The sequence below is a fragment of the Rhizobium terrae genome (assembly GCF_003425685.1).
Lineage (GTDB): Bacteria > Pseudomonadota > Alphaproteobacteria > Rhizobiales > Rhizobiaceae > Neorhizobium > Neorhizobium terrae.
In genome coordinates this window covers 1-113,456 of sequence record NZ_QJKM01000011.1, presented here as the reverse complement: position 1 = coordinate 113,456, position 113,456 = coordinate 1, and the positions used below count along the sequence as shown (strand labels likewise).

105 protein-coding genes, 1 tRNA gene and 5 pseudogenes are annotated in these 113,456 nt (G+C 59.8%); 69 read left to right on the top strand and 42 right to left on the bottom strand.

Translation table 11 applies throughout. The features are described 5' to 3' along the window. Positions 1-184: 184 nt before the first annotated feature. From DMO26_RS20990 to DMO26_RS20960, 7 genes are all read left to right on the top strand, one after another. Positions 185-727: a ubiquinol-cytochrome C chaperone family protein gene (locus DMO26_RS20990; protein WP_117194110.1), complete on the top strand. Its 543-nt coding sequence runs from the start codon at positions 185-187 to the stop codon at positions 725-727. Positions 728-743: 16 nt separating this feature from the next. Then, complete coding sequence (locus tag DMO26_RS20985) at positions 744-1,310, top strand: YceD family protein (RefSeq protein ID WP_117194109.1); 567 nt, start codon at positions 744-746, stop codon at positions 1,308-1,310. Positions 1,311-1,454: 144 nt separating this feature from the next. Then, the gene (plsX, locus tag DMO26_RS20980; protein WP_117194257.1) at positions 1,455-2,501 is read left to right on the top strand and encodes a phosphate acyltransferase PlsX; all 1,047 of its coding nucleotides are present in this window, start codon (positions 1,455-1,457) and stop codon (positions 2,499-2,501) included. A gap of 19 nt (positions 2,502-2,520) precedes the next feature. Further along, the gene (locus DMO26_RS20975; protein WP_117194108.1) at positions 2,521-3,492 is read left to right on the top strand and encodes a beta-ketoacyl-ACP synthase III; all 972 of its coding nucleotides are present in this window, start codon (positions 2,521-2,523) and stop codon (positions 3,490-3,492) included. 120 nt (positions 3,493-3,612) lie between these two features. After that, complete coding sequence (locus DMO26_RS20970; RefSeq protein WP_117194107.1) at positions 3,613-3,951, top strand: integration host factor subunit alpha; 339 nt, start codon at positions 3,613-3,615, stop codon at positions 3,949-3,951. Positions 3,952-4,100: 149 nt separating this feature from the next. After that, complete coding sequence (locus tag DMO26_RS20965; protein ID WP_117194106.1) at positions 4,101-4,637, top strand: MerR family transcriptional regulator; 537 nt, start codon at positions 4,101-4,103, stop codon at positions 4,635-4,637. A gap of 100 nt (positions 4,638-4,737) precedes the next feature. Then, positions 4,738-5,223, top strand: coding sequence for a BA14K family protein (locus DMO26_RS20960; RefSeq protein WP_117194105.1), 486 nt, complete (start codon positions 4,738-4,740; stop codon positions 5,221-5,223). Between the two features lie 121 nt (positions 5,224-5,344). Here the strand turns inward: DMO26_RS20960 and DMO26_RS20955 are convergent. The 8 genes from DMO26_RS20955 to DMO26_RS20920 form a co-directional block, all read right to left on the bottom strand. Continuing rightward, positions 5,345-5,421: transfer RNA gene (locus DMO26_RS20955), tRNA-Pro, on the bottom strand. Between the two features lie 242 nt (positions 5,422-5,663). Next, a complete protein-coding gene (locus tag DMO26_RS20950) occupies positions 5,664-5,987 on the bottom strand; it encodes a hypothetical protein (protein WP_117194104.1) in 324 nt (107 codons plus the stop codon). Between the two features lie 181 nt (positions 5,988-6,168). After that, on the bottom strand, positions 6,169-6,357 hold the full coding sequence (locus DMO26_RS20945; RefSeq protein WP_117194103.1) for a hypothetical protein: 189 nt from the start codon (positions 6,355-6,357) through the stop codon (positions 6,169-6,171). Positions 6,358-6,675: 318 nt separating this feature from the next. Continuing rightward, the gene (locus tag DMO26_RS20940) at positions 6,676-6,969 is read right to left on the bottom strand and encodes a helix-turn-helix domain-containing protein (RefSeq protein ID WP_117194102.1); all 294 of its coding nucleotides are present in this window, start codon (positions 6,967-6,969) and stop codon (positions 6,676-6,678) included. Positions 6,970-7,000: 31 nt separating this feature from the next. Next, on the bottom strand, positions 7,001-8,251 hold the full coding sequence (locus tag DMO26_RS20935) for an O-antigen ligase family protein (protein WP_117194101.1): 1,251 nt from the start codon (positions 8,249-8,251) through the stop codon (positions 7,001-7,003). Then, positions 8,248-9,801 (bottom strand): undecaprenyl-phosphate glucose phosphotransferase, encoded by a 1,554-nt coding sequence (locus DMO26_RS20930; RefSeq protein ID WP_117194100.1) that lies wholly within the window; start codon positions 9,799-9,801, stop codon positions 8,248-8,250. Before DMO26_RS20930 ends, DMO26_RS20935 begins: the two co-directional genes overlap by 4 nt. Before the next feature lie 82 nt (positions 9,802-9,883). After that, positions 9,884-11,044, bottom strand: a complete 1,161-nt coding sequence (locus tag DMO26_RS20925) for a glycosyltransferase family 4 protein (protein ID WP_117194099.1) — start codon at positions 11,042-11,044, stop codon at positions 9,884-9,886. Between the two features lie 7 nt (positions 11,045-11,051). Further along, positions 11,052-11,636: a polysaccharide biosynthesis/export family protein gene (locus DMO26_RS20920; RefSeq protein ID WP_162895005.1), complete on the bottom strand. Its 585-nt coding sequence runs from the start codon at positions 11,634-11,636 to the stop codon at positions 11,052-11,054. 176 nt (positions 11,637-11,812) lie between these two features. On the opposite strand from DMO26_RS20920, the gene DMO26_RS20915 reads away from it, so the two are divergent. Beyond that, positions 11,813-14,038 (top strand): GumC family protein, encoded by a 2,226-nt coding sequence (locus tag DMO26_RS20915; protein WP_117194097.1) that lies wholly within the window; start codon positions 11,813-11,815, stop codon positions 14,036-14,038. Positions 14,039-14,041: 3 nt separating this feature from the next. Here the strand turns inward: DMO26_RS20915 and DMO26_RS20910 are convergent, their stop codons facing one another. Beyond that, the gene (locus DMO26_RS20910) at positions 14,042-15,343 is read right to left on the bottom strand and encodes a GNAT family N-acetyltransferase (RefSeq protein WP_226951374.1); all 1,302 of its coding nucleotides are present in this window, start codon (positions 15,341-15,343) and stop codon (positions 14,042-14,044) included. A 65-nt stretch (positions 15,344-15,408) separates the two neighbouring features. After that, positions 15,409-15,621, bottom strand: a complete 213-nt coding sequence (locus DMO26_RS20905; protein WP_117194256.1) for a DUF2842 domain-containing protein — start codon at positions 15,619-15,621, stop codon at positions 15,409-15,411. A gap of 163 nt (positions 15,622-15,784) precedes the next feature. On the opposite strand from DMO26_RS20905, the gene DMO26_RS20900 reads away from it, so the two are divergent. Next, on the top strand, positions 15,785-16,885 hold the full coding sequence (locus tag DMO26_RS20900) for a COX15/CtaA family protein (RefSeq protein WP_117194095.1): 1,101 nt from the start codon (positions 15,785-15,787) through the stop codon (positions 16,883-16,885). A 143-nt stretch (positions 16,886-17,028) separates the two neighbouring features. After that, the gene (locus DMO26_RS20895; RefSeq protein ID WP_117194094.1) at positions 17,029-17,451 is read left to right on the top strand and encodes a DoxX family protein; all 423 of its coding nucleotides are present in this window, start codon (positions 17,029-17,031) and stop codon (positions 17,449-17,451) included. Here the strand turns inward: DMO26_RS20895 and DMO26_RS20890 are convergent. From DMO26_RS20890 to DMO26_RS20875, 4 genes are all read right to left on the bottom strand, one after another. Further along, entirely contained in the window at positions 17,448-18,290 is an 843-nt protein-coding gene (locus DMO26_RS20890) for an aminoglycoside phosphotransferase family protein (RefSeq protein WP_117194093.1), read from the bottom strand. The two genes, DMO26_RS20895 and DMO26_RS20890, sit on opposite strands and share 4 nt — an antisense overlap. After that, positions 18,290-19,225 carry an N-acetyl-gamma-glutamyl-phosphate reductase gene (argC, locus tag DMO26_RS20885; RefSeq protein WP_117194092.1) on the bottom strand — a complete coding sequence of 312 codons (936 nt, stop codon included), beginning with the start codon at positions 19,223-19,225 and terminating at the stop codon, positions 18,290-18,292. Before argC ends, DMO26_RS20890 begins: the two co-directional genes overlap by 1 nt. Before the next feature lie 73 nt (positions 19,226-19,298). Then, positions 19,299-20,261, bottom strand: a complete 963-nt coding sequence (gene speB / locus DMO26_RS20880; protein ID WP_117194091.1) for an agmatinase — start codon at positions 20,259-20,261, stop codon at positions 19,299-19,301. Between the two features lie 83 nt (positions 20,262-20,344). Then, positions 20,345-21,136: a phenylalanine 4-monooxygenase gene (locus DMO26_RS20875; protein ID WP_117194090.1), complete on the bottom strand. Its 792-nt coding sequence runs from the start codon at positions 21,134-21,136 to the stop codon at positions 20,345-20,347. A 166-nt stretch (positions 21,137-21,302) separates the two neighbouring features. Here DMO26_RS20875 and DMO26_RS20870 point away from each other — a divergent pair, with 166 nt between their 5' ends. Beyond that, entirely contained in the window at positions 21,303-21,764 is a 462-nt protein-coding gene (locus DMO26_RS20870) for an Lrp/AsnC family transcriptional regulator (protein WP_117194089.1), read from the top strand. A gap of 67 nt (positions 21,765-21,831) precedes the next feature. Here DMO26_RS20870 and rpsI read toward each other — a convergent pair whose 3' ends face one another. Continuing rightward, positions 21,832-22,299 (bottom strand): 30S ribosomal protein S9, encoded by a 468-nt coding sequence (gene rpsI / locus DMO26_RS20865; protein WP_117194088.1) that lies wholly within the window; start codon positions 22,297-22,299, stop codon positions 21,832-21,834. A gap of 2 nt (positions 22,300-22,301) precedes the next feature. Beyond that, positions 22,302-22,766, bottom strand: a complete 465-nt coding sequence (gene rplM / locus DMO26_RS20860) for a 50S ribosomal protein L13 (protein WP_117194087.1) — start codon at positions 22,764-22,766, stop codon at positions 22,302-22,304. A gap of 42 nt (positions 22,767-22,808) precedes the next feature. Between rplM and DMO26_RS33795 the strand changes: the two genes are divergently transcribed. Continuing rightward, entirely contained in the window at positions 22,809-23,021 is a 213-nt protein-coding gene (locus DMO26_RS33795; protein ID WP_162895004.1) for a hypothetical protein, read from the top strand. Here the strand turns inward: DMO26_RS33795 and DMO26_RS20855 are convergent. Then, positions 23,000-23,425 (bottom strand): PaaI family thioesterase, encoded by a 426-nt coding sequence (locus DMO26_RS20855; RefSeq protein WP_117194086.1) that lies wholly within the window; start codon positions 23,423-23,425, stop codon positions 23,000-23,002. The two genes, DMO26_RS33795 and DMO26_RS20855, sit on opposite strands and share 22 nt — an antisense overlap. Before the next feature lie 607 nt (positions 23,426-24,032). Here DMO26_RS20855 and DMO26_RS20850 point away from each other — a divergent pair. After that, the gene (locus tag DMO26_RS20850) at positions 24,033-24,461 is read left to right on the top strand and encodes a CoA-binding protein (protein ID WP_117194085.1); all 429 of its coding nucleotides are present in this window, start codon (positions 24,033-24,035) and stop codon (positions 24,459-24,461) included. A 3-nt stretch (positions 24,462-24,464) separates the two neighbouring features. Here DMO26_RS20850 and DMO26_RS20845 read toward each other — a convergent pair whose 3' ends face one another. Beyond that, entirely contained in the window at positions 24,465-24,890 is a 426-nt protein-coding gene (locus DMO26_RS20845) for a DUF6455 family protein (RefSeq protein ID WP_117194084.1), read from the bottom strand. 121 nt (positions 24,891-25,011) lie between these two features. Here DMO26_RS20845 and DMO26_RS20840 point away from each other — a divergent pair, with 121 nt between their 5' ends. The 3 genes from DMO26_RS20840 to DMO26_RS20830 all read left to right on the top strand — a co-directional run bounded on the left by DMO26_RS20840 (position 25,012) and on the right by DMO26_RS20830 (position 27,834). Continuing rightward, positions 25,012-26,295 carry an O-acetylhomoserine aminocarboxypropyltransferase gene (locus DMO26_RS20840; protein ID WP_117194083.1) on the top strand — a complete coding sequence of 428 codons (1,284 nt, stop codon included), beginning with the start codon at positions 25,012-25,014 and terminating at the stop codon, positions 26,293-26,295. Positions 26,296-26,539: 244 nt separating this feature from the next. Further along, positions 26,540-26,839 carry a M20/M25/M40 family metallo-hydrolase gene (locus DMO26_RS33790; protein WP_162895003.1) on the top strand — a complete coding sequence of 100 codons (300 nt, stop codon included), beginning with the start codon at positions 26,540-26,542 and terminating at the stop codon, positions 26,837-26,839. A gap of 80 nt (positions 26,840-26,919) precedes the next feature. After that, the gene (locus DMO26_RS20830; RefSeq protein ID WP_117194081.1) at positions 26,920-27,834 is read left to right on the top strand and encodes a hypothetical protein; all 915 of its coding nucleotides are present in this window, start codon (positions 26,920-26,922) and stop codon (positions 27,832-27,834) included. A 120-nt stretch (positions 27,835-27,954) separates the two neighbouring features. Here the strand turns inward: DMO26_RS20830 and DMO26_RS20825 are convergent, their stop codons facing one another. Beyond that, complete coding sequence (locus DMO26_RS20825) at positions 27,955-28,470, bottom strand: hypothetical protein (protein WP_117194080.1); 516 nt, start codon at positions 28,468-28,470, stop codon at positions 27,955-27,957. Positions 28,471-28,680: 210 nt separating this feature from the next. Here DMO26_RS20825 and DMO26_RS20820 point away from each other — a divergent pair, with 210 nt between their 5' ends. Both DMO26_RS20820 and DMO26_RS20815 read left to right on the top strand, forming a co-directional pair. Next, positions 28,681-29,361, top strand: a complete 681-nt coding sequence (locus DMO26_RS20820) for an HAD family hydrolase (protein WP_117194079.1) — start codon at positions 28,681-28,683, stop codon at positions 29,359-29,361. Between the two features lie 104 nt (positions 29,362-29,465). Further along, positions 29,466-30,449 carry a phosphotransferase enzyme family protein gene (locus DMO26_RS20815; protein WP_117194078.1) on the top strand — a complete coding sequence of 328 codons (984 nt, stop codon included), beginning with the start codon at positions 29,466-29,468 and terminating at the stop codon, positions 30,447-30,449. A gap of 28 nt (positions 30,450-30,477) precedes the next feature. Here the strand turns inward: DMO26_RS20815 and DMO26_RS20810 are convergent, their stop codons facing one another. Next, positions 30,478-31,563, bottom strand: a complete 1,086-nt coding sequence (locus tag DMO26_RS20810; protein WP_117194077.1) for a DUF7256 domain-containing protein — start codon at positions 31,561-31,563, stop codon at positions 30,478-30,480. Between the two features lie 155 nt (positions 31,564-31,718). After that, positions 31,719-31,898, bottom strand: a pseudogene (locus tag DMO26_RS20805) (flagellin); the annotation flags it as partial. Positions 31,899-32,055: 157 nt separating this feature from the next. On the opposite strand from DMO26_RS20805, the gene DMO26_RS20800 reads away from it, so the two are divergent. Further along, positions 32,056-32,403 carry a cupin domain-containing protein gene (locus DMO26_RS20800; protein ID WP_117194075.1) on the top strand — a complete coding sequence of 116 codons (348 nt, stop codon included), beginning with the start codon at positions 32,056-32,058 and terminating at the stop codon, positions 32,401-32,403. Positions 32,404-32,503: 100 nt separating this feature from the next. Here the strand turns inward: DMO26_RS20800 and DMO26_RS20795 are convergent, their stop codons facing one another. After that, complete coding sequence (locus DMO26_RS20795) at positions 32,504-32,974, bottom strand: MarR family winged helix-turn-helix transcriptional regulator (RefSeq protein ID WP_117194255.1); 471 nt, start codon at positions 32,972-32,974, stop codon at positions 32,504-32,506. 152 nt (positions 32,975-33,126) lie between these two features. Between DMO26_RS20795 and DMO26_RS20790 the strand changes: the two genes are divergently transcribed. Next, positions 33,127-33,936 (top strand): SDR family NAD(P)-dependent oxidoreductase, encoded by an 810-nt coding sequence (locus DMO26_RS20790; RefSeq protein ID WP_117194074.1) that lies wholly within the window; start codon positions 33,127-33,129, stop codon positions 33,934-33,936. A gap of 200 nt (positions 33,937-34,136) precedes the next feature. Here DMO26_RS20790 and DMO26_RS20785 read toward each other — a convergent pair whose 3' ends face one another. Then, a complete protein-coding gene (locus tag DMO26_RS20785) occupies positions 34,137-35,381 on the bottom strand; it encodes a cytochrome P450 (protein ID WP_117194073.1) in 1,245 nt (414 codons plus the stop codon). Between the two features lie 118 nt (positions 35,382-35,499). Between DMO26_RS20785 and DMO26_RS20780 the strand changes: the two genes are divergently transcribed. After that, positions 35,500-36,330 (top strand): hypothetical protein, encoded by an 831-nt coding sequence (locus DMO26_RS20780; RefSeq protein WP_117194072.1) that lies wholly within the window; start codon positions 35,500-35,502, stop codon positions 36,328-36,330. Here DMO26_RS20780 and ggt read toward each other — a convergent pair whose 3' ends face one another. Further along, positions 36,331-38,106: a gamma-glutamyltransferase gene (ggt, locus tag DMO26_RS20775; RefSeq protein ID WP_117194071.1), complete on the bottom strand. Its 1,776-nt coding sequence runs from the start codon at positions 38,104-38,106 to the stop codon at positions 36,331-36,333. It abuts the gene before it with no gap. Between the two features lie 66 nt (positions 38,107-38,172). Continuing rightward, entirely contained in the window at positions 38,173-39,423 is a 1,251-nt protein-coding gene (locus tag DMO26_RS20770) for a GGDEF domain-containing protein (protein ID WP_117194070.1), read from the bottom strand. A 376-nt stretch (positions 39,424-39,799) separates the two neighbouring features. On the opposite strand from DMO26_RS20770, the gene clpP reads away from it, so the two are divergent. From clpP to DMO26_RS20740, 6 genes are all read left to right on the top strand, one after another. After that, complete coding sequence (gene clpP / locus DMO26_RS20765) at positions 39,800-40,432, top strand: ATP-dependent Clp endopeptidase proteolytic subunit ClpP (RefSeq protein ID WP_117194069.1); 633 nt, start codon at positions 39,800-39,802, stop codon at positions 40,430-40,432. Positions 40,433-40,736: 304 nt separating this feature from the next. Then, the gene (gene clpX, locus DMO26_RS20760; protein ID WP_117194068.1) at positions 40,737-42,014 is read left to right on the top strand and encodes an ATP-dependent Clp protease ATP-binding subunit ClpX; all 1,278 of its coding nucleotides are present in this window, start codon (positions 40,737-40,739) and stop codon (positions 42,012-42,014) included. 415 nt (positions 42,015-42,429) lie between these two features. Continuing rightward, positions 42,430-44,850, top strand: coding sequence for an endopeptidase La (lon, locus tag DMO26_RS20755; protein ID WP_117194067.1), 2,421 nt, complete (start codon positions 42,430-42,432; stop codon positions 44,848-44,850). Between the two features lie 199 nt (positions 44,851-45,049). Beyond that, positions 45,050-45,325, top strand: coding sequence for a DNA-binding protein HupB (hupB, locus tag DMO26_RS20750; protein WP_007753405.1), 276 nt, complete (start codon positions 45,050-45,052; stop codon positions 45,323-45,325). 205 nt (positions 45,326-45,530) lie between these two features. Next, positions 45,531-47,723, top strand: coding sequence for an esterase-like activity of phytase family protein (locus DMO26_RS20745; RefSeq protein WP_117194066.1), 2,193 nt, complete (start codon positions 45,531-45,533; stop codon positions 47,721-47,723). Positions 47,724-47,787: 64 nt separating this feature from the next. Beyond that, complete coding sequence (locus tag DMO26_RS20740) at positions 47,788-48,252, top strand: GNAT family N-acetyltransferase (protein ID WP_162895002.1); 465 nt, start codon at positions 47,788-47,790, stop codon at positions 48,250-48,252. A gap of 87 nt (positions 48,253-48,339) precedes the next feature. Here DMO26_RS20740 and DMO26_RS20735 read toward each other — a convergent pair whose 3' ends face one another. Continuing rightward, on the bottom strand, positions 48,340-49,326 hold the full coding sequence (locus DMO26_RS20735) for an aldo/keto reductase (RefSeq protein ID WP_117194064.1): 987 nt from the start codon (positions 49,324-49,326) through the stop codon (positions 48,340-48,342). Positions 49,327-49,448: 122 nt separating this feature from the next. Between DMO26_RS20735 and DMO26_RS20730 the strand changes: the two genes are divergently transcribed. Together DMO26_RS20730 and DMO26_RS20725 are read left to right on the top strand one after the other, a co-directional pair. Continuing rightward, positions 49,449-50,681, top strand: coding sequence for a metallophosphoesterase family protein (locus DMO26_RS20730; protein WP_117194063.1), 1,233 nt, complete (start codon positions 49,449-49,451; stop codon positions 50,679-50,681). Next, complete coding sequence (locus tag DMO26_RS20725) at positions 50,681-54,133, top strand: ATP-binding protein (protein ID WP_117194062.1); 3,453 nt, start codon at positions 50,681-50,683, stop codon at positions 54,131-54,133. Before DMO26_RS20730 ends, DMO26_RS20725 begins: the two co-directional genes overlap by 1 nt. Here DMO26_RS20725 and DMO26_RS20720 read toward each other — a convergent pair. Further along, positions 54,130-54,972 (bottom strand): DUF6030 family protein, encoded by an 843-nt coding sequence (locus DMO26_RS20720; protein WP_117194061.1) that lies wholly within the window; start codon positions 54,970-54,972, stop codon positions 54,130-54,132. The genes DMO26_RS20725 and DMO26_RS20720 overlap by 4 nt on opposite strands. Positions 54,973-55,424: 452 nt before the next feature. On the opposite strand from DMO26_RS20720, the gene DMO26_RS20715 reads away from it, so the two are divergent. The 4 genes from DMO26_RS20715 to DMO26_RS20700 all read left to right on the top strand — a co-directional run bounded on the left by DMO26_RS20715 (position 55,425) and on the right by DMO26_RS20700 (position 66,472). Next, complete coding sequence (locus tag DMO26_RS20715) at positions 55,425-56,603, top strand: polysaccharide biosynthesis/export family protein (RefSeq protein WP_162895001.1); 1,179 nt, start codon at positions 55,425-55,427, stop codon at positions 56,601-56,603. Positions 56,604-56,762: 159 nt separating this feature from the next. Further along, positions 56,763-64,217, top strand: coding sequence for a type I polyketide synthase (locus DMO26_RS20710; RefSeq protein WP_117194059.1), 7,455 nt, complete (start codon positions 56,763-56,765; stop codon positions 64,215-64,217). Next, positions 64,217-65,647, top strand: a complete 1,431-nt coding sequence (locus DMO26_RS20705; RefSeq protein WP_117194058.1) for an aminotransferase class I/II-fold pyridoxal phosphate-dependent enzyme — start codon at positions 64,217-64,219, stop codon at positions 65,645-65,647. Before DMO26_RS20710 ends, DMO26_RS20705 begins: the two co-directional genes overlap by 1 nt. A gap of 30 nt (positions 65,648-65,677) precedes the next feature. Next, entirely contained in the window at positions 65,678-66,472 is a 795-nt protein-coding gene (locus DMO26_RS20700; RefSeq protein ID WP_162895014.1) for an SDR family oxidoreductase, read from the top strand. Here the strand turns inward: DMO26_RS20700 and DMO26_RS20695 are convergent. Then, on the bottom strand, positions 66,467-67,252 hold the full coding sequence (locus DMO26_RS20695) for a metallophosphoesterase family protein (protein WP_117194056.1): 786 nt from the start codon (positions 67,250-67,252) through the stop codon (positions 66,467-66,469). The genes DMO26_RS20700 and DMO26_RS20695 overlap by 6 nt on opposite strands. Positions 67,253-67,824: 572 nt before the next feature. Between DMO26_RS20695 and DMO26_RS20690 the strand changes: the two genes are divergently transcribed. The 3 genes from DMO26_RS20690 to DMO26_RS20680 all read left to right on the top strand — a co-directional run bounded on the left by DMO26_RS20690 (position 67,825) and on the right by DMO26_RS20680 (position 71,249). After that, entirely contained in the window at positions 67,825-68,271 is a 447-nt protein-coding gene (locus DMO26_RS20690; RefSeq protein WP_117194055.1) for a plasmid mobilization protein, read from the top strand. Further along, positions 68,240-70,354: a hypothetical protein gene (locus DMO26_RS20685; protein WP_117194054.1), complete on the top strand. Its 2,115-nt coding sequence runs from the start codon at positions 68,240-68,242 to the stop codon at positions 70,352-70,354. Before DMO26_RS20690 ends, DMO26_RS20685 begins: the two co-directional genes overlap by 32 nt. A gap of 193 nt (positions 70,355-70,547) precedes the next feature. Further along, positions 70,548-71,249, top strand: a complete 702-nt coding sequence (locus tag DMO26_RS20680) for a GntR family transcriptional regulator (protein ID WP_117194053.1) — start codon at positions 70,548-70,550, stop codon at positions 71,247-71,249. Positions 71,250-71,693: 444 nt separating this feature from the next. On the opposite strand, the gene DMO26_RS20675 is transcribed toward DMO26_RS20680, so the two are convergent. The 4 genes from DMO26_RS20675 to DMO26_RS20660 all read right to left on the bottom strand — a co-directional run bounded on the left by DMO26_RS20675 (position 71,694) and on the right by DMO26_RS20660 (position 76,293). Then, positions 71,694-72,470: an SDR family NAD(P)-dependent oxidoreductase gene (locus DMO26_RS20675; protein WP_117194052.1), complete on the bottom strand. Its 777-nt coding sequence runs from the start codon at positions 72,468-72,470 to the stop codon at positions 71,694-71,696. After that, positions 72,467-74,176 (bottom strand): acetolactate synthase catalytic subunit, encoded by a 1,710-nt coding sequence (locus tag DMO26_RS20670; protein WP_117194051.1) that lies wholly within the window; start codon positions 74,174-74,176, stop codon positions 72,467-72,469. The genes DMO26_RS20675 and DMO26_RS20670 overlap by 4 nt, the downstream gene beginning before the upstream one ends. After that, positions 74,173-75,513, bottom strand: a complete 1,341-nt coding sequence (locus DMO26_RS20665) for an aspartate aminotransferase family protein (protein WP_117194050.1) — start codon at positions 75,511-75,513, stop codon at positions 74,173-74,175. The genes DMO26_RS20670 and DMO26_RS20665 overlap by 4 nt, the downstream gene beginning before the upstream one ends. Before the next feature lie 87 nt (positions 75,514-75,600). After that, on the bottom strand, positions 75,601-76,293 hold the full coding sequence (locus DMO26_RS20660; protein ID WP_117194254.1) for a GntR family transcriptional regulator: 693 nt from the start codon (positions 76,291-76,293) through the stop codon (positions 75,601-75,603). Between the two features lie 258 nt (positions 76,294-76,551). Between DMO26_RS20660 and DMO26_RS20655 the strand changes: the two genes are divergently transcribed. The 5 genes from DMO26_RS20655 to DMO26_RS20635 are packed head-to-tail and all read left to right on the top strand — an operon-like array spanning position 76,552 to position 82,170. After that, complete coding sequence (locus tag DMO26_RS20655) at positions 76,552-77,658, top strand: ABC transporter ATP-binding protein (protein ID WP_117194049.1); 1,107 nt, start codon at positions 76,552-76,554, stop codon at positions 77,656-77,658. After that, positions 77,655-78,563: an ABC transporter permease gene (locus DMO26_RS20650; protein ID WP_117194048.1), complete on the top strand. Its 909-nt coding sequence runs from the start codon at positions 77,655-77,657 to the stop codon at positions 78,561-78,563. The genes DMO26_RS20655 and DMO26_RS20650 overlap by 4 nt, the downstream gene beginning before the upstream one ends. Next, the gene (locus tag DMO26_RS20645; protein ID WP_117194047.1) at positions 78,553-79,431 is read left to right on the top strand and encodes an ABC transporter permease; all 879 of its coding nucleotides are present in this window, start codon (positions 78,553-78,555) and stop codon (positions 79,429-79,431) included. Before DMO26_RS20650 ends, DMO26_RS20645 begins: the two co-directional genes overlap by 11 nt. Positions 79,432-79,481: 50 nt before the next feature. Continuing rightward, positions 79,482-80,591, top strand: coding sequence for an ABC transporter substrate-binding protein (locus DMO26_RS20640; RefSeq protein WP_117194046.1), 1,110 nt, complete (start codon positions 79,482-79,484; stop codon positions 80,589-80,591). A 28-nt stretch (positions 80,592-80,619) separates the two neighbouring features. Beyond that, the gene (locus DMO26_RS20635) at positions 80,620-82,170 is read left to right on the top strand and encodes a M81 family metallopeptidase (protein WP_162895000.1); all 1,551 of its coding nucleotides are present in this window, start codon (positions 80,620-80,622) and stop codon (positions 82,168-82,170) included. A gap of 440 nt (positions 82,171-82,610) precedes the next feature. Here the strand turns inward: DMO26_RS20635 and DMO26_RS20630 are convergent, their stop codons facing one another. The 3 genes from DMO26_RS20630 to DMO26_RS20620 are packed head-to-tail and all read right to left on the bottom strand — an operon-like array spanning position 82,611 to position 85,708. Beyond that, complete coding sequence (locus DMO26_RS20630; protein ID WP_117194044.1) at positions 82,611-83,120, bottom strand: GNAT family N-acetyltransferase; 510 nt, start codon at positions 83,118-83,120, stop codon at positions 82,611-82,613. 25 nt (positions 83,121-83,145) lie between these two features. Beyond that, the gene (locus tag DMO26_RS20625; RefSeq protein WP_117194043.1) at positions 83,146-84,447 is read right to left on the bottom strand and encodes an aspartate aminotransferase family protein; all 1,302 of its coding nucleotides are present in this window, start codon (positions 84,445-84,447) and stop codon (positions 83,146-83,148) included. Position 84,448: 1 nt separating this feature from the next. After that, complete coding sequence (locus tag DMO26_RS20620; RefSeq protein ID WP_117194042.1) at positions 84,449-85,708, bottom strand: aminotransferase class I/II-fold pyridoxal phosphate-dependent enzyme; 1,260 nt, start codon at positions 85,706-85,708, stop codon at positions 84,449-84,451. A gap of 400 nt (positions 85,709-86,108) precedes the next feature. Here DMO26_RS20620 and DMO26_RS20615 point away from each other — a divergent pair, with 400 nt between their 5' ends. Beyond that, positions 86,109-86,591, top strand: a complete 483-nt coding sequence (locus DMO26_RS20615) for a helix-turn-helix domain-containing protein (RefSeq protein WP_117194041.1) — start codon at positions 86,109-86,111, stop codon at positions 86,589-86,591. A 450-nt stretch (positions 86,592-87,041) separates the two neighbouring features. Here DMO26_RS20615 and DMO26_RS20610 read toward each other — a convergent pair whose 3' ends face one another. Then, positions 87,042-87,398, bottom strand: coding sequence for an I78 family peptidase inhibitor (locus DMO26_RS20610; RefSeq protein WP_226951379.1), 357 nt, complete (start codon positions 87,396-87,398; stop codon positions 87,042-87,044). A 152-nt stretch (positions 87,399-87,550) separates the two neighbouring features. On the opposite strand from DMO26_RS20610, the gene DMO26_RS20605 reads away from it, so the two are divergent. The 9 genes from DMO26_RS20605 (at position 87,551) to eutC (ending at position 96,330) form a co-directional block, all read left to right on the top strand. Beyond that, positions 87,551-88,459: a LysR family transcriptional regulator gene (locus tag DMO26_RS20605; protein WP_117194039.1), complete on the top strand. Its 909-nt coding sequence runs from the start codon at positions 87,551-87,553 to the stop codon at positions 88,457-88,459. A gap of 126 nt (positions 88,460-88,585) precedes the next feature. Further along, positions 88,586-89,389, top strand: coding sequence for a carbon-nitrogen hydrolase family protein (locus DMO26_RS20600; RefSeq protein WP_205421251.1), 804 nt, complete (start codon positions 88,586-88,588; stop codon positions 89,387-89,389). A 12-nt stretch (positions 89,390-89,401) separates the two neighbouring features. Beyond that, entirely contained in the window at positions 89,402-90,067 is a 666-nt protein-coding gene (locus DMO26_RS20595) for an RraA family protein (protein WP_117194037.1), read from the top strand. A 63-nt stretch (positions 90,068-90,130) separates the two neighbouring features. Continuing rightward, entirely contained in the window at positions 90,131-91,171 is a 1,041-nt protein-coding gene (locus DMO26_RS20590; RefSeq protein ID WP_117194036.1) for an ABC transporter substrate-binding protein, read from the top strand. Between the two features lie 43 nt (positions 91,172-91,214). Continuing rightward, complete coding sequence (locus DMO26_RS20585; protein ID WP_117194035.1) at positions 91,215-92,303, top strand: ABC transporter ATP-binding protein; 1,089 nt, start codon at positions 91,215-91,217, stop codon at positions 92,301-92,303. Further along, positions 92,300-93,181 (top strand): ABC transporter permease, encoded by an 882-nt coding sequence (locus tag DMO26_RS20580; protein ID WP_117194034.1) that lies wholly within the window; start codon positions 92,300-92,302, stop codon positions 93,179-93,181. Before DMO26_RS20585 ends, DMO26_RS20580 begins: the two co-directional genes overlap by 4 nt. A 16-nt stretch (positions 93,182-93,197) precedes the next feature. Beyond that, a complete protein-coding gene (locus DMO26_RS20575; protein ID WP_117194033.1) occupies positions 93,198-93,992 on the top strand; it encodes an ABC transporter permease in 795 nt (264 codons plus the stop codon). Positions 93,993-94,130: 138 nt separating this feature from the next. Then, positions 94,131-95,522, top strand: a complete 1,392-nt coding sequence (locus DMO26_RS20570; RefSeq protein WP_117194032.1) for an ethanolamine ammonia-lyase subunit EutB — start codon at positions 94,131-94,133, stop codon at positions 95,520-95,522. A gap of 1 nt (position 95,523) precedes the next feature. Next, entirely contained in the window at positions 95,524-96,330 is an 807-nt protein-coding gene (eutC, locus tag DMO26_RS20565) for an ethanolamine ammonia-lyase subunit EutC (RefSeq protein ID WP_117194031.1), read from the top strand. A 284-nt stretch (positions 96,331-96,614) separates the two neighbouring features. Here the strand turns inward: eutC and DMO26_RS20560 are convergent, their stop codons facing one another. Together DMO26_RS20560 and dinB are read right to left on the bottom strand one after the other, a co-directional pair. Continuing rightward, positions 96,615-97,403, bottom strand: coding sequence for a DUF3800 domain-containing protein (locus DMO26_RS20560; protein ID WP_226951371.1), 789 nt, complete (start codon positions 97,401-97,403; stop codon positions 96,615-96,617). A 104-nt stretch (positions 97,404-97,507) separates the two neighbouring features. Beyond that, on the bottom strand, positions 97,508-98,602 hold the full coding sequence (dinB, locus tag DMO26_RS20555) for a DNA polymerase IV (protein ID WP_117194030.1): 1,095 nt from the start codon (positions 98,600-98,602) through the stop codon (positions 97,508-97,510). 78 nt (positions 98,603-98,680) lie between these two features. Here dinB and DMO26_RS34970 point away from each other — a divergent pair, with 78 nt between their 5' ends. From DMO26_RS34970 to DMO26_RS20525, 6 genes and pseudogenes are all read left to right on the top strand, one after another. Next, positions 98,681-98,971, top strand: a complete 291-nt coding sequence (locus DMO26_RS34970) for a hypothetical protein (protein WP_162894998.1) — start codon at positions 98,681-98,683, stop codon at positions 98,969-98,971. A 78-nt stretch (positions 98,972-99,049) separates the two neighbouring features. Then, positions 99,050-99,502 (top strand): annotated as a pseudogene (locus tag DMO26_RS20545) (ImuA family protein); the annotation flags it as partial. Then, positions 99,399-99,710: an SOS response-associated peptidase family protein gene (locus DMO26_RS20540; protein WP_117194028.1), complete on the top strand. Its 312-nt coding sequence runs from the start codon at positions 99,399-99,401 to the stop codon at positions 99,708-99,710. The pseudogene DMO26_RS20545 and the gene DMO26_RS20540, both read left to right, overlap by 104 nt. Before the next feature lie 94 nt (positions 99,711-99,804). After that, positions 99,805-99,987, top strand: a complete 183-nt coding sequence (locus DMO26_RS20535; RefSeq protein WP_117194253.1) for a hypothetical protein — start codon at positions 99,805-99,807, stop codon at positions 99,985-99,987. Next, entirely contained in the window at positions 99,984-100,547 is a 564-nt protein-coding gene (locus DMO26_RS20530) for a GXWXG domain-containing protein (protein WP_226951370.1), read from the top strand. Before DMO26_RS20535 ends, DMO26_RS20530 begins: the two co-directional genes overlap by 4 nt. A gap of 88 nt (positions 100,548-100,635) precedes the next feature. Then, entirely contained in the window at positions 100,636-100,947 is a 312-nt protein-coding gene (locus DMO26_RS20525) for a DUF982 domain-containing protein (protein WP_117194026.1), read from the top strand. A gap of 3 nt (positions 100,948-100,950) precedes the next feature. On the opposite strand, the gene DMO26_RS20520 is transcribed toward DMO26_RS20525, so the two are convergent. Further along, positions 100,951-101,247: a hypothetical protein gene (locus DMO26_RS20520; protein ID WP_117194025.1), complete on the bottom strand. Its 297-nt coding sequence runs from the start codon at positions 101,245-101,247 to the stop codon at positions 100,951-100,953. Positions 101,248-101,668: 421 nt separating this feature from the next. Between DMO26_RS20520 and DMO26_RS33780 the strand changes: the two genes are divergently transcribed. The 8 genes and pseudogenes from DMO26_RS33780 to DMO26_RS20485 all read left to right on the top strand — a co-directional run bounded on the left by DMO26_RS33780 (position 101,669) and on the right by DMO26_RS20485 (position 107,084). Continuing rightward, a complete protein-coding gene (locus DMO26_RS33780) occupies positions 101,669-101,821 on the top strand; it encodes a hypothetical protein (protein ID WP_162894997.1) in 153 nt (50 codons plus the stop codon). 26 nt (positions 101,822-101,847) lie between these two features. Next, positions 101,848-102,085: pseudogene (gene rpsU / locus DMO26_RS20515) on the top strand (30S ribosomal protein S21). 28 nt (positions 102,086-102,113) lie between these two features. Then, on the top strand, positions 102,114-102,308 hold the full coding sequence (locus DMO26_RS20510; protein ID WP_117194252.1) for a hypothetical protein: 195 nt from the start codon (positions 102,114-102,116) through the stop codon (positions 102,306-102,308). A 15-nt stretch (positions 102,309-102,323) separates the two neighbouring features. After that, positions 102,324-102,899, top strand: a complete 576-nt coding sequence (locus tag DMO26_RS20505; protein WP_117194024.1) for an alpha-ketoglutarate-dependent dioxygenase AlkB — start codon at positions 102,324-102,326, stop codon at positions 102,897-102,899. Between the two features lie 169 nt (positions 102,900-103,068). Then, on the top strand, positions 103,069-103,545 hold the full coding sequence (locus DMO26_RS20500; RefSeq protein ID WP_117194023.1) for an Hsp20 family protein: 477 nt from the start codon (positions 103,069-103,071) through the stop codon (positions 103,543-103,545). 315 nt (positions 103,546-103,860) lie between these two features. Next, positions 103,861-104,079, top strand: a complete 219-nt coding sequence (locus DMO26_RS20495; protein ID WP_117194022.1) for a hypothetical protein — start codon at positions 103,861-103,863, stop codon at positions 104,077-104,079. Positions 104,080-104,375: 296 nt separating this feature from the next. Beyond that, positions 104,376-106,172 (top strand): diguanylate cyclase, encoded by a 1,797-nt coding sequence (locus tag DMO26_RS20490; RefSeq protein ID WP_117194021.1) that lies wholly within the window; start codon positions 104,376-104,378, stop codon positions 106,170-106,172. Between the two features lie 342 nt (positions 106,173-106,514). Next, on the top strand, positions 106,515-107,084 hold the full coding sequence (locus DMO26_RS20485) for an HlyD family secretion protein (protein ID WP_117194020.1): 570 nt from the start codon (positions 106,515-106,517) through the stop codon (positions 107,082-107,084). Positions 107,085-107,186: 102 nt separating this feature from the next. On the opposite strand, the gene DMO26_RS20480 is transcribed toward DMO26_RS20485, so the two are convergent. Then, the gene (locus DMO26_RS20480) at positions 107,187-108,110 is read right to left on the bottom strand and encodes a LysR family transcriptional regulator (protein WP_117194019.1); all 924 of its coding nucleotides are present in this window, start codon (positions 108,108-108,110) and stop codon (positions 107,187-107,189) included. A gap of 137 nt (positions 108,111-108,247) precedes the next feature. Between DMO26_RS20480 and DMO26_RS20475 the strand changes: the two genes are divergently transcribed. Genes DMO26_RS20475 through DMO26_RS20460 form a run of 4 tightly spaced genes read left to right on the top strand, consistent with a single transcriptional unit; the run spans position 108,248 to position 112,722 of the window. Continuing rightward, positions 108,248-109,225 carry a Bug family tripartite tricarboxylate transporter substrate binding protein gene (locus DMO26_RS20475; protein WP_117194018.1) on the top strand — a complete coding sequence of 326 codons (978 nt, stop codon included), beginning with the start codon at positions 108,248-108,250 and terminating at the stop codon, positions 109,223-109,225. A 25-nt stretch (positions 109,226-109,250) separates the two neighbouring features. Beyond that, on the top strand, positions 109,251-110,957 hold the full coding sequence (locus DMO26_RS20470) for a CocE/NonD family hydrolase (protein ID WP_117194017.1): 1,707 nt from the start codon (positions 109,251-109,253) through the stop codon (positions 110,955-110,957). Positions 110,958-110,988: 31 nt separating this feature from the next. Further along, positions 110,989-111,930 (top strand): fumarylacetoacetate hydrolase family protein, encoded by a 942-nt coding sequence (locus DMO26_RS20465; RefSeq protein WP_117194016.1) that lies wholly within the window; start codon positions 110,989-110,991, stop codon positions 111,928-111,930. Positions 111,931-111,945: 15 nt separating this feature from the next. Beyond that, positions 111,946-112,722 (top strand): cyclase family protein, encoded by a 777-nt coding sequence (locus DMO26_RS20460; protein WP_117194015.1) that lies wholly within the window; start codon positions 111,946-111,948, stop codon positions 112,720-112,722. 139 nt (positions 112,723-112,861) lie between these two features. Here the strand turns inward: DMO26_RS20460 and DMO26_RS20455 are convergent. Both DMO26_RS20455 and DMO26_RS35185 read right to left on the bottom strand, forming a co-directional pair. Then, positions 112,862-113,290, bottom strand: a pseudogene (locus tag DMO26_RS20455) (aminotransferase class III-fold pyridoxal phosphate-dependent enzyme); the annotation flags it as partial. A gap of 93 nt (positions 113,291-113,383) precedes the next feature. Further along, positions 113,384-113,456 (bottom strand): annotated as a pseudogene (locus tag DMO26_RS35185) (ATP-binding protein); the annotation flags it as partial.

The window sequence follows — 113,456 nt, the reverse complement described above, 5'->3', positions numbered from 1 at the left end:
GCTATTCAGGGACATAGGACCAATCCGGCCGGGTATGGCGGCCGTGAGGATCTACATCCCGTGCGCTGAAGCGGCGGAACGGCATTGCAATTCGTGCCTGCTTCGGTAAACCAGCTTTCGTTTCCATGCAACATGGCGGCAGCCGGGCCGAGGACATTCGTGGAGACAAATAGCGGGAATCGAGATGATCTTCGGTCTTTTCAGGAAGAAAAACCAAAACCAGGCAATCATCAATCGGCAGTACGCGGCCTTGACGGATGCCGCGCGCATTCCTTTCTTCTACAGCGACCTCGACGTGCCCGACACGGTGATGGGCCGTTTCGAGATGCTATCGATCGTCATGATCCTGTTCTTCCGCCGCACGGCAAGATCCGGCTCCAGCGGCCAAGAACTGGCCCAGGAGATCGTCGATGCCTTTTTCCAGGACATCGATCATTCGATCCGCGAACTCGGGATCGGCGATCAGAGCGTCCCGAAGCGCATGAAGAAGCTCGCCGGCATGTTCTACGGTCGACTGGAAGCCTATGCGGCGGCCCTGGAGGCAGGCGACGGCGAAGCGCTTGCCGCGGCGCTCAAGCGCAATATTTATCCCAAGGCGGAAGATGCTCCCGCGATGCGGGGAGTGGCGGACTGGATGATCGAGGCGGAGGCGGCGCTTGCCGCTATTTCCGAAGACGAGATATCCCGCGGGCAGGCCATTCTGCCGCAGCCGGTGTCGCATCCGTAAGACAATGTGAGGTTCCATGAAACATGATCACGGTGGAGGCGAACAGCCTCCCTTTTCCTATCCCGTCAAGGTCGGCCACGTTTCCGCCAATGCGGTGACGGTTCGGCTGGAGGCGGATCCGCGCGAACGGGAAGGGCTCGCCAAGCTCTGGCGGGTCGTCTCGGTCGGTTCGTTGAAGGCCGAACTGCAGATCGCCCGCTGGAAGAAGGACGGCGTACGCCTGAAGGGCCGCGTGGAGGCCGATATCGTCCAGTCCTGCGTCGTGACACTCGAACCGGTCGAATCGAGGATCGACGAAGAGTTCGAGCAGATCTTCGTGCCGGAGGGGTCTAAACTCGCCCGGGTTATCGCCAACGATACGGCAGAAATGGTTCTTGATCCCGAGGGGCCGGATCTGCCCGAGACCTTTTCCGGGGATACGATCGATGCCGGAGCGGTCGTTGCGGAATTCGCCGCGCTCGCCATCGATCCCTATCCGCGCAAGCCGGGTGTGGAGTTCGCGGACCATCTCGAAGGCGACGCGGATGAAAAGTCGGGCCGTCCCAACCCCTTTGCCGTCCTGAAAGACTGGAAAAAGGACTGAGGCCTGTTGTAAGCGGAAACAAAAACTATATTTTGGCCACGATTTCGCCGACAGGGCAACGCAAAGAGCGGGCCATTGGAGATGCTGGAACTGGCGCATGCTCATCCGGATCATGCGTTCGGCGAAGATAAGGATCAGGGACGCGTGATCAGAATTTCTCTCGACGCCATGGGTGGTGATTTCGGTCCCGAGGTCGTCATTCCCGGCGCTGCCAAGGCACTGGAACGCCATCCCGATGCGACCTTCCTGATCTATGGCCTGGCCGCCCAGTGTGAGCCGCTGCTGGCGAAGTATCCGAGGCTGAAGGAGAAGTCGGTCTTTCACGAATGCGAACTCGCGGTCAGCATGGAGGAGAAACCAAGCCAGGCGCTGCGCCGCGGCCGCTATGTCTCGACCATGTGGCGCTCGATCGAGGCCGTGAAGCTCGGCGAGGCCGATGTCGCCGTCTCCGCCGGCAATACCGGCGCCCTGATGGCCATGGCGAAATTCTGTCTGCGGACTATGGCCAATATCGAACGTCCGGCGATCGCCGGTATCTGGCCGACCCTGAAAGGCGAAAGCATCGTTCTCGATATCGGTGCGACGATCGGCGCGGATGCCCAGCAGCTTCTCGATTTCGCCCTGATGGGCGGCGCCATGGCACGCGCGCTCTTCGAAGTCGAACGGCCGACCGTCGGTCTCTTGAACGTCGGTGTCGAGGAGGTGAAGGGCCAGGAAGAGGTCAAGGAGGCGGGCCGCCTGATCCGCGAGGCCAACCTGCCGACGATTGCCTATCACGGCTTCGTGGAAGGCGATGACATTGGCAAGGGCACGGTCGACGTGGTGGTGACCGAAGGCTTTACCGGCAATATCGCGCTAAAGGCGGCGGAAGGCACGGCCCGGCAGATTGCCACCCTTCTTCGGGAAGCGATGTCGCGGACATTCTTCGCCAAGATCGGTTACCTCCTCGCCAAGAGCGCCTTTGACCGGCTGCGGGAGAAAATGGACCCGAACAAGGTCAATGGCGGGGTCTTTCTCGGGTTGAACGGCATCGTTATCAAAAGCCACGGCGGCACCAATGCCGATGGCTTCGCGGCGGCGATCGACGTTGCTTACGACATGGCGCGCAACGATCTCAACGCCAAGATCGCGCAGGATTTGACAATTTATCATGCCAAGCGCCACCCTCCGGCTGGCCCCGAAGCGGCATGACGACAGGATGTGAGTGAGAATGATCCGTTCAGTGGTTCGCGGTTACGGGGCAGCGCTCCCCAAGCGGGTAATGACCAATCAGGAATTGGAAGGCATCGTCGAGACGACCGACGAGTGGATCGTTCAGCGCACCGGTATCCGCCAGCGCTACATAGCCGGCGAGGGCGAGACGACCGCCTCGCTCGGCGAACAGGCGGCACGCGCCGCGCTCGACAATGCCGGCTTGGCGCCCGACGACATCGACCTGGTTCTGGTCGCCACCTCGACGCCCGACAACACGTTCCCGGCAACCGCCGTCAATATCCAGAACCGGCTCGGCATGACCCATGGCTATGCCTTCGACATGCAGGCGGTCTGCTCGGGCTTTGTCTATGCCATGGCAACCGCCGACCTGTATATTCGCGGCGGCATGGCAAAACGGGTTCTCGTCATCGGCGCGGAAACCTTCTCCCGCATCCTTGACTGGAAGGACCGCACGACCTGTGTGCTGTTCGGCGACGGCGCCGGCGCTTTGGTGCTGGAAGCGACCGAAGGCGAGGGGAGCGTTGCCGATCGGGGCGTGCTGACGGCGCATCTGCGTTCCGACGGCACCCACAAGGACAAGCTCTATGTGGATGGCGGCCCATCGACGACGGGCACGGTCGGCCATCTGCGCATGGAAGGCCGCGAGGTCTTCAAGCATGCGGTCGGCATGATCACCGACGTCATCGAAGCGGCTTTCAACGCAACCGGTACCACGGCTGACGATCTGGACTGGCTGGTACCGCATCAGGCCAACCGCCGCATCATTGACGGTTCCGCAAAGAAGCTCGGCATTCCGCCGGAAAAGGTTGTCGTAACGGTCGATCTGCATGGCAATACGTCCGCGGCATCGATTCCGCTTGCACTTTCCGTAGCCGCTGCCGACGGTCGCATTAAAAAGGGCGATCTCGTCATGCTGGAAGCCATGGGTGGCGGTTTCACCTGGGGCGCGCTCCTCCTGCGCTGGTAAGTCGATACCGATCGGCGAAACGTAAATAAGCGATTGACCACAGGCGCTTGACCCTCGCGCTCAAGCAAAATACTGTCTATCGGCTTTGATAAGATCAATTTCGAAAATTGGGCGGGGATCATGGCCGGCAAGACAGTAACACGCGCGGATCTGGCGGAATCGGTATTCCGCAAGGTGGGACTTTCGCGGACGGAATCGGCCGAGCTTGTCGAGACGGTGATCGACGAGATCTGTAACGCTATCGTGCGCGGGGAGGTGGTCAAGCTGTCCTCCTTCGCGACCTTCCAGGTTCGCTCCAAGAACGAACGGATCGGCCGCAATCCGAAAACGGGCGAAGAAGTGCCGATCTCGCCGCGGCGGGTGATGACCTTCAAGGCGTCGAACGTGCTAAAGAGCCGCATCCTCAAGGCGCATGCATCCCGCAAGGCCAAGCAGAAGCCGGCCAGCCCGGTTGCCTGAACGCGGCCGGGATTTCTCCAAACCTGTGAACATACTTGAATCTCCCGGCCCAAACCGTTGAGATATGTTCGATTCGCCGCATAGTCATGAAACAGGGTTGCAGGCTGCAGCCGGCGGGATTCGGCGGCATGCTGTTGGGAGAATGACGTTTGGACAAGAGCCCGGATGCTTTTCGGACGATCAGCGAGGTCGCCGACGATCTTGACCTGCCGCAGCACGTACTGCGCTTCTGGGAAACGCGTTTTCCGCAGATCCGGCCGATGAAGCGCGGCGGGGGACGGCGTTATTACCGGCCGGAAGACGTAGACCTGCTGAAGGGCATTCGCCATCTCCTCTATGACCATGGCTATACGATCAAGGGCGTGCAGCGGCTTTTAAAGACGAATGGCAACAAGTTCGTCGCGGCGATCGCCTCCGGCGATCTCGCCACCATGGAAGCGATCATGGCGGCCAACAGCGAGAAACATGTTGAGCCGAAGGTTTCCGGGGCAGACGAGGATCAGATCGTTGGGCGCCCCAAGGTTAAGCCCAGCGGCCGATTCTTCGGCTTCGGTTCCTCGCATGACGACGATATGCCGGAGGTCTCGATCGGCAAGTCGAGCGTCGGCAAGGAGGATCGCGCCCTGTTGCAGGAGGCGCTTTTCGACCTCCTGGAATGCAAACGGCTGCTCGATCAGGTCCGTTGAAATTTTCAACTCTCAGGGAACGTTAAACGGAATTTACCATTCACCTCTGGTTCAGCCGGAAAAGCGGATTATGTCCGTACAGAGGAAACAGTGGAGGTGAATGATGAAGAAAAAACTCGCAGTCGCGGTGTTATCGCTGATCACCGCCTTCAGCGGGATCGCGCCCGCGCAGGCCTTCCCAACCGTCAGCCCGCCCAAGGTCGAAGCTTCAAGCGACATCCAGAAGGTTCAAATCAATCCCTGGGAATACAGGCGGGATGGTTATCGTGGGTGGCGCGGCGACAGAGGCTGGCGCGGCGATCGGTACTGGGGACACCGCGGTTATTACCGTGACCGCTATTACGGGCGTCGTTACTACCGTGATCGCGGCCCCAATGTCGGCGCAATCATCGGCGGTCTGGCGGCAGGCGCCATTATTGGAGGTGCCTTGGCGCAGCCTCGCTATGTCGCACCGCCGCGTCGTTATGTGGGCGGCAATGCGCATGTCAACTGGTGCTATGCCCGCTACCGCTCGTACAGGGCCTACGACAACACGTTCCAGCCGTATAACGGCCCGCGCCAGCAATGCTATTCGCCCTATCTATAAGAAGGGCGGATTGAGCGGAACATCGGCCCGTCCTGCCGCATCGGTGGGGCGGGTAAATTATTGCCTGAATGCCATCGCGCGATGGCAGGCAAAATTAACTGAGATTTCAAGGGGATTAAAATGGTCGGGGCGACTGGACTTGAACCAGCGACCCCTTGACCCCCAGTCAAGTGCGCTACCGGGCTGCGCTACGCCCCGACCAGCCCTTATGGGCACGATTTCCCTATTCTTTTCGGCTCTCCGGTGCAAGCCTAAAAATCGGGGCTTGAAAGAAAAGAGAGCCGGAGAGGAGAAGGCGGAAATTCAGGGGCTCGAAACCGTCTGAGTTTTCTCCTGTGGGGATGCATGGACCTCCATCAATGTCGGCAAAAGCTCCGCCCTTCCGGCGGAGCTTGAAAATGGGAATGTCGTCGCCGGTCGGTCGATGAGGCTGTCATCCGTCAGATGACGGGGCAGCCGGGGCGGTTGGCGAAGGTGATGCGGTCGGGGCCGTCCTCGGTCCAGCCTTGTACCGTCACGCTGCGGCTTGTCACGCGAACCACTTCCGGGCGCCGGAACCCTTCGTCGCGGGCGGCGGCGCGCGCTTCGCTTTCGCTGCAGCGGGCATAGCGGCGGTCGTTGTCACGGTCGCGGATGACCGGCCGGACGCCGTCGGGACCGACCCGCAGTTCGAGATCCTGGGCGGAGGCCGGAATGGAGAAGGCGCCGGCGGCGCCCAACGAAAGGACGCCCGAAAGCGCCGCGGTAGAAAGCAGTTTCATCATGGTTATCCTCCTTCTGCGCTGCGGACAGACCGCGCTGCGCGAATTGGTTTACGAAAGACCAACTAAAAGGAGGTGGGGAAAGTTCCTTCGAAAGAAGATCCGAAGGTAAAAGAAGGTTACAGGGAATCAGGATTTAGCACGGCCTGCAGCCGTACTTTCAGGGGAGAAACACGGTCTATGTTCAGCGGAAGCGCGGCGCGCGGCTGGCGTTCATCAGCAGTTCCTGCTGCGAGGCGAACGGGCCAAGCAGTTTCAGGAGACGGGTTTCTTCTTCCCGGTCCAGGCGGTAGCGCTTGGCGAACTCGGCCACGCTCCAGACCTTTCGAAGGCCTTTGTTCTCGATCTCGTCCATTTTCAGATGCGTCGTCATCGGTATCCCCTTTTTGATTATTTGAACGTGAATGCGCATGGTGAATTTTTGTTCCGGAAATTCTGCACTTCTATTGTTAAAAATGTATCTGCTAAGTAACCCTCAGTTTTATTGGGACTTTTATTCCATTCTGACTGATCGTCAGTGTGGCGTCTTTCGGTTTGGTTTCTTTCAAAAGTCGAGGCCGATGGCGGCCACCGGAAGCGAGCCGATGATGACGTAGAGATTGTCGATGCGTGTCGTGCAGATATCTCCGCGTTGTGGAAAAAGCAGAGAAGATTTATGCAAACTCAATAAGTTACAGGGATTGAGCGAAAGTCAGCCGTCGTTTGCCGCATTGAGGTTCTGCGGGCGGATGCCTTCGTCATGCGAGCGCTGACGCAATCTGAGCCCCGGTCCGATGCCGGGATCGCCGTCGCCGGCGGCGAGGAACACGATCCCTTTCGATTCGAAGATCGTCCTCAGCCGCTCGGTGACCGAGGGGCTGGCGAAGGCCTCGGCGGCCTCGGCTTCTTCGATGGCGGAACTGGAAAGCCCGGAAGCAGTGGCGAGTTCGTCCACCGTCATTCCTGTCATGGCGCGCGCGGCGCGCAGTTGAGAAGCCGTCAGCATAAGGTTTGATCTGGAGCGTTGTTCCCGGAAGTCAAGCCGGGACGCGCGCCTTCGATATGCCCTGTGACCGCATGAAGCGATGCTCGAGCGCGACGCAGCCCCATACGATGCCGAGCAGGAGGTAGAAATGCCGCCAGTGGTCGGTATCGATGACGTTGCCGATGATCGCATGTCCTAATATCATCACCCAGGCGATCATCAGATAGGGTTGCCAGGGACGCTCGCGCAGCATGTAACGGAAGCCGAACCAGAGCGTCGACCAGATCATGATCTGATAGGTGATCGCGCCGAGCCAGCCATAGGTCGTCAGCGTCTTCAGCCAGATATTGTGCTCGTCCTCGCCGAAGATCTTGCCGAAGGCCATGGGGCCGAGACCGAGCGGCCGTTCCATGGCCATCAGGAAACCGATCTTGTGGCGTTCGAAACGGCCAAGCCGGGCGCCGTCATATTCCTGCACCAGCTTGGCGCGGTTCATGAAGAGATCGGAAATCTGCGGAAACTGCAGTGCAATGGCAAGCGCCAGCACGAGGAAGACCGCCGCGCCGCCGGCGATCGCCAGGATCTTGAAACGGAATGCGGTCGTGCGCTCCTTCAGCAGCATCACGATGACGAGCGCGATGCCGGCAAACACCAGGAGGCCCCAGGCGGCGCGTGAGAAGGACAGGAAGATGCCGAGCGCCAGGACGAGCATGCCGAGGATCAGGAGAGGAACCTTGACCAGCGGCCCCGTGAGCATCCGGTAAAGGAGATAGAGCAGGGGGGCGACGAGATAAGGGCCGAAGACGTTCGGGTCCTGGAAGGCGCCCATGGCGCGATTGTAGCGGGTGAAGACGTGCGCGCCCGGAAACGCGTTGAAATAACCCGCGATACCGAGCAGCGACGTGATGATCGCGGCGATCACCCAGGCCTTGAAGATCAGGTTCAGCCGTCTGTGGTCGTCCTCGACGATTGCTGCGTAGAAGACCGAGCTCAAGGCCAGGAAGGTCGAGACGGCGAAATACATCGGCGCCTCGCTCATGTCCTTCATGACGAACATGGAGAACAGGCCGCTCATGTTGAAGGTGAGGAGGGCCACAAGGAGCGGTGCGACGGTGCGCGAGATTTTCAGGCCCAGCAGGAACCAGATGCCGATCTGCACCACCATGATCAGTTCATAGGGCGCCGGTTCGGAAATGACGAAGCCGGAGAGGAAGACGCCGAAGGCGATCAGACCCGAGCCGGCCAGCCTGAGCGCGGCAAGCCGGCCGTCGAAATGATCGTTGTTATGGGCGATCGCGCTCAATAGGCGTTGTCCGTGTTGAGCAGCCGGATCGGCGTCAGGAAGAGGATCTTGAGGTCGAAGAGCAGCGACCAGTTCTCGATATAATCGAGATCATAGGCGGTACGGGCACGGATCTTCTCGTCGCTGTCGAGTTCGCCACGCAGGCCGTTGATCTGTGCCCAGCCTGTGACGCCGGGCTTGACGCGGTGGCGGGCGAAATAGCTCTCGACCACATCGACATATTTGCGTTCGCCCGTTTGGGCGTGCACCGCGTGCGGACGCGGACCGACGAGCGAAAGCTGGCCGCGCAGCACGTTGAAGAGCTGCGGCAGCTCGTCGATCGACGACTTGCGCAGGAAGCGGCCGACCGGCGTGACGCGCGGATCGCCCTTGGTGACCGCTTTCACCGCGGTTGCGTCGCTCATGTTGGTGTACATGGAGCGGAACTTCAGGACCTCGATGACCTCGTTGTTGAAGCCGTGGCGTTTCTGGCGAAAGATGACCGGCCCTTGGGACGTGGTCTTCACGGCGATCGCCGCGGCAAGCATGATCGGCCAAAGCGCGGCGATGGCGCCGAGCGAGAAGACGATGTCGAAGATGCGCTTGGCGACCGAATCCCAGTCGCGGATCGGCTTGTCGAAAATGTCGAACATCGGCACCGCGCCCACATGCGAATAGGAGCGGGGACGGAAGCGCAGCCGGTTGGCATGTGCCGCAAGCCGAATGTCGACCGGCAGGACCCAGAGCTTGCGCAGGAGCTGCAGGATGCGCTGCTCGGCGCTGGCGGGAAGCGCGATGATCAGCATGTCGATGCGGGCAAGGCGGGCGAATTCCACCAGTTCCGCGAATGTCCCGAGCTTCGGATAGCCGGCGACGACCGTCGGCGAGCGATCGCTGCTGCGGTCGTCGAAGATGCCGCAGATGCGGATGTCGTTGTCCGGCTGCGCTTCGAGCTGGCGCACGAGTTGTTTTGCAGGCTCGCCGCCGCCGACGATCACCGCACGGCGCTCCATCACGCCATTGCGCGCCCAGTTGCGGATTGCAAACGCGGTGAGCTGGCGTTCGAGGAACAGGAAGCCCGCACCGGTCGCAAACCAGGCAGCAAGGCCGGCGAGAGGATAGGCCTCTGCCTCCGCGAGGTAGAGCGCGGCTGCCGTCAGCGTGAAACCGATCGTCCAACCGATAAAAACACGTTTCGCCGCGCGCCGCGCGCTCCGCAGGGAGGGGATTTGATAGGTGTCGGCGACCTGCAGCAGCAAAACCGTGAGCGCGGACCCCGATGCGACGATCGCAAGGCGCGCGAAGAAGCCGGTGACATCGGTCGGCGAGGCGAACGCGCCGATCAACAGCCCGAGTCCGAGCAGGGCTGCGAGTTCGAACAGGCGGAACTGGCCGATCAGCATCGTCGGAGACGTACTGTCGCTGCGGAACTGTTCGGCGATCTGGCGGGCGAGCGGATTGAGAACCGTGGTGCCGGACGGGTCGTGGCCCGTGTCGCTCCCACGGATTTCCGAGACCTTCTTGCGAAGGTCCTCCACATCGAACTGTTCGGACGTGTTTGGCTGGCTCATTGCCCGGTTCCCTCGGCCTGTCAGGTCTCGCCGGACCTGGAAGCAATGGAAATCCACTAGCAAAAAGAGGTGAAGGAAGCCTTTAGCCGCGACTGGAAACAGGCAGCGAGGCGAGTAGATTTTGATACAGGTCGAGCATTTCACGCGCCATGACGGATGCCGAAAACACCGCCTTGAACGCCTCCGGTTTCGGCATGACCTGCTGCTGCCAGCCGGGCGTGGTGACGGCTTCGGTCATGACCCGGGCGAGATCCTCCGCATCGCCGGGCGTCGCGAGCGCCGCGCTCGTCGCGCCCAGCACTTCCGGAATGCCGCCGACGCGCGAGGCGATCACTGGCTTGCCTGCGGCAAGCGCTTCCAGCACGATGTAGGGCATGGCTTCGGCGCGCGAGGGGACGACGACGATCTTCGCCATGCCGAAGGCTTCGCGCGCCGGCATGGCGGCGCGCATCTGGATGCGTCGGCCGAGGCCGCGCTCGGCCATCATCGCCTCGTAGCGATCACGATCCGGTCCGTCGCCGACCATCAGCGCCGAGAGCGGATGGCCGATCGCCCGTTCGGTGCGGGCGAAGGCGTCGATGAAGACATCGGGACCTTTGAGGTCGCGCAGCATGCCGATATAGAGGAAATGCGGTGCCGTCTGATCGGTCGCAATGGTCTCGAACTCTGCATCCTTGATGCCGTTGTAGATGACCTTGCTGACCTTGCGCGGCGTGCCAACCTTCGCTTCGTAGGTCCGCCGCTCGTAGTCGCAGACGAAGACCAGCGCGTCTCCCAGATGTTCCTGGACGCGTTCCAGGCGCAGCACGGCCTGGCCGGAAAGGCTCGATCGATCGAAGTGCAGGCTGCCGCCATGCGGCGAATAAAGGCGGGCTACGCGATACTTGTTGACCCGCAGGGCTGAACCGATCAGCCGGGCGATCGCGCCACCCTTGGCGCCGTGCCCGTGCAGGATATTCGGCTGCAAGCTCTTGATATGTCTATAGCTCCTGTAGATGGCGATGAGGTCGGACGGCTTGATCGAGCGGTCCATCGGAATGCGCAGGAGACCGAGTGAAAGCAGCGGCCTTATGCTGTCGAACAGCCGGTCCTCATGCGCCCCTCCGGTGGAACTGTCGCAGAGGATGCCGATTTCGTGGCCGGCTGCCCGATGCTCCTCGACGAGATCGCGCACGTGCCGGAAGATGCCGCCCACCGGCGACCGGAAGCAATGCAGTATCCGCAAGGGGCCGCTTTCGCTCATGGTGCGATCAGAAGAGCCGTTCGCGGACGTAGATCGTATCGCCCGCGAGCACTGGAGCCGAAATGCTGGTTCTGCCGGTGATGACTTGAGCGTTGATCTTGCGGGTGACGTCGACATCGCGCTGGTTGCCGCGCGACGTGAAGCCGCCGGCAATCGCGATGGCGTTCTGGGCGGTCATTCCCGGTACGTAGGAATATTGCCCGGGACGGCCGACTTCGCCCATGACGAAGACCGGCCGGTAGCGATCGACCTCGATCGTAACGTCGGGATCGCGCAGGTAGCCCTGCTTGAGGCGGGATGCGATCGACGCTTCCAGCGCCGGCAGCGTCTGGCCGCGCGCGGCCACCTGGCCGATCAGCGGGAAGGCTACGTAGCCTGCCTGATCGACGGTATAGGTATTGGTGAGGCCGGGCTGGTCGAAGACGCTCACGCGCAACCGGTCGCCGCTGTCGAGGCGGTAGGGCTGGATCGTCGCTTCCTGAAAGCTCTTCGGTGCCGGCGCATAACTCGTGCAGCCGCCGAGCACCGTCGCGGCCGCGGCGAGCGCAAGCACGGTTCTGGCCATCACACGTGTGAAAGGGGCGAAGGACATTTTCGCGTTCCGGGCTCCGGCTGTTCATACCATCTGTGCCCGTTATCGATCCGTTAGGGTTAATGCCCGGTAAAGAGGCGGGGATTTTTGTGTCCCGACCCGGTCGGGAAGGGCATTAACGCTCAAGTTACCATGATCCTTTACCATTCGCCGAAACCGATGAGTTGGAGCGTATCATGTCAGGCGTAAACGGTGGCAATCAGGACGTGGATATCGACCTCGGCCGGATCATTTCGGCGGTCTGGGAGTGCAAGGTCAGGATCATCGGCGCGACGGTGATCGCCGCTGCCGTCGCTCTCGTCGGAACGAGCCTGATGAAGCCGAGCTACAAGGGCGAGACACGGCTCCTGATCGAATCCCGCTCGCCGAACCTTTCGGGAGGGGAGGCCGCCGCGCAGGCGAACGATCCGCTTCTCGATTCGCTCAACATCACCAGTCAGGCGCAGCTTCTCCAGTCGACCGACCTCATCAAGCGGGTGGCGCGGGACCTTAATCTTGCAAAACTCAAGGAATTCGATCCGGCGGCCCAGTCGATGTTTCCCGATCCGCTGGTGTTGATCGGCCTCAAGCAGGACCCCATGAAGCTGGACCCGGAAGACCGGGTGATCCAGGAATTCCGCGACAAGCTGCAGGTTTATCCGGTGGAGAATTCGCGCGTCATCGCCATCGAATTTTCCTCGCACGATCCGAAGCTCGCAGCCGACATCCCAAACAAGATGGCCGAGGCCTATCTACGGATCCAGAGCGGCGCCAAGCTCGACACGCACTCCGAGACGGCCAAATGGCTCGAGCCCGAGATCGCCAGCCTGACGCAGAGGGTCAAGGACGCGGAAAAGAAAGTGGCGGACTACCGTTCTTCCAATGGTCTTTTCCAGACGACCGAGACCAACAGTTTTTCGACCCAGCAGTTGAACGACATCTCCACCGAGCTTGCGAGGGTCCGCGGCGAGCGGGCCAATGCCGAAGCCCGGGCGGAAAATGTCCGCAATGCGCTGAAGGCCGGCCGGGCGCCGGACTCGCTGGGCGATGTCGTCGGTTCGCAGGTGATCCAGCGGCTGAAGGAGGCGGAAGCCAATCTCCAGGCCCAGATTTCCGACCAGTCGACATCCTTGCTGGAGGGGCATCCCCGCCTCAAAGGCCTGCGTGCGCAGCTTGCCGGCATCCGCCAGCAGATCGAAAGCGAAACGAAGAAGATTCTCGGCAGCCTCGACAGCGAGGCGGAAGTGTCGCGCATCCGCGAACGTCAGCTGATGGCACAGCTGAACGGCCTGAAGGCGGATTCCGCCAAGGCCGGCGAAGAGGAGGTGGGTCTGCGCGCGCTCGAGCGCGAGGCCGCCGCCCAGCGCCAGCTTCTCGAGACCTACCTCGCCCGGTACCGCGAGGCGACCTCCCGCCTCGAGGGCAATTCGAGCCCTGCCGATGCGCGCGTCGTGTCGCGGGCCGTCGAGCCTTCCGAACCCTATTTCCCGAAGATCATCCCAATCGTCATCGTCGTCTCGCTCGTCACCTTCATCTTCGGTTGCCTGATCGTTATCATCGTCGAACTCTTCTCGGGCCGGGCGCTCCGGCCCTCCGGCGTTCGCGCAGGCGAAGATGATGCTCTCGCGGACGCAGCGCCCGCCGCTCCTCTCGCGGTCCATCAGATGCAGGCTGAAGCTCAGCGCTTCGACCGGCCGGAACAGGTCCGTGAAGGATCGAGGATCGCTGCGGCGACTTCCCAAGCGAAGGCCGAGGAGGAGTTTGCCAAAAGCGTCGCAAGCCGTGAGACGAAGGAAGAAGCCGCAGCCGGCGCTGAATCTGATGACCGGGGCTTCACCATCGATTCCGTCGCGCATTATTTGCAGCGCTACGACATCCCGGTTGCGATCGGTATTTCTCCGGGCGGTGACGAAGGCTCGACGGCAACCGTCATGCTGGCGCGCGAGATCGCCAGCCGTGGCCGCACCGTCGTCCTCGTCGACATGACGGGTTCCGCCTGCCCGACGCGGTTGATGGCGGAAAACCCGAAACTGCCGGGCATTACCGACCTCCTGTGCGGCGAGACCGCATTCGGCGACGCGATCCACCCGGACCGGCTTTCGGATGCCCATATCATCCCGCACGGCGCATCCGATCCCGCCCGCGCCATGCGTGGCGTCGATCGCCTGACGATGATCATCGATGCGCTGGCCGATGCCTACGACCTCGTGCTCATCGAATGCGGACCGGCCGAGATCGCCGGCATTTCGCGCCTGACGCGCAACGCAATGGCGGAGATCGTTCTTTCGGTCCCGGGCTTCAGCGATGAAGACGTCGCAAAGCTGGTGACGGATTTCGAAGAGGCCGGGTACAGCAATCTGCTGGTCATGGCCGAGACCGGCGACCGGCATTCGCCGAAGTCCCGCCGTCGCCGCGCGGCGTAGGCATTATTCCGCGTCGGAGGTTGTCGCTTCCGGCGCCTTGGGGCACTGGCGGGACCGCCAGCGCTGCGCCATCGCATAAAGATGCGGATTGCGTTTGATCGCCGCCTTCGCCTTCGTCACCGCGATCAGCAGCGGGACCATCAGCGATCCTTTCCAAGTGAGGGGTAGAAGGATGTCGTGTTGCACCGTTTCCTGCTTGCACCAGTTGCGCTTGTAGGGCTGGTCGCCGACGCCGAAATCGAAGATCGCCGCTCCGTCCCGGCACGACTTCTCGATCATCAGCCAGAACAGCATCTCCCCGGGGCTCGCTTCCGGGCAGATGGTTTCGTCGATCGAACTGAACTGGCAGATGACATGATCGCCCTTGCGAGACAGGCCGGCGATTGCCGCGATATGCCCCTCGTGTTCGCCGCGCAGACGAATGGCGTGAAGGGTCAGTGGCGTATCGTGGCCGCTTGCCCGGACGTCCAGCAGACGGTGGAAGAAAGCTCGGATTTCCGGGGACTGAAAGACATCCGGCAGGCCGAACATCTTGAGCCTTTCGCCCTTCTGCTGGAAGAACAGGTCGAGCAGACGGTGGGCTTCGTTTTCCTGCGTGGCTATGACATGGTCGTGGCCGCCGATCGCTTCCAGCTTGCGGCTGGAGGATCGGAATTTCTTGCGGCGGCTCTTGGCGTTGAGTTGCGCGAGCGTCGCTTCGAAATTTGAAAAGAGCGGCAGTTGGAAGGAATGGTTCTGGTTCTCGATCGACGCCAGTCCGGATAGCGGATGCCGCGTACCGCGCCAATCGAGCGGGATGTTGTCGAGCAGGATCAGGTCGGCGCGATCCTTGAGAGCCTGTTTCAGGGTATAAGCGAGGTTCTGCAGTTCCTCGGCGTCCGGCACGATGAGATCGGTATCGAAGAGGCCTGTATTGATATTATTGAACCGGTCGCCGGGGAAGCGTGCAATCCGCACACCCTGTTCCGACACGATTTCCAATGGCAGGATGAACAGCGCCCGATCGTCGGCGCGGCCTTCGACGATCGCAAGTTCCCTCGCATGCGCTTCAGCCCAGGCAAGGCACCAGTCGAACCCCTGATGCAGGGAATTTCTCGGGAGACTTTCGAGATGGCGCCATTCGGCCTCGACGGCGCGAACATCGGCCGCGACGGAGACTGTCAGTTCGAAAAACCGGATCGCCTTGTGGTGAACGTTTGCGTCGGGCGCTTCGGCGACTTCGTCTTCGTGATGGAATTTGCGCTGCTGCATGGCCTTGCCCGCTTCTGCCGTTTGCCGGGCAAGATAGGGCGGGGGTGCCAACAATCGGTTTACCGGGTGGGTGACGCGGGGTGGAACTGCGGTTGCTGGTTAACCGCCGGTAAAACGGCCTACTGCCTGGGCTTTGATCCTGCCATCCACTTGATGATCACCATGGCCGGCAGGATCCACAATAGGCCGCTGATGAGGAAATAAAGGAAATGCACCCACCAGGGCGAGGTGGCGAGAAGCAGCGTCGCGAAGGTCGTGGCGGCCAGCGCATAGACGATCACCAGAATGATGATCAGAATGGTGCCGATGAAACTTCTCAAACGCGGGACCAAAACGCTTTCTCCTTTGCACGACCGCCGGCCGGATTGCGTGGCCGCGACTGCATGCCGCAAACCGCCGGGGCTTGTTTTGCACGGGTCGATGGGGCAAAGCAACGCGAAATGCTCATAGACGCCGGCCCAGTGGCCATATGCGTCCTTTTGGCGGAGCCTGCCCATGTCCGCGACCGATGCAGTGATCATCGACGTCATCAAACACACCAAGCGCCGCGAGCGCGACCGCAGAGCGGTGCGCATCTGGCTCGGCGTTGTCGTCTTCACGCTCTTCTGTCTGGTGCTGGTCGGCGGCGCCACCCGGCTCACCGATTCAGGCCTGTCGATCACCGAATGGAAGCCGATCCACGGCGTCATTCCGCCGCTTTCGGCCGAGGAATGGCAGGAGGAATTCCAACTCTACCAACGCATCCCGCAATATCAGCAGATCAACAGGGATATGACCGTCGACGAGTTCAAGTCGATCTTTTGGTGGGAATGGGCGCACCGGTTCCTGGCGCGTTCGATCGGCGTGATCTTCGCTCTGCCGCTGATCTTCTTCTGGGCGACGGGCCGCATCGAAAAACGCCTGCGCTGGCCGCTGGTCGGCGTCCTGGCGCTCGGCGGCTTCCAGGGGTTCATCGGCTGGTGGATGGTCTCCTCCGGCCTCACCAAGCTCGTCAGCGTTTCGCAATACCGCCTTGCAACCCATCTCGTCATGGCCTGTTTGATCTTCGCGGCCTGCGTCTGGATCATGCGCGGGCTTTCGCCGCATAGCGACGACATCGCGCCGGAGGGACGGGCAAAGGCGGGCGCTGTGCTGGTCGCCCTATTGTCGCTCTTCCAGATCTATCTCGGCGCATTGGTCGCCGGCCTCGACGCCGGTTTCACCTACAACACCTGGCCGCTGATGGACGGCGCCGTGATCCCGAGCGATCTCTTCCTGCAGCAGCCATGGTGGATCAACCTCTTCGAAAACCCCAAGACCGTGCAGTTCGTGCACCGGATCGGCGCCTATGTCCTGTTCGCCGCGGCGCTCTGGCACATGGCAGTGATGCTGAAACGGGCGCCCGGCAGCACGCATGCGCGCCGCTCGGTTCTGCTCTTCTGCCTGATCCTGCTTCAGGCCGTCCTCGGTATCGCGACGCTCGTATTGCAGGTGCCGCTGCATCTGGCGCTGACCCATCAGGCCGGCGCGCTGGTCGTGCTCGGTTTTGCGATCGCCCACTGGCGCGGCTTCATCGGTGAATATGCACCGGAAACGGCGATCGTCGAACGAAGCTGAGTTTCAGGCGTCCATCTGGAAGGATTGATGTCCGCTCGCCTTTTTTGCGGGAAGAAAAATCACGCATGCTGTCGGCAAAAGCCTGCTTTGTCCGTCCTTGGGGTATCATCAAGCGGCTGCGGCCAGGAAGAGGAGACAGGACAATGGCAAGGACAATCGCAATTCTCGTCGCAAGGCTGATCTTCGGCGGCCTGTTCGTCATGGCGACGACCTTCAAGTTCATCGACATGCAGGCGACCGCGGGTTACATTGCAGGCGCCGGCTTTCCGTTCCCGCTGTTTCTGGCCTGGATGGCCGCGATCTTCGAGGTGGGGCTGGCGGCTGCCTTTCTAACCGGCGCATTCTTCTCGGAAGCGGCCCTGCTTGCCGGCGTCTATGTCGTCTTCCTGGCCTTCGCCTTCCATGGCCCCAGCCACTGGGAAGGCAACCAAGCGGAATTCGGCTTCTTCGTCGACCACTTCACCTTCCTGGCCGGCCTGCTGTTTGCCGCCGTCCACGGGCCAGGAGAAAAGCTCGTGCTCAACCTCGGCGTGAAGCAGCTTTTCGTGCCGGCGCCGATCGCTTAGACTTGGCTCAGGACGTTGTGGACTGCGGCGGCGACGGCAAGTTCGTCGTCGCGATCGCCGATATTGCCGTCTTCCTCATGCCACGAGGCGGAGAGGCAGCCATAGGCGAAGGCGTAGCGCAGGATGGTGCGGACGTCGCGGCCGAGCGTTTCGGCGAAGATCTCCGCCATCGACGCGATCCGCTCCTCGCTGCGAGTAAGGTCGAACCGGTCGAGCGGATTGGAAAACATGTTGGCGACATCGAGCGCCGCATCGCCGATCAGCCCGGCGGGATCGATGATCAGCCAGCCGCGCGGGCCGAGCATGATGTTCTCGTGATGCAGGTCGCCATGCAGCGGCCTGATATCCCGCTGGTCGGCAATCAGCGCCTGTGCCAGGTCGGCGGCTTCCGTGAAGGGGCTGGATACGCCGTACCCGCGCTCTTCTTCCGCCTTCCTGAACAGGCTGGCGAAATAGCAGGGAAGGGGCAGCAGGCTTGCCGGCGGCCGGACATCGCAAGGACGATGATATTCCTTCAGCACCTCGGCGGCGATCCGGGTCGCTTCCATATCACCATGCACGTCCATGTGGTCGCGCAGCGTCACCTTGCCGGCATGCTCCATCAGCAGCATGTTTTGCGAGCGGGCAATCAGGCGAATGCATCCGACGCCATCCCGCCACGTTATGAAATCGGCGCCGCGGAGACTGTCCCCCAGCACCTTTTCTTTCAAAACCTTGACGACATCGACTTCGCCGCCGGCACGCGTCACTTCGAAGACCGTGCCGGCGACCGTATCTGCGATCTGGCTTGCGCTCTCGATCCGCCACTCGGCGGGAAAGAACGGCGTGCTTGCGGTCATCAGGCCGAAAGCATCAGGTCCATGTTCTGGACGGCCGCACCCGAGGCGCCCTTGCCGAGATTGTCGAGCAGGGCCACCAGATTGACATGCGGAGCGCCAGGCGTGCCGAATACGAAGAGCTTCATCGTATCCTGATTGACCAGTTCCTCTGCATCGACGCGCGGCAGAGCCTTGCTTTCCTCGAGCGGCACCACGGTGACGATGTCCTGGCCGGCATAATGCTCGACGAGCACCTGGTGGATGCTGTCCATCGTCGCGCCGTCCTTGAGGTCTTCCAGGAAGAGCGGCACCTGGACGATCATCCCCTGCGCGAAGCGGCCGACCGACGGCGAGAAGATCGGCGCACGGTCAAGCTGGCCGTGGATCTTCATCTCCGGCACATGCTTGTGCTTGAGGTTCAGGCCGTAGAGGAAATTGTTGGCGCTGATCGCGTCGTCGCGGGACTGGTCTTCCATCTGGCCGATCAACTGCTTGCCGCCGCCCGTGTAACCCGAAACCGCATTGACCGAGACCGGATAGCCGTCCGGCAGGATGCCGGCGGCACGCAACGGCCGAATGAGAGCGATCGCACCGGTCGGATAGCAGCCCGGATTGGCGACATGCCGCGCGGACTTGATCTTGTCGGCCTGCGCCTTGTCCATCTCGGCAAAGCCATATGCCCAGGAAGGATCGATCCGGAAGGCTGTCGAAGTGTCGATCACCCGCACCTTGTTGTTGCCGGCGAGCATTGCCACGGCTTCCCGCGAGGCATCGTCCGGCAGGCAGAGGATGGCGATATCGGCGCTGTTCAAGAGGTCTTCCCGCATGGCGGCGTTGCGCCGTTCGGCTTCCGGGATCGACAGCAGCTCGACATCTCGGCGGCCGGCCATGCGGGTGCGGATCTGCAGTCCCGTGGTGCCGTGTTCGCCGTCGATGAAGATTTTCGGAGCTGCCATTGTCTTTGTCCTGTAAGATCAGTGCCTTGGGTTGATTGCTGGATTCAGTTTACCAGCCGATTGAATCAGAAAATTAACGCGCGGTTGACCCTTGGGCCAATCGTTCCGCATGGAGGCCGAGCATATACATTGCAACGGTCGCCCCCGCAATGGCGGTTATATCGGCATGATCGTAAGCCGGCGCAACCTCGACGACGTCGGCGCCGCGGACATCGAGGCCTCCGAGCTTGCGCAGGACCGAGAGGATCTTGGCACTCGACGGGCCGCCCGCCACCGGCGTGCCGGTGCCGGGCGCGAAAGCCGGATCGAGGCAATCGATATCGAAGGTGAGATAGGCGGGACGGCCGCCGGTGTGGTCGAGGATCAACCCGGCGATCTCGGCCGCGGTCATTTCCTCGACCTGATGGCCGTAGAGGAGGCGGAGCCCGAAGTCCTCGGGAGCGTGGGTGCGAATGCCAACCTGGATCGAGTGCGCCGGGTCGATGAGGCCGGCACGCACCGCCCGTGCCACGAAGGACCCATGGTCGATGCGGCCGTCGTCGTCCAGCCAGGTATCCTGATGGGCGTCGAACTGCACCAGCGCCATCGGCCCGTGCCTGGCGGCATGCGCCTTGAGCAGCGGCCAGGTGACGTAGTGGTCGCCGCCGAGGGTGAGCAGGAAGGCACCGCTCGCAAGGATCTTCGCAGCCTCTTCTTCGATCGTTCCCGGCGTTTTCTGGTGGTTGCCGTAGTCGAGCAGGCAGTCGCCGTAATCTATGACGGCCATCTGCGCGAAGAGATCGCGATCGAAGGGGTATTGCGGATCGTTGTCGAAAATCGCCGAGGCGCGGCGGATCGCCTGCGGCCCGAACCGCGCGCCCGGCCGGTTGGAGGTCGCGGCATCGAAGGGAATGCCCCAGACAACGGTATCGACGCCCGTCAGATCCTTTGTGAAGCGGCGGCGCATGAAGGACAGCACGCCGGCGAAGGTCGGATCTGACGCCGCCGAGGTCAGGCTCGTTGCAGTGAAGGCATGGTCGATCGACTTGTTTGCCATGGCGTCCCTCCGTCATCGGGTGGCGGGACGTTGGACAATAAGTCCCGGCAACGCAAGCCCGGACGAAGCAGATTTTCACCCGCTCAGGAAGCCTTGGCTTCGAACATCGGCGGAAAATCCCCAAGCGCCTTGGCTTGCCTGATGCGGGCGCCGATATCCTCCTCGATGATCGATTCTAGCTGCGCAAAGCTGTCGATGACGTAGTAGATCGGCTGGACGATATCGATGCGGTAGGGTGTCCTGAGCACCGTCATCAGGTCGAAGGGCCGGAATTCGCATGCCGTGCCCTCCATTGCAGCCCGTGTTTCGTTGGGGGAGGAGACGATGCCGGCACCGAAACAGCGGCGTCCCTGCGGCGTTTCGATAAGACCGAATTCGACGGTGAACCAGAAGATCCGAAACAGGTGCCAGGAATATTCTTTGCCGAGCCCAACGGCTTTTTCGCCGAAGCGGCGAACGAAATTGGCATAACTCCGGTTGGTCAGCAGCGGGCAGTGGCCGAAGACCTCGTGGAAGATATCCGGCTCCTCGATATAGTCGATATGCTCGCGGCGGCGGATGAACGTCGCCAGTGGAAACTTGCCCTGCGACAGCAGTTCGTAAAACCGCGATGGCGGAATGAGAGCGGGCACGCCCTCCACGCCGAAACCGGTCGTCTCATTGAGGCGTCGATCGACATCGCGAAGCTGAGGAACCTTGTCCGGTTTCAGCCCGAGTACGTTGACCCCGTCCAGATATTCCCGGCAGGCCTTGTCGGCCAAAAGCGTCATCTGGCGCCGGTAGAGCTCGCTCCAGATCCCGTCTTCTTCGCTCGTATAGCGATAGACGCCGTCTTCGTCCGGCAGGGCGGCCGTATAGGTACTTTGCTTGCTCATGAGCGACCTCCCGTTTGATGACTTCCGTTCCTTGATGGAATGAACCGGGGGGCTCCAGCCGCCGGCTGTCAGATCACCATCATATCTCGGAAAATGCGGGTAATCATTTCAGCTTCGCCGGATTGAGGTTAAATAATGGGAGAATATTCCGGGAGGAGGGCTCGTCATGAAAGAAAATCTGCAGGCCGCTCGTAAGCTTTTGCAACTCGTGCAGACGGGGGATGTCGCGTCCCTCGCCGAATTGGCGGAGAAGGCCGGCATGTCGCAAAGCACCGCCTGGCGCAAGATCCAGGAACTGGAGGCCGAAGGCGTCATCCGAAAACGGGTGGCGCTTCTTGATCCGGCAAAACTCGACCTCAAGCTCTGCATCGTCGCGCATGTGACGCTGGAAGATCACCACGAGGAGGCGATCGAGGCCTTTGCCACGGTCGTGCGTGACCGGCCAGAGATCATGGAATGTTACGCGCTGTCCGGAACCTTCGATTACATGCTGAAGATCAGGGCACGCGATGTCGAGGCCTATGAAGCCTTCATGACCCGCCACCTGATGCGCAATCCACATGTGCGCAACGTGGTGTCCAGCTTCGTCCTACGCGAACTGAAATCGACCACCGAACTGCCGATATGAGCAACACCGGCAAACGAAAAGGCGGAGCCGAAACCCCGCCTTCTGAAATCCGAATATCCCGAAGCGATTAACGCTTGGAGAACTGGAAGGAGCGGCGGGCCTTGGCCTTGCCATACTTCTTACGCTCGACGACGCGGCTGTCGCGGGTCAGGAAGCCACCCTTCTTGAGGACCGAGCGCAGGCCCGGCTCGAAATAGGTCAGCGCCTTGGAAAGGCCGTGGCGCACGGCGCCGGCCTGACCGGAGAGGCCACCGCCGGCGACGGTCGCGACGATGTCGAATTGGCCGGAACGGGCAGCGGCGACGATCGGCTGCTGCAGGATCATTTGCAGGACCGGGCGGGCGAAGTAGGCCGAGAAGTCACGGCCGTTGACCGTGATCTTGCCGGTGCCGGCCTTGACCCAAACGCGGGCGACGGCGTTCTTGCGCTTGCCGGTCGCGTAGGAGCGGCCGAGGGTATCGACCTTGCGGACATGAACCGGGGCAGCGGCTTCCGAAGCCGGCGCGAGGTCCTTCAGGGAGGAAAGATCGGCCATGATCAGGCGCTCCTTACGTTCTTCTTGTTCAACGAAGCCACGTCGAGAGCGACCGGCTGCTGTGCTTCATGGGGATGGTTGGAACCGGCGTAGACGCGCAGGTTCTTCATCTGGCGACGGCCGAGCGGGCCGCGGGGGATCATGCGCTCAACGGCCTTCTCGATGACGCGCTCCGGGAAGCGGCCTTCGATGATCTGGCGCGCGGTGCGCTCCTTGATGCCACCCGGATAGCCGGTGTGCCAGTAATAGACTTTGTCGGAATATTTCTTGCCGGTGAAGGCGACCTTTTCCGCGTTGATGACGATGACGTTGTCGCCATCATCGACGTGGGGGGTGTAGGTGGCCTTGTGCTTGCCGCGCAGACGGTTGGCAACGATGGTGGCGAGGCGACCGACAACGAGGCCTTCGGCATCGATGATCACCCACTTCTTCTCCACCTCGGCGGGCTTCTGAACGAAGGTTGACATGGTTCTCTTCTTTCATCTGGACCCTGGACAACCGAAGACCGGATGCAAGGGCGTTTCTTGTTGCTTGAATTGCCGGACATGACCGACAAAAGAATGCCGGCCAGGGAAAGCCCGCAATCTGCGGCGGCTTATACCGGCAGCGGTGAGACGGGTCAAGGCAACGACTTTGTCGCGCCGAAAAATAGATCAAGCAAATTCAATTGCTTAGTTATGTGGTTTTATAATACCACAATTTATCGCGGCGGAATCGAATAGGTCGCGGTCGCCTGCGCCGCCGGCCCTTCCGCATTTTCCTGCATCAGCAGGATATCGATCACCGCAAGCCGCTTACCGAGTTTTAATATCCTGCACTCGCAGGAGAGGGGTGCGAGTTTCGGCTTGCGCAGGAAGTTGATGTTGAGGCTGGTGGTTACCGCCAGTGCGACCGGGCCGACATGCGCGAGGATCACCGCATAAGCCGCGACATCCGCGAGCATCACCATCGACGGACCGGAGATCGTGTTGCCGGGTCGCAGATGCCGCTCGTTCGGCGCAAAGCGCATGGTCAGCCGGCCGGGGCCGATATCCGTGACGACCAGCATACGTCCATCGGCATGAATCTGCGGAAACTCGCGGTCGAGGAAGTCATGAATATCCCCGATCGTCATGATGGGCTGCATGGCCTGCCTTTCGAGGGCTCGCACGGTTACTCCTTGTTAGCCGATCGATGCGCCGGATTGCCACTGTTTTCATCCCGTATCCTCGTCGGGTTTCATCAAGTGAAACCTTGTATACAACCTGTGATCTCAGCGACGCTGCGGTTCTCAGGCTTGTCATAAATCGCCGAATATCATCTCCATTCCAGGAGAAAAGGCGGGTTGATCAAAAATTGCCTGCCATACTCGACTTTTATGACGTACATGCGTCTGAGGCATACCGAAAACGGACAAAACGGCCCTTCTGCAAGTTATGATGGATCACGAATAGTAGTTCGAGCTAATTCAACTATAAGATGATCCTAATATGCGCTGTACGGAAGTGGAAAATTGCGGGAACATTCGCGGAACAAGTTTCACGCGCCGATAGACCCAAACTGTAGCGGTTGTGACTTTTTCTGTTCGAGCAGGCGTCCAACCTCTGGCCGAACGGATATTTCGCAACCTGTTCGGGTCGAGAGTGAGGGCTGCCGGATTTTTTCACTGCCCGCAATGCTTTTTGCCGAATGCCAACTTACATAGGTTTGCAGGACGTGGTGCAAGCGCCGCGTCACAACGGGAGCCCGTCGTCATGAACCATGATCGCTACGACAATGCATACATCGCCGAAATTTTGACGTCAGTGAAGACCATTGCGCTTCTTGGCGCTTCGCCGAATGCCGACCGGCCGAGCAACCGCGTCATGGGCTTCCTGCTCTCCAAGGGATATCAGGTGTTTCCGGTCAATCCGGGGCAGGCGGGCAAGCAGATCCTGGGGCAGACCGTCTATGCGACCCTTGCGGATGTGCCGCAGCCGGTCGACATGGTCGATGTTTTTCGAGCGGCCGAATATCTTTCTGGCGTCGTCGAGGAGGCGATTGCGCTCGAAACGCGGCCCAAGGTGATCTGGGGGCAGCTGAGTGTCCGCGACGACGAGGCGGCCGCGAAGGCGGAAGCCGCCGGCATCAAGGTCGTCATGGACCGCTGCCCCGCGATCGAATATCCGCGGCTGGTCGCCTGACGACTATTCCGACCGCAATTCCGGCCGTGCCCGCATGTCGAGAAGCAGGTCGGCATTGCCGCAATATTCGGGAAAGTCGGTTTTGGCCATCCCATTGGCAAGCTCCCGCCGACAGCGGGATTTTTCCCGGCAATGGGCGCAGGTGACGTGCATCTCGCGAAATTCGGCCGGCTCCGCGAGCTTGGCTTCCGCCGCGTCGATGCCGAGCAGCTTCATCAGCTTGAGCATCTCGTCGGCGGCATGCGGACCTTTGCGGATGAGGTCGCGCAGTTCCTGTTCGGACAAGGCGCAATCCTGGGCGAGAAGCTTGACGGTCTCGTCGTCGAGGCTGGCCAGAAGCTTGGCTTCGCCGAGGGCTTCCCACGCCGTGGTACACCAGCGCTTCAGCCTGTCGGTGAGATTTTCAGGGGTGGCGACCATGTTGTCCATCGGAAAACTCCTCTCTATTTCAAGGAGGTTAGGCTTCGCGAAACGATATGCCTTGATCCCGATCAATCGCCGGGGTCTGTTACGGCGTCATAAGCTTTGCCATTTCAAGTGGAGGGAATATATGCCGACGATCAATCCGGGATTTTCGACGCTGGCGGTCCATGCGGGCGCGCAGCCCGATCCGACGACCGGTGCGCGGGCGACGCCGATCTACCAGACGACGTCTTTCGTCTTCAACGATGCGGATCATGCCGCAGCACTTTTCGGGCTGCAGCAGTTCGGCAACATCTATACCCGCATCATGAACCCCACCCAGGCGGTGCTGGAAGAACGGGTTGCCGCGCTCGAAGGCGGTACGGCGGCGCTCGCCGTCGCCTCCGGCCATGCGGCGCAGATGCTGACCTTTCATACGATCATGCGCCCGGGTGATAATTTCGTCGCCGCCCGCCAGCTCTACGGCGGTTCGATCAACCAGTTCGGTAATGCCTTCAAGAGCTTCGACTGGCAGGTACGCTGGGCCGATACCAGCGATCCCGTAAGCTTCGAATCTCAGATCGACGGGCGCACCCGCGCCATCTTCATCGAGAGCCTCGCCAACCCCGGCGGCACGTTCGTGGATATCGCCGCGATTGCCGAGATCGCCCAACGGCGCGGCATTCCGCTAATCGTCGACAATACGATGGCGAGCCCCTATCTCGTGCGGCCGCTGGAGCACGGTGCCGATATCGTCATTCATTCGCTGACGAAATTTTTAGGCGGCCACGGCAATTCGATGGGCGGCGTCATCGTCGACGGCGGCACGTTCGACTGGTCGAAATCCGGCAATTACCCGATGCTGTCGGAGCCGCGCCCGGAATATGCGGGCGTCGTCCTGCACCAGACCTTCGGCAATTTCGCGTTTGCGATCGCCGCACGCGTGCTGGGCTTGCGCGATCTCGGCCCTGCGATTTCGCCATTCAACGCTTTCATGATCCTGACCGGCATCGAGACGCTGCCGCTCAGGATGCAGCGCCATTGCGACAATGCGCTTGCCGCCGCGGGATGGCTGAAGAAGCATCCGAAGATCGGCTGGGTCAGTTATGCCGGTCTGGACGACGACCCGAACCACGCCCTGCAGCAGCGTTATTCTCCCAAAGGTGCCGGTGCGGTCTTCACCTTCGGCGTGAAGGGCGGTTACGAGGCCGGCAAGGCTCTCGTTGAAGGGCTGCAGCTTTTCTCGCATCTGGCCAATATCGGCGATACCCGCTCGCTGGTCATTCATCCCGCATCGACCACGCATCGGCAGTTGACCAAGGAACAGCAGATTGCCGCCGGCGCAGGTCCCGACGTCGTCCGGCTATCAATCGGCATCGAGGATCCCGCCGATATCATCGCCGACCTCGACCAGGCTCTCTCCAAGATCTGATGCTTCCTGCCGCCAACATCCTCATTGCCCTGCCAACGATCGTCGCTCGGAATGTCCATCTGTTAGAGAGCGGCGTAATCTCGTTCAGGTCGTTCCAAGGAGGACAGCCGGGAGGTATCTTCGTTCGGTCGAGCGAGACGCGCGGGCCCGCTGGTTCGCGCCCGAGGTGCGGGATACCATACCGCGGCGCATCATCGGCATAGCGGACGGAATTGCGTCATCCTACGGAGCAATCGCGACGGTCGTGTTCAGGGGTTTGTTTCCCGTAGTCGTCAACCATCCAGCCGAAACGGCGCTGGCAGTGGAAGTCGCCCGTGCCGTCATGGGGTTCAATGCCGTTGATCTCGACCATCCGCAGCTCATCGGCTCCGAGGATTTCGCGTTCATGCTGGAACAACGGCCAGGCAACATCGCGCTCCTTGGCAATGGCACCATGGCCGGTCCGCATGATCCCGCCTATGACTTCAACGATGCCGCGATACTATCCGGTGCCACATACTGGATGCGACTGGTCAAGGCAGCAATGCCCATCCCGACACATTGAATTTCTCACGCCAGGCGGGCGAGTTTGTCCAGCAGATCTTATCGTAATATGGGATGCGACGTCTTGGTGAAAGGATGAGGATGGATCATTTCGATATACTCGGTCGCAGCATCGCCGACCCTGTGGTCGTGTCGTACCTAGCCGATCACGAAAAGCTGGACTCTGTTGATTTTCATAAAAATTCGGAAATTGGATTCTTCGGCGGTTTCGACAGCGGTTTTGGTCTCACGGTCGAAAGCCTTCTCTCATACGAGACTCATTTCGAGGGGGTACGATCAAGAAACCTGCCGGACGATGAGGAAATGATTGTTACCAGGCTGTCCTTTACCGGTCCGGACGCGATCAGGTCGGTGCAACGCCCCTACCAGGCAACACTGCCATTCGGTCTGGTGTTCGGAGACAGCAGCGACGTCGTTTCAGTAAAGCTGGGGGCGGGTCCGTTTCGGGAGGGCAAGAGTAGCTCGCTGCCGGAATATTCAACAGAACGCTTCGTTCACTCACATGCTGTCGGGGATATGGTTGTTATCGCTAAATATGACGCGGATTTGCGGGTCGTGGCAGTTTACCTAATGCAGGCCGAACGGGGGCCTCTCCAGGCCAAGCGAGGAAAGCGATTCCCGCTCAAACATAAGATCGGGCCCGGTAATGGGAGCAAGGTTGAAGCATTGCGAAACCAGATTCCGACCTCTCGCTGGCGAGAAGCCATGGCCGAGGGTGACGAGCTTTTCAACGAGGCAGATATAGCCAAGGCTGAAATGGGACTGAATACCTTTGTCGATAAAGTGAAGGAGGCCACGGGAAAAGCAGACGCGCAGGCCATTCGGACGGCAGTCAGGGACGTTATTCTGTTGATCAACGAGATCAACGGCACAAGCGGGATGATCGAAACGCTGGAGCGCGACGAGCTCGGCGTCTTCATCGACACGGTGGTAAAGGCGGCGGGTTTCACCCTCCGGGATGATGAAGATATCACTGCGGAATGGCGGGAGTGGTAGGGAACTTAATTGGGCCGATGCGGACGAAGTACCTCGGCAGCTGCTCGCCACCGCCCTCCGGGAAGGACCGCTTTCGGTGGTGAACCGTAACCGTTTCTGAAGAAGGTTTAACATCGGTCCTTAAGGACAGCCAGTAGAGGCCGCACTCTGCGCCTCAAGATAGGCTTCAGCCCAGGGTTCAGAGCTCAAGTCGCAGTAATCTTCGAACTCATAGGTAACCGGGACCTGCATCGGACGAAACAACATGAAGCTTGCCCGCGCGGCGGTGGGAGTTTTTTGCCACGCCACCGACCTCAGGGCGACGCCGTCATGAAGATAAAGGTGGTAGTCTTCGGTGGTGAAGGCATGAAAATGGGAACGATCCAGGCGAAGAGTGAGCAGAGTCGGTCCTGCCCGTAGCAGATGCAATGTTTGCCCGGCGAAGACGCGATCAATAACGGCGTCTGAAAAAGCGTCCTCGTCATGCAGAACGACCGTGCCGCTCTCATCCACCACCAGCCATTGGCATCCGTTGCATATAAGCTTCGCGCGGCCGCCTATGTCTGGGATCGTCAAATGGAAGATACTGCCGTGGATATAGGTGGCGTGAGAAGCACGAGGTTTAGCGATTTGCAGCAATTCGGTCTCAAAGCGCATCTTTGAACTCGTCCACCCTTTGCCGGAGCTCAATTGGGGTTGGTGTAGCACACGCGCAGTGCAAAATCAGGGGATATCGAAGACTGGAACTGGTGAGCCATCAGTGACGCTATGTCGGGCACTTCAGGGAGATCCCGCTGTTTGGCATATATCCATAGCCGCTCCGCGGAGAAGTGGGCCTGAGGGGTCGATTGCATCGGCGAACAGATCATGGAACGACTTGTCTCAGGAGAGATATACGCGAGGGTAGCGGGATTGAGATCGGTTCTTTTTGATGTCGATGGCGTTCTTGTTCATGGCTACACGGGGCAGGTGGAGCGTCGTCGGCGCTGGGACGAACACCTGCTCGCCGACCTCGGGATCGATCCTTCGGCTTTCCGTGATCTCTTCATCAAACAGGTATTCGAGAAAGAGGTTCTTACGGGAGGAAAGGCGCTAATCTCAGCTCTTGAGGAAATCCTTCCGCAATTGGGCTTTCATGGCTCGCCCTTTATCGTAGCCAGCTACTGGCTGAACCGCGACAGTCATCTTAACCTGCAATTGCTGGATGTCGTCCGTCACCTTCGGCGAACAGGACATGCCCGTTTCTATGTTGCGACCAATCAAGAGCACATGCGCGCGTTCCACCTTTGGAATAGGCATGGCTTCGAGAATCTATTCGATGACATGCTCCATGCCGCTCGGCTTGGCGAGTTGAAACCCAGCCGGGGGTTCTTCGAGGGAGCAGCGAGGATACTCGGCCCACAAGACGAGCCGCCTCTTTTCTTCGACGACTCAGAAGCGGTTGTCGCGGCTGCCAATGAGTTCGGATGGGAGGGAGTTCTCTTCAATGATCTCGAAGACTGCACTGCTCATCCCTGGATTTCGGCAATATTGTCGCGCCGAATCTGAACGGCGACATCGCCAGGACCGCATTCATCCACGCACTGTCATTGCGGCTGTCAAAGAATAATCTATTCTGCCGCCTTCCCGAAGCCTCTGAAGAGACGCCTGCGATGCTGGACTTCGATCCGCTATATTCTACCCCGCAGACTGAAGCGATCGAACGGTTCATACAGGAACAGTATGCAATCGCAGCGCCGGTTCATTGCCGATTGCTTCATCGTGGTCTGAACGACGTCTATCTCACCACCGACAGCAACGGCGAGCGTTACGTATTCCGACTTTCCCACGTCCGAGCCCGCGGTCGAGCGGATGTCGAAACCGAGACAGCTTTCCTCGATTATCTGTCGCAGGCCAAAGTGCCTGTCGCAGCTCCCATCCCGACGCATGATGGTACGCTCTACACCAAAGGACGCGCTCCAGAAGGGGTGCGTGAAGGCGTGCTTTTCCAGGCCATCGCTGGCCGGGAGCCTAATGGGATGGATGCTGGCGATGCTCGAGCAAACGGGAAGACCTTGGCTCTGATGCACAATGCAGCCGAGACATTTCCGTCTGGTGGAGCACAATATCGACTTGACCTCGAACACTTGCTGCACCGGCCGCTCGGCCGGATACGCGATAGCGGAATTGTAGAAGACGCCAAAGTCCTAAGCGACCTTGAAGAGATCGCCTCGCGCACCGCCAACGCGATCGAAGCGTTCGGCAGCCTGACGTGGACGTTCTGTCACGGAGACTGTCATGGTTTCAATGCCAGGATCACTGACGCGGGTGACGCGGTTTTCTTCGATTTCGACGACGGCGGCCCGGGATACCTCGCGTATGACTTGGCTGTATTCCTGTGGGCGAAAGTGTCCTTCGGCCGAGCGCTGACGTCGATGTGGGACGCGTTCATCGAGGGATATCGAGCGGTGCGGCCGATTGCCGCCTACGATTTCGAGGCAGCACAGCGTTTTGTGATTGTCCGCCACTTCTGGCTGATGGGGGAGTACGCCAGCCGATCGCAAGAGTGGGGTAGCAATGCAGTCGGCTGGATCGCTCGGGAGGCGACTTTTCTCAAGACCTGGGAGACAGAGCGATTTGCCGGCCGTCTATTCTGAAGTCGATTGCACTAGGTTTCGACGAGGCTCACTCGAACGCAGGCGGGGTGGGTTCCGTGGCAGACATCCAGTGGACCCAGACGCGGACCCCGCGATCCTTCAGCGTCTCGAAGATACGTCTGGTCGGCGTGCCGGCAGTCGTGACCTCATTGTAAATCTCGTCGTTGAGGACCCTCACTTCTTTTAGGGCGGGCAAGTCGAGCAGAGCCTCGGTATGGCTCATCCCGGTGCTGAGGTTCAGGGATTCCACTTTGCGGAACGGCAGAAAGGTGCGCATGTCGACCTCTCCGATCATCGATATCGCGGAAAAGCTCCTGAGGTTCGGGCACAACTCGATCCCCGACAGGTCCTTGACGTCGAAGACGTCGTCTTCGCCATCCCAGAAATACCAAGCGTATTCGTAGACCGTCCCGCCGCCGTCGAACTCAATTTCCTCCACTGTGGCGAGAAGCTCGTCGGTCAGCGGGTATCTCTCCAGATAGTCCCGGGCCTCCGAGATGATCTCGTATCCTTCGTCCTCGAGATTGACCGCTCGACCGAGGACATACGTGGCCAGCTGTTCAGGTGAGCCGAGATCGATCTGCTTCGCATCGAGAAGCGAAGACAAGACGACGAGCTTGAGGTTGGGGTCCGCGAAAGGCGCACCAGCAATGCCCGCGGCCGCCGGGTAGGGTGGTTCCGTCGGTTCGGGATATTCGGCCTCAGGGTTGGAAAAGACGATTTCGTTGACGGTATCGAGGGTGAGGCGGACACGCAAAGTGTAGCCTTGGGGAAACCGCCGCTCGCCCATACGCACGCCTCGCATCATGGGTAGGTCGTCGCCGATATCGAGAGATGGCATGGCGGCGCGCACCTGCTCGATCTTCATTCCCATTGCGATCCCGCTGACGGGGTGCGGGAAGCGATGATTGTAGTTGAGCATGCCGATCAAGCCGTCCCGATTGATCCATACAACGACCCCATGGCTGTTTTCGAGCAGGTCGATCTTGCCGCCTTTATGTGGGGCAGGTGGCTTCCAGACTGAACCCGTTGCCGCCTCGACTGCCGCCATCGGCATGCCGGGCCTCAGGGCCGCGAGGGCCGCGACATCCACGTTGCCGTTCAACGCCGCCATAACTCGCCCTCCATGAATGCCTGCAAGCGCGACTGCGGCCACGCTCACCAGAAATTCCCGTTTCCGTATCAAAACGTCAGCCATTCCCTGTGTCGTCGCCCACGTTAAAGCCGCCATGCGACAAATATACTGGCCCAACCGACTTTCAATGATTCCTAGCGGAACAACTGCATGATGTTCTGGGCGTCCGAATTTTCTATCCGGAGCGACTGTATCGCCAGTTGTTGTTGCGTATGCAGGGCTTTTAGCCTCGTCGAGGCATCGTTCATATCCGCATCGACGAAGCGGCCTATCCCGCTATCCAGGGAGGCGCTCAGTTTCGAGACGAAATCGGAGGTCGATCCGCTTGGAGATGCTACCGAACTTCGCCGTGTCAGGACGTACGTTTATGTAGATCTTAGCTGAGACATTTGGCAAAGTCTGGTGTATTTTTCAATGAAATCAATCCTATGAATAGCCGATGTTGTTGGCGAACCGCATCTGAGGCATGAGATGGTATTCTGGCTGACATTCGATCTTTCCTCCGTGGAGCCGGAAGAGGGCACGCCGGCGCCTGACCGGCTCATCTCCGGCAATCCGAGATTCCGCACCTGGAATTTCGAAGAGGCCGGGGACGGGCTCTATGCCGGGGTCTGGGAAGCGACGCCTGGAAAGTGGCGGATCGTCTATGACGAATGGGAATACTTCCACATCCTCTCCGGCCATTCGATCGTCACGGAGGAAGGCGGCGCGGCCGTCCATCTGAAGGCGGGCGACAGCATGATCCTGAGGCCGGGTTTCAAAGGAACCTGGGAAGTGGTTGAAGCGACCCGCAAGAATTATGTGATCCGAATTCCATAGTGTCGATGTTGATGGTTGGACTGACCTGGGCGGTCGATGGCATGACGGAAAAACGGCGTCGAAGCTCGGCGACCGACATTAGCCCGCCTTTTTTCCCCGCTTACCCGGCGGTGAACCTCTCCGCAAACTCCGGCGAGGAGATGAATGCGAGCATCCGGCGCAGTTCCTCCGATTTTTCCTTGCCGAATGCCGCGTCGAACCGGCTTTGAGCAGCCTGCCAGCGCGACGTGAGCTCCCGCTGGATTGCCTCGCCGGCCTCGGTCAGGCGTACCCGTTTGACGCGCCGGTCCTTTTCGTCCGGTACCAGTTCCACAAACCCGTCGCGCAGCAGCGGCTTCAGAGTGTGGCCGAGCGCGGAAAGATCCATCACCATCGCCTCCGCGAGGTTCTTGAGCGTTGGCTCCCCTGAGCGCCAGATCTGCGAAAGAAGCGAGAACTGGGTGCCCTTGAGGCCCGTGTCGCCCATCGCGTCGTCATAAAGTCGGCCGAGTTGCCGCGCGGCGCGGCGCACCGCGCTGTTGCTGCAATAAAGCCAGATGCCGTCTTCCGGTTCCTGTGTCGCGTCTGCCATATCCGTCCCGTCCTTGCGGGGCAAGAATGCCCGGTTTTGTCGGGCTATGCCACCATTCAGAAAAATTTCCAAACCCCTCTTGCGGCTCCGATCGATCGTCTTCATTTATTTAGTTGCATATGCCAGTATTTTAAACCTAGGAGACGGACTTCATGACACGAACCTCGAAACTGGGAACCGCGCTCGTAACCGGCGCATCCTCCGGCATCGGCGCGACCTATGCGGAAAAACTCGCCGCCCGTGGCTATGACCTCATCGTTGTCGCCCGCGATGCGGATCGCCTGAAGGCGCTTGCGGAGCGGTTGACGCAGAGTCATGGCGTAAGGGCAGAGGTGCTGCGCGCCGACCTGACGCAGCGTACCGACGTGGCCGTCGTCGACCGGCGCCTGCGCCAGGACGGGTCGATCACGCTGTTCGTCAACAATGCCGGTATCGGTCCGAAAGGTCCGTTGCTGAAGACCGACACGGACTATCTTGATCAGATGGTCGATCTCAACGTCACCGCCGCCAACCGCCTTGCGGTTGCTGCCGCGCAGGCTTTCGTCGGTCGCGGGGAGGGTGGCATCATCAACACAGCCTCGGTGGTCGCACTCTGGCCCCAGGCCTTCAGCGGAACCTACAGCGCCAGCAAGGCCTTCCTGCTGACGCTGACGGAATCGCTGGCCGCCGAACTTGCCGGAACGGGCGTGCGTATTCAAGCGGTGCTGCCCGGCCTGACCCGCACGGAGATATTCGACCGCGTCGGAGGCTCTTTCGACAGCATGGACCCGAACATGGTCATGGACGCGGGTGATCTGGTGGACGCGGCCCTTTCAGGCTTCGACCAGGGCGAGTTGATCACCATCCCCTCGCTCGGCGACAGGTCGCTCTATCGCACTTTTGAAACCGCGCGCGATGACCTGCGCCCGCATCTCTCGCTCAGCAAGCCGGCGGCTCGCTACTTCAATGCCGTAAATGCATGATTGCGACATAAGGGACATAAAGGATTGTGCAACTACGATAGCGCGCCGTAGTTGCACATTACCCTTCTGTATTTTTCGATATTGGCGAGACGCTTTGATTCAATTTCACTAAGTCGCCAGATGGCGTATTTGCGCCATCTCTTCGCAAATCTTCCAGGCGCTGACGTGAAACGGACCGAAGATTATATGGCGGATCACGTTCACCAGGCCAGATCCAGCCGCTCCAATCCGTGAAAATGATAGACGTCCTTCACCACCGGCTTGTCCGCGATCCGCATCTCCGGCAGCCGCCTGAACAGGATCGGCAGCACGGTGTTGAGCTCCAGCCTCGCAAGCGGCGCGCCGATGCAGAAATGGATGCCGGCGCCGAAGGAGAGGTTCGGGGCTTCCTGACGCTCAGGCTTGAAAGTCAGCGGATCGGTGAATTTTTTCGGGTCGAGATTGGCGGCGGCAAGGATCAGGCTCACCTTGTCGCCGCGCCTGAACTGGAGCCCGTCGATCTCGACGTCCTCCAGCGCCCAGCGCTGGAAGATATGCACCGGCGCACAGATGCGCAGGGTTTCCTCGACCGTCCGTTCGGTCGCCGCCTCGTCGCGGAAAAGTTCGGTGGCCGGTAGCCCGCTCTCGAGAATCATCCGCACCGAATTGCCGATCTGATGCACGGTCGCTTCGTGGCCGGCGTTCAGCAATACGATGGTCGTTGAGACCAGCTCGTCGTCGGTGAGGTGCTGGCCCTTGTGTTCGGTATGGATCATGTGGGTCAAGAGATCCTCGCGCGGATTGCGGCGGCGTTCCGCGATCAGGCCCTTCACGTAATCGGCAAATTCCTTCGCCGCCCGATCTGCCGCGAACTCGTCCGCCTCCGTCCGCTTGAACATGTACATGCCGACATAGGCATGCGACCAGGCAAGAAGCTGCGGCCCCATCTCGTCCGGAATACCGATCATCCTTGCGATCATCGTCACGGGGATGATGTCGGCGAAGGAGGAGAGGAGTTCCGTCTGCCCGTCCTTCTCGAAACCATCGATCAGCTTCTCCGCAAGCGCCGCGATTTCGGGCCTCAGTCTTTCGATATGGCGGGAGACGAAGGCGCGGTTGACGAGGGTGCGAAGGCGGCTGTGCTCGGGCGGTTCGAGTTCCAGCAGGGAATAGCGCTCGGCGAGGTCGAAATTTTCGAGATGCGGGGCAGGATCAGGCAGGCCGAGTTCCTCGCGGCTGGCGATATGCAGGATCTGCCGGCCGAAACGCCGGTCGCGCAACAGGCCGTTCACATGGTCGTAGCCGGCGAAGAACCACTGCCGTTGCTCCTCCCAGTAAAAGATCGGACAATGCTCGTGCAGGAGTGCATAGACGCGGTTGGGGTCGCCATAGAAGGCGGGGTCGCGGCCATCCAGCGAGACATGACGGGTTTCGGGATCGATTTGGAGGAAGTCGGGCAGGATCATGCGAAGAGCCTAACGGATTTCTCGCCAGCCGGAAAGCGTCTGCGATTGACGCAATTCTGGATTGCGGTCATGCTGTCCGGCAATAAGGATCCGCAGGCAGGGCAGGGAGGGAATGTCGATGGACCTGTCGTCGCGCGAATACAAGCTCATGTTGCATGCGCGAGAGTTTGAGGGCGATGAAACCGCCTGCCGCTCCGCCGTCTCACGTTTCTGGAAAGAGGTGGGCGGAGTTCTGCAAGGCGTTGATGTCGATCCGCGCGGCAAGCTCGATGTCCTGAAAGCCGGTAAGCAACGTGATGTCTTCTTTCTGGATACCGCCGATCTCGGCCTTTACCGCGGCTCCGACCTGGTTTTCCGCATGCGCCGGCCGCTCGGCTCCCGCAAGGATTGGAAGGCGACCCTCAAGTTTCGCCATGGCGACCGCCTGCTCGCCGGTGCGCAGGACTTCGACCTGAAGAAGAAGAGCGATGAAGAGCCGAAATTCGAGGAGGATGTGAAGCTGGTGCCGCCGGCCGAGACGCCTCGGTTCTGGGCGCTCTTCAGCCGTTCGGTGGAGGCGGAATTCGATGAGCGGCGGATGCCGGCCGATGTCGGCGCCTGCCTCGCGCCCTATACGGACATCCGCCGGCCGTCGCTGCCGCCCCTCGACACGCCGGTTCGGACTGTCGCCGGCCTGAATATCGTGGAACATGTCTTCGAGGACGGTTGGATCGGGTTGTCTGAGGATGTCGAAGCGGAATGCGCCCTGATCCTCTGGTGGAGGCAAGCTGCCCTCGATGAACCGATCGCCGCCGAATTCAGCTTCCGTTTTCCGCTCGACGACGGAAAGGCGGACCTGGACGTCGTTCGCACGGCCTGGACGGTGATGACGGCGCTCGTCGCGTCGTCGTTCGCCGATCCAGCAGGACCGACCAAGACGGCTTTGGTCTACGGCGCGGCGGAAGTCTGATCATTCGCCGACGGCGATACCCTCGCGGCGCGGATCGGCGCTGCCGGCCAGGCCGTTGGCGGTGATCTCGATCGCATGCAGGCCGGAATTCATCTCGCCGGCCTTCACCTCGTAGCCGAGTGCCTTCAGCGGTTCTGCGAATTTTTCCGCCTCCGTACCGGCTTCGATCTCGTATTGGCCGAAGCGGTTGATGAAATGCGGCTGGGCGACGATCTGCTCCACCGGCATGTCCCAGTCGATATAGGCGATCAGCGCCTGAGCGACATAACCGATGATCTGGCTGCCGCCCGGCGAGCCGATGGCGAGCAGCGGCTTGCCGTCCTTCATCACGATGGTCGGCGTCATCGAGGAGCGTGGCCGTTTGCCGGGCTCGACCCGGTTGGCGACGGGCAGGCTGCCGTCATGTGTCTTGAAGGAGAAGTCGGTCAGCTCGTTGTTGAGCAGGAAACCGTTGGTCATCAGCCGCGAGCCGAAGCCGCCCTCGATCGTCGTCGTCATCGAGACGACATTACCCTGCTTGTCGACGATGACGAAATGGCTGGTGGAGGGGATCTCGATCGAAGCGTCCCGGCCGAACAGCAGGGCATGGTCCCATTCCGGCTCGCCGGCTTTCACCTGGTCGGCGGCAAGTGCCTTGTCGCCGTCCAGAAGTGCCGCGCGCTTGCTGAGATAGTCCTTCTTGAGCAGCCCCTTGATCGGCGCCGGCTGGAAATCGGTATCGGCGAGGTAGCGTTCGCGGTCGGCGAAGGCGAGCCGCTGCGCGTCGCCGATGATCCGCCAGCTCTGGATATTTTGGGGGCCGAAGCCCTTCACATCGAAATTCTCGATCAGGCCGAGCATCTGGCCGACGGCCACCGCGCCGGAGGAGGGAGGTCCCATGCCGCAGACATCGAGCGCCCGGTAGCTGAAACAGACGGGCTCCCGTTCCTTGACACGGTAGGTGGCGAGATCGGCCGTCGAAAGAACACCGGGATTGCCCGCCGCTTCCCGTACGGTCTTGACGATCGCATCGGCGATCGGACCCTTGTAGAAGGCGTCGGCGCCACCCTCGGCGATCGTCTTCAGTGTTTCGGCATAGAGCGGGTTCTTGAGGACGGCGCCCGCCTTCAGCGGCGCGCCGGCATCGTCGTAGAAATAGCCGCGCGGTCCTTGGTATTTCTTCAGCCTGTCGCCTTCGCCCGCAATCAGCGAGGCGAGGCGGGGAGAGACCTGGAAGCCGTCCGAGGCGAGTTTGACGGCCGGTTCGAAAAGGCTCGCCCAATCCGACTTTCCGTAACGCTTGTGGACGTCGAAGAGCAGCCGCACGGTTCCCGGCGTGCCGACCGACCGTCCGCCGATAACCGCGTCCATAAATTTCAGCGGCTGGCCCTGCGCGTCGAGGAAGAGTTTCGGCGTTGCCTCCATCGGGGCCGTTTCGCGGCCGTCGAACGTGGTGAGTTTCTTCGAGGTCGCGTCGTAATAAACGAGGAAGGAGCCGCCGCCGAGGCCGGAGCTCTGCGGCTCGACCAGGCCGAGGACGGTCTGCACCGCCACCATGGCGTCGACCGCATTGCCGCCCTTGGCGATCACGTCGCGGCCGGCCTCCGCCGCCAGCGGATTGGCGGCGGCGACCATGAAGTCTTTCGCCTCGACGCGCTTTGCGGCCGCAAAGCCGGTGGCCCGCTCCGGCGCGACCGTGTCGGATGCCTGCTGGGCAAACGCGGTGCCTGCCAGTGGTGGGCCGCCCGCACATAGGATCAGGGACAGAAGAATGCCCGTAAAACCTCTCGTCCGCATGGCGCACCTCCACAGTTCGTCGCTGCGATTAATGTGGGCTTCGGCAAGAGGAGGGCAAGATCGAATTCACTGCTTGCCGAGTGACGCCAGCCGCTTGAGGGCAGCCACCTGGTGATTGGCGCGGATATCGGCCGGCGCCTCCTCCTGGCCCTGCCGGTCGACGGCCGGAACGATGGAGGCTTCGCCGCCGGTATCGATCGCGGTGCGATCGCGGCCGCTCTCCTTGGCGGTGTAAAGTGCGCGGTCGGCGGCAGTCAGCAGAAGATCGAGATCGGATGCTTCGACAATCGCCAGCGCGATGCCCGCACTGACCGTCACCTTGATCCGGTGCTCGCCGGCCGTGACGGTCTGGCGCTTGAGGGTCAGGCGAATCGCTTCCGCGATGCTTGCGGCCTCCACCATGTCCGCGACGCGCAGGATCGAGGCGAACTCCTCGCCCCCCATGCGGCCGAAATGTCCCCGTCCGCGCAGCGACGTCTGGCCGATCTGCGAAAATGCGACAAGGACCGCATCTCCCGCCTGGTGGCCGCAACGGTCGTTGATCTGCTTGAAGCTGTCCAGGTCGAAGTGCAGGAGCGCGATCACCGGCTTTTCAGGGTTCTCTATGTCCCGCAGCTTGTGAAATTCGTCGATCAGGCCGCGGCGGTTGAGAACGCCCGTCAGCGGATCGGTGATGGCGAGAGCCTTGAGCTTCTGTTCCGAACGCTCCGTGAGGAGCTTGCCGCCGGACATGATGCCGGCGATGAAGCAGACGGCTGCCGGGAAGAACAGCCATCCCGAATTGGGAGAAGAGCTGAAGGATGTCGCCCCGTTGATGACGGCCGCGACCGCGACGATGCCGCTGGAGACGAGCTGGATGCCGATGAAGCTCGCGAGAACCTGCCTTGTTCGCCGGGAGGCGCCGCAGTCCTGGAGAAGCAGCCCGATCATGATGGCATAACCGACGGCGCCGGCGCCGTTGGCAAGCACGACCCGAAACGCAAAGTTCTCACGGATCGGCGTCAGGAACATGCCGGCGACCCAGATCAGCGCCGGAATTGCGACATAGGCGTCGACCGGCTTGTGGTCGAACTGCAGCAGTCCGGCGATCCACAGGCCGACACCGGCAAGGATCATCGTATTGGCGATCTCGATCGAGATGAAATCGGGGATATCGCCGCGCAGGGCGACGAGGGCGACCCCGATGCCGTGCATCGCAAAGCCGCTGCCCCAGGTCAGATAGAAATTGTCCCGTTCGTAAAACCACCGCGACCAGAGCAGCACGGCAAGCGTCAGCGCCTCCGCCGCCCAGATCATCAGGCCCGTCAAGATATCCACTCGAAACTCCAGCACTTAATGTCGAGCCGGAGCCAATATGGCACGCAGTCTTTAAGACGAGGTTGCCGGAATATCGAGAAACCTGCGGGTTTACGCAGCGGAAGCAGGGCGATGCACGCCCCTGTTCACGACCGCTTTACCCTGATCGGCCAAAAACCTGTGCCCCGTCGCAAAACGATCCGCAGCAGGCTGCCATCCCGGCAGAAATCGTATTAGCGGTCAGCCTCGCGCATTCCCCGGCGATTAAGGATATCGGATGCTCCGTCTTGAAGTGCCGGGCGTTGACACTCTATGTAGGGGATGACCCATTCTATTTGATTCCGGAGCGGTTCTCTGCCTTCGCCCGGGATCAAGAATCGCTTGACAAAGGACGGACATGAGAAATCCAGTTGATACCGCAATGGCCTTGGTGCCGATGGTCGTCGAACAGACCAATCGCGGTGAGCGCTCCTACGACATCTATTCGCGGCTTCTCAAGGAGCGGATCATCTTCCTGACCGGTCCGGTGGAGGACCACATGGCGTCGCTTGTCTGCGCCCAGCTTCTCTTCCTGGAGGCCGAGAATCCGAAGAAGGAAATCGCCCTCTACATTAATTCGCCCGGCGGCGTCGTGACCGCCGGCATGGCGATCTACGACACGATGCAGTTTATCAGGCCCGCAGTTTCGACGCTGTGCATCGGCCAGGCTGCGTCCATGGGCTCGCTTCTGCTTTGCGCCGGCGAAAAGGGTATGCGTTTCGCCACCCCGAATTCGCGCATCATGGTGCATCAGCCCTCGGGCGGCTTCCAGGGGCAGGCTTCCGACATCGAGCGCCATGCTCGTGACATATTGAAGATGAAAAGGCGTTTGAACGAGGTCTACGTGAAGCATACCGGCCGCACGTACGAGGAAGTTGAAAAGACCCTTGATCGTGACCACTTCATGACGGCCGACGAGGCCCAGGATTGGGGCGTCATCGACAAGATCCTGACCTCGCGTCAGGAACTCGAAGGCGGCACCGGAGATTGAGTTTGATGGCGAAGACCTGTGCGTCTCACCCCGATTTGACCACAAAGGGGTTTCAAGTCGCACGGAAAGCGCTATTAGTACTTATTAATGCTGTGTTGAAGTTTTGTGACATGGCATTCGTTATTAAGGGTTTCGTTGCCGCCGATTCGCATAATGTGGTTGGGAATCGGTAGAGTACCTTTAGGGCAAGGCAGGCGCGCAAGGCTCCCCCATCCTTTTTGTCGGAGGGGCGCGCGTGTCGGCAGGCGGTGAAGCGGACCGTGTCCGTTTTGATGAGCGCGCGGAGTGCTGGAAGGAAAGTGATATGAGCAAAGTCAGCGGCAGCAACGGCGGCGACTCCAAGAATACCCTGTATTGCTCTTTCTGCGGAAAGAGCCAGCACGAAGTCCGGAAGCTGATCGCCGGACCGACCGTATTCATCTGCGATGAATGTGTCGAACTGTGCATGGACATCATCCGCGAAGAGAACAAGACGTCGATGGTCAAGTCCCGCGATGGCGTTCCGACGCCTCAGGACATCATCAAGGTTCTTGACGAATACGTCATCGGTCAGAAACAGGCCAAGCGCATTCTGTCGGTCGCGGTGCATAACCACTACAAGCGCCTGGCGCACGCCTCCAAGGGCGGCGACGTCGAGCTTGCGAAGTCGAACATCATGCTGGTCGGCCCGACCGGCTGCGGCAAGACCTATCTCGCCCAGACGCTCGCCCGCATCATCGACGTTCCGTTCACCATGGCCGATGCGACGACGCTCACCGAAGCCGGTTATGTCGGCGAGGACGTCGAAAACATCATCTTGAAGCTCCTGCAGGCTGCGGACTACAACGTCGAGCGTGCCCAGCGCGGCATCGTCTATATCGACGAAGTGGACAAGATCTCCCGCAAGTCCGACAATCCCTCGATAACCCGCGACGTATCGGGTGAGGGCGTGCAGCAGGCGCTTTTGAAGATCATGGAAGGCACGGTTGCCTCGGTTCCGCCGCAGGGCGGGCGCAAGCATCCGCAGCAGGAATTCCTGCAGGTCGACACGACGAACATCCTGTTCATCTGCGGCGGCGCCTTTGCCGGCCTCGACAAGATCATCTCCGCTCGCGGCGAAAAGACCTCGATCGGCTTTGCCGCTGCGGTCAAATCGCCGGATGATCGCCGCGTCGGCGAAGTTCTGCGCGAACTGGAGCCGGAAGACCTGGTCAAGTTCGGCCTCATCCCGGAATTCATCGGCCGTCTGCCGGTCTTGGCGACGCTGGAAGACCTCGACGAGGATGCGTTGATCCAGATCCTGTCCGAACCGAAGAACGCACTGATCAAGCAGTATCAGCGCCTCTTCGAGATGGAGGACGTCGATCTGACCTTCCACGAGGACGCGTTGCGCGAAATCGCCAAGCGGGCGATCATCCGCAAGACCGGCGCCCGTGGCCTGCGCTCGATCATGGAAAAGATCCTGCTCGACACCATGTTCGAGCTGCCGACGCTGGAAGGCGTCAGGGAAGTGGTCATTTCGGACGATGTCGTGCGCGGAAATGCCCGGCCGCTCTACATCTATGCCGATCGGCAGGACGAAAAGGCCAACGTTTCGGCCTGATCCGACAATCCTGAACGCCAGCGTGAAGAGGCCCCGTTCGGGCCTCTTTTTCGTTCGGCGATAGGGTCTTGCTTTTTTGACTATTCCACCATTTTTGCATCGTGAAGAATTGCAACTTATTCAGCTTGCATTAGAAACTGTGCGGGATGATGATCGTTATTCCAGCTGCTTCGCCAGCTTGGTTGCAGGCCATGAATGCCGGTGATCGCGTTCCGTGTCCTTGGCGTTCCGTGTAATCGTAAGGCGTGCAAGCCCTGTCAAACCACTGTCACAAAGCTGATAGACAGCGGCGTCGCAAGGCTTGAAATCAATTTTCGAAAACTCCACCTTGGGCGGGAGTGAAGTGCCTAGGTGACTGCCCTGAAGGCGACCCAGGCGACGGTTCCCGGAAACGGGACGATGGAAAGGAAATAAAATGACGAATTCAACGTCTGCGGCATCTGGCGTAGAGACCTATCCGGTCCTGCCGCTGCGCGACATCGTGGTATTCCCCCACATGATCGTGCCTCTGTTCGTAGGACGGGAAAAGTCCATTCGCGCGCTTGAGGAAGTCATGGGCTCTGACAAGCAGATTATGCTCGTCACCCAGATCAATGCCGGCGACGACGATCCCGAGCCCTCGGCAATCTACAAGGTTGGCACGGTAGCCAACGTGCTGCAGCTCCTCAAGCTGCCGGACGGCACCGTCAAGGTGCTGGTCGAAGGCCGCTCGCGCGCCAAGATCGACAGCTATACCGGTCGCGACGAATTCTACGAGGCGAAGGCGAAGATTCTCGCCGAGCCGGACGAGGACGCCGTCGAGGTCGAGGCTCTCTCCCGTTCGGTAGTTTCCGAGTTCGAGAACTATGTGAAGCTCAACAAGAAGATTTCGCCGGAAGTCGTCGGCGCTGCAAGCCAGATCGAGGACTATTCCAAGCTCGCCGATACGGTCGCCTCGCACCTGTCGATCAAGATCACCGAGAAGCAGGAGATGCTGGAGACGGTTTCCGTCAAGATGCGTCTCGAAAAGGCGCTCGGCTTCATGGAAGGCGAAATCTCGGTCCTGCAAGTCGAGAAGCGCATCCGCTCGCGTGTAAAACGCCAGATGGAGAAGACCCAGCGCGAATACTATCTCAATGAGCAAATGAAGGCGATCCAGAAGGAGCTCGGCGATGGCGAGGAAGGCCGCGACGAGATGGCCGAACTGGAGGAGCGCATCTCCAAGACGAAGCTTTCCAAGGAAGCCCGCGAAAAGGCCGATGCGGAGCTGAAGAAGCTGCGCCAGATGAGCCCGATGTCGGCGGAAGCCACCGTCGTGCGCAACTATCTCGACTGGCTGCTCGGCATTCCGTGGGGCAAGAAGTCGAAGATCAAGACCGACCTCAACAATGCCGAGAAGATCCTCGAAGCGGATCACTTCGGCCTCGACAAGGTCAAGGAACGCATCGTCGAGTATCTGGCCGTCCAGGCCCGCGCCACCAAGATCAAGGGCCCGATCCTGTGCCTCGTCGGTCCTCCGGGCGTCGGCAAGACCTCGCTCGCCCAGTCGATCGCCAAGGCGACCGGCCGCGAATATGTCCGCATGGCATTGGGCGGCGTCCGTGACGAAGCCGAAATCCGCGGTCACCGCCGCACCTATATCGGCTCGATGCCCGGCAAGGTCGTCCAGTCGATGAAGAAGGCGAAGAAATCCAACCCGCTCTTCCTGCTCGACGAGATCGACAAGATGGGCATGGACTTCCGTGGCGATCCGTCCTCGGCGCTGCTTGAAGTGCTAGACCCGGCGCAGAACTCGACCTTCATGGACCACTACCTGGAAGTCGAATACGATCTGTCCGACGTGATGTTCATCACCACGGCGAACACGCTGAACATCCCGGCGCCGCTGATGGATCGTATGGAGATCATCCGCATCGCCGGCTATACCGAGGATGAGAAGCGCGAGATTGCCAAGCGTCACCTTCTGCCGAAGGCGATCAAGGAGCACGCGCTGCAGCCGAACGAGTTCTCGGTCAGCGACGATGCGCTGATGGCCGTCATCCAGCAGTATACCCGCGAGGCCGGCGTTCGTAACTTCGAGCGCGAACTGATGAAGCTCGCCCGCAAGGCGGTCACCGAGATCATCAAGGGCAAGACGAAATCGGTCGAGGTCACCGCGACCAATGTCCATGACTATCTCGGCGTTCCGCGCTTCCGCCACGGCGAGGCCGAGCGTGAGGATCAGGTCGGTGTCGTTACCGGTCTCGCCTGGACGGAAGTCGGCGGCGAACTGCTGACGATCGAAGGCGTCATGATGCCCGGCAAGGGCCGCATGACGGTGACCGGCAACCTGAAGGAAGTCATGAAGGAGTCCATCTCCGCGGCGGCATCTTATGTCCGCTCGCGCGCCGTAGACTTCGGCATCGAGCCGCCGCGCTTCGACAAGTCGGACATCCACGTTCACGTGCCGGAAGGTGCGACCCCGAAGGACGGTCCGTCCGCCGGCGTCGCCATGGCGACCGCGATCGTCTCCGTCATGACCGGTATTCCGGTCGACAAGAATGTCGCCATGACCGGTGAGATCACGTTGCGCGGCCGCGTCCTGCCGATCGGCGGTCTCAAAGAAAAGCTGCTCGCAGCGCTTCGCGGCGGCATCAAGAAGGTGCTGATTCCGGAAGAAAACGCCAAGGATCTGGCGGAGATCCCGGACAACGTGAAGAACAGCATGGAGATCATTCCGGTCTCGCGCATGGGCGAGGTGATCCGTCACGCGCTCGTCCGCCAGCCGGAAGCGATCGAATGGGATGGCACCGTGGAAACGCCTGTCATTGCCACCGTTGAAGGCGTCGACGACGTCGGAACGGCGATCGCGCACTGATCGACAGCCTTTTGGCTACGCCAAAATGCGACGAACCTTGAAAAAAGCCGGCGAAAGCCGGCTTTTTTTGTGAAAACTAACCACAGACCCCTTGTTTTTCAGGCATTTCCGGAGCTTTTGGGTTGCCAAGGCCGGGCGGAAAACTATTGTCGGCCCCGAAATGATTGAGTCGTTCCAAAACCTAGAAAGGGGTGGAAACATGAACAAGAACGAGCTGGTATCCGCAGTGGCCGAAAAGGCCGGCCTCTCCAAAGCTGATGCCGCATCCGCCGTCGATGCCGTTTTTGAGACAGTACAGGCTGAATTGAAGAAGGGCGGCGATATCCGTCTCGCCGGTTTCGGCAGCTTCTCCGTTTCTCGCCGTGAGGCTTCCAAGGGTCGCAATCCGTCGACCGGCGCTGAAGTCGACATTCCGGCGCGCAATGTTCCGAAGTTCTCGGCCGGTAAGGGCCTGAAGGACGCGGTCAACAGCTAATATGCTGCCCCAGGGTTATGCCTTCGATGGCAACCTGTTCAGTCTCGAAGGCTCGGGTTTTCCCGGGCCTTTTCTTTTCCGGCCGTTAATCGGTTTAGAGCTCCGCCCAGGTCTTCAAGGCATCTCTAAGGTGTGAAGACCGTCATCCGCCTGTCATCTCCATGTCCCAATACCCACCGGTGGTTTCATGGACAGGAGGGCTCCTATGACATTCCGTATTCACGCGGCGCTGACCGCCGCGCTTCTTGCCTCGGCCGCGGCTCCGGCGAGCGCCGAACAGGTCTTCAATCGTATCGCGTCCTTCCCCGTCGCCAGCAATCTGCCGGCCGGCAAGGACAAACTGGCTGCGACTTCGGCCGAAATCGTCACTGCCAGCGAAGACGGCAACACGCTGATCTATTCCGACAGTCCGCTCGGTGCGATCGGTCTGATCGATATCACCGACCCGAAGGCTCCGAAGGCGCTCGGCGCCGTCACCTTGCAGGGCGAGCCGACCTCGGTCGCCTCCGTTGGCAAGAAGGTTCTGGCCGCGGTCAACACCGGGGAAAGCAAAGCCAAGCCGACCGGCATGCTCGCCGTTGTTGATCTTGCTTCGAAGGAGGTTGAGCTCACCTGCGATCTCGGCGGCCAGCCGGATTCGATCGCCGTCTCCAAGGACAAGACCTTTGCCGCGATCGCCATTGAAAACGAACGCGACGAAGAGGTGAACGGTGGCGCCATCCCGCAGATGCCGGCCGGCGACCTCGTCATCGTTTCGCTGAAGGACGGCACCGCCGACTGTGCCTCGATCAAGCACGTTTCGCTGACCGGTCTCGCCGAAGTCGCCCCGGAAGATCCGGAGCCGGAATTCGTTGCCATCAACGACAACGGTGAAATTGCCGTCACCCTGCAGGAAAACAACCATATCGCCATCATTGACGGCAAGACGGCCAAGGTCATCGGCCACTTCTCCGCCGGCAAGGCTGATCTGGAAGGCATCGACAACAAGACCGACGGCCAGCTCTCCTTCACCGGCAAGGCTGCCGGCGTTATCCGTGAGCCGGACGCCATCAAGTGGCTCGACAACAATCGCCTTGTCGTTGCCAACGAAGGCGACTGGAAAGGTGGTTCGCGCGGCTTCACGATCTTCGACCGCACCGGCAAGGTCCTCTATGAAGCCGGCGCTTCGATGGAACGTGCGATCGCCCGCATCGGCCATTTCCCGGAAGGCCGCGCCCGCTCCAAGGGCATCGAGCCGGAGGGCATGGAGTTCGCCACCTTCAACGGCCAGAACTACATTTTCATCCTCTCGGAACGTGCCTCGGTCGTCGCCGTCTACAAGGACACCGGTGCCGAACCTCAGCTCGTGCAGTTGTTGCCGTCGGGCATCTCGCCGGAAGGTGCCGTCGCCATTCCGGACCGTAATCTGCTGGCGACCGCCAACGAGCTCGATCTCGGCAAGGATGGCGGCGCTCGCTCGCACGTCATGATCTACCAGCTTGCCGAAGGCCAGGCGGCCTATCCGACGCTGGTCTCCAACGATATCGATGGTAACGTGCTCGGCTGGGGTGCGCTCTCCGGTCTCGTCGGTGACGCCGAAAAGGACGGTATCGTCTACGCCGTCAGCGACAGCGTCTACGCCATGCAGCCGTCGATCTTCACCATCGATACGACCAGGAAGCCGGCGCAGATTACGGGCGTGACCCGCATCACCCGCAACGGCCAGCCGGCCCAGAAGCTCGATATCGAAGGTATCGCGCTCGATGGCAAGGGCGGCTTCTGGCTCGCCTCCGAAGGCGATGCCGCCAAGTTGACCGGCCACGGCCTCTACAACGTCACCGCCAAGGGCGAAATCCGCACCGAAATCGGCCTGCCGGCCGACCTGCTTTCGGGCGAGACTCGCTTCGGCTTCGAGGGCATTACCACCGTCGGTTCGGGCGACGACATGGTGCTCTGGATGGCCGCCCAGCGCGAATGGAAGGACGATCCCAAGGGCACCGTCAAGCTCCTCTCCTACAAGCCGAAGAGCAAGGAATGGGGCGCCGTCCGTTACCCGATCGAGAAGGCCGATGCCGGCTGGGTGGGCCTGTCGGAAATCACCGCCCGCGGCGATTATGTCTACATCATCGAGCGCGACAACCAGGTTGGCGAAAATGCCAAGCTGAAGAAGCTCTATCGTGTGGCCATCGCCGACCTGAAGCCGGGCAAGATCGGCGGCGAACTGCCGCTCGTCAAGAAGGAAGAGGTCCACGATTTCACCGCCGACCTGAAGCAGACCAACGGCTTCGTCACCGACAAGCTGGAGGGGTTCACCTTCGACAAGTCCGGCAAGGCTTTTGCCGTCACCGACAACGATGGCGTCTCCGACTCGTCCGGCGAGACGATCTTCTTCGCGGTGGACCTCAAGGGCACCAACTAATATCCTTGCATTCGACAGGAAAAAGGCCGGGCAATCTGCCCGGCCGATTTTATGGAGTGATGCGTTGCGTATCGATTTGAAACTGGCCCTCGCGACGCATAAGCCGCATCTCAGAAGCCTTCTCTCTGACTATCTCATCGAGTTTGAACATTACGGCGGGTCGGGTACTGATTATCCCTATTTCGACGCTTATTGGGAGCAGCCCGATCATCGTTGGCCTTTGTTGATCCTGCTGAATGACCGCTGCGTCGGTTTTGCCTTCGTCAACACGTGGTCCCCATCCGGCAGAGGCACGGATTTCGCGATCGCCGAGTTTTATATTGCACCCGATACCCGGCGACGTGGCATCGGATTGGAGGCGGCAAAGACGGTATTGAATTCGCGATCCGGCCAATGGGAGCTGAGTATCATGGAGCGGAATGCTCCGGCTCAGAAATTCTGGCCGCGGGTTCTCGATGCGGTCGGGGCAGGGGGCTTGGAGACGGTCGTTTCTGATGACGGCACCATTTACCGGTTCAGGATGGGGTGACTGCGGCTTGCCCCTCATCCGGCTACCGCCACCGTCTCCCCGTCAAAACGGTGGGAAGGGATGTGTGGCACCGCCGTCGCTCTTTTCCTACCAACGCTGGTGCACATGCGGCGCCACCAGCCGCGCATAGATTTCCTTCGTCGCCGTCATCACGTCAGCCGAGATCGCCGCAAGCTCGACGGCCGCCGCATTGCCCTTGGCTTGTTCGGCATTGCGCGCGCCCGGAATGACAACCGTAACGGCTTCGTTCATCAGGATCCATTTCAGCGCGAACGCCGCCATGGAAGCGCCCGCCGGCACCAGCTTGCGGACTTCCTCGACGGCCTGAAGGCCCACTTCGAACGGCACGCCGGCAAAGGTCTCACCGACGTCAAAGGCATCGCCATGGCGGTTGAAATTGCGATGGTCGTCCTTGGCGAAGGCGGTATCGCGGTTGATCTTGCCGGAGAGCAGGCCGCTTGCGAGCGGCACGCGCACGATCACGGCGACATTCTTTCGCTTGGCTTCCTTGAAGAAAAGATCGGCCGGGCGCTGGCGAAAGATGTTGTAGATGATCTGGATGCTGGTGACGTCGGGATATTCGATCGCCTTCAGCGCTTCTTCGACCTTCTCGACGCTGACGCCGTAGTTCCGGATCTTGCCGGCCCGGCGAAGATCGTCGAGCGCGCCGAAGACTTCCGGACGATAGAGCACCTCGGTTGGCGGGCAGTGCAGCTGCACGAGATCGAGGTTGTCGATTTCGAGGTTCTTCAGGCTGCGGTCGATGAAGCCTTCGAGATTCGCCTTGGTATAGCCGTCGGCGGCATGCGGGCTCAAGCGCCGGCCGGCCTTGGTGGCAATCATCGGTCGGGTGCCGCCGCGTGTCTTCAAAACCCCGGCAATGATCTTTTCCGACCGGCCATCGCCATAGACGTCGGCGGTGTCGATGAAGGTGACGCCGGCATCGAGTGCCGCTTCCAGCGCTGCCCGGCCGTCCGCCTCGCTGACATCACCCCAGGAGCCGCCGATCTGCCAGGCGCCGAAGCCGATTTCGCTGACGGTGAAGGATGTGCGTCCGAACGCATGCTGTCTCATGGGTGTTCTCCGAATGGGAATGAATGGGACTATCCACAGGCTGCCTATGCCCGAGCTTTCTTCGTGCCCGGCATTTGCCTAAAACACCTGTTCCTGTCCGGCAATCAAAACAAGCGAGTCGAATGAGTTCTTTCCGTTTCATCCATGCCGCCGATCTGCATCTCGGCAGTCCTTTTCAGGGGCTGGCGCTGAAGGATGCCGCGATCGCCGAACTCTTCATCGAGGCAAGCCGTAAGGCTTTTTCGACCCTCGTGGATCAGGCGATTGAGCGCAATGTCGATTTCTTCATCGTCGCCGGTGACGTTTATGACGGCGACTGGAAGGACAACAAGATCGGTCTTTTCTTCAACCGCGAAGTGGCGCGGCTGGAGCGCGCCGGCATTCCCGTTTTCCTGCTGAAGGGCAATCATGACGCTGAAAGCGTCATCACGAAGACGATCACCCTGCCGAAGAACGTCAGCGAGTTCCCGGTGAACAAACCCGGCAGCTTCAGACTGGAACATCTGAAGGTTGCGCTGCACGGCCAGGGCTTTGCCGAGCGGTCGGCCACCGAAAATCTGGCGCTCGCCTATCCGAAACCGGAGACCGGCTGGTTCAACATCGGCGTCCTTCACACCTCGCTCACCGGTCGCGAGCCGCATGCGCCTTATGCGCCGTGTTCGGTGGACGACCTGCGTTCGCGCGGTTACGACTATTGGGCGCTCGGCCATGTCCATGATTTCGAGATCGTCGCCGAGGACCCGTTGGTGGTGTTTCCGGGCAACCTGCAGGGCCGTTCGATCCGCGAACAGGGCGCCAAGGGTGCTGTGCTGATAACGGTCGAGGATGGCCGAGCGACCCACGAGCGGATCATCACCGACAGCGCCCGGTTTGCCGAACTTTCCGTCACGGTCGGGCCGGACGACAATGTTCCGGCGATCCTGCGTCGCGTGGAGACGGCATTGGACGCGGTAGTCGAGGGGATGGAAGGCCGGCCCCTGGCGCTTCGCATGCGTCTGACCGGCAAGAGCCGTTTCCGCAGCGAGATCATGGCGCGGCTTGACGATTTTCGAGACGAGGTGCAGGCGGCCTGCCATCGCGCCCATGCGGATATCTGGGTTGAAAAGCTGGAACTGCGGCTGGAGCCGGAAATTGCGGGAATTGCCGCATCGCCGGATATGCTCGGTCTGGAGGGGCTGATTCCCATGGATACGTTCCCGCCGGAGCTGATCTTTGACGCGGAAACGAAGATCGCCGAGATCGTCTCACGCCTGCCGGGCGGCATCGGCGCCGGCGATCTGCCGCTCGGCGAGGATGCGAGGTCGCTTTTGGCCGAAGCGCGCGATCTTCTCCTGTCCCGGGCTGCGAGGGGCTGATGCGGTTCAGTCGCCTTGATATCCTGCGTTACGGATCGCTCACCGACCGTACGCTGACTTTCCGCCCGGATGCCAAGCTGCACGTCATCTACGGTCCGAACGAGGCCGGCAAGTCGTCGGCGCTCTCCGCCATCTCCGATCTGTTGTTCGGCTTTCCGGCCGCTGCCGAGATGAGCTTCCTGCACGACGCGACCTCGTTGCGCGTCGGTGCCGAGATCACGGCGCGCGACGGCGTGAGGCTTGCCTTCCGCCGAAGGCGCGGTCGCAAGAATACTTTGCTTGCTGCGACCGATGCCGAGGAAACCCTGCCGGAGGACACGCTGGCGCCATTTCTTGGCACGCTCTCCCGCGATATCTTTCAGCGCGCTTTCGGTCTCGATTCCGCCTCGCTGCGCTCTGGCGGCGAGACCATGCTGAAAAGCGGCGGCGAGATCGGCAGTCTACTGTTTTCCGCGGCCTCCGGCCTCACCGGGCTTTCGGGTCTGCGAAAATCCTTTGACGCCGAGGCGGACGGTATCTATGCCCCCCGCCGCTCGAAGGACCGGCTCTTCTATCAGGTGCTCGACGCGCACGACGAAGCCCGCAAGGCGGAGCGCGACAACGAGCTGAAATCCGGCGATTGGAAGCGGCTGCTGGCGGAACAGGCCGAGATCGAGGCGGAGCAGGCCGCCGTTCAATCGGAACGGCAGGAGACGAAACGGGCGCTCGACCGGCTGCGCAAGTTGCTGCGGCTCGAACCGGTGATGCGTGAGATCGACCGCGAGCAGGCTCTTCTCGCCGAATATGAGGCCGTTGCGGCGTTGCCCTCCGGCTTCGAGGTTCGTCTTTCCACCGCGCTGGAACATGCCCGGCTAAATGCCGAGGCGCGTCGGACGGGCGAGGCCGAAGTCGTTCGGCTGAAGGATGAGATCGCCGCCCTGCATGTGGACGAGGCGCTGATTGCCGCCATGCCGAAAATTCTCGCCGCGCACGCCGAAAAGGGCGCCTACCTGAAGGCACGGGAGGATATCGCCCGGGTCCGTAGCGAAGTCGACGATTTCGACTCGCGGCTTGTCCAGGCGGCTCGGCGGCTCGGTTTTGCGAGGTTGGAAGATCTGGAGCGCGCCCAGCCGGCCGATGCGGACCTGGTCCGGCTGCGGAAACTGGTGGAGGAGGGGATCGAACTCGACCGGGGGCTCAAGCAATTGCGCCAGCAGATCGAAGACGCGCAGCACGCGCTCGCAAGGCTTGGGGGCGAAGGGGGCGATACCCGGCTGGTCGATCCCAAACCCTGGGCCGAACAGCTTGCGGCGCTGCGGCCGGATATCGGCGAGCTTTCGGGTATCGAAACGCTGCAGGTGCGGGTAACCCGTGCGGAAAATGATCTGGCCATGGCGATCGGACGCCTGGATCCGCCGGCCAAGGATATCGTCCGTCTCCTGTCTGCACCGCTGCCGGATATCGCGACGCTCACCCATCATCGCCGGATGATCGAGGCGGCCAGGGCGGAAAGCGCCCAGGCGGCGCAGAGACTGGCGGCCCTGCGCAGCGAGGCCAAGGCGATTGCCGGCCAGCTTGAGGCGCTCGAAGGTGGCGAGCGCATCGTTTCCCCCGAGGATATCGCCGCGGCCCGGAGCGGGCGGGATCGCCTTGTCGAGGGATTCGCAGTCAAACCGGCCTCCGGAAAGCTGGAAGAATTGCAGACCGCCATCAGCGAGGCAGATCGGCTTGCCGATGCCGCATTGGCCGATGCCGAGCGCGTCTCTCGGCATGCACAGCTGACCCAGCGGCAGCGGGAACTCGAGCAGGAGGTCGCCGCCGCCGCGAATGCCGCGAAGGAGGCCGAGATCGCCGCCTTGGATGCCGTGACGGAATTCGAAGACCTCTTTCAGGCTGTGCCGGTCTCTCCCTCGACGCCGGAACGGATGATCGAATGGCGCCGCGCCGTGGACGGGCTTGCATCGCTCTCCGGCGCGCTTGATGCGACACGCGATGAACTGGAGAGGCTTCGCCTCAAGGAGGAGAAGCTCAAGCCGGCATTGCTGGCATTGGCCGATGCCATCGGCCTTGCAGCCATTGCCCTGCCGCCCCTGGCTCTCGCCCGTGGCCTGGATCGCCGTATTGCGGAAATCACCGAACGCTGGACCGAAAGCCGTTCGCTGGAAGGCAAGCGCCATTCCGCGGAAGAGACCTTGGAGCGCCTCGAAGAGCGTGAAGCTATCCTCCGCCGGGATGTCGAGCGCTGGCGCCGCGATTTCGCCAATGCGGCCGTCCTGGCCGGGCTTTCGGAGGACGCGACGGTCGATATGGCGCTTGCCGCTCTGGACGTCTGGCGCAGCGTGCCGGATCTTCTCTCCGAGCGTGAGAACCGCGACCGGCGGGTTCGTGGCATGGCGCGCGACATGGACGTTTTTGAACGGGATGTGCAGGCCCTTTGCGTCGAGGTCGCTCCTGACCTTGCCTCCCTGCCGGCCGATGCCGCAGCCGGTATGCTGAATGACCGGGCCATGGCGGCGAAAACGGAGGCGAATCGGCGCGAGGCGCTTGCCGCGGCGCTGGAGCGTGCCGAGCTGTCGCTCACGCATCATGCCGCGGATGCCGAGGCCCAGGACATCGAACTTGCAAAACTTGCGGAAATCGTCGGGAAGCCAGTGGCGGACCTGGAAACCGTGCTGGAGGAACTGCGGCAGCGCGGCCGACTCGAAGAGAGCCTTCGCCAATGCCGTACCCGCTTTTCGGAGCACGCGGATGGCACGGACGAGCAAGAGGCTCGCGCAGCCCTTGCCGGGTTTGACCGGATCGCCGCCGGGCTTGAGATCGAGCGGCTGGAGATGGAGGATGGGCGGCAGGTCGACCGGATTTCCACGCTGCGCACGGCCGAGGCGGACAACTTTCGCCGCCGTCGGGAACTTGAAACTGGCATTGGCGCCGAGCGCGCCGTCTTTCAGAAGCTTGCCGCCGAACAGGAAGCCCGGGAGCTGGCGCGGCGCTGGGTGGTGCTGAAGCTCGCATCCAGCCTATTGGCCAATTCCATGGAGGCCTATCGCGAACGCCAGGCCGATCCGGTCATGCAGCGGGCGGGCAGGATCTTTGCCGGCCTCACAGGCGGGCGCTTCACGCGCCTTGTCCAGCTTTATGACGAGCGAGACGAACTTCAACTGGCCGTCGAACGCAAGACCGGCGAGCAGGTTCCGTTGTCCGGTCTCAGCGAGGGCACCGGCGACCAGCTCTATCTGGCGCTGCGCCTGGCTTTTCTCGAAGACTATTGCAGCCGCAACGAGCCGGTTCCGCTGATCCTCGACGACATCTTCCAGACGTTCGACGACGAGCGCACCGCCGCCGGTATCCGCACGCTCGCCGCTGCCGGCGACCGGTTCCAGCCTGTCCTTTTCACCCATCAGATGAGTTTGGTCGAAGCGGCACGAAGCGAGATCGGCGGCGACCTCGATTTGATCGAACTGGAAAGAGCCTAAGATGCCAGCTTCGGCTGCAGGGCAGGCGCACGCAACGGCAGGCAGCCGATCGGCATCCGATAGGTGGAGGCATTCGACGGATCCGACGACGGTGGCAGTCCGCTGCAGGTGATCGTCTGCGGGCGCGGCAAGATGAGCAGATTGTATCGCCGCGCATCCGTCATCTCGGGGCTGAACGTCATCCGGTAGTTCTCGACGATCGACGAGAATTCCCGGCGTGTGGCAAGCATATCCGCAAGATAGCTGCGCGTCTCCGGCGCCATGGGCAGGCCGAAACGCTCTATCGCGGCGACCGCGCCTTGAAGCATCTGAATTTCGACCGCCGCTTCCGTCAGGCTGAGTTTGATGCGAAAGCTGCGTATCCTGTCCGGCAGCGCGCCTCTGGCCTGGATGAAAAGCGACCCGGGTTCCGGCGACGTGCCGAACTCTTCGAAGAACAGGCATTCCCAATTGTTGTCGGAGGTCGTGAATTCGGGTCTGGTGCCTTTCTCGCTTTTCAGAAGATCGCAGCGTTCTTCGGCCGAGATCGGCTCGGTCTTCTCGAACACCGCGGCGCGTTCGAGTTGAGCGCTGATGAGCCAGGCCGGATAATGGTCGGCTGGCGGCAGCTGTCTTTGCCGATCGACTCGAAGGTCGGCCGGCGGTGGGAGGAGATATTCCGCCAGCCCGAGCTGCCGGATGAGGCGCTTGTAGTTCCGGCCGTTGTTGACGGCGAGTACCGTCGTTGCCAGGGCCGTCAACACCATGACAAGAAACAGGACAAATACCCGCGCGGAGGAGCGTTGCCTGCGGCGCCGATCAGCAGGTGTCAGTTTTTTTGCCTTATCCTCTTCCGGCATGGGCTCCATTTCCGATCGAGGAATGTCCGGCGGTTGGGCAGTGCAATATCATACTCCCGGTCTGACTGAAAACTGCCCCGTTTACTGACTTTTGCAAACGGATTCGAGAGGGTGGCATGTTCGGTGGGAGATGCCGCGCAGGCACCCTTTGCCGGTTAAAGGGATGCAGAAGGCACGCTCTTGGCCGCCGGCGGCGAGGTCAGCTCCGTCACAGGCTCGTTAACCAAATTACTTAGATGGCATTTAACTCAACTTGTTTAGGTTCGCCCGGATACATTAAGCTCATGGCAATTATGACTTTAAAACCGCACAGGAATTTTATTTCGAGGGAGCCGGCGCAATCCGGCTTGTTGTTCGCCATCCGGTATGCTTTTCAGGGGCTGTCGGATTCCCACGGGTGTTCGTACCTGCCCTTCGGCAGGCAACATCGGCGCTGACTGGAGTATGGAATTTTGGTTCGAGTGACTGCGATCATGATGTGTGTGGCGCTGGCCGGCTGTCAGGCTGTGCCGGCTGAAGGTCCCCTGGCATCGGCGATCAATGCCGATGGAGGCAAATCCGGGTCCGAAGTCGGGCGCCAGAACGCGGCCATCTATGAGGTTGTCGATGTCGACAACCGGTCCGCGCAGCTCGTATCGCAATATGTCGGTTCGGCGCTCAAGCGTCGCTTCGGGATTGGCGGCGGCGGCGTCGGCCGCGCCGTGATTGGCGTAGGCGACGTCCTGAAGATAACTATTTTTGAAGCTGGTGCCGACGGACTATTCTCCACCCAGGACTCCAAACAGACAAGCCTTGATGTCGTGGTTCAGCCGGATGGTCAAGCGGCTATCCCCTATGTGGGCTTGGTCAGGTTCTCGGGCAAGACTCTGGAGGAGGCTCGCCAGGCGATTCTCGCTGCCCTCAAGAGCAAGGCCGTCGAGCCCGATGTGATCGTCAACAGCGTCAACACCGCCTCGCGCAATGTGACTGTCTCCGGCGCTGTCGGAAAGTCGGCCCAGGTGCCGCTCAGTCTCATCGGCGAACACATTACCGATGTCATTGCCAAAGCCGGTGGCCCGGTGGCGCAGCCTTACGAATCCTATGTGACGCTGGTTCGCAATGGAAGAACCGGCACGGCTCTGTTGAAGTCGATCATCGAAAACCCGTCCGAGAACATTTACGTTCAGCCGGGCGACCAGGTGTTCGTTACCCGTGACCCACGGACATTTACGCTGCTCGGTGCCGTCAAGCAGAATGCCCGCGTCGAATTCGGTGCGAACGATCTCAATCTTCTCGAAGCGGTTGCGCTGGGCGGCGGCGGTAACGATTCCGCAGTCAATGCGCGAGGCTATTTCCTCTTCCGCTATGAGGAGCCGGATATCATCGCCGCGCTCATCGGCAATGCGCGTTTCAACCAGATGCTGGCCAAGGGCATGAAGGCGGATAAAATGGGTCGGTATCCGCTGGTCTACCGTTTCGACATGAGCAAGCCCGATAGCCTTATTGTCGGGCAGACATTCCCGATCAAGAGCCGGGACGTCATTTATGCCGCCCGTCATAATGCCGTCGATTTCAACAAGTTCCTGTCGATTGTTTCCGGGCCTCTCTCGGTGGTTACGCAGGGTGTCGTCGTCGGCAATACTCTCAGGTGATTAGCTGCGCCAAGGTTCGATTTGCCACATGCTTGAAGTCTTGCTAGGAGATTTTAAGATGTTGTTGGGATCGATTTTCGGGTGACAACCTCAAGTAAGTATGTGTTAAGGTTCTGCGGCGGCTTGGGCCGTTAACGCTCAGACAAACACCGAGTGACCATGACGATTGAAATCATCGGCCGAGCCTGTGTAGCCCCGGGTGCCAATTCCGTAGACCAACTGCAGAGCATCCTGAGCGAAGGCCGCTGCACGGTGACGAGCATACCCGGCGACCGTTGGGAAAAGGCGCGTTTCTGGCATCCCAATCAGGGTATTCCCGGGAAAACCTATACTTTCGCCGCAGGTGTGCTCGACGATATCTACGCTTTCGATCCGGCGGTCTTTGGTCTGTCCCAGCGCGAAGCCATGCAGATGGATCCGCAGCAGCGGATTTTGCTCGGCCTCGTCTGGCGTGCCCTCGAGGACGCCAATCTGCCGGTCAGTTCGCTCGGCAAGGAACATGTCGGCGTCTATGTCGGTGCTTCCAGCCTGGAAAGCGGCAATCTCGCTTCGGAGGACCCTGCCTCCGGAAGTCCGTATTTCATGACGGGCAATACGCTTTCGATCGTTTCCAACCGTATTTCGCATATTTTCGGCCTGAACGGGCCGAGCATGACGATCGACACAGCCTGTTCGTCGTCGCTGGTGGCGCTGGATCAGGCGGTCCTGGCGCTGGAAAGGGGCGATATCGACACGGCGATCGTCGGCGGCGTCAATCTTCTCATCCATCCGCTCTCCTTCGTCGGTTTCGCGCAGGCCCGCATGCTGTCCCCGGAAGGGCTTTGCAGAGCCTATGACACGAATGGTCACGGTTATGTTCGCTCGGAAGGGGGCGTGGCCCTCGTCCTGCGGCGCACCGATCGCGCCCAGCGGGAGGGAGACCGGAGCCATGCCCGTCTGCATGCCGTCGCGGTCAATTCTTCCGGCCGCACCAACGGCATCAGCCTGCCCTCGCGCGAGGCGCAGGCCGATCTCCTGCGCTCGATCTACGAAGGCCGCGACATCGACGTCAATCGCCTCGCCTTCGTGGAAGGCCACGGAACCGGTACGCGCGTCGGCGATCCGGCGGAAGTCTGGGCGATCGGAGACGTGATCGGCAGAAAGCGCCGGGCTCCGATCCCGATCGGCTCGATCAAAACGAATATCGGACACACGGAGCCCGTTTCAGGCCTGTTCGGTCTGTTGAAGGCGATGATTGCGCTGGAGAATAATTTCCTGCCGGCCTCGCTCCATATCGAGCAAGTCAACGAGGACATCGATTTCGAGGGGCTGAACGTTCGGGTCAATACGTCTGCGATCAAGCTGCTGCCGGCCAAGGGCGCGCGGCTTGCAGGTGTCAATTCATTCGGCTTCGGCGGTACGAATGCCCATGTCGTGATCGGCGATCCAGATCCGGTCAAGGCCGCTGACGCGCCCGGGAAATCGGATGGCACGCTTTTCGTTGCCAGCGCCCACACGGCCTCCGCTCTGTCTCGTCTTCTCGATCAATATGAAAAACGTCTTGCCGAGGCGGATTCGAAACAGGCGGCGCTCGTCGTTTCCGCAGCGACGGCGAACCGCGAGGCGTTGCGGCATCGTTTCGCCGTTGCGGCCAAGGATGCCGAAGCGGTTCGTCAGGCGATCGAGAGCCGCCTTGCGGGAGAGGCTTCTGTCGGCGAGGTCGGCGAAGCGCCGCTGTCTGCGGCGAAGATCGCTTTCGTCTTTTCCGGGAATGGCGCGCAATGGGCGGGCATGGGTGCCGATGCCTATCGCGAAAACCGTCACTTCCGTCAGTGCTTCCAGTCCTTCAGCGCCCTCTTCGAATACCATCTGGGGGAAAAACTGACGGATCTGTTGGTCGCGCCTGATCTTGCGCTGAGGCTCGCCGATACCAAGATCGCTCAACCTCTGCTGTTTGCCGTACAGGCTGCCCTTGCCGATTGTCTCCACGCGGTCGGCATCCGCCCGGAGGCGGTCTTCGGCCATTCGGTGGGTGAGATCGCCGCAGCCTATGCAGCCAAGGCACTCACTGCCGCCGAAGCGGTGGCGATCGTGTCGAAGCGTTCGAAATATCAGGACGTCTTTGCCGGCAAGGGCAGGATGGCCGCGGTGGTCCTCAATGAGGAGGCGGCGCTTGCCTTCGCCCGCGCGCGCGGCCTCGACAATGTCTGCGTCGCGGCGATCAATGCGCCGAATTCGGTGACGATTTCCGGGCCGAGCGAAGAAATTCAGGCGTTCCGTGACGCCGCCCGCAAGTCGCAGATCGTCGCCCACGTCCTCGACATCAACTATCCGTTCCACCACCCGATCATCGATGATGCACGGGATGCATTCCTGGCTGATCTGCCGGGCATCGAGCCCGAGGCGGCCAACTGTACGTTCATCTCGACTGTGAGCGGCGAAGTCCAGGACGGCCGCGGTCTGGACGCGGACTACTGGTGGCGCAACGTGCGCGAGCCCGTGCTATTCAAGGCGGCCTGTCAGACCGCGCTCGCCATGGGTTGCAATCTCTTCATAGAGATTTCCCCGCGATCCATCCTGTCGAGCTATGTCAGCGAGACGGCCAAGGGGCTTTCCGTTCCGGCGGTGGTGATCGGCACGCTGCAGCGCGAGACCGGAATTCCGGGTAGGGATCCGGTGGCGCAGGCCTTCGCAAGGGCGGTCGCACATGGCGCCCCGGTACAGACGTCTCGCGGCGCCGCCAAGCGGAATGCCCATATCGATCTGCCGCAATTGCCCTTCGAACCGGTCGAACTCAAGATGCCGTCGACGACGGACGAGGTCGATATATTCGGGCGCAACAACAAGTACCCCTATCTTCTGCTCGGCTGGCGGACCGATCCGAACAGCGCCCATTGGAAGAACCATATCGACGCTCATCTCTTTCCGGATCTGGCAGAACATGTGGTGGACTCTCGGGCGATCCTGCCCGGCAGCGGCTTCATCGAGATCGCGGTATCGGCCGCGCAGCGCTATTACGGCACCGACACGGCAGAGATTTCCAACCTGGAGATCGTCCGGCCGCTCGAATTGCGCACCGACCGCATGGTCGAGCTTTCGACGCTACTTTCGCCCGAAACAGGCTATATCGAGATCCGCTCCCGCGAACGGTTGAGCAATGACGATTGGACCGTCCACGCGGTAGCCCGCAGCCGCCGTCCGATGAACGCATTTGCCGACACGGCCATTACACCTCCCGTCGGGGAGGTTCCCGTCACGGTGGGTGCCGACGAAGCTTATGAGACGGCGGAACGTTTCGGCTTGCAGTACGGGCCGCATTTCCGTTTGCTCTCGAAGGCCGTAGCCTTCGGCCGGACGGTCGTAGAGGTGGAGCTCAAGCCGGCCGCCGCCGCCGTGCATCCGTTCCTCCAATACAATCTCAACCCGTTCTCGACCGACGCCGTATTCCATGGCCTCGTGGCCCTGTTCGGCCAGCTGTCCGGCAACGACGTCGGATCTCCCTACATTCCGGTTCGCTTCGGTGCGATTCGCGTCAGCGGCGAGGGCACGCAGATCACCCGCGCGATGATCGAGATCGAGCGGTTCAGCGCTTATTCCATCAAGGCCCGCTTCCAGTTGTTCGACGCGGCCGGAAATCGCGTCGCGACCTTGGACGACTGCCGCTTCCGCCGCACGTCGCTGCGTCGCCATCACACGCTGGCATCCGTCGCGTTCCATTACGAAAGCGTCCCGGCCTCACTCCTCTTTTCGCGAGACGAGGCAAGGCTCAATGCCGCGGCGATCTTCCGGAACGTTCAATCCGGTTCGTCCGACAATGCCACGTTGCTTCTCGATGCGGCGATCTACCGGTCCTGTCACGAGATCGCCGCCATGCTTGCGGATCACCGTGGCGTCGTTTCCGCCCGGCGCTTGCCGACCGATCCGGAATTCCGGGCGTTCCTGACCAATTGCCTGTTTGTTCTCGAAGACGCCGGCATAGCGACGGCGGACGAGGGAGAATGGTATATTCCCCAGGAATTCACGCTGCCGCCGGTGAGCGAACTGCTGCAGGAAATCTATCGCGAGGATGCCGGGCGCGTGGCTGAGGCGGTGCTCGTCAACAATGCCTACCGCGATGCGCTGGAGCGGTTGTCCGGAACGGCCGCTCGTGACGACGGCGAAAGGGCCGCCAAGGCCGATACCTTCAGCGAAGCGACGATCGACCACGTCCTCGTGCATTCTCCGTTGGCCGGAAAGCGATTCTCGGCCCTTATCGAGGCTGTGGAGGCTGTTTTTGCGGTACGCAAGGGCGACGTCCGGCATATCTTGGAGGCCGGTTCGACGTCCGTCGCCGTAAGCCGACGTCTTGCGACGATTGCCGCGGAGAATGGCGCCACCTTGATCATCGCCGAGCCGCGGGAAAGCATACGCCGCATACTTGAGCTTGCGTTCGAACAGGACGTGCATGTCGTCCTCCCGGAAATGGAAAAACTCTCCGCCCAGCCGTCTGCAGGTCTCGTCGTCGCGGCGGGGACTCAGGCTCACAAGCTGCTTTCAAGCCATGACGAGATCCGGACAGCCATCCGGTCGGCCGCGGCAAATGGCGCGGCGCTTGTTTTCGTCGATCGGGCTCCGTCGGCATTCAACGATTTCGTCTTCGGCCAGTCCGAAGGCTGGTTTGAGAACAGCAATTCAACGGAATTCCCGATTGGCCAGCTCGGCACGGAGCGGCAGGTGGCGGACGTGATTGCATCGCTCGGCTTCGCCAAGCCGCAAGTCGGCGAGCATGGCTATGCGGAAGGCGGATTGATCCTCGCGGCTGGCGTGTCGGATGTGCGCCCCGTCGCGAACATAACCGCTCTGCCGTCCGGCAGCCGGCTTCTGGTGTTGGCTGAAAAGTCTGGCGCGGTTTCCATCCGTGATGCCAAGATCGCCGCGCTCGATGTGGATGCAGACGATGTTTCGCTCGCGCAAGCTCTTGCCGGTTTCAAGGATCAGGCGCTTCGGCTGATATATGTGGCGGAGCGCCGGGGCACGCGCGACGCTTCGGCACTCGCTCAGGATCGCCTGCGGCGGCTGGGACAACTGGCGGAAACGCTCTCGGTGCATCTGAGGAGCGCTGGAGCGGCAACCGTCAGGCCGCAGCTTGTCATTGTCGCTCCGGGCGGATCACCTCTTGCCGATGAACGGACGGACGAGGTCAATGCCGGCCTCTGGGCTTTTGCGCGCGTTCTGCAGAACGAATATGACGCATTTGATGTCCACCTTCTGGACGCCGAAACCGACACGGCCACGGCTTGGGTCGCGGTTCAGGAAATATTCGCCGCTTCGACCACCAACCGCGAATGGCAGATGGCGGCCGGCAATCTGCGCGAGCTTCGCGCTGCCACGGGCCCATTCCCGTCCGCTGATGTCCTCCGCTCGGATTTTTCTGCTGCGACCATCCGCCAGCTTGCGAGCGGTCGTGTCGAAAGCATTACCTGGGAAGCCTGCGATCTCCCCGTGCCGGACAAGGACGAAGTGGTGATTGCCGTTGAGGCGACGGGTCTCAATTTCCGCGACGTGATGTGGGCCATGGGCCTGCTGCCAGAAGAGGCGTTGGAAGACGGCTTTGCCGGGGCGACGATCGGCATGGAACTTGCCGGTCGCGTGGTCGAGGTCGGTGCCGCGGTTGATGATCTTCAGCCCGGCGACCGGGTCATGGGGATTGCCTCTGCAGCTTTTTCCACCCATGTCCGAGTCCGCCGCGATGGTGTGACCAAATTCCCGGATAGAATGACGTCGGCGGCTGCGGCAACCGTGCCGGTCGCGTTCCTCACCGCTTTTTATGCGATGGTCCATCTCGGCCATATCGAGAAGGGCGAAACGATCCTCATCCACGGGGCGGCTGGCGGTGTCGGTCTTGCGGCGTTGCAGATCGCGAAGCTGAAGGGGGCGATCGTGATCGCCACTGCGGGCACGATCGAGAAGCGGCGTTTCCTGGAAGCGCTGGGCGCTGACCATATTTTCGATTCCCGTTCGCTTGATTTCGTGTCCCGGGTCCGTGAGGTCACCAACGGCGAAGGCGTCGATCTCGTCCTCAACTCGCTCTTTTCGGAAGCCATGGAGCGCAGTATCGAACTGGTGAAGCCGTTCGGCCGCTTCCTCGAACTGGGCAAGCGGGACTATTATTCCGACCGCAAGATCGGCCTTCGTCCATTCCGCCGCAACATCAGCTATTTCGGCATCGATGCGGACCAGCTGCTGGTCAACATGGCGAATGTGACGAGGAAGATCTTTACGGAGATCGGCCGTCTGTTCGCCGATGGCAAGCTGAACCCACTTCCCTATCGTGCTTTCAGCCATGACGAGATCGGCAGCGCGTTCCGGCTGATGCAGAATGCCGGTCACATCGGCAAGATCGTCGTCCGGCCGCCTGTCGCAGGCAAGGACAGGGTGCTCGCGGCGCCGGTCGAGACGCTGCGTTTTGCCGGCGACGGGATCTTCCTGGTCGCCGGCGGTATCGGCGGTTTCGGTCTCGCAGCCGCCGAATGGCTGGTGTCCAAGGGTGTGCGGCGCATCGCGCTCTGCTCGCGCCGCGGAATGGCGGACGAGGAGACGCTTGCCGCGATCTCCGTCTGGCACAAGAAGGGCGTGCATGCGACCGTGCATGCCTGCGATATCGGTGACGAGGCGGCCGTATCCGTACTGCTGGAGCTTCTGCGCACGGAAGGCCCGGTAAAGGGCATCATCCACGCCGCGATGGTGCTTGACGATGCGCTGCTGTCCAACCTGACGCCCGAGCGCAACAAGCCGGTCGTGGACGTGAAGGTAAAGGGGGCGGAAATCCTGCACCGGTTGACGGCCAAGGATAATCTCGAGCTCTTCCTGCTCTTCTCGTCGGCCACGACGATGATGGGCAATCCGGGGCAGGCGAACTACGTCATCGCCAACGGTTATCTAGAAGGTCTCGCGCGCACCCGCCGTGCGGCTGGCCTGCCAGGTCTTGCGGTCGGTTTCGGTGCAATCGCCGATACGGGTTTCCTGGCTCGCAACGCCGAAGTGAACGAGATCCTCTCCAAGCGTATAGGCAAGACCGCCATGAAGGCCCGCGAGGCACTGGAACAGGTGGAGCGCTATATGCTGGCGGATACCGGCACCGTCGATGCGGCTGCCGTGATGATCGCCGAGATCGACTGGAATGCCGTGCGCATGCTGCCGATCGCCAAGGGAGCGTTTTTCGAGACGGTCCTTCGATCCGCCGGTAGCAACAATGCCTCGGCCGACGGCGATACGATCGATCTTGAGGAGATGATCTTCGGCAAGTCCGCAGACGAAGCGCAGCAGCTGCTTCACAAGCTGGTCGCAAGTGAAATCGCCGCCATCCTGCGCGTCACCGAGGACACCATCACGCCGGACAAGATCCTCAAGGAGATCGGTCTCGACAGTCTGATGGCCATGGAACTCGGCATGGGCTTCCAGCAGAAGACGGGATACGATATTCCATTGAGCGGCGTCGGTGACGATACGACCGTCGGCGACGTCGTTACGCGCTTGCGCGAGCGGGTGTCGAAGCACAGTGATGATACCGAAGAGGCGGCGCCGATCCAAAATCCGGTGGTCGACAGGCTCGTGAAGAGCCATTCCGTCTCGCAGCAGAAAGCGGCGACGCAGTGATGAATGAAGGTCCGGAAGACGAAACCTCCCCAGGGCTCGGCGCTGAGGGAAAACGCGGACTGTTGGATAAAATGCGTCAGGCCAGCGAATCGACCGGGCGCAACCGTGCGGCGCGCCTCAACCGGCAGCCGCAGCCGCCTGCACGCCAAGCCCTGCGTTTCGATGAATTGCCGGAATACCAGCGCGTCAATGTTCAGCGCATGGCGGGCGAGATGATCGGTGTCGCCAACCCTTTCTACCGCTCCCACGATAGGGCGGCGGCCGCCACCACGGTCATGGGCGGACGGGAACTCGTCAATTTCGCCTCCTACGACTATCTGGCGACGAACACCGATCCTCAGACGATCGAAAAGGCCAAGGCGGCGATCGACCGTTTCGGCATATCTGCGTCGGCAAGCCGGCTCGTTGCGGGGGAGCGTCCGGTCCATACCGAGCTCGAAGACGAGCTGGCCGCAGTCTACGGCGTCGACGCGGCAGTCTGTTTCGTCAGCGGATATCTCACCAATGTCGCGTCGATCAGCTGTCTCATGGGCCCGCAGGATCTCGTCATCCACGACGAATTCATCCACAACAGCGCGCTGGCAGGCATCAAGCAGTCCGGCGCGACCCGAAGGCTGTTCCGGCATAACGATACGGAGAACCTCGAATCGGTGCTCCGGACGCTGTCTGCCGACTTCCGCCGCATTTTGGTCATCGTCGAAGGCGTCTATTCGATGGACGGCGACATCGCCAACCTGCCGGCCCTTCTGGAGCTCAGGTCCCGTTACGGCTTTTGGCTGATGGTCGACGAGGCCCATGCGCTCGGCGTGCTCGGCGCGACCGGTCGCGGCACGTTCGAGCATTTCGGCATCGATCCGCGCGAAATCGATATCTGGATGGGGACGCTGTCGAAGACCACGTCGAGCTGCGGCGGTTACATCGCCGGATCCCAGCCGCTGATCGACATCCTGAAGGCCGAAGCCGGCGGGTTCGTCTATAGCGTTGGCCTCGCCCCCGTGCTGGCCGCGGCGGCGCGTTCAGGCCTGCAGATCCTGCGCACGGAGCCCGAGCGAACCGAAAAACTGCATCGCAACGGTGCGCTTTTTCTGGAACATGCCAAGGCTGCAGGCCTCGATACGGGCCTCAGCGTCGGGTTTTCCGTCGTGCCGGTCATCGTGGGCGATTCCCTGCGCGCCGTACAGCTTTCCAACGAATTGCTGGAGGAGGGGATCAATGTTCTGCCGATCATCCATCCGGCGGTCCCGGAAGGCATGGCAAGGCTTCGTTTCTTCATCACCTGCAACCATACCGCGGAGCAGATCCGCCATTCGGTGGAGGTCACGGCCCGCAAGCTCAAGGATTTGCAGGACCGCAATTTCGGCCTCGCATCGCTGGACATGGATAAAGTGATGCAGCTTGCCCCGCTCCTGCAGGCTGCCGGCAAGTCTTGAGATCGCAGCGCCACGACCGGATGGGGACGGATCATGCATGTCATCGTCACCGGCGGGTCGAGCGGTATCGGTCTTGAGGTCGCAAGGCTCTACGCGGCGCGCGGCGACCGCCTGACGCTGATTGCGCGCGATCCAGGCAAGCTCAAAGACGCACGGCAGCAGCTTCTTTCCCACAACCGGACTGGAGCCGATATCCACATTGCAGTGGCTGATGCGGGGATCGACGCCGACGTCGCTTCCGCGATCGGTGAAGCCGAAGCGAAGCTCGGGCCCTGCGATATCCTTGTTGCATGCGCCGGCACGGTCGAGCCCGGCGCTTTCGAAACGCTGTCAGGCGACGTGTTTGCCGCTCAGGTCCAAACGAACCTCCTTGGCGTGGTCAACGCCGTTCGTGCCGTCTATGGCGGCATGAAGGCGAGGGGGCAAGGCCGGATCATGATCGTCTCCTCGGGGGCGGCACTGATCGGCCTTTATGGTTATACGGCCTATTGCGCATCCAAATCGGCGCTCACCGGGTTCGCCGAGGCGCTTTCGCAGGAGGCGGCGAGGGCAGGGCTAAAGATTTTGATCTGCTTTCCTGCCGATACGTTCACGCCGCAGTTCGAGCAGGAACTGGAGAAACGTCCCGCCGAAGCGCAGGTCTTGATGGGTAAGGCCCCTGCGTGGGCTGCGCCGGCCGTCGCTGAGCGTATCGTCAAGGCGATCGATCGGGGTGCGCCGCGGCTTTATTTCGGTTTTTCGATCACCGCGCTCGGCCTGTTCGGCTCGCTGATCAAGCCGCTCGTTTTAGGCTGGTACCGCTTTAAGCTAAGGCGTCCATCATAACACCGTCGTTCGACCGCCGTCGATTTTAAGCACGGTCAGGTTGCCCGTGTAATAGGCACCCGTATCGATGCCGATCCGGCTTGGGCCAGGATCGGGGTTTGGCTGCGGCGTGTGGCCATGGACGACGAGAAGAGGAAGCTTAGGCCCTTCGGCCAGAAACGGTTCCCTGATCCATAGCAGATCCTCGTCATCCTGCTCGTCAAGTGGAATTCCGGGTTTTATTCCTGCATGGACGAAGAAGAGATTGCCAATCTTTAGGCAGATAGGCAATTCGGACAGGAACTGCCTGTGGTTCTCCGGAACCGCCTCGCCTAAGAGTTCTCGAAGCCGTGCCATCCGGCTTTTCTGCCGAGCACCAAGATGATGGAAATCGATGCCATAGGAAATCAGCGTCTGCTCGCCTCCAAGGCCCAGCCACTCGGTGTAAAGATCCGGCTCGGTCAGAAACTTCAGGAAAACGTCATCGTGATTGCCGCAAAGCGGCAGTCTTTTGAGGCCAAGGTCACTCGGCCTGATCAAATGGTCGAGAACCTGGCTGGAACTGGGACCACGATCAACATAGTCGCCGAGCAGCACGACGAGGCCAGCTCTTCCTGAAGAATTGATGTCGGCGGCGATTTTTGCCTCGGCATTTTTCAGTTCTTTCAAGCAGCCATGGACATCGCCAACAATATAGATCGGATAGCTCGGAGCGCTGGTCCCAAGATCGATTCTGCGGCGCCTCGAACCACTCGTGCTCGTGGCACGGCGTCCAGAAAACCAGTCGATGAGTTTGCGCATGCTCGCCGTCGGCCTTTGAAAAAGGGTAAAATGAGACAATGAGAGTAGGCACCTAAAGGAAACTTAACAGCGGTGCTAGTGGCGCAGTCAAAGATGCCAAAAGACGTGGAAAGCAAGACTGTCGCCTGTCTCTCCTTTGGCTGTGATATCGCCCAAAATGCGCCATTTGTCAGCAACTGGAACGCACGACATGCCATCGGCAGACAAGCCAGTCACACGACGAAGGACGGCGATTTTTTAATTTCGGTTGGACCCGTCTGAAGGCGAAAAACCGCGTTTGAGATCGCGCCGCATCCGGCACCCCCTTACCTACAGAGGCGTCATCGTCGCACAAATGAATGACTAAATTAATAATAATATCCGGCCGTTGACATCGATCGCCAAGTGGGTTGATATGGATAAATTCCTCAATAATATCAATTTATTACAAATAACATGACAGATCGTTTTTGGAGAAAGCTTCATCGTTGCTGAGATTTTTATTACTAAAAACGTAACAGTTCCTCTGGTCGATCAGATCGAGATACGATATGATTAACCTGTCCAATTGAACTTGAGGATGCTGTGGCGTCGTGAACGCGGCCGACGTGCATCTGGCGACAGTTGAGGACGGCGCCAATATGAGCCGGCAAAGGCCAAAATGCATCTCCACCCGTGTGACAGCAGAGGAGTTCGCCGTGATTGTCGAGGCGGCACGGCAGGCAAATTTAACCGTGTCGGATTATGTCCGTTTGGCGGCGCTTGAGGCGACCGGGATACGATCCTTTTATACCGATGATGACCGGTTGCTGCTTCTGCATCTGCGCGATGAGCTAAAAACGGAGGGCTTCAATCTGACGGCGGTTTTGCTGCAGCTCAACCGGGATGACCGCTTCGTCGATGCGCCTTTTAAGAAAGAAATACTGGAAATACAGCGGGTTATCGCAGCTTTATGCGTGGAATTGTCAAGCCACGCCAAGCGGCCGACCTCGCATCGGAGAGCGATCAATGCAAACGGTTTATCGTCACCTCACAGATGATTGGCTTGCTCGGCGAGCAAGCGTTCTGCTGGATCTTGCCGCCGACGAGACGAGGCGTTCGCGGCTCGATGAAGACTGGCGGCGGCGCGCGAGCCTCGATCTTGCCTCGGGCGCATCGATTGGCTCAAAAAGTGCAGGTCGCTCCTTGAAGTTGGAGGAGGCTTATTCTTCCGGTGAGCGGGAGATGCGTCAACGGTTCGCAAGCCTGGCGATGGGAGGACAGCCCGTCGTGGTAAAGGTTCTTGGCTTCGGAGGCAGCGCCGGCGTCCGGAAGCTTGTTTCCTACGTCTCCCGCGCTGGCGAGATCAGGGCCGAAAATGAATATGGTGCAACGCTGATTGGCAAGAGCGTGGCGGCGACCGTCCTTCGGGACTGGCAGCCTGTCTTGAGCGATCGTAAGGCAAGCCGGGATATTGGCCTTTTCGAGATTGAGCTTTCCGGGCGCAATTCATGCGATTGGTCCAAGGACGATAGCCTGCAGCTTCTCCGATCGGCGTTTGCGGACAGGCCGTTTGTTTTTGTGGCGTCCAAAACCTCCCCCGTTATTCGGCTTGAAGGCATGGTCGTTCTCCGCTCCGCCTCTGAGGGCAGATTTGCGACAGACGATGCTGCGACCAAAGCGATAGGCCAAAGCTTGCAGCAAACATTTGCGCAAGAGGCCGAAGCTATCAGCTTCAAGTTCACCGGCGATGGACACGGCATGCGTTATGGAACGCTGCAGCTTCGAAGTCTCGTTGACGCGCATCCTGGCCTGATTTGCGACGAACGCGGAGACAAAATTACCGACAAGGCGGAAATGAACGAGATGCTGCGGCGATGGCGCGGGGCGCTCGTGAGCCGCAGACCCCGTGATACGATGCATGTGGTTATCACGGCCCGCGAAGGCACCGAAGCGGCTCGGTTTCATAATATGGTTCGGGCATTTCTGGCCCAGGAATTTAAGGGACATCGCTATATCTTCGCCATTCACGATCCTGCTGACGATCCGCGTCCGCGTCTCGACGGCGGAAAAAGGCCACATATCCACGCCCACGCTGTTGTCGCCACCGTGTCGGATTATGGCGATCGGTTGGCGGTTTGGGTTTCCGATCTCAAGCGCTGGCGCTTGAGGCTTGCCGAACATGCGCGTGCCAACAATATCAATCTCGTTATGACGGATCGCCGGGAAACGGCGACGGCCCCCGGCTATTCAATCAAACACGTACGGCCCGTCAGTTATGATGGGCGCACGGAGCATGTGGGAGCGAGCAGCGGTGGGCAGCGCCGTTATAATGCCAAGCGCCTTGATCATCCCTATCTCTCTCAAAGCGAGCCGAGCCAGGCCTATGGTGCTGTCGCGCGACGAAATTGGCAGGCCTTGTCGAATGAAGGCAATACCGAAAAGGTACGCCAATTTGCCCGCTCCATGCTGGCACGCTTCGAAGAGGTCGATCGGCGATCTTTGCATAGATCGCCGAAGCTCAACGGACAAGGCCTCGACGGCAGGGGTCAAACGCAAAGCCCGCGGGTTGACCCTGAAAATCTTGCCCATCACGGTTTGCACGCCACAGATGAAGTGAGAAACCGGCATCAGGCCGGGCGCCTTCAAGATCGCCTCCTTCCAGCCGCCCAGGATATTCGCGAGCCGCCGCCGACGAAACCTGTTGCAGGTCCCATAACCAAAAAGCGCCAAGCTGAAAGATCCGTTTCCGGGGCGGTCTCCGATGCCGCGAATATCGCATTGGAAGCAATGCGGCGGTTTCGGGGGGCGGTTGCAAACGCGAGGGCGGATATCCAGGAGAACGAGATTTTGCGCCAGGGTGCCCAGCGAAGCATCCAAGGCAAGATCATCCGTGCTGCGCAAACCGACAAATCGGAGCGGCAAGTGGATGCCGATGGGGTGAAAACCAATGTGTCTGCGAAATCCGTGCGGGAAGCACTGACTGTCGAACCCGTCTCGACCAAGGCCGCTCGTCTTTTTGAAGCGGGCCGGGTGGACAAAAATGAGGAACGAGGTGCCTTGGCACATCGGGAACAAGAGATCCCCGCTTCAATGTTTGCAAGCCGAAACCGCGGTGTCGGCCATGACGAGCAGGACCGATAGGCGACATTTCCATTCGCAACCGTCGGTGAGTTCGCCGAAGCGCAATACCGCTCAATTGGCCTCTTCGGTGCCGCGCGAGGCGATATATTCGCAATATGACCTGGAAATACCGAGGTGTGCCGCGTGATCGTGCTAATCTACCAAGACGTGTAATGGCGGGCCGGCGCCAGAAATCAAATGGCAGCAGCAATTGATGAAAGCAGTTTACCGAGACCTCACATCGCCTGACAAAACGACGGAAGCCTATATCCGGCTAAAATCAGCCGTGACGAGCTACAGGTCTTTCCCTGGTGCGTTCTTCAACATTCGCTCATTGGCCGATCGGATGAAGCTAAGTCCAACACCGATCCGCGAAGCGCTTATTCGACTGGTTCATGAAGAGGCGATCGGTTTTGTCCCAGGTCGCGGTTATTACGTCAAACCGCTTGATCTCGATGATCTGCGTGCAGACTATGAATTGACCTTTCTTCTGCTGCGCTTCGCGATAGAAAAGAGCGTCAAGCGCTTCAATCCCGAACATTTGCCGCCTATTCCCCAGCCGGATGATCGATTAGAGGAAGCAGGCTTGGCCGATGGTTGTGCCCTTTATATCGAGGCTTTTTATGAGGAAGTCGCTCTTTTGGCTGGCAACCCGCGACTGGCACAAGCCATACGGCAGTTTAACGATCGCACCCGACCCCTCCAACTTTTCGCGCTCAGGTCGATACCGCGGCCGGGCGATAGACTGTTGGATTTCACCCAGCTTGCGGCCGTCTTGGCAAGTGGTGGGCGTAAGCAAGCGATCCGGATGCTCAAGTTGAGGTGCCAGGAGATGACAGCCGAACTTCCGGATCTCGTAAAGTCGCTGCATTCGCGTGCCCAGCATGTTCGAATGCCGCTTGAGGATCTGGTCTGACGCTGCTTTGCATTCAAGCTGTGTTCTCGGTTTGGCCAAGGAAAGCATGCTGGTCGCAGATGCTACCGCTCCTCGGGTGCCCTCGTTTGCGTCATTGACGCCTTCTTTGCCGTCGTCAGCCCAATGGGGGTGCTGTGAGCGCTCCATCCACACAGCATGATGGACCGTTTCCGGACAAATTCCACCCTTGGCACACAAAAACGCCGCTCCGTTTATCTTTGCTTAGCCATATTGTTTAACGGCGCGTGAACCAAGCTTCGGCAAGGCGCAATGTCGCCTTATGACGAAACGATTCCGAAATTATTTGCTGGCGTTTCTCGTATCACTGGCTATGTGGGCGGCCATCGTCGGGATAGGCTTGTGGATTTTTGGCTGACCCATGGGTACTTTGCCCGTGGCGGCGAGTAACCGGCGATGAAACTGAAGAGAAGCTCACCCGCCGATCTAGATAGGGATAAATTCTCCGCCGTTAACGTCGATCACTGCGCCATTAACGAAGCTTGCAGCGTCTGAAGCAAGGAAGCCGACGACGGCGGCCACATCATCTGGACGGCCAAGTCGCCCGATGGGAATGCGATCGCGCGCTGCACGGTTCTCGATGCTGTCGGCTGGGCCAGTCATATCCGTGAGGATGCGCCCGGGCGCCACGGTGTTCACGGTAATTCCCGTCCCGCCATATTCACCGACCAGTGCCCGTGAAAGTCCTGCAAGCGCCGATTTCGAAACCACATAACTCGTCCCGGCAATGCGTGGCATTGTGCGGGCCGCGATCGAGCCGATGAAGATAATTCGGCCAAAGCCGGCAGCTGACATCGCCGGAGCTGCAAGCTGACAGCATACCATCGCACCGGTCAGATTAACCGAAAGGGTGTCATTCCATTCGTTGGGCGTGATACGACTAAATTCGGTCCGTTTGCCATTTGGCTTTGGCGACCAGCCGGCATTACAGACGAGGACCTGAGGTGGCTCCCAAAGCGAGGTCACCTCCTTGAAGAATAAATTCACGGCCTCATGATTTCGAATGTCGACAGTCGCCGCATGAACCCGATGGTCACCAAAGGCCCGGGCGAGCTCGCTATAAGCCTTGTCGACCTTTTCGTTATTTTGGCTGAAGACGGCAACGCGATGTCCAGTTGACAAAAGCTTATGGGCGCAGGCGAGACCAATGCCGGTTGTCCCACCCGTGACGATCGCGGCACGCAAATGGTCGGATTGGATCATGCGGCACCCTCCAAATTGCCAAACAGAGACAGAGCCGGGAAGGCGTTCGGGTCGATCATCACCTCGATCAGCATCGGCCCGTCGCGGCGAAAGGCTCTGTCAAGCGCTTCAATGAGCGCCGAGTGCTCGCCGACGCGGATGCCGGCGCAGCCGCAGGCTTCGGCGATTTTGACGTGATCAACGGGATTTAGGTAGCAAGCACTGGTGAAGCGTCCAAATTTGACCGTCTCGGCGTGTTTTTGAAACCCCAAAATCCCGTTATTCAACACAAGGATGATCACCGGTAGAGCGCAGCGGACCAATGTCTCCAATTCCGCCCAGCTATGTGCAAAGCCGCCGTCGCCAACGACAACCACAACCGGATGCTCTGGGACAGCTGCCTTGGCGCCAATGGCGAGCGGAAGCCCCCAACCGAGCCCTGCCAGTCCTCTCGGGCTGATGAAACGCATGCCGGCTTTGAGACTTCGCAATTGCCCAACGATCCACATCGAGGAATAGCTAGCGTCCGCCACGACGGTGGTGTCGGCGGTCAAGCGCCTTTGTAATTCGACCATGACGAGTTCGGGGCGGAGCGGTGAAGCAATTGGATCGACGACAGACCGGCGATCGTCTTCGAAACTTGCCCAGGCTGCGGCAATCAAAGTCTCCACATGCTGGCGGTTGGCGTGGCGGATGTTCAGATCCAGATTTTCCAGAGCAGCGCAGAGCGCCCACAGCGTCTCGCCTGCGTCGCCGACCAGCCGCATAGCTTCATAGGTGCGTCCAATCTCCTGTGGGTCGATGTCGACATGAATAACCTCTGCTTTTTGAGGAATGAGCCGCCAACTATCGGTTCCGTTCTGGTTTGTCCGAGTGCCTACCAACAAGATGAGATCGGCATCATCGATCAGGTCGCGGCTGTGTTTTCCCAAAGATCTCGGACCGGTCAAGGTGATCGGCCCTGCCGAAAGAGGATGGTGTTCGTCAACCGCTCCCTTGCCCATATTGGTCGTGAACACAGGCAGGGACGCCAATTCTTGCAGTCCAGCCAATGCCGCGACGCCTTGACCGTTATGGATACCGCCGCCGATGATCGCGATCGGGGAACGGGCCGCGGCAATGCGCTTTGCTGCCTCGTTTATAAGCTCGCCGTTGGGGCGGATGATGTCTAATGGAAAGGATCCAAGGTTTAATCTGCGGCTGAAGCGTGCTGGCGGGGCTGGCTCTCGCAAAAGGTCGGCAGGCAAAAGCAGCACGGCCGGGCCAGGCCGGCCGGACGCTGCGGCAGAAAAGGCCATATCGATATAGTCGTCAATCCGATCGGCGCTGATGATCCGCCGCACCCATTTGGCGCATGCGCGAAAAAGGTCGAGATGATCCAATTCTTGAAACGCATTGCGATCAGCCTGATCGCGCTCGACATCTTGGACCAAAGCAAGGATCGGGACACTGGCTTTTAGGGCCTCCGCCAAGGGTGGCACGAGCAAAGTTGCGGCGGGACCGTTTTGTGCCGCAACGACCGCGACCTGCCCCTTGCGGCGTGCGTAACCATCGGCCATGGCACCGCCCATGTTTTCCTGGCGGTAGGCGATCTGGCGGATGCCGATTGCTTCAGCAGCCAGAATGACCGCTGAAGGAAGGCTCTGGGCAAAGATAACCTCAATGCCATGCCGCTTCAGGGCACCCGCGACACGTTCGGCGACGGTGAAAATCGAAGCGGAATTCATGCACCTATCTCCTCGGAAATGAGAGCTTTTTCAAAAGTGTCGATGATCAGCTTGATGTCGCTTTCATCCATGGCAGTGGAAAGGCAGGCGGCGGCGGCATAGGGCAGAACAATCCCGTGCTGCTTGAAATGCCGCCCGAGCCAACGCATGGTTTGAGCTTCTTGGCCTGAGAGATAGGCGTCTCGATATTCCCGCGGCGCATCTGCTTTAGGATGCAAGCGAAACAACGATGCCGCGCCGGTCACGCTGAAGGGCGCCTCATATTTTGCAATCAATTGTCGAAGACTTGCGCGAAGATGGTTGCCCAGTCGATCGAGCTTTTCAAATTGCTGACGGGTCATGGCAATCATGCTGGTAAACCCGGCCACCATGGAAATGGGATTGGCGGAGAACGTGCCGGCCTGTGGCAGGAGCGGCGGGCCGCCCCGCCCGTCGAAAACGGCCATGGCGGCCTTGCTTCCACCGATTGCGCCGATCGGAAATCCGCCACCGATGATCTTGCCCATGGTGATCAAGTCGGGATTCAGCCCAAACCGGGCGGAGGCGCCATTATAACCTTGCCGAAGATTGAGTACCTCGTCAGCGATGATGAGAACGCCATATTGCCTTGCCGTTTCAACCACCGCCGTCAAAAATGCATTATCGGGCGGCAAAAGTCCGGCCCGGCTTGGCATCGGGTCGATCAAAATGCAGGCTAGCCGTTGATGATGGGCGGCGATGCGCCGGCGGGCGCCTTCGGCATCGTTAAAACGAAGCAAGATCACCTCGTCGGTGACCGAGCCCGGCTGGCCAGAATAATAAGCAACGCTCAAAGGCTCTTCGGGTGGCCCCCAGGTCTCCGGTGTCCCGGTTTGGCCCGCCTCCGCCCAGTCATATGCGCCATGATAGGCGCCTTCGATCTTGGCGACCGCGGGGCGGCCCGTCGCTGCACGGGCCGCCTTGATCGCAAACATCACCGCCTCAGTACCGGTATTGACAAAGCGGACCTGTTCAACCGCCGGAATTCTCTCGCACAAGAGCTCCGCGAGATGGATCTCAGATAAGGTTGGGTTGGAAAAGCAGGTGCCGTCCCTGAGCGCGCGACTGACGGCCTCAATCACCGGCTCGAACGTATGCCCGTGGATCAGCGTCGTGAAGTTATTGTTGAGATCGAGATATCGGTTGCCATCAACGTCATGAAGATAAGCGCCATGACCCCAGCCGGCATAGTCGGGATGGGGATGACGCTCGACGGTTGAGCGATTGACGCCATCGGGAATGACGAGGCGCGCCCGCTGGTAAAGTTTTTCCGAGATCTGCGTCGGTAAGGTTGGGGATGTGGGTGTTCGTGCTCGCATGGGCTCCTCCCGGCCAGCGACAAGCCGGCGATATCGGAAGCTAGCCAGATTTCAGTATTTGATGCAACAAAAAATCGAGGCCGACGGTTATTTTTCCGATAGGCGCTCAGAAATGACTCGCCGCAACTGACGGTATCCATCGCGAATGTCGGTCTCGATGGCGGCCCGCACCTCGGCCGGTTCATGGTTTTGGAGGCCCTCCATTGCCGCGCGATGGTTATTTGCGCCCGATCGGGTGATTGCGAAGCCTGGATAAAGGTCGTTTAAGGTTGCGCCGATCCTCAGCCACAACTGCTCGATCGTGGCAACCAAAATTGGCATGTTGGAATAGCCGTAGAGGAGGAAATGAAACTCCTTATTGGCCCAAAGTGCCTCTGGATAGTCTTTTTGATCGAGTGCCGCATTGATGCGGCCTTGGATGTTTTCCAGCCTGTCTAGCGCTCCGACCGGGAATTTTTCGGTCGCCTTCTCAGCTGCAAGCCCCTCCAGGGCAAGCCGCATGTCGGTAACCTCGCGCAGTTGCGATAGCGTCAGGCTTGGGACGACGACAGTCTTCGGGCCGGCATAGATGAGGGCGCGCTCCGTGACGAGGCGATTAAGTGCGTCGCGCGCTGGCGTGCTCGAAAGGCCAAAATCCTGAGCAATCTTCCTCACCGTCAGTTTTTCGCCAGGACGGAATGCGCCACGAATCAACTTCTCCTTGAGGGCCGTATAGGCATGGTCGCCTCGGCTGGTGCCTTTGGCGGAGCTTTGTTCCTGCTGTTCGGGCTCTTCGCTCATGACGCTTTCCATCGTTTTCGGTTAGAGTGAAATATTTTTGTTGCATCACAAAACTCAAAGACGTATTCATTCTTAAATTGCAGATGATATCTATTCAATTCGTGCGATAAATCGCGGAATATAAAGTATAAAAATTCAACTACGGTGAGAATGTAAATAAATTCATCGGCATTCACTGAGTAAAAATGGGGACATGTTCTTATATTTTTGAGGAAATTTCCTGGTTTTGCGCATAATACATGAAAGTAGGAGGTAAATATGAAGGGTGAACCGGTTATAATTGAAGGTGTTGAGAAAAGCTTTGCTGAGACACCGGTCGTTCGCGATGTGTCAATCACAGTCAAGGCAGGCGAGTTCTTGTCCTTATTGGGTCCGTCCGGTTCCGGCAAAACGACCCTGTTGATGATGATCGCAGGTTTCGAGACCCCCAATCGTGGGCGCATTAGTGTCGGAGGGCGCAATATCACCTTCGAGGCTCCCAATAAACGCGACGTCGGAATGGTGTTTCAAAGATATGCGCTGTTCCCCCATATGACGGTAGCGCAGAACATCGCTTTTCCACTGCGAATGCGCCGTGTCGGTCGCGCCCAAACACGTGAGCGGGTGAGCGCCATCTTGAATATGGTGAAGCTTGAAAGTTTTGCCGATCGGCTGCCGCAACAGCTCTCCGGCGGTCAGCAACAGCGCGTTGCGGTGGCAAGAGCATTGGTCGCCGAGCCGCCGGTGCTGCTCATGGATGAACCCTTGAGCGCTCTCGACAAAAAGCTGCGCGAAAGCCTGCAGCTCGAAATCAAACGGATCCAAAAGCGCTTAGGCGTTACGGTTGTCTACGTCACGCATGATCAGGAGGAGGCGCTGACGATGTCGGATCGCGTCGCCGTCATGGCTGACGGCCAGCTGATGCAGGTCGGGGCGCCCGTCGAGCTTTATCATCGCCCGGCCAATGTTTTTGTCGCCGGCTTCATCGGCAAGATGAATTTTCTTCACGGCGAATATCTCGGCCAAGAAGGCGACGAAGCGATCATCCGGCTTTCCGAGACGGCGGTCATGAAGTGCCCGCTTTCTACCTACCCAATTGTCGCCGGCCAGTCTGTCACAATTGCCATTCGTCCCGAAGATCTACGTGTCACCGCCAGTGCGGTCTCCAAACCGCAGGGTTTGAGAGGCAGGATCGAGGCGGCGCTGTTTGTCGGGGCCGCCTATGCCGTCTTAGTTGCGATCGATGGCCGGCCGGGTGAAGTGCTTGAGGCGCGGGTGCCGGTCAGCGGCGGATCTTCGCCTTTTACACCTGGGGACCAGGTCGACATATTTGCCGAGCCCCAGACATTGCGCCTCTTCATCGATCAAAGGAGGCAGGCGGCATGACGGCGTTCAAAAGCCTTTATCGATCGATGCGGCGTGTCTTGCCATCAATCACTCGAGCCGGATCATGGCGCCAGTATCCGATCGGCCTGTCGCTCATCTTAATCGCGCCGCTCTTCTTGTTGCTTGGCTTCGGATTTGTGTATCCCGTCGCACAGCTACTGGGGCAGAGCTTTTTTGCGCCAGAATTTGGTCTCGGCAACTATCGCCGTCTTCTGGAAACCCCACTTTATCTCAAGGTTTTGGTGCGAACCGTCACCATAGCGGCAATTGTGATGATCGCAGCCCTGATCCTTGGTTATCCGGTGGCCTTGGCGATGGCGAGGATCAGACGCAAGCTTTCAGGCTTGGTCATGGCTTGCGTTTTGCTGCCGCTTTGGACCTCAGCGCTCGTGCGCTCTTATGCCTGGATTGTGATCCTCCAGCGGCGCGGCCTGGTAAACGACCTATTGTTAGGACTTGGGGCAGTTGGCGAGCCGCTGAAGCTCATCTACACCCAAAGTGCCGTCATCGTGGCGATGACGCACGTGCTTTTGCCCTTCATGATCCTGCCGATTTTCGGAGCGATCCGTATGATCCCGCCGGAATTGGAGCAGGCAGCTCGCAACCTCGGCGCCGGACAGCTCTCCGTGTTTATTAAGATCCTGCTGCCGTTAAGCCTGCCGGGCATTTCCGCCGGTTGCCTGATGACCTTCATCTTAGCCCTTGGCTTTTACGTGACGCCGGCCCTGGTCGGTGGCCCCGGCAGCCTGCTCATGGCGACCTTGATCGGCCAGCAAACCACCGAGACGCTCGATTGGGGTTTTGCCGGCGCACTTTCGACTGTGTTGCTCTGCGTGACACTGCTGATCGTCGTCTGCTTCCGCAATGTCCTTTCCAACAATCGGGGGATTTCGAATGTCGCCTGACCTGGATTTCCCGCTTGCCGCCCGCCAAGTGGCCGATGAGAGGAGCGGAGTTTTCGTGCGCCCAAGGTTTTTTCTTTGGAAACTTATCGTTTCGGCCGCAGCAAGCCTGCTTCTATTGCTTATTCTTCTCTTCCTGGTTTTGCCGATCATCGTCATTTTTCCGATGTCGCTCGGTGGCGCCAACTATCTCGAATTTCCGCCGCGCGGACTGACATTGCGCTGGTACGAACAATATCTGTTTGATCCCGATTGGCGCGCCGCCACCCTGTTCAGCCTCAAAATCGCCCTGGCGACAACCCTTTCGGCGACACTGGTCGGCACGCTTGCCGCGATCGCCTTCGTAAGAGGCAATCTGCCGGGAAAAAGCCTGCTTCAGGCCATCACGCTCAGTCCAATGATCATTCCCCATATCGTCATCGCGGTGGCCGTGTTCATCGCGTTTTCGCCGCTCAATCTGTCGGGCAGCTTCTTTGGCTTCCTGATTGCCCACACGATGCTTGCGGTACCCTACGTCGTTTTGACCGTCGTTGCCGCCCTACAACGTTTTGACATCACGCTCGAGTTGGCGGCCCTGAACTGTGGTGCCGGTCGCATCCGAGCCTTCCTTTTGGTTGTTTTGCCCAACATCAGGGTCGGCATAACAAGTGGTGCCGTGTTTGCTTTTCTCGCCTCCTTCGACGAGGCGACCGTCGCCTTCTTTCTCTCCGGGGTCGAGGGCAAGACCATTACCCGAAAAATGTTCGAAGACATCGACTTCAACCTCACTCCGGTGATCGCGGCCGTTTCGGTAGTGCTCACCGCGATATCCCTGATCGTTATGGGCGCGTTGCAAGTCTTCAACCGTGATCCTGTTTCGGCGCGGCGCTGAGCTTAAACACATCAATAAGATCAACGAAATCAAAGGAAGGGACAGCATTCATGTCGATCATACCGACTTTTTCTTGCCGACGGACCAGCCAGGCAGCTTTCGCGCTTCGCGGCCACTTGAAGCTCGCCGCTTGCGCTATTGCGCTGTCTGTCGCCTCGGCCACCCCATCCATGGCCGACCAACAGATCGTTATCGCCACGACCGGCGGTACTTGGGAACGCCAGATGCGCGAGCATTTTTTCGACCCTTTCACCAAAGAGACCGGCATCAAGATTGTCACTGTCTCCGGGACCGGCGCGGAAAATGTCGCGCGCGTCAAGGCGATGGCGGCCACCGGCAAGGTTGAATGGGATCTCTATCAGGCCGGCGAGATCCAGGCCGCTTCTGACCTGCACCGAACGCTCAACGAGGATATGACGGCGTTTTGCAGCGATTACCGAGCCGACAAGGATCTGCTTGCCGATGCTTGCAATCGCTCCGGAGTGCTCTTCGGCTACGGAACGACCCTTATGGTCTACAACCAGGAAAGCTTTCCCAAAGGCGGCCCCGCAAGCTGGAAAGACTTTTTCGATGTTGAACGATTTCCGGGGCCCCGCGCACTGCCGAACTTCAACGATCCTTGGCGGGTCATGGCGGCCGCGCTACTTGCTGACGGCGTCGAGCCCGCCCTGCTATTTCCAATGGACATCGACCGCGCCCTCAAGAAGCTTGGTGAGCTTCGACCCCATGTCGGGCTTTGGTGGAAGACAGGGGACCAGTCGACGCAAGGGTTTCGCACAGGCGAATATGTGGTCGGGCAGATCTGGCAGACGCGGGCGGCGGCTTTGAGGCAGGAAGGGCAACCACTGGCCTGGCGCCAGGAGCAAGCCTTTTTGGTCGGCGATCGGTGGGCGTTGATCAAGAACGCCCCCAATCACGACAATGCACTGCGCTTCCTTCGTTATTTTCTTAATCATCCGGACGCCCAGGCAAGGGTTTGCGAGGCGCTGACCTGCACACCTGCCCGCTACTCGGCAGTTAGCGCGATGGGGGAGGCTGCGCGGGCCACGCTGCCAACATCGCCCGAGATATTTAATCAGCTGATCAAGCCTGATGCCGCTTGGATCAACGCCAATACCCAGCTGCTGATCGAGCGCTGGAATGAATGGAACCAACAATAGTGCCGTTTTGAAAGGTTATAGGAGATGGATGATGACATCTAAGTCTTTTCGCATCGCAGTCGGGCGGTTTTATCACGAATCCAATCGGCTCAATCCGCAGCCCGCCACCGAAGAACAGTTCGACGTGGAGCAAGGCAAAGCAATTTTTAACGCATCTGGCTCAACCTTGGCAGGGATTGTCGCGGAGCTTCAAGACAAAGCTATCATCCTGCCGACCATCTCCGTGACTGCGCCGCCTAGCGGGTTGATCGATCACGATTTTTATGAGCAGGTCACCCATGACCTTTTGGCCGAGATCGAAAGGCTAAAACCCGACGCTATCGTCCTTGATTTACATGGCGCCGCTGCCACCACGCGGCTTGCCGATCTTGAAGGAGACCTTCTTGCAAGATTGAGAGCGCTGGTTGGCCCGGCAGTTCCAATCGGTATCGGCCTCGATTTGCACGCCCATCTCACCGATGCGATGCTCCGCAATTCTAACGTGTGTATCGCCTGTAAGGAAAACCCGCATTCCGATGTGGTTGAATGCGGTGCGAAGGCCGCAAGACTTGTCCTTGAAATCCTTCGGGGCAAGCTTTTCCCCGTGATTACAACTGTACGGGTGCCGATGATCCTACCGGGAGCGGGAGAAACGGCGTCCGGCCCACTTGGCGAGATTCATCAAAAGGCGCTGACATTTTTAAAAAACTCGCCTTCTATCGTCGACATTTCGATCTACAATGTTTTCCGCTATGCCGACGACCATCATATCGGTCAAGTGGTGACGGTGATGACCAATGGAGCGGATGTCAAAGCACTGAAGGTCGCCAATGAACTTGCTGGCGATTTCTGGCGCTATCGTGAACGGTTTGAGGACCAGCTCTTGACCGTCACTGAAGCGTTTTCGAAGGTTCGCATTCAGGCCGAAGATCGGCCCTTTGTTTTGGCGGACATGGGCGACCGAATACTCGCAGGCGCGCCGGGAGATAGCGTCGTTTTATTGTCGGCGGCGTTGGACGAATTCTGCGACCTGAAGGGGGCTTTGACAATCACCGACCCCGATAATGCACAATTGGCCTGCACGGCCGGGTTAGGTACGATGGTGACGCTCGACGTAGGCGGCCAGATTACCCCCGGATTTCGGCCGCGCCGGATCACCGGCAAGGTCATTCATCTCAGCGGCGGCGATTTTACGCTCGCAGGACCCTTTCATGGCGGCGAGGCAAGTTCGCTCGGCAACACGGCCGTATTGCTTGTCAATGAGCACATCTATCTGATCTTGACCAGCAAGCCTGCCTTTAGCCACGATCCTGCGGTCTTCACCAGCCAGGGGATCAATATCGATGAGCTCGATTTCGTGGTGGTCAAGTCGGGATATCATTTTACGATGAACTTTGCTGGCATCGCGACGCCGCTTCTGGTCGCGACGCCTGGTGTTGGTTATTATAAAAAAGGCGCCTTCATCTATCAAAAGTCTCGGTTTTGGCCGGAGCATGCCGTCGATCAATCCGATGTTCGCACCGCAATCTATGGCGGCGTCATGGCCGTACTGGACGAGTCTGCACCCTTGGCGATGACCAACACCATATACACGAGGTGAGACTTACGCCCCTCCGTTTCGCCCTTGTCGTGTCGCCAAGTCCAAAGATACGGATAGCCAAAGACGGAGCCATTGGCTGGAACGTCAACCATCGGCTTCGCGCCCTTCTTCGATCAGGCGGTCGAGCTCGTACAAAATGAGGTTGACCGGCTCATGCGGAACTTGGTTCGGGCCTTAAAGCCGGTGTGGACCGCCTCTGATTTTCATGGCCTCGGGCTCGCGTAAAGAGGGCGAGGACGAACTGGACGCGCATTTTCTTAACCGCGCAAGGAAATGGCAGGTCGTAAGATCCCGCTTGGTCCATTTGAAAGGATTGGCGCCTTGTTTGACTGCCGCTTGTGTCTGTCAGCGCCGGCGAGGATCGCGCAAAGTTAGACAATGCTGGGCGATCGATCGACAACGCCTTCGTCCCTCACTTAAATCAGAGGAGGGAGCGAAGATCACTTCGGACGTTTCATTTCATAAAAGCGGAAAGTGGTGCCGTGATGTTCGGTCATGCCCATATACGAAAAGCCCAGCGTCGTCGTCATCTTCTGTGACCGGATATTCTCCGGGCGAATAACCGACACCAGCCTGGTAATCGGAAGATGATCAAAGGCATGAGCAACGATTGCCCTCAGGCTTTCAAGGGCGATCCTTTTGCCGGAGGCAAAGCCGAAGAGGCAGCAGCCGATCTCGACATCCTTTTCGTCGTACCGTCTTAAGCCCGCGCGACCGACAAAGATGAGATCACCATTGGCCTCGCGCTGGTAAAGCATCCAGAACCCGTAACCGTACCGCCGCCATTCATCGAGATAAAGCGAAAGTCTGCCATCGGATTGCTCGCGGGTCGGCATATTGCCCTCCATGATCAACTCCACCACCAAGGGATCACAATGAAGACGATAAAGGGCATCGCCATCGCGTGCGTTCACCGGCCGCATGAACAGTCGTTCGGTTTCCAGGTTCATCGTTCTTTCCAGCCCGTTGGTTGCGCTACTGATGTTCCAGTGCTCGCAATGCTGTCTTGAAGGTTCCGACCAGGCGCGAGACATCTGCTTCGCCCATTGGTGTCGAAAGGGCGCCAAGTCCGATCGGCGACAGCAAAACGCCGTTTTCGCGCATCCGGTCGATAACAAATTTTAGCCGCGGGTCGCGCGCGGCAGCGAACGTGTCGGCATAGGTGGCGATCCGTTCAGGTCCAATAAACAGGCGAAACAACGAGCCCTGACCGGTGACCGCGCCGCAGCATCCAGCCGCTGCAAGTGCCTCGGTGAGCAAAAAGCGGGTGCGAGCGCCAAGCTCGTTCAACCTGTCGAGATCACACGTGCCGAGGGTCGTCATGGCTGCCCTCCCGGCGGCCATGCTTAGCGGATTGGCGGTAAAAGTGCCGGAATGAAAAACGCGGGCACCATATGGTGAGCTTGGGTCAAACACCGCCATGTAATCGGCAGATCCCGCGACGGCGCCAATCGCCAGCCCGCCGCCGATGATCTTGCCAAAGGCGCAAAGATCGGGAAAACCTGCCGCGCAAATCGGCGCGCCGCCATAGCCAAGGCGAAAGCTCAAAACCTGATCCAGGATCAAAAGCGAGGAATGTCGACGGGTGAATTCCCGAATGAAGGCGAGGTAGGTTGCATTTACCGGGATCAGTCCGATGCGAGAGGGCAGGGGGTCGATGACAACGGCGGCCAAACGATCCGCCGCAGCTTCAAGAATTAGGCGACTTCCTTCGATATCGTTGAAGGGAATGACCAAACAATCCGATATCGCTGACGCCGCGACACCCGCATGTTCGCCTCGTGCCTGCCCGTACCCAGCTCCGCCAAGCGGCGCGGCCGTGACATTGACTTCGACAATGTCATAGTTGCCGTGATAAGCGCCTTCGCACTTGGCGATCAGGTGATGGCCAGTGAGCGCACGCGCCGCCTTGATCGCCATCATCACCGCTTCCGAACCGGTATTGGTGAACCGGATCTGCTCGAAATAGGCGACCCTTTCGACAAGTAGCTCGGCGAGCTCGATCTCGGCGATCGTTGGACCGGCAAAGCTTGATCCAAGTTCGGCCTGTCTGTGGATCGCGCGAGTAACCTCGGCATGGTTGTAACCATGGATAAGTGCAGTAAAGTTGTTCTGAAAATCGAGGTAACGTTTGCCGTCGACATCAGTGACATAAGCACCATCCCCGGAGGCGAGATAAAGCGGATGAGGTTTTTCAAAATTCGACGCCCGGGTATTTCCCCCCGGCATCACTTGCCGGGCTCTTTGATAGGCGGCGCTTGAGAGGCTGTTTGGCATCTTAATGCCCTTCGCACAGCGGCACGATATCGTGAAGCGCGTTACAAAGCCCCTCAATTTCTTCGGGCGTATGACCGGCCGTTAGACAAAGGCGAAGCCCGGCTTGACCCTCAGGCACGGTCGGAAAAAAGATGGCGGAGGTGAAGAAGCCGCGATCGACGAGCGCGCGCGCCGCACTAATCGCGCTCGCTTCATTGCCAATTCGGATAGTCCGGATCGGCAGTGGCGAACCCTGTTGATCGGTCTTGATGAGCCGGTCGAAACCTTTGATCCTTTCCTGAAGCGAAATCTGGCGGCGCAACAGTTCAGCGGTGCGGTGCAGCCTTGCCGATGCACGCGCCGCGCCAACCGCTGCGAGATTGAGAGAGGCAGAAAAAGCGTGCGCAATCGCGAAGCGACGGAAGAGCTTTTCTTGCTGCTGACTTCCAAGCATCAGCAATCCGCCGGAGGCGCCAAATCCCTTGCCGAGGGAGGCGGCGATGATTGTCCTTTCCCCGAGATCACCGGCAATTTGTGACCGCACGAAACCGTCTCCCTGGCGGCCGAACAACGAGATGCCGTGCGCATCATCGATATAAAGGAAAAGCCCATATTTCTGCTGCAGCGACAACAGCCCGTCGACAGGGGCTGCGCCGCCCATCGAATAGACGCCGTCGCAGATATAAGCAGCCACCGGGTTCTGCTTGCAGATCTGTTCGAGCATCGAAATGTCGTTGTGATCGATGGTGACGACCGTGGTTTCGGCAGCAAGTGTTGCCTTGTGGAAAGCAAGCGTCGCATGCGCGAAACGGTCGAATACCAGGACCGGTTTGTTTCCGGCAGTAAGATGGCCCGAAGCCAGCAGCGGCAGCGCGCCCATATTGGCGGCAAGGACGCTCGAATAAGTGATCACCCGCGCCTGAAAGAGATCGGCAAGATCGCTTTCCAGCAGGGTGAGTGACGCAAAGCTCATGCGCGTCCGTGCGCAGGACCAATGCAGTGCCCGGTGATCCTTGATCGCTTCGATTGCACCTTCGATGATCTCGGGGTGGTTGTCGAGGCCAAGATAGGAGCAGCGTACGAAGTCGACGAGACAGCGGTGCAAGCCCGCAATATCGATGGAAAGACGCCGTGCCGATAAAGGTCTGGCGGACAATCCCATCACCTCAGATTGATGGGCGAGGTCGAGCTGGGGAAGCGCTTTGTCGATCATCAAACGGGTGTTGCGGTGGGAGCCGGCAAGGGTGCTGCTAGATCTCGCGTCAATAGAATTGCTGATCATCTCGCTCTCCAATTCAACTGAAGCGAGCATAGGCAGGCGGGCTGGAAGATCAAAACGATATCGCTTATATCGCATTGATATATCTTAATAAGTGACAGATCTTGGGAAGATGCGTGGCAGTCCGTTTAATAAGAAAATCAGATATCGATGCTCGCAAAGCTTGCGAAAATAATCTGATACTGTATAAGAATAGTTGGGCGGCGATGCTGCCTGGGGCTTCGAATCCCCATAGGTCGGTCCGTGCCACCGCAAGGCAACACTCCTTTATGGTCGGGGAGCCTGCAGCGTATAAAATAGGCTTTGCCGAAGGCCGCAGGGGCTGAATCTATCGGCATTCGAACTCCCCGATCACCAGGTTCTTGAATTGGACGGTTGTCCATACCTGGAGGGAGGAGTTGCGATGAAATCTATGACCGCTCGTCAAACCCGGCTATCGGCAAGCTCGTCTGCCGAGGCAAGAGGCAAAACCACCGACCAGATGATCGGCCAGCAGATACGTCTGCGGCGGGGTCATCTTGGCATGACGCAAGGGGCGCTTGCGAAGCGGCTGGGAATTTCGTTTCAGCAGGTGCAGAAATACGAGACCGGCGCCAACCGAATAAACTCCTCCATGCTCTATGAGATCAGCCTGATCCTCGAGGCCCCCATCGCATTCTTTTTTGGCGCGTTGCCGGGCGTGGTAGGCGAAGAGGGAAAAATGGGGCCTCAATGGGCAGCCCGGCTCGCATATGTGTCAACGGTGGAAGGCCAGACACTCGTCGACGCCTTTCAGGATCTACCCGTCCCGGTGCAAGCGAGCATTTTGGGCATGGTGCGAACACTGGCAAGAGTGGGCCGCCTCACGACAGACCGACCGCCGCCGGTTAAGGAGGCCCTCGGGTGACAAGGCTTTAATCGGTCTGATGGTGTGATTAATTGACCCATTTAATGGCGCGAATTATGCATTGTTAGAAATTATTCAACCCATCATACTGGGTTAGATAACTGCCATTAAACTGCCAGCCATCGAAACGACTTTGGAAGCTTGTGATCCGGCTGACCATCTTCCGGCCACGCAACGCATTGCCGCAAGCGAATGGCATGAGGGACTGTCTCAGTGCGGGCGTCATTGGATTGTCAGGGGATTGTCAGGCGCTCGCCTCGTCCAGCTTCACACTTACATGGCGGAACCAACATCAAGACCGGAAAACTGGCCGAAGTCCTTGCCGCCTACGCCGCCGCCGGGCCCGCCAGTACTATGTCCATCAGGTCGGACTCTGACCCGGTTAGCGTTCATCGATTTCGTCACGGATGCTCTCGCGGATCGATGTGCAGAGGAGGACAACGCTCGAGCCTAACCGCACCGAGCACTGACAACGCGTCCGGAAGACGGATTGGTCTCGATCGTGACGCGATCTGCCCGGTAGTCGTGTGTCACCATCTGGCCCGGCTCGATCTGGCCAACGGTCTTCGCGTTCGTCAGCTTCATCGCCTCCGCGTCGGTTGGCTTTCCACCACTGACCAGGCTTGCGGCGGCGCGATCGTTACAAGGTCGCTTTATGGCGACGGTGGGGCGCTGGTCAACGCACCCGGCGAGGATAGACCGTGCGCCGGGGGCTATCGCTCGCGGTTTCCGGCTTACGCCGACGCTATGTTGCCGCGCAAGTGGATCAGGGGCGAAGGCCTGATGATCAATCGCCTCACCGCACACGAAATTCCTGACTGTCCCAGCCAATCGGTTTTCGCCCTTGTCTATACCCCGCTACAGGTCACGCGACTTGTCCCGGATAGCTATGCACAGTTGCCTGCGAAAGGACGATAACGCATTCTGGCATATCGTCGCTCGATCAGGACCTGGCGCGCATGAATTTTCGCTTCCTTGAGACCTTTTTATGGGTTGCTCGTCTTAACAGTTTCTCCCGCGCCGCAGAGCACCTCAACACGACTCAAGCCTCGGTTTCCAATCGCATCGCTGCACTTGAGCAGGAACTTGGTGTGCAGCTTTTCATCCGCGATGTGCGTGGCGTGTCCCTGACACCGACCGGCCGTCTGGCTTTTCAACAGGCCCAAAAAATTGTCAGCATGACGATCGATTTCCGCGAACTCGTCAGTAACCGGAAGGCTTTGCGCGGAACGGTGCGGATCGGTGCCGCGGATACGGTCGTCTATTCCTGGCTGCCGGCGCTGATCCGGCGGATGAACGACCGTTATCCGAGCGTCAGCCTCGAACTCACGATCGATACGAGCCTCAAGATCGCCCAGAAGATTCAGGCCGGCGAGGTCGACCTCGGCATCATCATGGGCCCGCTGCTCGGCCAGGATATCTTCAATATCGAAATCTGCACCTTTGAATCTTGCTGGGTCGCGGCCGGCGACCTCAAGCTGCCGGAAGGCGAGCTCAGTATCGAGGAAATCGCCAATTATCCGCTGCTCACATTCTCAGCAGGCTCGCAGCCGCATCGCGCCCTCATCAATCTCCTAGAGGCAAACCGTGTCGGCGATTTCCGCATCTACAATTCCAATTCGCTGTCGATCATGACGCGTCTCGTTGCCGCCGGCGTCGGCGTCGGAGCGCTTCCGGTGGTTCTGGTGCGGGATCTTATCGAGCGCGGCCAGGCGCGGATACTCGATCTGAAACCGGCGGTTCCGTCGCTGGTTTTCCATATCGTCTACCAGGATCGAGGTGATAACGCGCTGGCGCGCGCCATCACCGACATGGCGGTCGAAATTGTCGCGGAGACGCCGCTTGAAGGTGTGGTCAAGGTTGGCTAAATTTTGTGCTGCATTGCACAATGGTCAATCCATAAGCTTTTCTTATAGGCCTGGATAGGATTTTGGCGTTTGTGAGGATCCCATTGTTCCGCTCTTATGCTTTCCGCAACAGAAGAGGAGAGCAAAGTGAAAGTCTCACTTGTTCAGATGAATTCACAGAACGACAAGGCCGCCAATCTTGCGACCGCCGTTTCGATGGTTAATGAGGTCGTACAGAAAGAGCGTTCGGATCTGGTCGTTCTTCCAGAGTATTTCGCCTTTCTCGGTGATACCCCGACCGAAATGCACGACAGTGGGGAAACATTTCCGGGAGGCGAGATCTATTCGACGCTCTCTGAACTGGCGAAGGACAACGGGATCACGCTTCACGCTGGCTCTATCGTCGAGCGCGAGGGGAACCGGTTCTACAATACGACCCTGGTCTTCGGCCCCGACGGGGGCGAGCTTGCGCGCTATCGGAAAATGCATCTTTTCGACGTCGATACGCCGAATGGCATCAGCTACCGTGAATCGGATTCAGTCGCGCGGGGCGAAGAGGTTGTTACGTATAAGGCCGGCGACGTGACGGTCGGCTGCGCGATCTGCTACGATATTCGCTTTCCCGAACTTTTTCGCGCCCTGCGCGACAAGGGCGCCGATGTCATCGTACTGCCGGCAGCCTTCACGCTGGCGACCGGCAAGGACCATTGGGAAGTGTTAGCCCGGGCCCGCGCCATCGAGACTCAAACCTATTTTCTTGCGGTCGGACAGACCGGCACGCATGCCAGCGGCAAGAAGGCATGCTGGGGACATTCGATGGTCATTGACCCTTGGGGCCACATGATCGCGCAGTGCTCCGACGGCATCGGAACCACGAGCGCCTCGCTCAACCTCGCTTATACATCGACTGTTCGCGCAAATGTGCCGGTCGCCAATCATCACGTTCTCTGACCGGGCCGCTTCATGTTCGATATCCAACCCATGCCGGAGCAGATTGCTCCGGACCTCGTAGAGCTTCTTGAAAAGGTCGAAGTGGCTACGATCGGCCATGTTCTCCATTCCGGCTTCGTCGATCCGAGCATCCGCGCCGTCCTGCCGAACAAGCGGGTCGCCGGCACCGCGGTGACGCTGCGCATTCCCAATGCGGATTCGTCGCTTCTGCATTACCTGACGCAACTGGTGCGGCCAGGCGACATCGTGGTTATCGACCGTTGCGGCGATGTCCGCCACGCCTGCTGGGGCGGCGTCATCACCAATGCGATGAAGCTCGGCGGCGTCAAGGCCGGCGTCATCGATGGGCCAGCCACCGACTTCTCGGAATTCACCAAGGTTGACATGCCGATGTGGTGCCGCGGGCCGTCGCCGATCACCACCAAGATCCTCGGCCTCGAAGGGGCGCTAAACGTCCCGGTGAGCGTCGGCGGACAGGTCATTCATCCGGGCGATGCGGTTCTCTGCGACGAAAGCGGCGTGGTCGCACTGCGGCCGACAGAAGCGCGCGCCATCGCAGAGCGTGCCATCTCGATGCAGGAAGCCGAAATTGTCCTGCTTCAGCGGCTGCGGGCGGGAGAGAAGCTGCCGGATATTTCCGGTGCGACGAAGCTCGTTGAAGCAAAGCGGAGCGCCTAAGGGCGCTCCCCGACCACATAAATACCGCTCATTCAAGAGCGCAACAAAGGGAACCAAGATAAGATGAAAACGACGAATTTTCTGACTGGGATTCTGTTTCTCACCGCAACCGCCTATCCGGCCTTTTCCCAGGATACAGTGACACTGGTCGCCTATAGCGGCCTGTTCCAGGAACGTTACACAAAGGCCGTCATCCAGCCGTTCATGGCCGCCAACCCGGATATCAAGATCGAATATTACCCGTTCCCGGGATCGGCGCAGATGCTCGGGGCACTTCGCGCGCAGAAAGCCTCGCCGCAGTCGGACGTGACGATCATGGACGTCTCGGTGGCCAAGACCGGCACCGACGAAGGGCTCTTCGACAAGATCGACGAAAGCGTTTCGAAGAACGTGGTGGACCTCTACCCGAGCGCCCGTTTCGAAGGTGTCGCCGGCGTGGGCGTGACGTTCGACAATCTGGTGCTTGTCTATAACAGTCAAGCCGTCAAGACGGCGCCAACGTCTTGGAACGCACTAAAGGACAGCGCGCTCAAGGGCAAGATCGCCATGCTCGGCGCGCCGGATCTCGTCGGCATCAGCACGACGATCATCCTCGACCACATGAATGGCGGCAAGAATTACCTCCAAGGCGTCGACAAGGGCATCGCGGCGATGGCGGAAGTCGCTCCGAACATCCAGACCTGGGAGCCGAAGCCAGAAGTCTATCCGAACGTCGTCAACGGCCTGGTTTCCCTGGGCGTAGGCTGGAATGCCCGTGCGCAGGTTAATGCCGATATGTCGGAAGGGCGTCTGAAGGTTGCGCTGCCGGCAGAAGGCACGGTCCTGCAAACCAATGCCATCAATCTCATCAAGGGCGGACCATCCCAGGCAGCTGCCCGGAAGTTTGTCGATTATGCGCTCAGCCGCGCAGCCCAGGAAGCGTTCACGGCTGCAATGTATTATGCCCCGACGAACAGCAAAGCCAATGTTGCGCCTGAGGTCATCGACCGTACTGTCGTCAAGTCGATGAACAGCGTCATTCCGCTTGACTGGATTGCGCTGTCCAAGGTTCGTGACCAGATCACGCAGGAATGGCGCCGCAAGGTCATCCCGCTCAGCCGCTGATATTGGCCACCTACGAGATAGACAGAAGAAAGGCCAAGCTATCATGAGCACAACGCGTCAGAACCTTCCCGGGCATCTCTCGATTAGGGGATTGACCAAACGCTATGAGGCTATGGCCGCAGTCGACAACCTCAACCTCGACGTGGCCAAGGGTGAGCTGATTGCCTTTCTCGGCCCGTCGGGATGCGGCAAGTCGACCTCTCTCCGGATGATCGCCGGCCTCGTGCCGGCGAGTTCGGGAACCATCTCGATCGGCGGCCGCGATGTGACGAAAACGCCGCCCTACAAACGAGATATTGGGCTCGTCTTCCAGAGCTATGCGCTTTTTCCGCATATGACCGTGCTGAAGAACGTCATGTTCGGATTGGAAATGCGCAGGGTGCCGACCGCCGACGCCGAGCGCAGAGCGCGGGAGGCGATTGCGCTCGTGCGCCTGGAAGGGAAGGAGGAGCGTCGACCGGCCCAGTTGTCCGGTGGTCAACAGCAGCGCGTCGCATTGGCGCGAGCGCTCGTCATCGAGCCTTCCATCCTTCTTTTCGACGAACCTCTCTCTAACCTCGATGCCAAGCTGCGCGACGAGATGCGCGCGGAAATCCGCGATATCCAGAAGCGCCTCGGGATCACCTCGATCTTTGTGACACACGACCAGGTGGAAGCCCTGAGCATGTGCGACAAGGTTGCTGTCTTGAACGGCGGGCGGCTGGAGCAGCTCGGCACGCCTCAGGAGCTTTATGAGCAGCCCGCCACAGCTTTCGTCGCATCGTTCGTCGGGCGCACCAACCGGCTGCGCGGCAAGGCTGAAGGCGACCGCATCGATGTAGCCGGTATGACCATAAGGGCGCCGGGCAGGCATGCGGGAACTGTCGATATCATGATCCGGCCGCATCGGATGGCCATGCGGCCGATCTTGGAAAAGGCCGCTGCCGATGTGGAGCCGACCAACCGTATTCGCGGTACAATCCGGCATGTCTATTATTCCGGCGATATCCTCCAGTATGAGATCGAGGCCGCGCAGCAGATCATGACCGTCGAACAGGCAACCGCAAGCGGCGGTGCGCCGCTTGCGGAAGGTAGCGACGTGGAACTTGCCTGGCGAGTTTCCGATACGCTCGCGTTCGAGGTCAGGCAATGACGGCGGCGGCAATCATGACGGCTGTTCCTGAAAAGCGTCCGATATCCGCTGGCGCGCTCGCAACACTGCTCCTTGGGCCGATCGCCATCGTCAACGGTGTGGCTTTCGTTCTGCCGGTTTTCAACCTGCTGATGCTGTCGTTCCGGGAAGCACTTTCCGGCGGCGGACTCGGTGAAGCGTTCACCCTGGAAAATTGGACCGGGACGGTCACTGACAGCTATTATTTGGAACTGATCGGCCAGAGTATTTCCACAAGCTTGTTCATCACGTTTTTGACGCTGATCTGTTCCTATCCGATCGCTTTATACCTGCATCGTTCTCAAGGTGCCTGGCGGACATTCCTGCTCGTGCTGGTGATTTCGCCCCTGCTGACGTCCGCAGTCGTCAGGACCTATGGCTGGATCGCGATCCTCGCTGACGACGGACTGATCAACAGCATTCTCATGTATTTTGGTTCGGAAAACGGCATTCGTCTGTTATTCAACAAGACCGGTGTCGTGATCGGTCTCACCGAAATCCTGATGCCGTATATGATCCTCGCCCTGCTTGCCGGTTTCGGACGCCTCGATCATCGGATCGAGGAAGCGGCGGAGACACTTGGGGCGCCACCGTGGAAGGTATTCTGGCGGATCATCGTGCCGCTGACGATGCCGGGGATCGCTCTCGGTTGCCTCCTGTCCTTCGTGCTCGCCATCAGCTCCTTCATCACGCCGAAGCTCCTCGGTGGCGGCCGGGTATTCCTCCTGGCAACCGAAATCTACGACCAGGCGATCGTCACGCTGAATTGGCCGCTGGCGGCCACCTTGTCGATGATCATTCTGGTCGTTTTTGGCGCGGCACTGGTGTTTTATTCGCGCCTGTTGCGGGCCATTTCCTGAGGAGAGGAGACCAAAGATGGAAGAACGTCCTGTTTCCCTCAGCCTGAAGATTACCGCTTTCTTCATGTTCGCATTCCTGCTGGCGCCGGTGATCCTTGTGCTGCCGATCTCGTTTTCGGCGGATAATTTCATGACCTTTCCGCCATCCGGCTGGAGTACCAGATGGTATGTCGAATTCTTCGGCGATACCCACATGATCGGCGCGCTCGGCACGAGCACGCTCCTTGCAGTGGCCGTGACGGGGCTTTCCCTGATCATCGCCATGCCAGCGTCCTATGCGCTTGTCAGGATGCGGTTGCCGGGCGCCAACGTGCTACTGTCATTCTTCACCGCGCCGCTGCTGCTGCCTACCATCGTGCTCGGGCTGGCGATCCTGATCGTGTTCGCCGGGCATAACCTTCTCGGCACTTTCACCGGGCTGGTTATCGCCCATCTGGTCATCGTGCTGCCCTATGCCTTGCGGGTTTTGACAACATCGCTGGGGGGACTCCCCATCCCGATCGAGGAGGCGGCATCGACGCTTGGCGGCTCGCCGCTTGTCGTCTTCTTCCGCATCACACTGCCGATGATGGCACCCGGGATTGTTGCTACCTGTGCGTTGTCGTTCCTCGTATCCTTCGACGAGGCCGTCATATCGCTATTTCTGACGGGGCCGAGGATCACGACGCTGCCGGTCGCACTCTATCAGCATGTCGAAACCCAGGCGGATCCTCTAGTCGCGGCCATTTCAGTCTTGCTGATCCTGCTGACGCTTGCCGTCGTCATGATTGTCGATCGCACCGCCGGTCTGACGAAGACGTTCGTGAAGTAGCCGCCGGATATCCGGTTAAACCCGTCACCTAGACGATTTTGGCGTATGCTGACAGTTCTCACTTCGGGCGCGATCAGGTGTACCTGACATACGATAACCTGCTTTCCAGATTCGAAATTATCCCGGTTGTTCCCATCCATGTCCTATGCCACGACCATCGAGCAGACGGTTTTCCGATTTGCCGATTTGAAAGACCTTCTTGCCAAAGCAACCCCGGAACGGTCGGGCGACCAATTGGCCGGAATTGCTGCATCTGGACCGGTGGAACGGCTGGCGGCGCAGATGGCGCTTGCCGACCTGCCCTTGAAGACTTTTCTGCAGGAGGAGGTCATTTCCTCCGACGAGGACGAGGTGTCGCGTCTGATCGCCGAGCAGCACGATCCGATGGCGTTTGCGTCGATCTCCTCACTAACGGTCGGCGAGTTTCGCGAATGGCTCCTGAAGCCGGAGACCGATCAACGGGTGCTCGAAGCGGTCACCTACGGGCTCACCCCGGAAATGGTGGCGGCGGTGTCGAAGATCATGCGGCTGCAGGACCTCGTCTCGGTGGCCGCCAAGCGGGAGGTGGTCACCCGTTTTCGCAACACGATCGGCCTGCGCGGCCGGCTTTCCACCCGTAACCAGCCCAACCATCCGACCGACGACAGCCGGGGCATCGCGGCTTCGGCGATAGACGGCCTGCTGATGGGCTCGGGCGATGCCGTCATCGGCGTCAATCCGGCGACCGACGGCCTCGGCGACTATATCCGCATCGTCTCGCTGCTTGATGAATTACGCGAGAGGCTGGCGATCCCGACGCAGACCTGTTGCCTCGGCCATGTCACTACCGCGATCAAGGCAGTGCAGGCCGGCGCCCCGGTTGACCTCATATTCCAGTCGGTGGCCGGTTCCCAGAAGGCGAATACCGGCTTCGGCATCGATCTTGCGCTTCTGAAGGAAGCGCAAGAGGCAGGGCGTTCGCTGAACCGAAGCATGCCCGGCGGCAACGTCACGTATTTCGAGACCGGGCAAGGGGCGGCCCTTTCCGCCGACGCGCATTTCGGCGTCGACCAGCAGACAATGGAGGTGCGGGCCTATGCGGTCGCGCGCGAGTTCGATCCGCTGCTTGTCAATACTGTGGTCGGTTTCATCGGGCCGGAATATCTCTTCAACGGCAAGCAGATCATCCGCGCCGGTCTCGAAGACCATTTTTGTGGCAAACTTCTCGGGCTGCCGATGGGGGTGGATGTCTGCTACACGAACCATGCTGATGCTGACCAAGAGGACATGGATGCGCTCTTGACGCTTCTGTGTGCAGCGAATGTCAACTTCGTTATCACCGTGCCGGGAGCTGACGATATCATGCTGAACTACCAGTCGCTTTCCCATCACGACGCCATCTATTGCCGCGAGACGCTGAATCGTCCGCCGGCACCGGAATTCGAACGCTGGCTGCAGGAGATCGGCCTGACCGATGCCGATGGCGCTTTGGTCGGGGCCCCGGCGTTGCTAACCGGGCTGCTCGCTAACTCCAACCTTCTCGGGGCGTAAGATGGACAATCCTGCAACGAAGGTTCAGCCGGAGGGCGGTTTGGATCTGAGGGTGATGACAGAAGCGCGCGTCAGGCTTGGGCGTTTCGGCGCTGGCATGCCCACGAAGGCGTCGCTCGCCTTTCTGCTCGATCATGCGCGGGCGCGAGAGGCTGTCTGGTCACCGATGAACGGCATTGAGGTGCAGCGGCAGCTAACGGAGCTCGGGCTCGACGTTCTTTTCGTCGAGAGTCTTGCAGAAGACCGCGGTCAATATGTACGCCGGCCCGACCTCGGCCGAAGGCTGTCGGCCGCATCTGCCGGGCGGCTGGAGCGTGTCGCAGAACAGCGCGAGGGGGTCGATGTAGTCATCACCATTGCAGACGGTCTTTCTTCCAGCGCTGTGGATATCAATGCCGTCGCTGTCGTAAAGGCAATCGTCCACCGCCTTCGAGGTCTCGGCTTTTCGCTGGCGCCAATCATTCTGGCCAGCCAGGCGCGGGTTGCCTTGTCCGATCCGATCGGACAAGCATTGGGCGCAGGAATCTCCATCATGCTGATCGGCGAGCGCCCCGGCCTTTCCGCTGCCGACAGTCTTGGGGCCTACTTGACCTGTTCGCCCCAAACAGGAAATCTGGATTCACGCCGGAACTGCGTCTCGAATATTCGTGAAGGCGGTTTGTCAGCGGAACTGGCTGCCGAAAGCATCGTGGGTCTCGTCGCAGACATGAAAAAGACCGGGATCAGTGGTATTGGGCTGAAGGACGCCATGACGAAACTTCAAGTGCGCGGAGAGGTGACGGCTATCGCCTTCCGACAACGTGAATAGTTCGCCGTCGACGCGGAAACACTGGGCATTCCATATTCGACGACTAGCCCGGGCGCTAGTTTTCCGGGCGCATCTTCAAGCTCTTGTTTAACCGAAATAATCTCCTCGAAAGACACCGGGCGTAGGTTCAAGCCCGTTCAACTGCAAGATCATGTAGCGGCGGGGTTGGCGGCTCGCATCCCTTCCAGGTGACTGACCTTGATCCCTTGCGGTGCGGTTAGGAAGCCTATATATAGAGATCAAATGGATTGGGGTTCGTTCCCGGTCGGCGTCGTGGCCTCGGTTTACCGGGGCCTTTCGCTTTTCAAGGAAAGACTTTCAGGCCATACCACGAGCTTTGATCCTGAGGTCCCCTCCAGATCTTCGGCTGGATGATGTCGAAAGCCCGGTTGGGCTGTTGCGGGCGCAAAAATTCGCAGACCTATTGGACGTGCGATCAAATCTGCCAATTGAAGACCGGCACTGTTCGCTTGTTTTGAGACGAAGTTGATCTCGAAATCAGGCATGGATGCTCCGGCCGCCTGTAAATAGTGCTGACCGGCGGTAATCCTCCGAAACTCAAGTTCAAGTTCCAAATCTTCCTTTCCGCGTCCAGGCTTCTCGCGCGGACTGCGAGACTCGCACACGATGTGGCACTCGCCTTCGTCGTTCCTTGAGCGCAGAAACTCGTTCGCCTTCTCCAAGCAGAAGAGGAGCGCAAGCTGGTATGGGTTCTCGGGATTTGCGTATCGCCGCCTCAACGCATCCTTCCTGATAACAGCGGAAATCACCGTCATTGGGGCTGCCTCGAGGACGCTCGAAAGATCCTCCATAAATGCATTTCGAATATCGTCATATTGCAAGAAGCTGAACGGAAATCTCCGTTTCACGATGTCGCTTTCATGCAGTACGTAGCTGTCGTGACCGAACCATCTGAACTTGAAATCATGAAGCTCCCGACTGGCAAGAGCGGAATACTGGGATTTCTCGAAGATGCAGAATGACAGGACAAAAATAGGATAGTTGACGTCGATGGACGTCAGGCTGTGGTCGCCGCTCTCATCGACGTAGATAATAAAATCAGAGTAGCTCATCGCTTCGATTTAGCAGAGCCGCAACGTGGAGCACATAGATGAGACGAAAAGCAAAAGCTTGAAATTGCTTTGGGCATCAAGCGAGCACGTGTGGACGTCGATGACTACGCTAGCGGCAAAGCAAGCTGAGAGGCGGCCGTGTCAGTTATCCGCTCCAGCGAAGACAGGGTGACGCCGAGCAGGCGGATTCCCTTCCTCACGGGAAAGATCGGCTGGAGCAGGAAGCCGACGATCTCCTCCAACTCCGAAATCGACGACAGTTGCATTGGCACCGTCTTGCTGCGAGTGATCTGCTGAAAATCCGAATACTTCACCTTCAGCGTCACCGTCTTTGCGCCGATGCCGTTCGCCTCGCAATAACCCCAGACCTTCTCGATCAATGGCTGGATGCCCTCGCGGGCGGGCTGGTAGGCATGAACGTCCTCGGCAAAGGTATCCTCGGCGCCGACCGATTTGCGGACCCGATCCGGCTTGACCTGACAATTGTCGATGCCCCTGGCGATGCCATAGAAGTAGGGGCCGGACTTGCCGAAATGCTCAATCAAAAAATCGAGCTCCTTGCCGAACAGATCAGCACCCGTCTCGATGCCGAGCCGGTGCATCTTCTCGGCGGTGGCCGGACCCACCCCATGAAACTTCTTCACCGGCAGACCCTGCACAAAGGCGGGACCATTCTTCGGCGTGATCACCGCCTGGCCGTTCGGCTTGTTGAGGTCGCTCGCCATCTTGGCCAGGAACTTGTTGTAGCTGACGCCCGCCGAGGCATTCAGACCGGTGGCGGCCTTGATCTTCGCCCGGATTTCCGTGGCGATCTCGGTTGCAATCTCCATGCCCTTCAAATTTTCGGTGACGTCGAGATAAGCTTCGTCGAGCGACAACGGCTCGATCATCGGCGTGTACTCGGCGAAGATTTCGCGGATCTGCATGGAGACGGCACGGTAGACATCGAAACGCGGCCGGACGAAGATCAGCTCGGGGCATTTGCGTTTGGCTGTGACCGACGGCATGGCGGAATGGACGCCGAACTTGCGCGCCTCGTAGCTTGCCGCTGCTACGACGCCGCGGGCGACCGAGCCGCCGACGGCGACCGGCTTTCCTCGAAGCTCCGGATTGTCGCGCTGCTCGACCGACGCGTAGAAAGCATCCATGTCCACATGGATGACCTTGCGCGGCCGATCTGTGCGTTCGTCCTGGTCCATGGCTCAGCCTTCGTCCGGCGACGATACGCTCTCCACCAGACATGGGAAATAGGCGCCGCATCGGTCGCCTTCCGCCGTATGCATCCTCTCGCAGCCCACCGTCATCCGGCGGCGGAGTTCCGCAAGGGTGACCCCGGCGCCAAAGACCTTTACCAGCCGTTTCCGCTCATGATTGCCGCGACGCCGGCACAGACGGCAATCGAGTTCGATAATCGGATCCCGCACCTGGCGGAGGGTCGGGAGACCATCGACTATCACCTGCCGTCTCGGCATCAAAAAAAGTCCTCTTCAGTCATCGGCCTGAATCCACTTATTGAACCGACGATTCCACCGATGGAGCCCTGCAAAGCCGCCGTACATGCGCATTGACTCATTTTCCTGTTTAGAACAAATACAGAACATATTCGTTTCTCTCAAGTAATAACAGCTCCCGCGAAGAAGGAGACCATGAGCCAATCCGCCTCCACTGCCGTTCTTTCGGAACTGCGCGAGCGCATCGCACATCTGGAAGGCGCCGCTGGCCGCCAGAAGACAGTGCTGCCGTTTGGCGTATCCGACATCGATGACTGTCTTCCGGGAGGAGGGCTCGCCTATGGCGCCCTTCATGAGGTGGCGGGCGGCGGCAATGGTGCGGTGGATGGGGCAGCGGCCGGCCTCTTCGTCGGCGGCATTGCGGCAAGAACGAAAGGCAAGGTCGTCTGGTGTTTCACCCGCGCCGATCTCTTTGCCCCCGCTCTGGCGCAGGTCGGCCTGCATCCCGACCGGGTGATCTACGTCGAGGCCGGCCGTGAGGAGGATGTGCTCGCAAGTTTCGAGGAGGCGCTGCGCTATGGCGGTCTCGGCGCCGTTGTCGCCGAACTGGTGCGCCTGCCGATGGTCGCTTCCCGCCGCCTGCAGCTCGGAATCCTATGCGATCCTGACGACCACAGCGAATGACGATGTTGCGCCTTTCCATGAGCGGCAGATGGCCGTGCTTCGGCGTGAACAGCGGATGGCATGGCTTGATCTGACCCGCGCGGAAGCGGAAATCCTTCAGCCATTGCCGCCAGGAAGTTTCAGGGTCTCATCCCACTCGGACGGCCGCGTGCAAGCAGCGTTTGCATTTTAGGTTTCTCGGCGTGTCGTTCTCTGCTGGTCAGAACTGGAACATCGCCTTCCACGCGATGTTGGACTTGACCAATGTTCGTAGATCGGAGCGCAAGATGACCGACCCCACCCATCAAACTCCTGAAGACAAAAACACCGACACGGTACCGGAAGATACGCCCTTCGCCGCCGAAAATACCTGTCGCCGATGCAAGGGAACGGGCAAGGTCGACGGGAATAGATGCCCCGATTGCAAGGGAAGCGGCAAGGTCATCACGCCAGTCGGAGGCGCGGGTTGAACGAAGTTGGCGATCTAAGCTCGCAGCCGCCGGTGGTTTTCCGTTCCCAGAACGAAGCACTGCGCTTCTTCGATGAACTGCAGCCTGTGATGCCCGATGAGATGATCGGTCTCTGGCAAGGCCACGGGATCGCGACCGGGCATCCTCTCGATGGTGTGCTTGAAAATCTCGGCTGGTACGGCAAGCGCTTTCATCCTGACCTGCGCGCCGATGCGCTGCTGTTTCAGGCGGGGCCGCGGCGGCTCGTAGCCATCGACCCGGCGCGGATTCCGCTCGAACTGGCGTTGCGGTTGAGCCGTTTCGGCCGCACCCGGATCGCGCGGAACTGGTTCACCTATCTGCAGAAGGTCCTGCGGGCTAGCGCGCCTGTCGCCTCGCTTCAACCGTTATCGTTCCGCGGCAAAACCAGCACAGCAATGATCTATGATCGCCAGCCGATCATAGATCACTTCCGCCGGATCGATGACGGCGCGGTCATCGGCGCCATGGTCGTTGAGGGCGACGAGCATGTCTTTTTCTTTCTTCTCCAACAAACTTCACCCCCGCCGGCGGGAGCATGATCGCCGGCACACCGCCTCTTGAAGCGTCTGCTTGCTTTTACAATATCATTTCGAGAGGAAGACCGGTGGCATTGGAAGGAGGAAGAAAATGCCGCTCAACGATGTTCCATGGACGCGTCCGGTGACGATCCGGCTGCAGTGTGGCCTGGAGCGCACCTTCACAGGCGTCTATGATGCTCTTGATTTCCTGGAAAACGAATGGCCTCTGCGGCACGGCGAGCGTCATGAGCGCGCCGTAAAAACCTGCCGCGGCGCGCTGAATGGCATTGTACCGGCCGTCATTGCGCGGGAGGCGTTCATGGCCGCCTGCCTCGAAGCCGGGATGCCGGCCGTCATGGCGCCCTGGAAGGCCGCGCCGAAGCCGCAGACGCTGCGAGCCGCGCGGGCGGCCTCCATATAGACGCTAAGCTTTTGGGCTCGCCTTTTCTGGAGGCGGGCCTCCGGCAACATCGTCCGAAACAGCAGCTGCTTCATCGTCGGCGGTAGATGTCGCCCGGTCGCTGGTATCCACCAGAGCGCTTGGCGCCGCAGCAAATTGAGAGCTTTCGATGAAGGCGGGGTCTTCCCGTCGTGCTTTTCGTTCGGCGGATCGGCGAGCAAGGAGGTCGATGTAGCGCTGACGCATCTCCCCAATTTCAATCTCGCCTTCAACCCACTGCTCGACGAGGGCCATATACTCCACGTCTTCATCGATCGGCATTCCGCGTCTTCGAGCGCGGGCGATCACACGCTCCGCGATTGACCTTCGTAACTGCATGCGCATCCCTCGACTCAGAACGTCCATTAGCCATGGCTGATTAGCAAGCACTACATTTCGTCGCCACTTGAAATCGCGGTCTTCGCTCCATATTTACGCTTCACCTCCCGTATCGACGGCCTCCTGCCTGGCGTTGCTCGCCGGTGTTTGAGGCTGTCCGGGTTAGAAGAAAAGGGCGCTCCCTTTGTGGGTTGAGCGCCCTTTTCCATTGTTCGACGTTCCTGATGGCGGCGCGTCGTCTTGTAATGGCGCGATCCGCTTCTTATGTTTCAGATATCACTCAAATATTCACACAGCCGCGATGGGACGTGGTGAACGTCGACGATCTCGCGCGTCACGTGCTGTGTCCCGCGAAGGATTTCAATTGAACAAAGCAGATAATGCCACCACGCCGGCGGCGCCGAAGCCGCGCGACCGCGGCGAAGTTACCGACCGTCCGGACAAGAACCACAAACCATATCCCTGCCTGCTCACCCGCGCGGAACTCAAAGCCATCATCGCCGAGCAATTGGGTTGAGTCACAACAAGAACAAGGAGAACAAGATGCAGGTCATCGTCAGAGACAACAATGTCGAACAGGCCATGCCCGCGCTCAAAAAAAAAGATGCAGCGTGAGGGCCTGTTTCGCGAGATGAGAGCCCGCCGGGCCTATGAGAAACCCTCCGAGCGCCGGGTTCGCGAAAGGGCTCAGGCGATTGCCCGCCAGCGCAAGGCCATCCGCAAGAAGATGCAGCGGGAAGGGCTTCTGCCCGCCACCAATCGCAGGGCATCGGCGCGGTAGCTGCCGGCATAATTTGAAAGGGCACATGATGGAAGAACTGCACAGCATTACGGTTTCGAACGAGCAGCTTGAAGATTGCCGCGATGTCATCGAGCCAGACCTGCAAGATCTAATTCGCACGACGATCGCCTCCGGCTTTTCGGCCGAGGAGGTGCTGATCGCGATCAGCGAACTCGTGGCAGAGGATTTTGCCGCGGTCGTTAAAGTCCCGAGCGTTCACTGAGGCGGAGGATTGCCCATGGGTTTCTCAGCGCAAGCAGATCTATTTAGGGGCGCTGAACCGGCTCTGCCGCCGGGTTTCCGCTACAAACCCAATATGGTTCCAGAAGACGTCCAGTTGGACCTCCTGCATGAGATACCGCAATTGCCGCTGAAACCGTTCGACTTCCATGGTTTCGAAGGCAAGCGGAGGGTCGTCTCCTACGGCTGGAAATACGATTTTGACACCGAGCAGGTACGGCGCACCCAAGACATACCGCCATTCCTTCTGCCGGCGCGGTCCATTGCAGCGACCTTTGCCGGCATCGCGCCAGATCAACTGCAGCAGGCTCTGGTCACCCAATACGCGCCCGGCGCGCCGATCGGCTGGCACAAGGACAAGAACGTCTTCGGAAGGGTTGTCGGAGTCTCGTTGCTGTCATCATGCACCTTCAGGCTAAGGCGCCGTGCGGGCAACAAATGGGAGCGCGCCTCGGTGATTGCCGAACCCGGCTCCGTCTACGTGCTCTCGGGGCCTGCGCGCAACGAGTGGGAGCATTCCATCCCGCCGGTCGGTCAGCTTCGCTATTCAGTCACTTTCCGCGAAATCGGCTGACGATGTCTGCGGAGCGCAGGCGCCTCAAAATTTCTCGTACCGCCTCTTGAACCGGGAAAAGAGCGAAACCAGATCGAATATGTCGGCAGCCCAGAAAGGGGGCCGGTAACCGGGAGACGCAAGTTTCCTCTGCGTCTCCATTCCATGTTGCTTTACGGAGGATATGGTTATGAGAAACGAATTCGACTTCGCACCCCTCTACCGGTCGAGCATCGGCTTCGACCGCGTCTTCAATCTCCTCAACAATGCGCAGCGCCTGCACGCGATCGACAGCTGGCCGCCCTATGATATCGTCAAGACCGGCGAGGACGACTATCGCATCACCATGGCGGTCGCCGGCTTTGCGGAGGGCGATCTCGACGTCACCCAGGAACGCAATGTGCTCATCGTGAAGGGTAACAAGGCAAAGGAAACGGAGGAGGGCGAGTATCTGCATCGTGGCATCGGCGGCCAGACGTTCGAGCGCCGGTTCGAGCTTGCCGATCATGTCAAGGTCGAGGCAGCGTCGCTGACAAACGGCCTGCTGACGATCGCCCTGAAGCGCGAGGTCCCGGAAGCCATGAAGCCGCGCCGGATCGAAATCGGCGATGGATCCGGCAATGCCAAGGCGCCGCTGCAGATCGAAGCTGAAAAGAAGGTCGCCTGAGCATGCGGTCGCAAACCAAGCCCTTTGTCGTTGAAATCCGGCGCCGCCGAAAGATCAAAGGCAACTTCGGCCGGACGACGAAAGCTGCTTCTTCCTTGCTGGCTCGGTGGCAGACCATGAAACCTCAGCCACAGTCTCAGCCGACAACGGCGTAGTTCGAATGGCGCGGCCGCGGGCTGCGCCATTTCTTTTGGAGCGTTGTCTTATGAGGCACCGCGTTCGACGTCGGTGCCGGTTGACACGCCCGGCTATCATTCCGCCTGCACATCGGCACAAAAGGGCTACCCAGGAGTTTCCAGAAAAAGGAGACTCGATATGGCAGACAAAAAGCTCACCCAGGGTCTGAATGACAGACCAAAAGACACGTCGATTGGACAGACCGCGGAAGGCTTCCCCGATAACAGCGGGCGGCCCGTCGACATCGATGACGCGAAAATCGAAGCGACGAAGAAGAAACTTTCCGACGACCCGCGCGAAAAGCTGCTGAAAGAGGTCAGGCAGCAGGAAGATGCGTCAAGGACCGGCTCGGAATGATCGTTCCTCAAACATATAACGCTAGGCGAATAGGCGCGGAGATGGCGAGCGACAAGTTATCTACCGGGCGGTGATTGGGCTCGGATTCTCATTTACATCACTACCGCGCTTTTTGCTTTGCCGCGCCGGCCCCCCGACGGTGCCGCACCGTAAACGGTTTCTTGCGGAGCCGCGCAGAGGCATTGTAAGACTCTCGTTCACATTCCGGCCAAAAAGATAGCGATCCCTGGCGATCCCTGGTGCATGTTAGGGTTATCTTTAATTCTCCCGCAAGGACCCGGCATTATCGTGCATGCATGAGAATAAGCACGATCACCAATTGGGCCTATGGCATCACGGTCGTTCTCACGGCACTTTCGGGCGCGGCGTTCATAATGTCCTCGCGCAGCGCCATTCAGGAACGGCTTGCGGTCGAAGAGCATTTGACGCTGGATACCTTGGCGGAAGATCTCGCGCTCGGAGCGGAGGTGAGAAGCGATGAGGCCAGGCTTTATGTCATGCGCGGCGAAGAGCGCCATCTGCAAGCGTTTCACGCGGAGGAGGAGGCAGAACGACAGCGTGAAGCCGCTGCGACGAAGCTGATGGCAAAAGGCTTGCCGGCGGCCGAGGCTGAAGCCCTCAAAGAGATCGGCGCGGAGGCGGAGGAACTGGACAAGATCGAGATCGCGGCGGTCGAGGCATTTCAGCGCGGAGACCGGGCCGGTGCTCAAGGCATGCTTTTCGGGGCTGAGCACGAAAGACTGCAGACAGCACTCCTCGGCACGGTCCGCCACTTCAGGGACATGACGGCGGCGCGGACTGGCGCAGAACTCGAAGCGGCCCGGGCACGCAGCGACTGGTGGAGCCTTCTCGCCAAGATCATGCTCGGCATCACCGGGGTGCTTTTCCTGGCCGTCCTTTACTTTATCTTGCGACGGCGCGTTGCCGTACCGCTCGTCCGGATGACGGGAATTGTCGGCAGGCTGGCGAAACAGGACTATACGGTCGACGTCCCCGCCGATCCGCGGCGCGACGAAATCGGCGAGATGAACGACGCCATCCAGATTTTTCGCGCCAATGGGATCGAACGCGAGCGTCTCGATGCGGAAAGAAGAGCGGATCAGCGCACCAAGGATCTCATCCTGCAGATGATGCACCGGCTGCAGGCGTGCCAGAATCAACAGGAGCTGGCGGATGTCGTCGCACGCTTCGCGCCAGAAATATTCCCCGATATTGCAGGTGGTCTCTATCTCCTCGACGAGAGCAGAGGCTTGCTGACGCGGGCAGGGGTGTGGCTGGAGCCTCAGCATTCTGGCTGCGTCTTCGAGGCTTCTGCCTGCTGGGGACTGCGGCGGGGTCGCCCGCACGCAAGCGGTTCGGTCGATGCCGACGTTCCTTGCCAGCATCTGGACGGAAGCGAGGCTTCGGCGTTGTGTGTGCCTCTGACGGCCCAGGGTGACGCAATAGGCCTTCTGTATTTGGAGGAACGGGGTGGCACAGCGCTTCGCCTGGAAACTTCTCGGCTTTATCTTGAGCTGATCGCCGAAAACGTCGGTCTTGCGATCGCCAATCTTCAGCTTCGCGACAAGCTGACCGACCTCGCGATCCGCGATCCGCTCACAGGGCTCTTCAACCGCCGTTTTCTGGATGAGACGCTGCGAAGATACGCGCGGGACCAAGGTGGCGAGCCACATGCGTGTCTGATGATCGACATCGACCACTTCAAGCGCTTCAACGATGACTTCGGTCATGACGCCGGCGACATGGTCATGCAGTATGTTGGTCAGGTCCTTCGCGACACGGTGGGGCAGGCAGGAGGCGCATTCCGTTTCGGCGGTGAAGAATTTACCGTGCTACTGCCTGGTTTCAGTGAAGCCGAGGCCTTGCGACTGGCGGAAGACCTGCGGGAGAAGATCAGGGCGGCCATACTTTCCCATTCCGGCCGTATCATCGGCGCCGTCTCCATATCCTTGGGAGTCGCGGCCTCTCCGTTGGAAGGGGCGGTGGAAACACTCTTGACCCGCGCGGATGCGGCATTGCTGAAAGCCAAGCAAGAAGGCCGGAACCGGTCCGTTGCGGCAAGCAGAATGGATCAGGCCAATGGCGGGGCGTGAAGGGCGTCAGAAAGCCGACGCCTGAAACCGCTGGAGGGAAAGGACGCAGAGCAGCACCCTCTCTTTTGTCCAAGCGGAACGGCAAGACGCCGTGCAAACTAAGAAGATCCACTTCATGGCCTGCCGGAGAGAAGGCCGATCCTGCGGATCGGGTGCGCCGCATCCCCTACGTCTCGTGCGTCCATAGCAGAATGAAGGGGTAAGAACAGCCGCTTTTTAGCAACGCCCCGTTGGAATTGCTACCCGAATGATCACCATGTTGTTCTCATCACGGGTTTGACACACCGCGGCTCCGCACTAGGTCATTTCGACAGCGTCAGGTTGTTTTTTCCGAGTCCAACAATGAAGCTTATCAAAATCCTCGTCGGTATCATTCTGATAATTGCAGCTCTTTACGTTATCGTGGGGGAACAACTGACGGGCGCCAGCGCCGATGCCGTGATCAATGCCAGGGTCACCACGACCCGCGCGCCCATTGCCGGCAACCTTGACCTGAGCCAGAAGCCCTTAGGCGCGCGGATAAGCGCAGGCGAACCCCTCGGCTCCATCAACGATCCCCTTGTCGACAGCATGCGTCTCAATGATCTCGTCAATGAGCGCGCGCAGACCGACGCTGAAGCAAAACGCCTTCGCACGAACCTTGATTCGGTAAACGGCTCGATTGAGTTGCTGCGGACGCGGTCAAAAAATTATTCTCAGGAACGCATCAGACAATTGCAGGCGCAGGTGACAGCCTCAGAGTCCCTTGCCGCTGCAGCGGAAGCTCGCCTGAGGGCCGCCAATCAGGCTCTTTCGCGTTCAACGTCGCTTTCGGCCCGTGGTGCCGAGACTGGTATCTCATTCGAGCGGGCGCAATCGCTTGCGGAAGTATCTCAACTGGAACTTGAGAATGCAAAGGTTCAAGAGCAGTGAGTGACCCGTCGGCGTGATATTCGCTCTCGTGAACACGCCTTCGCACGAGCTTGACCAACGTCAGCACAATATCGCGCGAAATGGTCAAGATTCGTAAAAGCGTCAGACGATGTAGTCGTCCCCCAGGACTTCTTGGAACATGTCATTGCGCTCCGAGATGAGCATGGAAACCCGCGCCTTCACCAGGTCTTCGACAAGACGCATCGCGTTCGACGTGGTCCGGTCCTTCCTAAAAAACAGCCCACGGGATACAGTCAGGCCGGAAATCGGCGCTCCATAAAGCTCACCTCGCTTAAACTCTCTTTCCAGAGCGGAATAGGGAAATATCCCATAGCCGGCACGTTCGAAAAGGGCTTCCCGAGCAAGAGGAAGAGCATCGACGGCAGCCATCACCCGAAGCGGCACCTTGTTTTCCAGGTGTTGCATTAGAAAGCTCGCAAGCATTACCGGAAGCTCCTGTAGAGCATCGACCGACACGGATCCGGGAGGCAGTGTCCACAGGTCGGGAGCCGCGAAAAGCCAAAGCTGCTCATGGAACAGCGGAACGCATCTCAGGCTCTCGTGGCCGGACCTGCAGCTCATGATCGCCATGTCCAGGCGGTTGTCGATGAGTGCTTCGCGGACCGCCGGGGAGACATTCTCGACGAGGTGTAGCTTCACGTCGTTGAACCGAGATACGCACTCGGCCAGGATCCGTCCGACGAACAGCATTCCGACCGATGGCGGAAAGCCAAACCTCACGAGTCCGGCCGGACGCCCAACCATCGATCGGACCTCGTCAGCAAGTTCCTGAGACATCCGCAGGATCTCCTCCCCGCGCTTTGCCACGATTGCACCGGTCTCGGTGAGTTCTATTCCCCGTCGATGCCGCGACAGCAGGCGGTCCCCGAAATGCTCTTCAAGAAGCTGTATCCTCCTGGTGAGGGCGGGTTGCGCCAGACCCAGTGATCGCGATGCGGATGATATCGAGCCGTGACGAACCGCTTCCAGAAAGCAGTGCAGGGATTCGTTGTCCAGATGTCGCATTCAAATCAGCCATAACAGACAAGCATGGGAAACATAAAGAACGCATATTATGCAAATGGCAAGGCGCGTCGTAGCATTCATCCAGTCGGCGAGGAGGACGTCGCCGGTGAACTCACCTGAAGATCGGAGGAGAGATCATGGGTATCATACGACGGACACTCCTGCTGGCGGCGATTTCCGCTTACGCGGCTTGTCTGGCCGGCCGGGCAACAGCGCAGGAGTTTCCCTCCCGGCCTATAACCGTGGTGGTTCCAAGCGGCGCTGGCGGTCTGAGTGACACGTTGGCCCGCCTGGTCGTCAATAAGGCCAAGACTTATCTCGACGCCACATACATCGTCGAGAACAAGCCGGGCGCGAGTGGGATCATCGCCGCATCTGCCGTGCAGCGCGCAGACCCGGACGGCTATACCCTGCTGCTTGCAAACGGGACGTCGAACGGGGCAGCCGAGGCACTCGCCAAGAATCCTTCCTACGATTCGGCCAAGGATTTCATCCCCGTCGCCTTCGTGGGCGAAACTCAGCTTGCGCTCGTGGCCTCGAAGAGCCTCCCGGTCGCCAACGGCCCGGAGCTGCTGGAATATGCGCGGAAGAACCCGGGGAAACTCAGCTACGGGACCTTCGGGCAGGGTTCGGCTGGCCATCTGTTCGCGGAGGTCATGGCGAAGAACAACGGCGTCCAGATGGTGCACGTGCCGTTCAAGAACGAAGCGGACGTCGCCCAGGCGATCATCGGCGGCGAGATTGAACTCGGCATGCTGGTTTCGTCGAAGACGTTCGTAGACCAGGGACAGGTCAAGCTAATCGGCGTAACCAGTCCGAGTGGAACATCTGCCTACCCCGGATGGCCGAGCCTCAGCTCGCAGGGCGTGAAGGGATTTTCGGATGCGCGCGGCTTCCAGATGTTCCTCGCTCCCGCCGGAACCCCTGAAGCCGTCGTCCGGAAGCTTGGCGACGCCTTGAGCAGGGCGGCTCAGGATCCCGAAGTTGCGGAGCGCATCAAGGTGCTCGGTGTCGCGCCTGCAAACGTCGAACCCGCCCAGTTGAACAACTTCTACCAGCAACTCGTCGCGCAGTGGCGGACCCTGGTCAAGGAATCGGGCGTTCAGGTCAACTGACCTAGGTGCCAGTCAGGAATCAGCAATGATAATCGAACGAGACGTGCCCATCGTTGTCGACGATGGGCTTGAGTTGATGGCCGACGTTTTCCGGCCGGGCCAAACCCATCCGGTTCCGGTCATCATGACCCTCGGGCCGTACGGCAAGGGCGTTCGCTATCAGGAAGGTTACAAGGCAAGCTGGGAATGGATGTCGGCACGGCATCCTGATCTCCTGGCAGGCTCGGAGAAGCAGTATCTCACCTGGGAGACCGTGGACCCTGAGATATGGGTGGGCTGGGGATACGCGGTCGTGAGGATCGACTCCCGCGGTGCAGGCCGGACCTCCGGAAAGCTCGACATCCTCTCGCCCCGCGAGACGCTCGACTACTTCCATGCGATCGAGTGGGCGGGAACGCAGCCCTGGTCGAACGGCAAGGTCGGTCTGAACGGCATCTCCTACTATGCGATCAACCAGTGGCACGTGGCCGCGCTTCAGCCTCCCCATCTCGCAGCGATGATCCCTTGGGAGGGAGCGGCGGATTTCTACCGTGACTTCGTCAGGCACGGCGGGATCCTCTCGAACAAGTTTCTCGAGACCTGGTATCCCCGGCAGATCCTGTCAGTGCAGCACGGCAACGCGGCGGCTCCGGTCGATCCATGGACCGGAGAGCGCAGTTCCGGTGGGTTGAAGCAGTCGGAGCGCAACCGTGCGGACAACCGCGCCCACACGCTCGACAACGTCAGGGCGCGCGAACTCGACGACGAATGGTACCGCTCGCGCGCTCCCGACTGGGAAAAGGTGAAGGTTCCGTTCCTGAGTTCCGCCAACTGGGCAGGCTTCGGTCTTCACCCGCGCGGAAACTTCGAAGCCTTCATGAATGCAGCATCGGCGGAGAAGTGGCTGGAGGCCCACCCGGGTCGCCACGAGGAATGGTTCTACCTTCCATATGGAATGGATCTGCAGAAGCGCTTCTTCGACTGCTACCTCAAAGGTATCGACAACGGCTGGCGCGAAGAGGACCGCGTCATGCTGAATGTACGGCACCCGTTCACCGATGATGTCACGCCGAGAAAGGAGAACGAATGGCCGCTCTCAAGGACGAAGTGGACTCCAGCCTATCTCGATACGACCGACATGAACCTCGGGTACGCAACGCCCCGCAAATACGGTTCAGCGACCTTTAACGCGGACGGGGAAGGCATCTGGCTCGAATCCGCACCGCTGCCTGAGGCAACAGAGATCACCGGCCCTCTCTCCCTAAAACTGTTCGTTTCTTCCACGACCTCGGATGCCGACCTCTTCGTCACGCTGCAAGCATTTTCGCCGGACGGTCGTGAGGTTGATTTTCAAGGGACGGTGGACCCGCGGACACCTCTTGCGCAGGGTTGGCTCCGGGCTTCGCACAGGAAGCTTTGTCCGCTCCGCTCGCTCCCCTACCGACCCTTTCATACCCACGACGAGAAGCTGCCACTGGTGCCGGGCGAAATCTATGAGATCGATGTCGAGATCTGGCCCACCTGCGTCGTGCTTCCCGAAGGCTTCCGGCTGCGCCTCGACATCCGAGGCAAGGATTTCGCGCGTCCGGTCGATCTAAGATCCGGAACACCCCATCGTGGATCCGGTCCCTGGCTGCATGACGACCCGATCGACCGGTGCCCCGCGATCTTCGGTGGCAGCACCACGATTCACACGGGACCCGCTTATCCGAGCAGGCTGCTTCTCCCGATTATTCCGGCGGGAGAGGCCTGATGAAGAAAGAACAGGGCATCGGAGCTTCGCGATGAAATGGGTCACTTTTTCAAAAATGTCCCAGGAGCGGGTGGGGCTGCTTCATGAAGACATGATCCTTGCCCTTCCGCCCGGAGAGCGACTGATCGATTTGCTGGGTGATGAAGGGGAGACGCTCGCCCGTGCGGCCGAACGGGCGATCAGCGCTCCGGACGCAGTCTTCGCGTTCGAAACGGCAGAGCTAATGGCGCCGATCCCCCAGCCGCCATCCATCCGCGACTTCTACGCCTTTGAGCAGCATGCTCGCGCGGGTCGGCAGAGCAGGGGACTGCCGATGGCGGAGGAATGGTTCCAGATACCCGTTTTCTACTTCACGAACCCTGGTGCGGTCACTGGGAGCGGGACAAGGATCCTTGGCGCGCCCGGCAGCAGAAAGCTGGATTTCGAGGCCGAGGTCGCAGCCGTAGTGGGACTTCCGGCTGGCAACATCGCTCCCGAGAAGGCCGGGCGCCACATCGTTGGCCTGATGGTCATGAACGACTGGAGCGCCCGGGATCTGCAGAGGCTCGAGACCTCCGTCGGCCTCGGACCCGCCAAGGGCAAGGATTTCGCCACGACGCTCGGCCCCTGCCTTGTCACGATGGACGAGCTTGAGCCCTATCGGAAGGGTGCCGGGTTCGACCTCGCCATCACGGTGACGGTCAACGGCAAGCTCTACACCCAGGCAAACCTCGCGGACATCTACTGGTCATTCGAGGAGATGCTATCCTTCGCGTCCCGTGGGACAACGGTGCGAACAGGAGACATCCTCGGATCTGGCACGTGCGCGACTGGCTGCATCCTCGAGCTGGCCCAGACACACGGCGAGGAGAGGTTCCCATGGCTCGCGTCGTCTGATCATGTCGTGGTCGAAGTCGAGCGACTTGGTCGGCTCTCCAACTCCATCGACTTTGCCGACGATCCCGCACCACTCCGTCAACGCAGTGTTACGTAAAAGCAGGAGTCCAAGATGCCTCGGCGTTTCATCGACATTTCCGTCCCACTCCAGGCCGGAATAGCTTCCGACCCGCCCGGATCCGAGCCCCAGATAGAGTACATCGACCACACGGCGGCTCTGGAACGGATGCTTCCACACTTTCCCGGGCTAACGGCTGACGATCTGCCGGACAGGAGTGGCTGGGCGATCGAGAAGGTTTCAATGACAACGCACAACGGCACGCACCTCGATGCTCCCTGGCACTTTCATCCAACGATGAACGGGGGAGAGCGGTCCTGGACAATCGACGAAGTACCGCTTGAATGGTGCTACGGGAACGCGGTCAAGCTTGACTTTCGCCGCTTTCCGGACGGCTACGTCGCAACTGCCGAAGATGTGAACGCGGAGCTCGAGAGGATCGGGCACAGCCTCAACCCTCTCGATATAGTAATTGTCAACACGAGCGCAGGCCTCCGCTATGGCCAGCCGGATTATGTGCGATCAGGCTGCGGGATGGGGCGGGAGGCAACGCTGTTTCTGCTCGATCAGGGCGTTCGAGTGACAGGAACGGATGGCTGGAGCTGGGATGCGCCGTTCGTCTTCACTGCTCGTCGCTATGCGGAAAGCCATGACCCGGGCATAATCTGGGAAGGGCACAAGGCGGGCAGGACGATCGGCTACTGCCACCTCGAGAAGCTACATAACCTTGAGGCACTTCCAGCGAGCGGATTCCAGGTGATCTGCTTTCCGGTCAAGGTCGAGCGCGGCTCGGCTGGATGGACACGCGCGGTGGCGGTGATTGATGAATAGCGCAACGGCTCGTATGAAGCGGTGAAGCTGACTGAAACAGGTGCGACGATTTTTTTCGTCGAGCTACCCGCAACACAAGCGCCGGCAAAAGTCATACAACGGCTGTCATGGTCGTTGAGCCTCCCACCGCGCTCGATCCCTATGCCACGCGCTTCAGTGCATCACTGATTTTCGACACCATAACTTCGTTCTCGTCCTTTTCGATGATAAGCGGCGGGGAGACAGCATTGATATCGCCGGTCACCCGGGTCACAAGGTCATTGTTGAAGCAATCGACAAAGATACCGCAAGCTCGTGTTCCCGATGCGCCTTCACGCGGCGTCAGCTCCACAGCTCCGATTAGACCAAGGTTCCGGATATCAACGACGTGCGGAAAGCCTTGCAACGAGTTCAGAGAGACATTCAAATGCCCTGCAACCTTTACCGCTCGTATCAGCAGGCTTCTTCCTCATAAACCTCCAGCGCGGCGATGCCGGAAGCACAGTCAACGGTTTGCCGCAATAGGCGTAGCCGTGGAAGAGTTCGGTTGCATTCTCGCCCCGACCATTAGTCCGTCATTGACCTTGCGGCCGAGCGATCGTCGTTGGCGAAGTACTCCCGGAGCTCCTGTCAAGCGACACGAGGAATTGACCCCTTTGCCGACATCAGGAATTGACCCCTTTCACTGGTTTGTCGTTTCGTTGGTTTCAAGCGCCGCTCCGGCCTTCTGCAGAAGGCCGGAGCGGCGCTTTTCG

Excerpts from the sequence above, each read along its gene's own strand:
- DMO26_RS20990 (WP_117194110.1), top strand. The coding sequence starts at position 185 with ATGATCTTCGGTCTTTTCAGGAAGAAAAACCAAAACCAGGCAATCATC.
- DMO26_RS20985 (WP_117194109.1), top strand. The coding sequence starts at position 744 with ATGAAACATGATCACGGTGGAGGCGAACAGCCTCCCTTTTCCTATCCC.
- DMO26_RS20975 (WP_117194108.1), top strand. The coding sequence starts at position 2,521 with ATGATCCGTTCAGTGGTTCGCGGTTACGGGGCAGCGCTCCCCAAGCGG.
- DMO26_RS20970 (WP_117194107.1), top strand. The coding sequence starts at position 3,613 with ATGGCCGGCAAGACAGTAACACGCGCGGATCTGGCGGAATCGGTATTC.
- DMO26_RS20960 (WP_117194105.1), top strand. The coding sequence starts at position 4,738 with ATGATGAAGAAAAAACTCGCAGTCGCGGTGTTATCGCTGATCACCGCC.
- DMO26_RS20950 (WP_117194104.1), bottom strand. The coding sequence starts at position 5,987 with ATGATGAAACTGCTTTCTACCGCGGCGCTTTCGGGCGTCCTTTCGTTG.
- DMO26_RS20945 (WP_117194103.1), bottom strand. The coding sequence starts at position 6,357 with ATGACGACGCATCTGAAAATGGACGAGATCGAGAACAAAGGCCTTCGA.
- DMO26_RS20940 (WP_117194102.1), bottom strand. The coding sequence starts at position 6,969 with ATGCTGACGGCTTCTCAACTGCGCGCCGCGCGCGCCATGACAGGAATG.
- DMO26_RS20930 (WP_117194100.1), bottom strand. The coding sequence starts at position 9,801 with ATGAGCCAGCCAAACACGTCCGAACAGTTCGATGTGGAGGACCTTCGC.
- DMO26_RS20925 (WP_117194099.1), bottom strand. The coding sequence starts at position 11,044 with ATGAGCGAAAGCGGCCCCTTGCGGATACTGCATTGCTTCCGGTCGCCG.
- DMO26_RS20920 (WP_162895005.1), bottom strand. The coding sequence starts at position 11,636 with ATGTCCTTCGCCCCTTTCACACGTGTGATGGCCAGAACCGTGCTTGCG.
- DMO26_RS20915 (WP_117194097.1), top strand. The coding sequence starts at position 11,813 with ATGTCAGGCGTAAACGGTGGCAATCAGGACGTGGATATCGACCTCGGC.
- DMO26_RS20900 (WP_117194095.1), top strand. The coding sequence starts at position 15,785 with ATGTCCGCGACCGATGCAGTGATCATCGACGTCATCAAACACACCAAG.
- DMO26_RS20895 (WP_117194094.1), top strand. The coding sequence starts at position 17,029 with ATGGCAAGGACAATCGCAATTCTCGTCGCAAGGCTGATCTTCGGCGGC.
- DMO26_RS20890 (WP_117194093.1), bottom strand. The coding sequence starts at position 18,290 with ATGACCGCAAGCACGCCGTTCTTTCCCGCCGAGTGGCGGATCGAGAGC.
- argC (WP_117194092.1), bottom strand. The coding sequence starts at position 19,225 with ATGGCAGCTCCGAAAATCTTCATCGACGGCGAACACGGCACCACGGGA.
- speB (WP_117194091.1), bottom strand. The coding sequence starts at position 20,261 with ATGGCAAACAAGTCGATCGACCATGCCTTCACTGCAACGAGCCTGACC.
- DMO26_RS20875 (WP_117194090.1), bottom strand. The coding sequence starts at position 21,136 with ATGAGCAAGCAAAGTACCTATACGGCCGCCCTGCCGGACGAAGACGGC.
- DMO26_RS20870 (WP_117194089.1), top strand. The coding sequence starts at position 21,303 with ATGAAAGAAAATCTGCAGGCCGCTCGTAAGCTTTTGCAACTCGTGCAG.
- rpsI (WP_117194088.1), bottom strand. The coding sequence starts at position 22,299 with ATGGCCGATCTTTCCTCCCTGAAGGACCTCGCGCCGGCTTCGGAAGCC.
- rplM (WP_117194087.1), bottom strand. The coding sequence starts at position 22,766 with ATGTCAACCTTCGTTCAGAAGCCCGCCGAGGTGGAGAAGAAGTGGGTG.
- DMO26_RS33795 (WP_162895004.1), top strand. The coding sequence starts at position 22,809 with ATGCAAGGGCGTTTCTTGTTGCTTGAATTGCCGGACATGACCGACAAA.
- DMO26_RS20855 (WP_117194086.1), bottom strand. The coding sequence starts at position 23,425 with ATGCAGCCCATCATGACGATCGGGGATATTCATGACTTCCTCGACCGC.
- DMO26_RS20850 (WP_117194085.1), top strand. The coding sequence starts at position 24,033 with ATGAACCATGATCGCTACGACAATGCATACATCGCCGAAATTTTGACG.
- DMO26_RS20845 (WP_117194084.1), bottom strand. The coding sequence starts at position 24,890 with ATGGACAACATGGTCGCCACCCCTGAAAATCTCACCGACAGGCTGAAG.
- DMO26_RS20840 (WP_117194083.1), top strand. The coding sequence starts at position 25,012 with ATGCCGACGATCAATCCGGGATTTTCGACGCTGGCGGTCCATGCGGGC.
- DMO26_RS20830 (WP_117194081.1), top strand. The coding sequence starts at position 26,920 with ATGGATCATTTCGATATACTCGGTCGCAGCATCGCCGACCCTGTGGTC.
- DMO26_RS20825 (WP_117194080.1), bottom strand. The coding sequence starts at position 28,470 with ATGCGCTTTGAGACCGAATTGCTGCAAATCGCTAAACCTCGTGCTTCT.
- DMO26_RS20820 (WP_117194079.1), top strand. The coding sequence starts at position 28,681 with ATGGAACGACTTGTCTCAGGAGAGATATACGCGAGGGTAGCGGGATTG.
- DMO26_RS20815 (WP_117194078.1), top strand. The coding sequence starts at position 29,466 with ATGCTGGACTTCGATCCGCTATATTCTACCCCGCAGACTGAAGCGATC.
- DMO26_RS20810 (WP_117194077.1), bottom strand. The coding sequence starts at position 31,563 with ATGGCGGCGTTGAACGGCAACGTGGATGTCGCGGCCCTCGCGGCCCTG.
- DMO26_RS20800 (WP_117194075.1), top strand. The coding sequence starts at position 32,056 with ATGGTATTCTGGCTGACATTCGATCTTTCCTCCGTGGAGCCGGAAGAG.
- DMO26_RS20795 (WP_117194255.1), bottom strand. The coding sequence starts at position 32,974 with ATGGCAGACGCGACACAGGAACCGGAAGACGGCATCTGGCTTTATTGC.
- DMO26_RS20790 (WP_117194074.1), top strand. The coding sequence starts at position 33,127 with ATGACACGAACCTCGAAACTGGGAACCGCGCTCGTAACCGGCGCATCC.
- DMO26_RS20785 (WP_117194073.1), bottom strand. The coding sequence starts at position 35,381 with ATGATCCTGCCCGACTTCCTCCAAATCGATCCCGAAACCCGTCATGTC.
- DMO26_RS20780 (WP_117194072.1), top strand. The coding sequence starts at position 35,500 with ATGGACCTGTCGTCGCGCGAATACAAGCTCATGTTGCATGCGCGAGAG.
- ggt (WP_117194071.1), bottom strand. The coding sequence starts at position 38,106 with ATGCGGACGAGAGGTTTTACGGGCATTCTTCTGTCCCTGATCCTATGT.
- clpP (WP_117194069.1), top strand. The coding sequence starts at position 39,800 with ATGAGAAATCCAGTTGATACCGCAATGGCCTTGGTGCCGATGGTCGTC.
- clpX (WP_117194068.1), top strand. The coding sequence starts at position 40,737 with ATGAGCAAAGTCAGCGGCAGCAACGGCGGCGACTCCAAGAATACCCTG.
- lon (WP_117194067.1), top strand. The coding sequence starts at position 42,430 with ATGACGAATTCAACGTCTGCGGCATCTGGCGTAGAGACCTATCCGGTC.
- hupB (WP_007753405.1), top strand. The coding sequence starts at position 45,050 with ATGAACAAGAACGAGCTGGTATCCGCAGTGGCCGAAAAGGCCGGCCTC.
- DMO26_RS20745 (WP_117194066.1), top strand. The coding sequence starts at position 45,531 with ATGACATTCCGTATTCACGCGGCGCTGACCGCCGCGCTTCTTGCCTCG.
- DMO26_RS20735 (WP_117194064.1), bottom strand. The coding sequence starts at position 49,326 with ATGAGACAGCATGCGTTCGGACGCACATCCTTCACCGTCAGCGAAATC.
- DMO26_RS20730 (WP_117194063.1), top strand. The coding sequence starts at position 49,449 with ATGAGTTCTTTCCGTTTCATCCATGCCGCCGATCTGCATCTCGGCAGT.
- DMO26_RS20725 (WP_117194062.1), top strand. The coding sequence starts at position 50,681 with ATGCGGTTCAGTCGCCTTGATATCCTGCGTTACGGATCGCTCACCGAC.
- DMO26_RS20720 (WP_117194061.1), bottom strand. The coding sequence starts at position 54,972 with ATGCCGGAAGAGGATAAGGCAAAAAAACTGACACCTGCTGATCGGCGC.
- DMO26_RS20710 (WP_117194059.1), top strand. The coding sequence starts at position 56,763 with ATGACGATTGAAATCATCGGCCGAGCCTGTGTAGCCCCGGGTGCCAAT.
- DMO26_RS20705 (WP_117194058.1), top strand. The coding sequence starts at position 64,217 with ATGAATGAAGGTCCGGAAGACGAAACCTCCCCAGGGCTCGGCGCTGAG.
- DMO26_RS20695 (WP_117194056.1), bottom strand. The coding sequence starts at position 67,252 with ATGCGCAAACTCATCGACTGGTTTTCTGGACGCCGTGCCACGAGCACG.
- DMO26_RS20685 (WP_117194054.1), top strand. The coding sequence starts at position 68,240 with ATGCAAACGGTTTATCGTCACCTCACAGATGATTGGCTTGCTCGGCGA.
- DMO26_RS20680 (WP_117194053.1), top strand. The coding sequence starts at position 70,548 with ATGAAAGCAGTTTACCGAGACCTCACATCGCCTGACAAAACGACGGAA.
- DMO26_RS20675 (WP_117194052.1), bottom strand. The coding sequence starts at position 72,470 with ATGATCCAATCCGACCATTTGCGTGCCGCGATCGTCACGGGTGGGACA.
- DMO26_RS20670 (WP_117194051.1), bottom strand. The coding sequence starts at position 74,176 with ATGAATTCCGCTTCGATTTTCACCGTCGCCGAACGTGTCGCGGGTGCC.
- DMO26_RS20665 (WP_117194050.1), bottom strand. The coding sequence starts at position 75,513 with ATGCGAGCACGAACACCCACATCCCCAACCTTACCGACGCAGATCTCG.
- DMO26_RS20660 (WP_117194254.1), bottom strand. The coding sequence starts at position 76,293 with ATGAGCGAAGAGCCCGAACAGCAGGAACAAAGCTCCGCCAAAGGCACC.
- DMO26_RS20655 (WP_117194049.1), top strand. The coding sequence starts at position 76,552 with ATGAAGGGTGAACCGGTTATAATTGAAGGTGTTGAGAAAAGCTTTGCT.
- DMO26_RS20650 (WP_117194048.1), top strand. The coding sequence starts at position 77,655 with ATGACGGCGTTCAAAAGCCTTTATCGATCGATGCGGCGTGTCTTGCCA.
- DMO26_RS20645 (WP_117194047.1), top strand. The coding sequence starts at position 78,553 with ATGTCGCCTGACCTGGATTTCCCGCTTGCCGCCCGCCAAGTGGCCGAT.
- DMO26_RS20640 (WP_117194046.1), top strand. The coding sequence starts at position 79,482 with ATGTCGATCATACCGACTTTTTCTTGCCGACGGACCAGCCAGGCAGCT.
- DMO26_RS20635 (WP_162895000.1), top strand. The coding sequence starts at position 80,620 with ATGATGACATCTAAGTCTTTTCGCATCGCAGTCGGGCGGTTTTATCAC.
- DMO26_RS20630 (WP_117194044.1), bottom strand. The coding sequence starts at position 83,120 with ATGAACCTGGAAACCGAACGACTGTTCATGCGGCCGGTGAACGCACGC.
- DMO26_RS20625 (WP_117194043.1), bottom strand. The coding sequence starts at position 84,447 with ATGCCAAACAGCCTCTCAAGCGCCGCCTATCAAAGAGCCCGGCAAGTG.
- DMO26_RS20620 (WP_117194042.1), bottom strand. The coding sequence starts at position 85,708 with ATGATCAGCAATTCTATTGACGCGAGATCTAGCAGCACCCTTGCCGGC.
- DMO26_RS20615 (WP_117194041.1), top strand. The coding sequence starts at position 86,109 with ATGAAATCTATGACCGCTCGTCAAACCCGGCTATCGGCAAGCTCGTCT.
- DMO26_RS20605 (WP_117194039.1), top strand. The coding sequence starts at position 87,551 with ATGAATTTTCGCTTCCTTGAGACCTTTTTATGGGTTGCTCGTCTTAAC.
- DMO26_RS20595 (WP_117194037.1), top strand. The coding sequence starts at position 89,402 with ATGTTCGATATCCAACCCATGCCGGAGCAGATTGCTCCGGACCTCGTA.
- DMO26_RS20590 (WP_117194036.1), top strand. The coding sequence starts at position 90,131 with ATGAAAACGACGAATTTTCTGACTGGGATTCTGTTTCTCACCGCAACC.
- DMO26_RS20585 (WP_117194035.1), top strand. The coding sequence starts at position 91,215 with ATGAGCACAACGCGTCAGAACCTTCCCGGGCATCTCTCGATTAGGGGA.
- DMO26_RS20580 (WP_117194034.1), top strand. The coding sequence starts at position 92,300 with ATGACGGCGGCGGCAATCATGACGGCTGTTCCTGAAAAGCGTCCGATA.
- DMO26_RS20575 (WP_117194033.1), top strand. The coding sequence starts at position 93,198 with ATGGAAGAACGTCCTGTTTCCCTCAGCCTGAAGATTACCGCTTTCTTC.
- DMO26_RS20570 (WP_117194032.1), top strand. The coding sequence starts at position 94,131 with ATGTCCTATGCCACGACCATCGAGCAGACGGTTTTCCGATTTGCCGAT.
- eutC (WP_117194031.1), top strand. The coding sequence starts at position 95,524 with ATGGACAATCCTGCAACGAAGGTTCAGCCGGAGGGCGGTTTGGATCTG.
- DMO26_RS20560 (WP_226951371.1), bottom strand. The coding sequence starts at position 97,403 with ATGAGCTACTCTGATTTTATTATCTACGTCGATGAGAGCGGCGACCAC.
- dinB (WP_117194030.1), bottom strand. The coding sequence starts at position 98,602 with ATGGACCAGGACGAACGCACAGATCGGCCGCGCAAGGTCATCCATGTG.
- DMO26_RS34970 (WP_162894998.1), top strand. The coding sequence starts at position 98,681 with ATGCATCCTCTCGCAGCCCACCGTCATCCGGCGGCGGAGTTCCGCAAG.
- DMO26_RS20540 (WP_117194028.1), top strand. The coding sequence starts at position 99,399 with ATGTGCTCGCAAGTTTCGAGGAGGCGCTGCGCTATGGCGGTCTCGGCG.
- DMO26_RS20535 (WP_117194253.1), top strand. The coding sequence starts at position 99,805 with ATGACCGACCCCACCCATCAAACTCCTGAAGACAAAAACACCGACACG.
- DMO26_RS20525 (WP_117194026.1), top strand. The coding sequence starts at position 100,636 with ATGCCGCTCAACGATGTTCCATGGACGCGTCCGGTGACGATCCGGCTG.
- DMO26_RS20520 (WP_117194025.1), bottom strand. The coding sequence starts at position 101,247 with ATGCCGATCGATGAAGACGTGGAGTATATGGCCCTCGTCGAGCAGTGG.
- DMO26_RS20510 (WP_117194252.1), top strand. The coding sequence starts at position 102,114 with ATGGAAGAACTGCACAGCATTACGGTTTCGAACGAGCAGCTTGAAGAT.
- DMO26_RS20505 (WP_117194024.1), top strand. The coding sequence starts at position 102,324 with ATGGGTTTCTCAGCGCAAGCAGATCTATTTAGGGGCGCTGAACCGGCT.
- DMO26_RS20500 (WP_117194023.1), top strand. The coding sequence starts at position 103,069 with ATGAGAAACGAATTCGACTTCGCACCCCTCTACCGGTCGAGCATCGGC.
- DMO26_RS20495 (WP_117194022.1), top strand. The coding sequence starts at position 103,861 with ATGGCAGACAAAAAGCTCACCCAGGGTCTGAATGACAGACCAAAAGAC.
- DMO26_RS20490 (WP_117194021.1), top strand. The coding sequence starts at position 104,376 with ATGAGAATAAGCACGATCACCAATTGGGCCTATGGCATCACGGTCGTT.
- DMO26_RS20485 (WP_117194020.1), top strand. The coding sequence starts at position 106,515 with ATGAAGCTTATCAAAATCCTCGTCGGTATCATTCTGATAATTGCAGCT.
- DMO26_RS20480 (WP_117194019.1), bottom strand. The coding sequence starts at position 108,110 with ATGCGACATCTGGACAACGAATCCCTGCACTGCTTTCTGGAAGCGGTT.
- DMO26_RS20475 (WP_117194018.1), top strand. The coding sequence starts at position 108,248 with ATGGGTATCATACGACGGACACTCCTGCTGGCGGCGATTTCCGCTTAC.
- DMO26_RS20470 (WP_117194017.1), top strand. The coding sequence starts at position 109,251 with ATGATAATCGAACGAGACGTGCCCATCGTTGTCGACGATGGGCTTGAG.
- DMO26_RS20465 (WP_117194016.1), top strand. The coding sequence starts at position 110,989 with ATGAAATGGGTCACTTTTTCAAAAATGTCCCAGGAGCGGGTGGGGCTG.
- DMO26_RS20460 (WP_117194015.1), top strand. The coding sequence starts at position 111,946 with ATGCCTCGGCGTTTCATCGACATTTCCGTCCCACTCCAGGCCGGAATA.